This is a genomic window from Marinobacter sp. bablab_jr003 (assembly GCF_016464245.1).
Classification (GTDB): domain Bacteria; phylum Pseudomonadota; class Gammaproteobacteria; order Pseudomonadales; family Oleiphilaceae; genus Marinobacter; species Marinobacter vinifirmus.
Window position 1 is genome coordinate 1 of the sequence record NZ_JADARC010000012.1, and the last position, 93,379, is coordinate 93,379.

The window sequence follows — 93,379 nt, forward strand, 5'->3', positions numbered from 1 at the left end:
AATCTCGCGGCGGGTTTTACGCTTCTTGGTCTGGTACTCGGCTTCGGAGAAGGTGATCTGATCCATGGTGGCAACGAATCCTGTGCAGTTGACGATGACCGTATTATCGCTGATTTTGAGACTTATTCAGAGCCTCCCTAGCTCTGTAAGCTTCTGATTCATTCTCTCTTTGTGTTGCTTAATATTTTCTTTTAAATTACTCAATTCAAATCTATCAGGCAACAACTTGATAAATACAAACCTCTTGGCAAATTCGTTCAGTTCGTAATATTCACCTGACTTATTTAAAATCAGCCTTTCCAGTAGATAATTACAGAGCCTTTCAGCATCCGAAATTTCAGTTTTTGTGAGTCGGCTTATCGAATACAACTCAATTCTTTCGTCGTAGAGTGAAATTACCTGTAAAACTTTAATTACAGGATATCCCGCATCATTCAAGTACTTTAACGCACTATCAAAGGTGTTTTTGTACATGAAGTTTGCGATCATTTCTGTATTTTTTGACCGCATGCTGAAAAGAGATTTAACAACCTGATCAAATGTAGAAACATCTCTACTAAGTATATTTAAAACTTGAAGAATAATCAAAGCATTACCTTTCGATGCTTGCAATATTTCAAATATACCTTCTCTATCTATTCCAATATTGAACCCTTCTGACTCAATAAGTGTTGACACAAATTGGTACCCAACCTCATCGCTACCGAACTCTTTTATATGTATTTTTTCTTCGCACTGCTCTTCATTCCTAGATGTTATTATGAACTGAATTGTTCTTGGCAGTGATTTTATATATTCAATTATCTTGTTTTTTTCAACATTTCCAATATTTTCGATGTTATCAATTGCTATTATACCCCTTAGGTCCGTCTTTTCCATCTCCTCTAATTCAGAAAAACGTAGAGATTTACATATTAATTCCTGAAGCTCTTCGAGTGTTGAGAACTCTGGCTTTGCTGTATCTATGTACAGCTCACCTGTTGTTTTATTCTCCCTCAAATATTCATCTTTACTTGAATAAAACAACAAAAACTCTAAATCTTCAAAATACCCATCGGCTTTATCTCTCAATACGCGATATAAAAACTCTGTCGTTATTGCTGTCTTACCTACGCCTCCATAACCATATAGAACTATAGATCCTGCTAGTCGACGCCTAATATCACTGCCAAGCAAACACTCATATAAATCAGTTATGATATCATCACGACAGATAAGATTTTTATGTGTTGACTTTGCTGATGATAAGTTTATATGCCTAGGCTGGTTTCCAATATTAATGCCAACGTATTTTTTTATATCACTTTTAATTTTCTCTTTAGAGCAGTACCAGTAATACTTACCATCTAAAGTAGATAAGAGATTTTTTATGAAGTATATTACTTTACTGGCGTCAACTTTAGTTATCGGCCTTGAGGCCGGATGCGACAAGTTATTTCTTACCTGATGATAAAGAGTGCAGCAATAGTGAAACTCTTCCACCGAGCTAAATTCTTTTGTTAAATTTTTGTTATGGAAATAGGAGTTGAAATATATTAATAATAAATCGATTATTTCTGAAACATAAGGAACGTCATTGTTATAATGTTTATTCAACAATGACTTTCTGCATTCGATCAATATAGAAAATACTTTTTCATTATCACGTATAAAACTTTTTAATTTCGCTGAAAATCGCCTTGAGTAAATTAATTCGTCAGATATTGCGATGTTTTCAAGAGAAGATTTGAAACTATCCTTATCTTCGTGCTTTGAGATGATCACATCTGATATAAAGCTTCTTAACGCGACTTCGTTACTTTTAACGATCTTATCAAGCTCTTGAGCTTGTTCGACAGAAATATACATTTATTAAAATTCCAAATTAATACTGAATTTTTATGAGTTTATTTAGACCTGTAACGCTGAGCTTAGCGGCGACCTTGTAATGGAGGCGCAGCCGCAATGAAAAGGGCGTCCGGCGGCCATCGGCCGCGTACTACAGCGACTTGTTAAATTTATCTCTTGCCATAGTAGGCATTAAGCAATTTCGCATCATCCTCACAGAGGTGTTGCCGCTTACGAACAATGAAACTCTCATAGTCATGATCTTCTGCTTTTACCAAAAGATAGCAGGACCAACCGCCACTCCGGCCTATCGATATGGACCAGAAACGTTCTATTTTTTCTGGATCTAATGAGACACGCTGCCCATTTTTCTGCTCCAGAGTTACACCGCTCTCGTCGTATGCGAGTCTCCCAAATTTATTGCTTAGCGCGTCATATTCCCAGTAAAAAAGCAACGATGCCGTACACAAGGCCCAAAAAAGCTTCAGTAGAGACCCTCTACGCTTGTGGTAGCTATAGATGAGTGCGAAGGGAATGAGCCAAAAGTAAAAGCGCAACATCCCCAAGCCCGCGTAAAAGACATTTTCCGAAAAGCTATATGCGTACTCGATTTCCATATCAATTTAACGCTGAGCACAGCGGCACCCTTGGAGTGGCGACGGAGGAGCCACGGAAAGGGTGTCCGGCGGCCGTAGGCCGCGTACTGATGCGACTTGTTAAGGGCCTGTTTACCCTTGGTTTTTGAACTGGCACCCAATACCGAATGCCTACTCCCGATACTGTGTACCAACCTAACCCATGGCGCCAGGAACCAGAACACCGAATGAGAGGCTGAACTCAGAATGCTGCGCCAGATTGCCCCGTGACCTGTACGCCAGATTGGCCGGCGAACCCGTTGCCAGACTGAGGGATGTTTTCTGTCTGCGGGCAACCACTGAAGCAGATGCCAGCACCCAGCCAATGGACACCGAAGCCAAGGCCTTTAACGCCAGCAATAAACGGCGCCCTGACAAGGGCGTCCGGTGGAGGCCGAAGGCCGGAACGAATTTGATTGCCTTGTTATGGTTTTTACTTGGGCAGCTGTTTCCACGGATAGCTCTCTTTACCGTCCGGCCCAGACTTCCAATCTTTATACTGCGAGGTCATGCACCGCCCGCAAGGTCTATATCCAGCCTGAATGGCGTTCTCCTCGTCCGCAAAGAAAACACGATGTTCGGCATACCCTTTTGACAGCGCACCATTGGCTGCGGAGCAATCTAAGCGGCCATAGATTTTCGCTTTGGCATTGCCGCCCAGAGTGCCGGGGGTCTTGCTGATGACTGTAGTACCGTCTGCTGCTAACAACTTGTACGTTTTCACAGATACTCCCTTACCCATAACGCTGAGGTAACCGGCGCCGGAGCGCAGCGGAGGGAACCAAAAGCGGCACGCTTTTGGCGTCCGGTTGACCGCCTGGTTAATGGCCGTTCACCACCATGGTTAAGCCTGGAAACCCAGGCCGCATGCCCTCTCCCGGACAGCTTGCACCAACTCGACGGATGGCGAAAGGAACCAGAACGCAAAATCTGCCGGCCCAACTACCGTTTATGACGGACGGCCCCACAACTGGGGCACACCATGAATACCAACACCGCTGACCACTGTGGCAACCAAACCAGACAGCGCATTTTCCGGCCTTGGCGATCACCAGAGTGAGCGGGCTTACAACCAATCCCGGTGCCAAGGCCTTTGCACCCCACCTGCTAAAAACTCACGAATGCCGGGCCAATAACGCCAATATTAAGCGGCGCCCGACTAGGGCGTCCGGTGGACGGCCGTCAGGCCGGGAACGAACTTGAATGACTGGTTATGTGCTACCCGAAGAAACAGCCATTCTCATCAGCATTCACGATAGCAAAGAATTCCTCGATGGAGCGTGACTCAGGTTCTGGCGTGTACGAATGCCACTTCAGATCGCTACGCATCCAGTAGATTTTCCAGCGTTGAGATTTCTTGACGTAGGTCGCTTTTGCCACCGGCGACTCAATGATCGTGGCCGGCTCACGAAAATGCGGGCGAATCTCGACAATCTGGACGCTCTGGCCGGAAACTCGCACGTCTAGATCTAACTTGGGTCGGATCTCTACTGGCGGCCTCCGGTCTTCAAGAAATTCAGAAGCGGCCCGCTCAATTTTCTTTGCTTCGAACTCACTGAATGCCATATGGATTCTCTATGGGAACGCCCACATAACGCGAAGGTAACCGGCACCGGAGCGCCAGCGGAGGGAACCATAGCCCGCCAGGGCTATGGTGTCCGGTTGACCGTATGGTTATGTGGTTACCCGTCTTCATACTGAAAGCCTGTAGCCACCCAACCGCTGAAGCTTGAGCAAACCAGCTCTTTGAATTTAGGATCCATGCTCCCATGGTCTACCGCGACCACCGCCGGGTCATCTTCGTCAAAGCTGATCAGGAAGGCCTGCCCTCCACCATCATCTCCGATACTTATGTAGCCGGGCGCATACTTTCTCGTTTCGTAGCACTCATTCCGTTCTACCAGTAGCGCAAGGGGGTACAGATGAATGTCCCCAGTTATTCCTGTTGGTTGGCCTAGAATAAAGTCTCTGTAGGCGATCGGAAGCTCTTGCCCGAAATATACTTCTATTTCAGAGATAGCCATGATGCTTCCCTCGCACATAACGCTGAGCACAGCGGCGACCTTGGAATGGCGACGAAGGAGCCATGGAAAGGGCGTCCGGCGGCCATCGGCCGCGTACTGCTGCGACTTGTTAAAAATTGGTCCAACTCTGAGGGTAGCGCAAACGAAAGATGACCGACATCACATCAGCGAACCTCAAGCGACCAAGTAAGACCAGAGAGAAAAAGACTCCCTGGACGCAAATGATCATAGACACTACCAACAGCAAAACCATAGTGATTGCAAAGAACGCAGTTGGATCCCCAGGTTGGGCAGAGTTGGCAACATCAATGCCTAGCGAGGCAGCTAAGAGGGGAACCAAAGTGAAGTACCATAGGCCGATTCCGATCACTACTCCCAAACCCGCAGCTACATTTGAACAGACCCTGTAGTAGGGCTTTAGCCTCGCAGCGTCATGAAAGAACTTCCGTATGCGGCCCATGTTCACCTGATTTTTAACAGTTAATTCTACGAACGAGTTCGTATATCCCGCATTCGTATAATTCCAACCAAAACGCGCTCGAAATTTTTAATTTTTCTAATCAAAAACAAAAACATGAGAGCAATCCACCACGGCTACCGCCGGAGTTATACGCCCTCAACAGAGCCACTCCTGCCCTTATCCTGGGGCGTATAACTCCGCCCTTTTAACTTTTACTTTTAACCATATCAGAAGGTTACGAATAATTCTTTGGGATTTTTCGGAGTTTTGCGAACGCGTTCGTATAACTCCGTCGAAATTTCTCGGTTGACTTCACCTTAAATTATTTTACTGTACGCATATACAGCTTAAGGAGTACTAAGGATATGGATATCCCCGCCCCCATCCCGGCCCAGCCAACCCGGTTTCTGGATCGGCTTCGGAGCTTCATCCGGCTACGTGGCCTGGCCTACAAAACCGAGAAAACCTACGTCTTCTGGATCAAGCGCTTTATCCGGTTTCATGGCCGAAAGCACCCGGAAACCATGGGCTCTGGTGAAGTAGAGGCATTTTTGTCTCACCTGGTACTGCAGGCAAATGTCAGCGTGGCTACCCAGCGAGTAGCTCTGAATGCTCTGATCTTTTTATATCGCGAGTTTTTGGGGGCGCCCCTGGAAGAACTCCAATATGAGCCAGCCAGAAAACCCAAGAAGCTGCCCGTCGTATTCAGCCCGGACGAAGCCACGCGGGCGATTGCGAACCTGGAAGGCGAGTACAAACTGATCGCCATGCTGATTTACGGGGCGGGTTTACGGATCAGCGAAACGCTTCGGCTGCGGGTTAAAGACATTGATTTCGGAATGCAGCAGTTAATTGTCCGGGAAGGGAAAGGCGGTAAAGACAGGATCACACTGCTGCCAGACAGACTGATTACCCCCCTTCAGAAGCAGATCAACTTTGCCCTTCTGCAACATCAAATGGATATGACCCGTGGCTGTGGCTCCGTGTATATGCCCGCCGGCTTAGCCAAAAAATACCCCAACGCCAGTCAGGAACCAGACTGGCAGTATGTGTTTCCGGCACCGGATCTTTCTATGGATCCACGCTCTGGAATACGGCGCCGCCACCACATGCTGGACCGAACCGTCCAGAAGCATTTCAAGATTGCCATTCGCGCTGCGGGCATTCACAAACCCGCAGGGAGTCACACCTTCAGGCACAGCTTTGCCACCAGGCTTCTGGAAGCGGGTTATGACTTACGAACCATTCAGAAACTGCTAGGGCATTCCGATGTTCGTACCACCGAAATCTACACTCATGTTGTCCGTAAGGGTGGCTTTGGTGTGCGCAGCCCGGTGGACGAGGCCTTTTAATAGAGCTCATCTGTTCTGGCCGCCATAATGAAGTCATTTTTATGCAACCCACCGATTTTGTGGGTCCACCAGCGCACGGTGGCTTTGCCCCACTCCAGCAAAATCGCCGGGTGATGGTTTTCCGCTTCGGCCAGGTCCGCCACTTTGTTGGTGAAGGCCTGTGCTTCCACAAAGTTTTTGAAGGTGAATACCCGGCGTAATTGTTCCTCGCCGTCTACCATCACATCTTCCCAGTCGGGGATGGCGCTCAGCAGCTCCTGTTTCTCCTGGCCGGTCACTTTGGGGGCGTCTGCGCGGCAGGCCTCACAGGCTTGTTGGCTTAGTTTTGTCATGGCTGGTTCCTCCTTGTCGGGTTGCTGTGTTCAGCGTGGGTGTCGTGCCCGGTTTTATCAAGTTGGTAGTTGAAATTCCGCCCTCACAAGAATACTGTATATATAAACAGTATTCGGATAATTTCCCATGAGCGAATTACTCAGCAGCCTTCTGCAAGATGCCCGTATCTGGCAGGGCCATAAGCACAGAAAGACCACCCAGCCGGCGGAGTCGACGGGCTATCAGGTGCTGGATAACCAGCTGGGCGGTCTGGGCTGGCCGCGGGGTGCGTTGAGTGAGTGCCTGCTCGACACCTGCGGCATTGGCGAGTTGCACCTGGTACTGCCGCTGATGCAACGGATATCAGCCGCCAGCAAAACCATTTTCTGGCTGAACCCGCCGCACACGCCTTACGCTCCCGCACTCGCCCGTGAATGGGTAGATCTGGACCACCTGGTGATGATCAACACCCGGGATCAGGGGGATTTTTTGTGGACCATGGAAAACTGCCTGCGCTCCCCGGTGACCGGGCTGGTGCTGGCCTGGCCGGGCAAGCTCGCCAGCCGGGATGTACGGCGTTTACAACTGGCATCAGAAGCCGGTGGCAATGTATGCGTGCTGTTCCGTAGCCGCCGGTTTGCAGAGCAGAACTCTCCAGCAGCCTTACGGCTGGAACTGGCCCCCGGTGAACATCAGGAACTCAAGGTAAACATTATCAAACGCCGCGGTAGCTGGCCGGGGCAGCGTTGTTCCATTGCTCTCGGGCACCGGGCCAACATTGCTGTTCAGGATTCCTCTCGTGTCGTTCAGGGGCCCTGGCCCGAGGACCGGGGGTAGCCCTGTGCTCTGGCTTTACCTGCACTTCCCTCACCTGTTGCTGGACCACGTCCGCCGCAACCAGAATGCCACGGGCGCCCTGGCGATTGTAGACGGTGCCGGGCAAGGCGTTGTTCAGGCCTGCCCCACCGCCCGGGACCTGGGTATTACCTCGGGTATGCGCCTGAAAACAGCCCTCGGCCTGGCTCCGGACCTCAACATACTGCGGGCAGATGCAAAACAGGAGGCCTGGTTACTGGAGGATCAGGCGAGATGGCTGTACCACTATGCCGCACATATAACCTTGGCGCCGCCGGATGGCCTCTGGGCCGAAGTCAGTAGCCTGCAGAAGCTGTACGGCGGTTTGCCGGCCATTTGGCAAACGGTGGAGCAGGCGTTAACAGAACGCCAGCTCACGGCCTGGGTGGCTATTGGCCACACGCCTCTGGCCGCCCGGTTGCTGGCCCACACCGGCAAGGGCGAATGCACCGCAGACAAAGGTCATATCCTGACGGCGCTTGGCAATCTGCCGTTACAAGCTGCAGGCTTTGACAAGAAATCCTGCACCCGCCTGCAGCGCCTTGGCCTGAACACCCTGGGGGAGGTATTTGCCCTACCTGCCCCGGAACTGGCTCGGCGGTTATCTCCGGAGCTTCTGGCCATTATCCAGAAAATACAGGGCACCCGGGCCGATCCCAAGGCACCCTGGCAGCCACCCCACACGTTCCGGCAGCGGGCAGACTTTATTCAGGAGGTGGAGCACGCTCAGGGGCTGCTGTTCTCGCTGCAGCGAATACTGGCAGAGCTGGAAGAAGACCTGTGCTGGCGCCAGCAGGATACCGACACCCTGCTGTTGGTGTTGCAGCACCGGCATGAAGAGCCCACCCGCCTGCGTATCCGCACCACCGGGCCGGAGCACCGGGCCGAGGTTTTTCTGAAACTGATACAGCTGAAGCTGGACCAGCAACCGCTGCGGGCTCCAGTCACCGGCCTTGTTCTGGCGGTTAAACGCTTTACCGGCCGGGAGGCGCCGGGGGGCCAGGATCTGCTGGGCGAAACCCAGGATCTGAACGAGGCCTGGCACACACTGATCAGCCGCCTGCAGGCCCGACTGGGTGAACAGGCCCTCAAGCAACTGGCGCCAATGGACGATCACCGGCCGGAACATGCCTGGTCTGCCAGCGAAGTACGCAAACCCGGAAAGCGCCAGGACAGCGCTTCGGCGCTACTTCCCCACCGCCCCTTGTGGTTGCTGAAAGGCCCCCGGCCACTGGAACAAACGCCGGTAGCCTGGCATTCCGGCCCGGAACGCATCAGCGGTGGCTGGTGGGATGGCCAGCGGGTACACCGGGATTACTACATCGCCCGGTTACCGGGCGGCGAGTTGGCCTGGGTGTTCCGGGATGTTAACGATGGCTGGTTCATACATGGATGGTTTGGTTAATGGCAGGCAGCTACGCAGAACTCTTCTGTTTCAGCAATTTCACCTTCCTCACCGGGGCCTCGCACCCCCATGAGTTGGCGGAACGGGCCCTGGAACTTGGCTATCACGCCATCGCCATCACCGACGCCTGCTCGGTGGCGGGTATTCCCAGGGCCTGGGCCGCTTTGAAAGACAGCCCGGTGAAGCTGATTACCGGCAGCTGGTTTGAACTGGAAGATGCTCCGGCTGGCGCTGCCACACCCCGTTTTATTCTGCTGGCCCAGTCCCGCAAGGGCTACGGCCAGCTGTGCCAGCTGATCACCACCGGCCGGCGCCGGGCAGAAAAAGGCCAGTACCAGCTGTTTGCCCGGGATATTGAAACCCACGAGCTGGATCACTGCCTGTGCCTGTGGCAACCACCTTCCACGGCGGCGGCCAGCTACGAACAGGCCGTGGCGTGTGGTGAATGGTTGCAGCGGTTGTTTGAACAACGCCTGCGCATTGGCGCTACCCGCACCCTGGAGGCCGGCGAGGAGCAACAGCTGGCCCGGGTACGCGCGCTGGCTGAACACTTACAGCTAGCCGTGGCAGCAACCGGCGAAGTACACATGCACGCCAGGGAACGCCAGCCCCTGCAAGATGTACTCACCGCCCTGCGCCACCATGCCACGGTCGAAAACGCCGGCCACTGCCTGTTCCAGAACGGTGAACGCTACCTGCGCCCGCTCCCGGTGCTGCAACGCCTGTTTCCGCAAGCCTGGCTTCAGGAAACCGTAAACATTGCCAACAGCTGCAGCTTCGAGCCCGGCAGCCTGCGCTATGAGTACCCGCCTGATCTTGTACCGGAAGGCGAATCCCCGGCGGCCTATCTCAAACGCCTGACCCGGGAAGGCGAACGCCGCCGTTATCCCGAAGGCACCCCGATGAAAGTGCAGGCGTTGATCCGCAAAGAGCTGGGGATGATCTCGGAGCTCAACTACGAGCACTACTTCCTCACCATCCACGACATCGTGGCCTTTGCCCGCAAACGGGGCATTCTGTGTCAGGGGCGAGGATCAGCCGCCAACTCGGCCGTCTGTTACTGCCTGGGCATTACCGAGGTGAACCCGGCCAAGGTCGAGCTGCTGTTTGAACGTTTCATCTCGAAAGACCGGGACGAGCCACCGGATATCGATGTGGATTTCGAGCACCAGCGGCGGGAAGAGGTCATCCAGTACATCTACCAGCGCTACGGCCGGGAACGGGCGGCGCTGGCCGCCACGGTTATCCGCTACCGCTACCGCAGCGCCATCCGGGATGTGGGCAAGGCACTTGGCTTTGATGCCGCCCTGGTAGAAAAGCTGCTCGACGGCATCGACTGGCGCGATAAAAGCACCAACTGGCGTCAGCAGATACTGGACAAGGGGCTCACCCGCAACCCGAAAGTGGCGGAGCAGTTCTTTACCCTGGTGAACACCTTACTGGGCTTTCCCCGCCACCTGTCTCAACACGTAGGTGGTTTTGTTATCAGCGCAGGGCCACTGGCGGAACTGGTGCCGGTGGAAAACGCAGCCATGGAAGGCCGCACGGTCATCCAGTGGGATAAGGACGACCTGGAAAGCCTGGGCCTGATGAAAGTGGATGTACTGGCTCTGGGCATGCTCACCGCCATCCGCAAGGCACTGGAGCTGATCAGCGAAGAAAAAGGCCAGGCCTTCACCATGCAGGATGTGCCCCAGGAAGACCCGGACACCTACGCCATGCTGCAAAAAGGCGACAGCATCGGCGTATTCCAGGTGGAATCCCGGGCCCAGATCAACATGCTCCCGCGCCTGAAACCGGAAACCTTCTACGACCTGGTGATCGAAGTCGCCATCGTGCGCCCCGGCCCCATTCAAGGCGATATGGTGCACCCCTATTTGCGCCGCAAACACGGCCTGGAACCCGTCGAATTCCCCAACGATGCCGTCCGGCAGGTACTGGAGCGCACATTGGGCGTGCCCATCTTCCAGGAACAGGTGATCAAACTGGCCATGGTCGCCGCCGGCTTTACCGGAGGCGAAGCCGACAAACTGCGCCGGGCCATGGCCGCATGGAAATCCCACGGGGACTTAACCCCGTTCCGGGACAAACTCATCAACGGCATGCTCGAACGGGGCCACGATCCGGACTTCGCCGAGCGCCTGTATCAACAGATCTGCGGTTTCGGCGGCTACGGCTTCCCGGAATCCCACGCCGCCAGCTTCGCTTTACTGGTGTACGTCTCCGCCTGGATCAAGCGCCACCACCCGGCCGCCTTCTACTGCGCCCTCCTCAACAGCCAGCCCATGGGTTTTTACTCCCCCAGCCAACTGGTGCAGGATGCCCAACGCCACAAGGTCACCGTACTGGCGCCAGACGTCAACCACAGCCACCGGGAACACACCCTGCAAGGCCCGGAACAACACCTGCGCCTTGGCCTGAGGATCATTCAGGGATTGTCTTCCAGCGGCGCAGACCGCATCCACCAGAATCGCCCGAAAAACGGCTACCAAAGCGCCGCCGAACTGCGCACCCGCGCCGGCCTCAACCAACGAGACATGGAGCTCCTCGCCGGCGCCAATGCCATGCCCGACTTCACCAGCAACCGCCACCAGGCCTACTGGCAACTGCTCGAACACGAAGAACCGGCAGAACTCTTCGCCAACGAAACCATGGCAGACTACCAACCCGAACCCTGCCACCTGCTCCCGGAACCCACCGAAGGCCAGAACGTCCTCGCAGACTACAGCAGCCAGGGCTTAACACTACAAAGACACCCCCTCGCCCTGCTCCGCGAACAAGGCCACCTGAGCTACTGCCTCACCGCCGACCAACTCAAAACCACCCGCCCCGGCATCCCCGTACAAGTCGCCGGCCTGGTCACCGGCCGCCAACGCCCCGGCACCGCCTCCGGCGTCACCTTCGTAACCCTCGAAGACGAAACCGGCAACATCAACGTAGTCATCTGGCTCGAAACCGCCCGAAGACAACGCAAACCGTTACTCACCGCGCGCTTGTTACACGTGAAGGGTGTTATCGAAAAAGAGGGTGATATCGTTCATGTCATGGCCGGCAAGCTGTCTGATCTGAGCCACCTGATTAACTCGTTACCGGTATCTTCCCGGGATTTTCACTGATCACCCGAGAACGAACACCACAAGGCAAATTTTTCTGCACTCTTATGGCTTACAGTTCGGAGTTCAGAAGCATCGGGGTGGCGGGGCCTTCCAAAAATGTGCGGAGCCATGGATGGCGGAGCAGAAGCGCCACACGGATGTGCCGCAGGAGCGGTTTTTGGAAGGCCCCGCCACCCCGGTGCCAGCCCCCAAACTAGCAGGCTACAAAAAAGAAAACCCCGCCGAAGCAGGGTTCTCTATAACTACAGCAGTGAAAAACAATCAGCTCAGAAGCTTGATCATCACACCCGCTGCAACCGCAGAGCCGATAACACCGGCCACGTTCGGGCCCATTGCATGCATCAGCAGGAAATTCTGCGGGTTGGCTTCCAGGCCCACCTTGTTGGACACCCGCGCCGCCATTGGCACCGCAGACACCCCGGCAGAACCGATCAGCGGGTTGATCTGCTCCTTGCTCAGCTTGTTCATCAGCTTCGCCATCAGAACACCCGAAGCAGTACCCACACCGAAGGCCACAATACCCAGGCCCAGGATACCCAGGGTCTGGCCATCCAGGAACTTGTCCGCCATCAGCTTGGAGCCAACGGACAGACCCAGGAAAATGGTCACGATGTTGATCAGTGCGTTCTGGGCAGTATCGCTCAAACGCTCTACCACGCCACACTCACGCATCAGGTTACCGAAGCAGAACATACCCAGCAGCGGAGCCGCATCCGGCAGGAACAGAACCACGGCAATCAGCACCACCAGCGGGAAGATGATCTTCTCTTTCTTGCTCACCGGGCGCAGCTGGCTCATCTTGATCTTGCGCTCCTGCTCGGAGGTCAGCGCCTTCATGATCGGCGGCTGGATCATCGGCACCAGCGCCATGTAGGCGTAGGCAGACACCGCAATCGCACCCAGAAGGTGTGGCGCCAGAACACTGGATACATAGATGGACGTCGGGCCGTCAGCACCACCGATGATACCGATGGCAGCCGCTTCCAGAATGGTAAATTCCAGAACGCCGGTCCAGTCCAGCAGGGCCGCACCCAGTACCGTACCGAAGATACCGAACTGAGCCGCTGCACCCAGCAGCAGGGTCTTGGGGTTTGCCAGCAGCGGGCCGAAGTCGGTCATCGCGCCTACACCCATGAAGATCAACAGCGGCCCAATGGTGCTACCAATAACCACGGAGTAGAAGTTGTACAGCATACCGTTGCCGTAGCCGTAATCCTGGGCGATGGAATTGGCCATGGCCATTTCAGAGTAGCTGGCTTCCTTGACCGCTTCCTTGAAGATATCTTTCAGCTCCGGGGTCACCGCCTGGCCGGCCTGGTAGGCCACGTCCAGGGGCGCCGCCAGGGCCGCCAGAATCTCGGTACCACCATTCTTCAGAGAGAAGTGGATGGCATTTTCCGCCGCAGTCAGGGCGAGCCCTGCCTCCGGAATATTCGCCAGGATACCGCCGAACCCGATGGGGACCAGCAGCAGTGGCTCGAATTTCTTGTTGATCGCAAGATAGAGGAGCAGCAGGCCGATGGCGATCATCACCACCTGGCCGAGCTCGATATTGAACAGGCCACTACCTGTCCACAGTGTCATCATTTTATCCATGGAATGCTGGCCCTTATGCGATTGTCAGCATTTCATCATCAACGGAGACGGCATCCCCCTCCTTGATGAAGACTTCACCGATGGTACCGGCCTTGGGTGCGCGCACCTCGGTTTCCATTTTCATGGCTTCGAGGATAATCATCACATCGCCCTCTTCCACGGTGTCACCCGGAGAAACGTGCACTTTCCAGATGTTGCCGCCCAGAGGGGCCAGTACAGGCTCGCCTTCGCCAGCGGCCGGAGCAGCGGCCGCCGGTGCAGAAGACGCACCGCCCTGGCCTTCGATCTGGCTGATTTCGCCACCTTCGTTCACGGCCACCACATACTTCTGGCCATTCACTTCCACGGTGTAGGTCTCAGGACCCGCGGCTTTCTTGGCCGGTGCGACGTCGTCAGCACTCGGAACCGGCTCGAACGCATCCGGGTTGCCACGGTTTTCCAGGAACTTCAGACCAATCTGCGGGAACAGGGCGTAGGTCAGAACGTCGTCCACTTCCTGCTCGGCCAGCTTGATACCCTTTTCCTTGGCAATGTCTTTCAGCTCTGCGGTCAGCTTGTCCATTTCCGGCTCGATCTTGTCAGCCGGGCGGCAAGTGATCGCTTCTTTGCCATCCAGAACCCGCTCCTGCAGTTCCTTGTTGAACGGAGCCGGTGCGGAACCGTACTCACCCTTCAGGATGGCGGCGGTTTCCTTGGAGATCGACTTGTAGCGCTCGCCGGTCAGTACGTTCAGTACCGCCTGGGTGCCCACAATCTGGGAGGTCGGGGTTACCAGCGGGATGTAGCCCAGATCTTCACGTACCTTGGGAATCTCGGCCAGTACCTGGTCGAACTTGTCGCTGGCGTTCTGCTCTTTCAGCTGGCTTTCCATGTTGGTCAGCATGCCGCCCGGAACCTGGGCAATCAGGATGCGGGAATCGACGCCTTTCAGGCTGCCTTCGAACTTGGCGTACTTCTTACGCACTTCGCGGAAGTAAGACGCTATTTCTTCCAGCAGGTTCAGGTCCAGGCCGGTATCGCGGTCGGTCCCTTCCAGGATCGCCACAATCGCCTCGGTGGGCGAATGGCCGTAGGTCATACTCATGGAGGAGATGGCCGCATCCACGTTATCAATGCCGGCTTCGGCGGCTTTGATTGCGGTGGCGGTGGACATGCCGGTGGTGGCATGGCACTGCATGTGAATGGGGATATCCAGCTCTTTCTTCAGACGGCTGACCAGGTCATAAGCCACGTAAGGCTTCAGCAGACCGGCCATGTCCTTGATGGCGATGGAATCGGCACCCATGTCGGCGATTTCCTTAGCCAGCTCCACCCAGTTCTCGATGGTGTGTACCGGGCTGGTGGTGTAGGAAATCGTACCCTGGGCATGCTTGCCGGTCTGGCGAACGGCCTTGATGGCGGTGGCCAGGTTGCGGGGGTCGTTCATCGCATCAAAAATACGGAACACGTCTACGCCGTTTTCGGCGGCACGGTCTACAAACCGCTCTACCACGTCATCCGCATAGTGACGGTAGCCCAGAAGGTTCTGGCCGCGCAGCAGCATTTGCTGGGGCGTGTTGGGCATGGCTTTTTTCAGCTCGCGGATGCGATCCCAGGGGTCTTCACCCAGGTAACGGATACAGGAATCAAAGGTAGCACCACCCCAGGATTCGAGGGACCAGAAACCGACTTTGTCGAGTTTCTCGGCAATCGGCAGCATGTCATCCAGCCGCATGCGGGTGGCCAGCAGGGATTGGTGGGCGTCACGCAGAATTACGTCCGTAATCCCAAGCGGTTTTTTCGTGTCAGTCATCGTGTCAGCCTTCTGTTAAAAGGTTCTAATCTGTACCAGGGTCACTTCTTGTGGCGTGCCCGGTATTGTGCAATCGCCTTCTTGATGGCCTCGGCGGTGTCAGGGTCAACCGACGTGGGCGCCTTCGGCTTGGCACGTGGCGTTCTGGCCGGGGTTGCCGGCTCTGGCGGCGCAAACCGCAGAATGATTTTGGACATCAGGCCGGTCGCGAATACCAGGATAACCAGGAACACGAACACGAAACCCATGCCGGCGATCATCAGCTCAACGGCTTGTGACATCAGGTCATTCATAGCGAACAGCTACCTGTATTGGTTTGTGTGATTTCCCCGGATTACCACCAGGCCAAATAAGACCAAAGTCTTATGGCCCAAAAAAGCAAAACGGGAGGCAAAATCCTGCGTAATTTACCGGTTTCATTGATCAGGAGCAACCTAAAGGACACATTTCTATAGGGAGTTTCCGAGCGCTCCGGCCTGAAAAGACAACTGAAGCGCCACTTTATTCAAAGCGCGATTACGCGAAGCGAACGCGTATTTTCCTGCCTTTCACCTTACCTGCTTCAAGCCTGGCGAGCGCCTTATCTGTCCACTCTACCTGCACCGCAACAAAGCACTGGAAATCGAACAGATCGATTTTGCCTACCGCAGAGCCGGGAATGCCTGCGTCACCGGTGAGCGCTCCCAGAACATCACCGGGGCGAACCTTTTCTTTGCGGCCTCCGGCCAGGCACAGCGTTTTCATTGGCGGGCGTACCGGGCGCACCCGTTCTGCCAACAGCCCGGCCGTATCACCCCACTCCGCGGACTTTGCCCGATCAGCTTCCAGACGGGTTATCTTGTGCCCCTGCTTCGGCGTGCAAAGCGTAATCGCATGGCCTTGCTCCCCCGCCCGGCCGGTACGCCCGATTCGGTGGGTGTAAACTTCCGGATCCCGCGCAGGCTCGGCATTAATCACCAGCGGCAGGCCTTTGATGTCCAGCCCCCGGGCCGCCACATCCGTAGCTACCAGCACGGTGCAGCTTTGGTTAGCAAACTTCACCAGCGTGCCATCCCGGTCTTTCTGGTCGAGGTCACCGTGTAAAGACAAGGCAGCAAATCCCAACCGGGAAAGCTCGTCGGCCAGCTCATCACAGTCGCGCTTGGTGGTACAGAACACCAGGCTGGCCGATGGCTGGAAACGCGAAAGTAACGCCGCCACTGCAGCAACCTGCTGATCCGGCGCGATTTCATAGAACAGCTCTTCAATATCCGGCCCGGATTCCTGCGCCTCAACCCGCACATCTTCCGGCTCGGTCTGGAAGCGTTCACTGATGGTACGGATCGCGTCTGGCCAGGTAGCCGAAAACAACAGTGTCTGGCGATTACGTGGCGTCTGCGAAAGAATTGAAGTCATCACTTCTTCAAAACCCATGTCCAGCATCCGGTCTGCTTCATCCAGCACCAGGGTTTTCAGGCGATCCAGGTTCAAGGTGCCCTTGCGAAGGTGGTCCTCCACCCTGCCCGGTGTGCCCACCACAATATGGGCACCGTGGCTAAGCGAACCAATCTGCGGGCCAATGGGCACACCGCCACACAGGGTAAGCACCTTTACATTTTCCTTTGCCCGAGCCAGCTCCCGAAGGGCCTTGGCCACCTGGTCTGCCAGCTCCCGGGTAGGACACAGCACCAGCGCCTGTACCGCGAACTGCTTCGGCTGCAGCTTTTCGATCAGCGGTATTCCGAAGGCCGCGGTCTTGCCGCTGCCGGTCTGGGCCATGGCAATCACATCCCGGCCAGCCATGGCCGGCGGCATGGCTTTTACCTGAATACCGGTTGGCTGCGTGTAATTCAGCCGGTCAAGGTTGGCCTGCATGGCAGGCGACAGTCCCAGCTCTTTGAAAGAAGACATAAAAAATCCGTGAGGTGAAGTAAACGTGGGTTATTGAGTGCGCACTGACGGCGTATACTGAACAGATAATTGCTGAAGTTTATCACGAATCCACGGAGTCACTGATGGCGTCTTTGCAGGAACAACTTATGAAAGCCGGGCTGGCTGATGAGAAAAAGGCCCGGGCCATTCGCAGCGAAAAGCGTAAACAGCGGAAACAACAGCCGAAAGGCGCTGCCCAGGTGAATGAAGCCGAAGAGCGCGCACGCAAGGCAAGGCAGGAACAGGCCGAAAGAGATCGTCAGCTGAACCTGGAACGGCAGAAAGAAGCCGAGAAAAAAGCCATCCAGGCCCAGATTCGCCAGCTGATCGAAACCAACCGACTGGATCGCAGCCGGGGCGAGACGCCTTACCAGTTTGTTGACGGCAAGAAGATCAAGAAAATCCTGGTGGACGACAAGATGGTTGACCAGCTTTCGAGGGGGCGGCTGGCCATCGTCGCCCTTGGCGAAAACTACGAAGTTGTCCCGGACAAGGTAGCACGCAAGATTATGGAACGGGATGAAGCTGCCATTATCTCAATGCATGAGCGGAAACAGGACGACGCCGGCGAGGACGATCCGTACGCGGGTTATGAGATTCCCGACGATTTGATGTGGTAACAGAAACAAAAAGCCCCGCACTTGGCGGGGCTTTTTGTTTAATATGGCGCGGCTGGGAGGATTCGAACCTCCGACCGCCTGGTTCGTAGCCAGGTACTCTATCCAGCTGAGCTACAGCCGCTTGAAACTGATTGGCGAAAATTGGCGCGGCTGGGAGGATTCGAACCTCCGACCGCCTGGTTCGTAGCCAGGTACTCTATCCAGCTGAGCTACAGCCGCACAATCTTTCGCAGTGGTTGAATGCTACTTCAACCGGTTCTCGCCTTTCCGCTGGGAAATGGCGGAGAGGGAGGGATTCGAACCCTCGGTACGATTGCTCGTACGGTTCCTTAGCAGGGAACTGGTTTCAGCCACTCACCCACCTCTCCTTGAGAACGGGGCGTATACTACCATAATTTTTCTGTTTTCATAGGGTTGACACGATATTTTTCTAACCGATTTTCCCTATTATTAAAAAAGCCGCTCAGGTTTCCCTTGAGCGGCTTTCTTTCTGATCAACGATTGCCCGGTTCCGGCTCGTCAGAGCCTTTTTCGGACTGAATCCGCTGATAGATTTCTTCGCGGTGAACGGCAACATCTTTAGGTGCGTTAACACCGATGCGAACCTGGTTCCCCTTCACTCCGAGAACGGTAACGGTAATTTCGTCACCGATCATCAGAGTTTCGCCAACGCGGCGAGTCAAAATCAACATATCCCTTTCTCCCTATTCCAAAGCTACCTGTTCCGACTACATTTCTATGTACTTATTGCTTTTATAATGAGATCACCGCGAAGTCTAAAGGCGGAATAATACTTATACAATCTCCAACCTCTATAGATTTCCTCAATGACCTTCAGGAGGAAGCAAAGGGCACCCTGCCCTCACATTCCTTCTTCTACTACCCCGGACTTGTCCAGCTCGAAGGCACTGTGCAGTGCGCGAACGGCCAGTTCGAGATATTTCTCGTCGATCACCACGGAAATCTTGATTTCCGATGTGGAGATCATCTGAATATTGATGCCTTCGTTAGACAGCGCTTCGAACATTTTAGTTGCAACGCCGGCATGGGAACGCATGCCAACACCCACAATGCTCACCTTCGCAATCTTGGTGTCGCCGCCCACTTCACCGGCACCAATTTCAGTGCTGATGCCGCGCAGAACGTCCTGGGCACGCTTGAAATCATTACGGTGAACCGTGAAGGTGAATGCGGTTTTGTTATCCTCACCCACGTTCTGGACAATCATGTCCACCTCGATGTTGGCATCGCTCACCGGCTTGAGAATCCGCAGGGCGCTGCCCGGAGTGTCAGGCACTCCGGAGATGGTCAGTTTGGCTTCATCACGGTTAAAGGCAATGCCGGAAACAACCGGTTGTTCCATGGCGTTCTCATCCTCAAAAGTAATCAGGGTACCCTCGCCTTCTGCGAAGCTGGACAGCACCCTTAATGGAACATTGTATTTACCTGCAAATTCGACGGCCCGGATCTGGAGCACTTTCGAGCCCAGACTGGCCATCTCAAGCATTTCTTCGAACGTAATTCGCTCAAGCCGGCGCGCGCTGTCTACTACCCGTGGGTCGGTCGTATAAACGCCGTCAACATCGGTGTAAATCTGGCACTCGTCCGCCTTCAGCGCCGCGGCCAAGGCAACGGCTGTGGTATCGGAACCACCGCGGCCCAGCGTGGTGATATTGCCTCGCTCATCAACACCCTGGAAACCGGCAACCACAACAACCCGACCTGCATCCAGATCCGCGCGCATGTTCTGCTCATCGATATCTTTAATGCGTGCCTTGGTGTGGCTGCTGTCCGTCAGTATCCGCACCTGGGAGCCGGTATAAGACCGGGCATCACAGCCGCGCTTCTGCAGCGCCATAGATAACAGGGCGATAGTGACCTGCTCACCGGTGGAAACCAGCACGTCCATTTCGCGGGGCGTGGGCTCTTCCATAATGTCGTTGGCCAGGGCAATCAGGCGATTGGTCTCGCCGCTCATAGCGGAGACCACCACCACAATGTCATGACCATCTTTGCGGAACTGACACACCTTGTCAGCGACCGCTTCAATCCGTTCGGTTGTGCCGACGGATGTACCACCAAATTTCTGAACCAACAGAGCCATGCTTTCCCAAACTCCGAAACGGGCCTTACAGCGGAGCCAGGCTCCGCCAGTCAAATAAAGCGGGCGGAATTATAAACCTCCGCCCGCTTCCGAAAACAGTTGCTTATCCGATATTTTGCTCGACCCAGCCCGGAACTCCGGCCAGGGCTTCTGCCAGCTTGGACGGATCGTTACCACCGCCCTGAGCCATATCCGGGCGACCACCGCCTTTACCATCTACCTGGGCACACAGATGCTTCATCAGGTCGCCAGCCTTGATGCGGCCAGTGGCTGACTTGGTTACGCCGGCAACCAGCGTCACCTTGCCATCCTCCACAGTGGCCAGCACCACCACACCCTCGCCCAGCTTGTTCTTCAACTGGTCAGCGGTTTCCATCAGGGCCTTGCGGTCTGCACCTTCCAGCTCTGCTGCCACAACCTTCAATCCGGCAACCTCAACCGCATTACCAGCAAGGTCGCTACCGGCGGAGCTTGCCAGCTTGGCCTTCAGGCCATCCATGTCTTTTTCCAGCTGACGGTTGCGGTCGAGAACCTGCTGAACTTTCTCCACGACAGTCTCGCGGGTGCCCTTAACCAGGCGGGCGGTTTCACGCAGGGTGCGCTCGGTGGCGTCCAGCCATTCCAGGGCGCCGAAGCCAGTCACCGCTTCAATACGGCGAACGCCGGAGGAAATACCGCTCTCGGAGGTAATACGGAACAAACCGATGTCGCCGGTGCGGGATACGTGGGTACCGCCACATAACTCAACAGAATAGCGATCGGTACCCATGCTCAGAACCCGAACCACGTCGCCGTACTTCTCGCCGAACAGCGCCATCGCGCCCTTAGCCTTGGCGGTTTCCATATCGGTAACGTCAATCTCAACCGGGGTATTTTCCAGTACCTGCTCGTTCACCTGGCGTTCGATTTCTTTCAGCTGCTCGGCAGTGACCGCCTCGAAATGGGAGAAGTCGAAACGCAGTTTGTCGGGGTCTACCAGGGAACCTTTCTGGGTTACATGCTCACCCAGCACATTACGCAGTGCTGCGTGCAGCAGGTGCGTGGCGGAGTGGTTACGCTTGGTGCGCTCGCGGCGGGCGTGATCGATACGGGCGTCTACTTCCAGACCCGGGAACAGCTCACCCTCTACCAGCGTACCCACATGCAGGTGGTTATCGCCCTCTTTACGGGTGTCGGTTACCTTGAAGCGACCACCGCTCCAGGTCAGCAGGCCGGTGTCGCCCACCTGGCCGCCGGATTCTGCGTAGAACGGGGTTCGCTCCAGCACTACAACACATTCATCACCGGCTTCGGCGGTTTTCTCTTCGCCATTCACCAGAACGGTGCGGATTCGCTCGTGGCCGTCGATGTGGTCGTAACCGGTAAACTCGGTTTTCCCTTCGATGGTGATGCCGGCGGCGTTGTAATCAATGCCGAACTTGCTCGCGGCCCGGGCACGGTCACGCTGGGCTTCCATGGCCTTTTCGTAGCCTTCGTAGTCGAGGGTCAGGCCACGCTCGCGGGCGATATCGTTGGTCAGGTCTACCGGAAAGCCGTAGGTGTCGTACAGGGTAAACACGGTTTCGCCGGGAATTTCAGTGCCCTTCAGCTCGGCAATATCCTGTTCCAGCAGGCGCAGGCCTTTGTCCAGGGTCTTGGCGAACTGCTCTTCTTCCTGCAGCAGTACTTTTTCGATCTGCTTGCGGCTGCTGACCAGCTGCGGATAGGCATCGCCCATCAGTTCAACCAGGGCACCGGTAAGCTTGTAGAAGAACGGTTCGTTCGCACCCAGCTTGTTACCGTGACGGGCTGCACGGCGGATGATCCGGCGCAGCACAAAGCCACGACCTTCGTTGGACGGCATCACGCCATCGGCAATCAGGAAGGCACATGAACGGATGTGGTCGGCCACGACGCGCAGTGAGGCCTCGGTAGTGGCTGCACCACCCAGAATCCCGGAAGCGGCTTTCAGCAAATCCTGGAACAGGTCGATTTCATAGTTGCTGTGAACGCCCTGCAACACCGCTGCAATTCGCTCCAGACCCATACCGGTATCCACAGAAGGCTTGGGCAGGTTCAGCATCTCGCCATCGGCGGTGCGGTTGTATTGCATGAACACCACGTTCCAGATCTCGATGTAGCGGTCGCCGTCTTCCTCCGGGCTACCGGGAGGGCCGCCAGCCACGTCCGGACCGTGGTCGTAGAAGATTTCGGTGCAGGGGCCGCAGGGGCCGGTGTCACCCATCTGCCAGAAGTTATCAGAAGCGTAGCGCGCACCCTTGTTGTCGCCAATGCGAACAATGCGGTCTGCCGGCACGCCAACTTCTTTGTTCCAGATATCAAAGGCTTCGTCGTCTTCTGCGTAAACCGTTACCCACAGCTTTTCCTGGGGCAGGTTCAGGTGCTTCTCACCGGTAAGGAAGGTCCAGGCAAAGTTAATGGCTTCGCGCTTGAAGTAATCGCCGAAGCTGAAGTTGCCCAGCATTTCGAAGAAGGTATGGTGGCGGGCGGTATAACCCACGTTCTCCAGGTCGTTATGCTTGCCGCCGGCGCGCACACACTTCTGGGACGATGTTGCCCGGTTATAGTCGCGCTCTTCACGGCCAAGGAAGGTATCCTTGAACTGGTTCATGCCAGCGTTGGTGAACAACAGTGTCGGGTCGTCTGCCGGTACCAGGGAACTGCTCGGCACAATGGTGTGACCTTGCTGTTTGAAATATTCCAGAAACGCCTGTCGCAACTCTGCGGTTTTCATAGACCTTTGATACCTTTGAAATAGCAATACTTACATGCGTGTGCAAATCCGCTACTCTAGCACACGCCGAGAACAGGAAAAACGTGAAACCTCACAGGAGACCCCATGCCCCGACGCTTTCATGACGCCGAGCAACTGCTGCCACCGGCAACCGCCCTCAAGCGGGCTCTGGCGATTATTTACGATGGCCTGATCAGTATTGCGGTCCTGCTGGTCGCCACCTGGATTTATACCATGATTGCCGGGTGGATTACGGGCTGGGACAAGTACGAACAAATGGCTGAAGCCGGCCAGCTCTCGGGCGATCCGGGGCTCACCTTCGTGCTCTTCCTGGTGCTGTATCTGTTCTTTGCCTACTTCTGGACCCGCATTGGCCAGACCCTGGGTATGCAGGTATGGCGGGTTCGGATCGAAAACCTGGACGGCACGTCAGTCAGCTGGACCCAGGCCCTGTTTCGTTACGGCACAGCCTCGGCGGTGGTTTTCCTCACCATGCTGGCAAGCCATTACATCGGTACCGTTACCCTGCTGATCAGCGTTCCCGCTATTATCGCCCTGTTCTACCCGATCAACGGACTGTCACTGACCGACCGGGCATCCAACAGCGTTGTGGTTCAGGTAGAAAAAGCCGCGAAAAAGTAAACCTTCAGGGCCGGTTCAGCCGGCCCTTCTCATCAACACCGCACCTACCACGGCATTGATGGCAATCGGCGCCAGCACAGCAATCATGGGATTGAAGCCGTACACCATGCTCATGGGCCCGAGCAGATCCTGCATGTACTTGAACAACAAGCCCACCAGCAAGCCGGTAAACACCCGGAAGCCCATGGTTACAGAACGCAAGGGGCCGAACACAAAGGAAATGGCCACCAGCACCATCACCGCAGTACCCAGCGGCATCAGTGCTTTCTTCCAGAACGCCAGCCAGTACTGTGCCGCAGTCAGCCCCTGCTCCCCCAGATAGGTGGCGTAGGTATACAGGCCACTCATCGACAGGTTTTCCGGCTTCACAATCAGCACACTCAAGACGTCCGGAGACAAGCCGGTATCCCAACGCAGGGTTTCATGGGCTTCCCGCACCGTTTGCTCACCCTCCATGCGGGTCACCGCCACGTTCTCCAGCAACCAGTGATCACCCTGGAACACCGCCCGCTCGGAAAAGCTGGACTGTTCCAGCTGGCGCTGATCATCAAACCGGAACAGCGAAACCCCTACCAGGCCACCATCCGGCTGCACCGCATTCAGATGCATAAAGGTATTGCCTTCCCGATGCCAGACACCGTGGGCCGATGCCACATTCTTGCCAGCCCCCAGGGCAATAGCCTTGTCGCTCTGGGCGAGCCGTTCGGTGTTCGGTGCCACGTATTCACCAATTGCCACACCCAGCAACACAATAACCAGCGCCGGCTTCATGGCAGACCAGACAATCCGCTTCAGCGACACCCCGGCAGCGCGAATCACCGTCAGCTCCGACGAACTCGCCATGGCGCCCAGCCCAACCAGGCATCCCATAAACGCCCCGAGCGGCAGGTAATCGTAGATCCTGCGGGGCAAGGTGAGCGCCACATACCAAAGCGCCTGCACCGTCTGGTAATCGTTGCGGGTGTCTTCCAGTTCGGCAATGAAGGCGAAGATCACATCCAGCGACAGCACCACCACCATCACCAGGAACATGGCACCGCCAACGGTGCGCATTACATAGTTGTCGATCTTACGCACTGGCACGGCCCTCCTTCTCCAGCCGGCGGCGATGCAGCCAGGCCGGCCCGAAATGCAGCCATAACCCTAGCGCCAGGAACAGCGCGTGCACCCAGAGCATGCCGATCCACTCCGACACCTTGCCGTCTGCCAGTGCGTCCCGGGCCACGATCAGAAGGCCCAGATAGGTGATATACACGAGCATTGCAGGTAAAAGATGGAAGAACCGGCCCTGCCGGGGATTCACCCGGCTCAGACGAACCGCCAGCAGGGTAACGATCGGAACGATTAACGGCAGGGAGAAGCGCCAGTGCAACAGGGCGCGATCTTCAAGGTTGTCTGATCGCCATAGATCCAGGGTACTGATACCCTCTTCCAGCTCGCGATCACCCGCTTCGCCGGCCTGGATCTTGAGGCCATAGGCCTCGAACCGGGTTACGTTGTAATTCAGCTGCCCCGGCATGCCCTGAAAGCGGCCGCCTTCTTCCAGAATCAGGAACCGGCTGCCGGTTTTCTCGTCGATCAACTGCGAACCGGTCTCTGCTGTAATCAGGGTAACGCCTTCACCGTTGCGACCGTGCTCGGCAATGAACACACCCTGCAGCTCACGCTTGTCGTCACTGAGCGCTTCGGTATAGGTCACCCGGGTACCGGAGCTGAGATCCTGGAACCGCCCGGGCGCGAGCATTTCAAACTCGGTGGCTTTGCGCTGTTCGTTGAAAATATGTTCCACCTGCTTCATACCCCAGGGTGAGATAAACAGGCTCATTGCGCCCACCACCAGCATCACCGGCAGCGCACCCACCAGGGTTTTCTGCAACAGCTCCCGCTCGCTGACGCCGCAGGCGAACAGCACCGTCATCTCGCTTTCCAGGTACATCCGGCCGTAGGCCAGCAGAATGCCGATAAACAATCCCAAGGGCAGGATCAGCTCCAGAAAACCGGGGAAACGGTAGCCCATAATGGCGAACAACACGCCCGCTGCCAGCTCGCCTTCAGCCGCACTCGCCAGGTACTTGATAAACCGGCCGCTCATGAACACCAGCAACAAAATGCCGGAAACAGCAAGCATGCTGACCATGATCTGGCGGATGAGGTAACGGAAAATGATGCTCAAACTGATCTCTCTGGCCGCGCCCTTTCAGGAGATGGAGGATAAGAGGAACTGCGCGTATTCTATGTAACCTTGGGAATGAATGACAGTACAGGAACAACTCGTTAAAGCCATCGTAACGATAAGGCCTTATCGCTTGATTATTCGCGGCTTTGCCCCAATCCTTATTAACATTCGATCAAACCCGCCCGGCGCGGACCTAAACAGAATAACCTGACAACGGGAGTTGCCATGAATTTCAGCCTGAGCAGTAAAGCCATTGCCGCCACCAAAACCGATTGCCTGGTCATCGGCCTCCCCGAAAAAGGTACCTGGCCTGACACCACAACACAGGCAGACGAAATCCTGGGCGGGCTGATCAAGCAACTCGAAAAAGCTGGCGACCTGACCGGCAAGAACGCTTCTGTTAACACCATCCCGTTGGTCGACCAGCCCTGGCAGCGCCTGATTGTGGTTGGCACCGGCAAAGATGCAGACCGCACACCGGCCAACTTCCGCAAAGCCCTGATCGCCATGATGGGCGCCCTGAAAGACGGCCCGTCCAAAAACGCCCTGATCTGCCTGGCCGACACTGCGCTGCAGGGCGAAGATGCGGTCAGCAACGAAGAAGCGCGCCTGAACCTGATTGGCCGCATCCTGGAAGACCAGCTGTACAGTTTCACCGGCTTCAAGAGCGAAAAGCCTGCTGCCCGCAAGCTCAAGAAAGTGACTGTACAGGCCTCCGGTGCCGGCAAAGCCCTGAAAGATGCCTTCAACCTGGGCCTGTCCACCGGCCGCGGCATGAACTTCACCAAGGATCTGGGCAACACCCCGCCCAACATCTGCCACCCGGTATGGCTGGCCGAACAGGCACAGGCCATGGCCAAGGAACACGACTGCATCAAGACCGAAGTGCTTGATGAAAAGCAGATGGAAAAGATGGGTATGAACACCATCCTGGCCGTGGGCAAAGGCTCCAAGCAGCCCCCGCGCCTGATCGTGATGGAATACCGTGGCGGCAAAGCCAAGGACAAACCCTACGTGCTGGTGGGTAAAGGCATCACCTTCGACACCGGCGGCATCAGCCTCAAGCCCGGCGAAGGCATGGACGAGATGAAGTACGACATGGGCGGTTCCGCCAGCGTATTCGGCGCCATGAAAGTACTGGCTGAGACCAAGCCCAAAATCAACGTAGTCGCGGTGATTGCTGCCGCCGAGAACATGCCGGATGGCGGCGCCTCCCGCCCGGGCGACATCGTAACCACCCTGAGCGGCATGACCGTTGAAATCCTCAACACCGACGCCGAAGGCCGCCTGGTACTGTGCGACGCCCTCACCTACGTGAAGAAATTTGACCCGGCTGCCGTAGTCGACATGGCCACCCTCACCGGCGCCTGCATCATCGCCCTGGGCAACCACGCCACCGGCCTTCTGTCCAACAACGACGAACTAGCCAACGAACTGCTGGCCGCCGGCGAGCGCACCGGCGACCGCGCCTGGCGCCTGCCGCTCTGGGACGAATACCAGAGCCAGCTCGACAGCAACTTCGCCGACATGGCCAACATCGGCGGCCGGCCGGCCGGCACCATCACCGCTGCCTGCTTCCTGAGCCGGTTTGCCAAAGACTACCGCTGGGCCCACCTGGACATCGCCGGTACCGCCTGGAACTCCGGCAAAGCCAAAGGCGCCACCGGCCGCCCGGTACCCCTGCTGGTCGACTACCTGATGTCCCATGCAGGATAACCAGCCAACCCCTACCCCGGAGCCCGGCAGCCCAGCTGCCGGCCCCTCCGGCCGGGACGAAAAGAACCAACGCTACTGGTTCCACATCCTCACCCAGAACACCCCCGCCGCCCGCAACCTCCACGCCGCCAAACTCGTGGACAAAGCCTGGCAGCAGGGCGACCGCGTGTGCCTCCTCTGCGACACCGAAGACCACGCCAAAGAACTCGACGACCTGCTGTGGAACTTCACCCCGGAAGCCTACATCCCCCACAGCATCGCCAAAGACCCGACCACCCCCTGCACCGACCCTGTCGGCATCCTGCTTTACCCGCCGGCCGCCACGGACTGGGATACCGTTATCGTGCTGTCCTCGACCTTACCGGACGACGCTGATCAGTACCGCCGCCTGGCGCTGGTGGCCCATAACGATCCGGCGGTGTTGAACCTCGCTCGGGGGCATTATAAGCAACTGCGGGTGTTGGGGATTGAGGCTCGGGTGCATGATATGCGGCGGCGGTGATTTTTTTGCCACGGAAGACACGGAAAAACACGGAAAAACACGGAAAGATAAAATTTATTAGCCACGGACGCTCACGGACCCACACGGACAAAAACGAAAAAGAAAAAGCAATACTCACCAGCGACCAGCAAAAATTCGATCTGTGGGGCTGGGGACAGGCTTTCCAAAAATTTCGTAGGCCATGGATGGCCGGAGAGAAGCGCACATGGATGTGCTCGTAGCGGTTTTTGGAAAGCCTGTCCCCAACCTCACAAAGCACCAATCTAGCAGGCTACTGAGCCCATACCGAAGCCCCGACGAGCGTCGAAGGTTCGCCGCAATCAAGGTGACCATGTATAATCGTGCGATTCAGAATTTCTCTATGTGAATCAACCAAAACGGTCACTGCATAATCTCATGGAAAAAACCTACCAGCCAGAAAACATCGAGCGCCAGTGGTACGAAAACTGGGAATCCAAAGGCTATTTCCGCCCCCGTTCAGAAAAGGCTGAGGGGGGCGAAGGCGATTCCTACAGCATCGCCATCCCGCCACCCAACGTGACCGGCAGCCTGCACATGGGCCATGCGTTCCAGCACACCATCATGGACACCCTCACCCGCTTCAAGCGCATGCAGGGCCGTAACGCATTGTGGACCGTCGGCACCGACCACGCCGGCATCGCCACCCAGATGGTGGTTGAGCGCAAACTGGCTGCAGAGGAAGACAAAACCCGCCACGACCTGGGCCGGGAAGAGTTCATCAAGCGTATCTGGGACTGGAAAGAGCACTCCGGCGGCACCATCACCCGCCAGATGCGCCGTCTGGGTAATTCCGTGGACTGGAGCAACGAACGCTTCACCATGGACGATGGCTTCTACAAGGCCGTGCAGGAAGTGTTTATCCGCCTGTACGAAGACGGCCTGGTGTACCGCGGCAAGCGACTGGTGAACTGGGATCCGAAACTGCACACCGCCATCTCTGATCTGGAAGTCGAAAACAAGGAAGAAAAGGGCTTTTTCTGGCACCTGCGCTACCCGCTGGCCGACGGCCAGAAAACCCAGGACGGCAAAGACTACGTGATCGTCGCCACCACCCGCCCGGAAACCATGCTGGGCGACACGGCCGTGGCCGTGCACCCGGACGACAAGCGCTACCAGCACCTGATCGGTCAGCATGTACTGCTGCCACTGGTAAACCGCCGGATTCCCATCGTGGCCGACCACCACGCCGACCCGGAAAAAGGCTCCGGCTGCGTGAAGATCACCCCCGCTCACGACTTCAACGATTACGCCGTAGGCAAACGCAACAACCTGCCCATGATCAACGTCATGACGCAGGACGCCAACATTCGTGAAATCGCCGAAGTCTTCAATGCGGACGGCACCGAAAATTCCGAGATTAACAGCGCCCTCCCGGCCGCCTATGCTGGCCTGAGCCGGGAAGCAGCCCGCAAGCAGATTGTTGCCGACATGGAACTGGCAGGCCTGGTCGAGAAAATCGAAGACCACGTGCTTAGCGTACCCCGCGGTGATCGCTCCGGGCTGATCATCGAGCCGATGCTGACGGATCAGTGGTTTGCAGACGCCAAGACCCTGGCCAAGCCGGCTATTGAAGCGGTAGAAGACGGTCGTATCCAGTTCGTACCCAAACAGTACGAAAACATGTACTTCGCCTGGATGCGCGACATCCAGGACTGGTGCATCTCCCGCCAGCTCTGGTGGGGGCACCGGATTCCTGCCTGGTATGACGCTGAAGGCAATATCTATGTGGGCCGGAGCGAGGCTGAGGTTCGCAGCAAACATCAGCTCCCGGACACACTGGAACTCAAGCAGGACGACGATGTACTGGACACCTGGTTCAGCTCCGCCCTGTGGACCTTCGGCACGCTGGGCTGGCCGGAAATCACCGAACGGCTGAAGACCTTCCACCCCACCGACGTGCTGGTGACCGGTTTCGATATCATCTTCTTCTGGGTTGCCCGGATGATCATGATGACCATGCACTTCATGAAAAACGAAGACGGCACCCCACAGGTACCCTTCCATACCGTGTATGTCACCGGTCTGATCCGGGACGAGCACGGCGACAAGATGTCCAAGTCCAAGGGGAACGTGATCGACCCGCTGGATATGATCGACGGCATCAGCCTGCCGGACCTGCTGGAAAAACGTACCGGCAACCTGATGCAGCCGAAGCTGGCCGAAAAGATCGGCAAGCGTACCGAGAAGGAATTCCCGGAAGGCATCGCTGCCCACGGCACCGATGCTCTGCGCTTCACCCTGGCCGCCATGGCCACCACCGGCCGTGATATCAACTGGGACATGAAGCGCCTGGAAGGCTACCGTAACTTCTGCAACAAGCTGTGGAACGCCGCCCGCTACGTGCTGATGAACACCGAAGGCGAAGACTGCGGCGTGAACGACGAGCCGGTGGAACTGTCCCTGGCTGACCGCTGGATCATCAGCGAGCTGCAGCACTGCGAGCAGGAAGTGATCCGCCACCTGGACCAGTACCGCTTCGACCTGGCCGCCTACGCCCTGTACGAGTTCATCTGGAACGAATACTGCGACTGGTACCTGGAGCTGTCCAAGCCGGCCCTGAGTGACGACAACGCCAGCCCCGAAGCCAAGCGCGGCACTCGCCGTACCCTGGTTCGCGTGCTGGAAGCCGTCCTGCGCCTGGCACATCCGATGATGCCCTTCATCACCGAAGAAATCTGGCAGCGCATCGCCCCGCTGGCCGGCAAAACCGGCGACAGCATCATGCTGCAGCCCTACCCGCAGCCGGATGCCAGCAAGCAGGAGGCCGCCGTGGCCGCTGATATCGAATGGCTGAAAGGCGTGATCGTAGCGGTCCGTAATATCCGTGGCGAGATGAACATCTCCCCGGCCAAGCAGGTTCCGGTATTGCTGAAAGGCGGCAACGCCGACGACCAGCGCCGCCTTAACGACAACCGCCAGTTCCTGATGTCCCTGGCCAAGCTGGAGAAACTGGAATGGTTCGAGGGCGACAAGGCTCCCATGAGTGCCACCCAGCTGGTGGGCGAAATGGAAGTGCTGGTGCCCATGGCCGGCCTGATCGACAAGGACGCCGAACTCAAGCGCCTGGACAAGGAACTGGAGCGCCTGAACAAGGAAATCGGCCGTCTGGAAGGCAAGCTGAACAACGAGAAGTTCACCGCCAAGGCTCCGGCTGAAGTGGTCGAGAAGGAAAAAGAGAAGCTGAAGGATGCCCAGGGCAGCCTGCAGCGGCTCAGCGCACAGCGGGCCGAAATCGAGGCCATGTAAGGCCATGATTGCCATACTCGGTGCCGGCTCCCTGGGCCGGCTCTGGGCCGCAACGCTACCTGCCGGGCAGGTAGCGTTTGTGCCCCGCCCGGGCCAACACCCGGAGCCTGTCCACTACCGCCTTCAGCCCATCGAAGGCGAGCAATTCAGCGTCACCATTCCCTGGCTTCAATCCGGGCAGTCACCAGGCCTGTTACTGGTGACCACCAAAGCCGGCGACACTCTAGAAGCCTTCACGTCTACCCTGCCCTCAGTGCCATCATCAACACCCATCGTGTTGTTCCAGAATGGACTCGGGAGCCAGCAACAGGTTGCCGAAACCTGGCCGGAAAGGCCTGTGCTCGCGGCCTCCACCACTGAAGGCGCCAACCGGCCGCAGGCAGGCCTGACGGTTCACGCCGGTCGCGGTACTACCTGGCTAGGTGCACTTAACCCTGCCGGGCAAGCCCATGTGGAGCCGGTGGCGCAGCAGCTTGCCGCCAGCGGCCTGGCAGTCCAGCCGGAACAGGATATTCTCGGCCGACTCTGGCAGAAACTGGTTATCAATTCCGGCATCAACGCCTTTACCGCCCTGCTCGACTGCCCAAACGGTGAGATCCTGGGCCAGCCGTTCTATCTGAAATGGATCGATCCGCTATGCCAGGAAATCAGCCAGCTTTTGGATGCCGCGGGGCAACCCGTAGTTGTACCGGATAGCCTGCGGGAAACCATCGAAGCCGTGGCCCGGAAAACCGCTGAAAACACATCGTCGATGCGCGCAGATATGCTGGCGGGCCGAGAAACCGAGATAGACGCCATCAACGGCTACCTTGCCCGCCTGGGCCACCGGTACAACATTGCCGTACCGGTGAACCAAATGCTCACCGAACGGGTAAAACAACTCAACTGATCACTACAGAAGGGAGTTCAAACCATGGGCAATCGCCTGTCAAAGATCTACACCCGCACCGGAGACGATGGCTCTACCGGCCTGGCCGATGGCAACCGGATTGCCAAGAACGCCCAGCGAGTGGAAGCGATGGGAACCGCCGATGAGCTGAACTGCCATATCGGTATTCTGGTGGAAACCTTACCGGCGGAAGACGCGCTGATTGAGGTGCTTCGTCGCATCCAGCACCACCTGTTCGACCTGGGCGGGGAATTTGCCATTCCGGGCAGCAAAGTCATCGGGGATGAGCACATCACCTGGCTGGAAACCACGCTGGACCATTACAACGAAGGCCTGCCTCCCCTGAAGAACTTCATCCTGCCCGGTGGCTCCACTGCTGCGGCTCATTGCCACATGGCCCGCGCTGTTTGCCGGCGCGCCGAGCGGGTAGTTGTGGCCCTGGGCCACGAAGACTCCATCAACACCGCCTCCCGCCACTATCTGAACCGGCTGTCCGACCTGCTGTTCGTAGTTGCGCGGGTACTGGCCCGCAGGGACGGCGCCCAGGAAATTCTCTGGGAGCAAAAAAAATCCGGTCTCTGAGGGCCGGATTCCTGCCTGCCGGGCATCATACGATCCCGGCAATCACCAACAGCGCGATGGCGCAGATCCACACCAGCATGCTGCGGCTGAGCAAATCCCGCATGGCCCGAATGCTACGGCCACCGAATTTCGGCCAGTCACCCGCGTATACCTGGCCGAACCGTTCCGGATCCAGGGCATAGCCCGTCAGGGAGCCGCTGGCAGCGGTCATCAGCACATTGTCTGTCGGCTTGCCGAACCCCGGCACCACCAGACGGATGGATCGCGACCAGCCCGCCAGGTCCCCAGCCACGCCAAAGGTACAAGCCAGCAAACGAGACGGCACCCAGGCCATAATGTCTGCCGCGATGGCAAAGCGCTGCCGGGCCGCTGGCTGCGGCCACTGCTCTGCCAGTGCCACCAGTCCACGGGCAATGACTGCCAGCCAGATTCCGCCAACCACATACCAGAACACCACCAGGAAAAACCGCTCGAACACCGATACCATCAAGGCACGGGAAACCGACAAATGCATCACTTCTGCGCTTTGCGCACTGCCCCGCTCATCCTCCGGCAAGCGGTCTTCGATATGATGCCAGGCTCCCTGCATGTCACCGCGGCTCCAGGCCTCGGTGTAGGCCTCCAGTACGGGGCGCCAGCCGGGCACGCCCATCATCAGCACCAGAACGATCAGTTCCACAGGGTAAACCACAACACGAATACCACCGTAACCGGCCGCCAGAACCAGGGCCCCCAATAGCACGGCGGGGCCGAGAACCAGTAACAGCCCTAAAAACAGGGAACCTTCTTTGCCGGCCTTGCTGCGGGTCCCGATATGCAGCCAGGATCGCCACAGGTCATCACTGGATAACACACCGAGCCGATCAAGGCGCTGCCGGATCACATAGGCGAGCAGAAAAACCACCAGTACCATTCAGGCATTCTCCGTTGTGCTTAAAACGCGATGGAAGTGCGCCCACTGGAAGGCCTCACCGGGGTCCGTCTTTCTGCCCGGGGCAATATCGCAGTGGCCGGTAATCCGCTCTGCCGTAATCTCCGGCCAGGCTGCCCGAACCAGGGCAGCCAGTCGGGCCAGGGACTGATACTGAGCATCGGTGTAGGGCACGTCGTCTGCCCCTTCCAGTTCAATACCGATGGAAAAGTCATTGCACTCTTCCTCGCCCTCAAAACAGGAGCGCCCGGCATGCCAGGCGCGGTCCAGGCAGCTGACAAACTGGACCACCGAGCCGTCTCTGCAGATAAGCCCGTGGGCGGAAACCTGCAAATCTGCAATGGTCTGGAAATAGGGATGGGCGTGAGGATCCAGCCGGTTACAGAAGAATTCCTCGATATGGCCACCGCCGAACTCGCCCGGCGGCAAGCTGATGTTGTGTACCACCAGTAACGAAATGGCAACACCCTCGGGGCGGGGGCCGAAATTCGGGGAAGGACACCAGCGGGCATCCGGGAACCGGCCCGTCGCTCGAAGCTGTTCGACCCGGGCGTTGAAGTGTTGATCAGGCAAGGTACATCCAGATACGCAATGGGTGACTCGATCCGGAGATTGAATCACAAAGTCCATTCCGATGCCACGGAGTCGCCTGCAGCGGTCAGTCCTTGCGACTGTAACGCAAGTTATCGATGATGGATTCCAGGGCCCGGTCAAAAATCAGGCCATCGTCCAGCATGCCGATCAAACCGGACTGCATGGCTGTCGCCAGTTCTTCCCGCTGATACTCGGCCACCTTGGCACCACTGCGGTTCACGAAGATGTACTTGCCGGTAGCCTTGATAAACGCTGCCAGCTTGCAACGCAGGCGGGTGTCGTCGTCGCGCTTGAGCTCCACCCAGGAACCAACCCGCATCTGATCCGCCCGGGCAAGCCATTCCGGATCTATGGTAGCTTCGGGCTCCGGCTCTGGTTCTGGCGCAACTTCTGGCTGGGGCACAGGCTCCGGAGTCAAGGCGACTTCTGGCTCGGCCTGGACAGCCGGCTCAGGTTCTGAAACCTCAGGCAGCTCGTCCACAACCGGCTCGTCTTCAACCTCTACCGGTGCGGTTACCAGCTTCTGGAACGCATCTACGTGGGCCAGCTCCAGGTCGCGAACGGCATTGTCGGTAGCAAACGGGTCCCAGGAAATTTCCTTGAGGGCTGCCCGCAGGTCTTCCACAACACCCGGAATCGCCCTCAGCAACTCGGCACGGGTAGAATCGGTAATCGGGCTCGGGTCTACCGTCCAGATCAGGCGGGTGACCAGTTCGCAGGCATCTTGCCACTGAGGGCTTTCTTCGCCCTGACGCAGCATGATCCACTGCAGATAGCGGGTGCACGGGCCGTCCAGCAATGCTCGGATAGCCTCGGGAATGTCCCGGCCTTCGGCCTGCTCCAGCATGACATCTTTTGCCGCCTGGCTTGCTCTTTCCTGCCGTGCCCGGCCCTCTTCGGCATCACGCAAGCGCTGCTCGACCAGCTCACGGCGGCGACGGTCCAGGTCCATGAAGTGGCCGAAGTCTTTCAGCAGTTCTTCAAACAGGTCGACGCTGTCGGTGAACTCTGCCAGCACCCGGCCGACCACTTCTTCGATTTTTTCCCGCAGCGGATCACGCATGCCCGGCCGCTTTTCATTCCAGCCGATTGCCGCCAGCGCCAGTTCGTTCAGCAGCTTGCGCGCCGGATGACCACCGCGGTTGAAGAAGTTGCGGTCGCTCAGGGCAACTTTCAGCACCGGGATCTGCAACCGGCCAATCAGCGACTTCATCACCGGGTGCAGCTGACGGTCATCCAGGATGAAGTCAAACAACATGCCCACCAGGTTGATCACATCGCTGTCGACCTGGGTGACAGAAACGCTGGAACCTTCAGCGGGCTGTAATACCGGCTGCAGCTGTTCCCGCAAGGGCATAACCTGCTCAACCTGTGCCTCATCCCGGCTGAGTGCCTGCAGCTCGGTCAGGCGAGCCAGCAAACGACTGGTGTCCAGCACATTGCCGCCAGCGGCGGGCCGGGAAACAACACCGGCATCGCCACCCTGCCGCAGCAATGCGCTCAATTCGTTGAAGGTAGCACTGGCCAGCTGGCTGCCGGCATCGTCGGCAGGAGCCTGGGGCATGGCCTCGGCTTGTTGCGACGCGGCGGGCGGAACCGGCTGACTGGCTGGCCTTGAAGGCGCCGGCGCACGGCCGACCGGGGCATTCTTCATACCCGGCATCACGCCTTCGGAAATCAGTGTCTGGTTACATTTCTGGTAGAACTGCTCCAGCTTGTCTGCCAGCAAGCGCTCGAACAGTTTCAGGACAACCAGCTTGGCCCGGATATCAATATCCAGGTCTGAACAGGCTTCAGCGATAGCGCCGCAAATAACCTCGGCGCTCAGGGGAATCTGGTCATCAGCCAGCTCCAGCTCAGGAACCAGGTGCCGTACCCGGGCCGCAAGCATGCGAACCTGCTCCTGGTGACGGTTACGCAGGCGATTGGTCAGGCTTTCAACGGCTACCTGCTCTTCAAGCTCGGAATGCTCGACCAGGCTCAGGGTGTCCTGGTTAACCTCTTCCAGGGAGCCGCCGGAACGCACCGGCTTGAACCGGCCCAGCTCGTTAAAAGCCTGGCTGACGTACTGCAACACGGAAAGCGACATCGCCCGGCGGCGCAGCCGGAGCTCCCGCATGGCATCAAAATAGGCGGATTGATCTTTGTTGGAACCGGCACGATCGGCCAGGGAGAACAGGCTGTCGTCCGCCTGTTCGAAAAAGCTGGCGAGTACGGTTTTCAGTTCCTGACCCGCAGTGTCACGCAACCTGACCAATGCAGCAGGCAACGTAAACCCGCCCGCCAGCCTGTGGCCAGCTAATCGGACAACCTTGCTATCGTGCGCCATGGACTTGCTCCGGGATCGAATCTGCGTGACAAACTTATATTACTCCGCAGCTCTATGATACGACCAGTTGCCGTCACCTTGTGTCAGTTTTTGTCACCATTTGTGTCCGACACAAGACGTTGAAATTCATGGTGGCATTTTGTGAATTGCCGGGGTAGCAGTAGAATTGCCCCGCAGCCGTTAATTCCACCCCACTGACCAGCGGAAAAACACCATGATTGCCCCCGAACTGCTCCGACAGGCCCGTATTGAATCCGTAGCCCACAGCCTCCGGGAAGACATCGGGGACGGCGACATCACCGCCATGCTGATTCCGGCAGACAAAACCGCCCGCGGCCGGGTCATCACCCGCGAGAACGCCAGGCTGGCCGGTGTGGAGTGGGTCAACGAAGTCTTCCGGCAGGTAGACCCCAACGTAGAGCTGGAGTGGCTATTCAGGGACGGCGACGATGTGCCGGCCGATGCTGTACTGTTCCGCATGCAGGGCCCTGCCCGCTCGCTACTGACGGCTGAGCGGTCTGCCCTGAACTGGCTGCAGACACTCTCTGCCGTCGCCACCCAGTGCGCCGGCTACGCGGCCAGGGTTGCCCATACCAAGGTACGCTTGCTGGATACCCGAAAGACCCTGCCCGGCCTGCGGCTGGCGCAAAAATACGCGGTGACCTGTGGCGACTGTGACAACCACCGGATCGGCCTGTGGGACGCTTTCCTGATCAAGGAAAACCACATCGCGGCCTGTGGCTCTATCGCACGGGCCGTTGCTGAAGCGCACCGCATTGCGCCGGGCAAACCGGTTGAGGTGGAAACCGAGAATATGGACGAGTTCACCCAGGCCCTGGACGCCGGTGCCGACATTATCATGCTGGACGAGTTTTCACTGGAGGATATGGTTGAAGCGGTCAAGCTGACTGCAGGCCGCGCCAGGCTTGAAGCCTCCGGCGGCATTAATGAGCAAACCCTGGTGCCAATTGCCGAGACCGGAGTGGACTACATTTCGATCGGCGCCCTGACCAAAGACGTCAAGGCCATCGACCTGTCGATGCGGCTGGAATAACCCGGCCAGTTACCGGGCTCAGGACCGGGTCAGCAACCGGTCCATTTCTTCCAGCGCCTTCACCAGGCCCTGCCCGGATTCCGGACGCCCCCGGAAATGCTCTTCCGCCATGGGCGCAATCCCGGACGCAGACGGCAGCGGATGATTGTGCTCAACCAGCACTTTCATGCGTTCCAGAAACACAAACTGCAGCCACTGCGGAAACTCCATGGTATCCAGGCAGAATGGCTGGGTGCTCTGAAACGCCTCTTGCGGTGGCGGCTCGGCCTGCCAGACTCCCAGCTGCCGGAGTTCGATCTCTATCTGCAGCAGTCCGTCAGTCAGCAGGTCGAGGTGTTGGTTTTCGTCACTCATGGGTTCTGATCAATCCTGAAGCGGTTCCAGCTCCACCGACTCCCCGTGCAGCACCCTGTAGAGGTCTTCGAACTGACGGGTCAGGCCGTGTTTCGGAGCCATATGAATGAGTGGCTGCCGGCTCTGGTGGGATTCTTTCATCTTCACCGAGCTGGAAAGCCTCACCGGCAATACCGGCAAACCTTCCTCCAGCAGCTCCTTAACCAGCTGTCTCGGCAAGCTGGCCCGGGGCTGGAACTGGTTGGCAATGATACCTTCAACCACCAGTTCTTCGTTATGATCTTCCTGCAACTCCCGGATTTCGTTAAGAATGTTATAAAGCGCCTGGCGGGAGAAATCGTCGCAATCAAACGGAATCAGACAACGCTGGGCCGCAATCAGCGCCGAACGGGTATAGAAATTCAGGGCCGGGGCTGTGTCGATGTAGATTTCATCGAACGACTCGCTGAGTTTTTTCAGATACTCCCGCAACTTGTAGATCTTGTGCTTGGCTTCAAGCTTGCGCTCGAGAAAATCCAGTTCCGGACTGGACGGCAGCACAAACAGGTTATCAAACGGCGTGGCATGCACAAACTCGTCCGGGCGCCGGTTGAACATGCTGAACGCCACGGTTTGCTCCATCAGGTCCGCCACGGTATCCCGCAGTTCAGATGCAGGCTTGCCGAGCAGGTAATGACTGGAATTGCCCTGTGGATCCAGGTCTACCACCAGCGTGCGCTTGCCCCGGGCCGCACTGATGGCCGCCAGGTTACAGGTGATGCTGGACTTGCCCACACCACCTTTCTGATTGAACACAACCCGTCTCATGTTGTCTCTCCAGTAAACACTTGTAGTTATTGATCTGTGACTACCAGCCCATCACGGTTTTAACAAAGGGGATGGTGAGCCGGCGCTGGGCCTGCAGCGAGTTCTCATCGAGAGAATCCAGGATGGCCAGCAGCTCGCCCAGCCTTCGGGGAGCCCGGCGCATGATGAAGCTGGCGACTTCGTCGGTCATCACCATGCCTCGCTGTTCCGCCCGGGCCACCAGGATGCGCATGCGGTCTTCATCCCGGTACACGCCCAGCTGCACCAGCAGGCCGTGGGCCAGCCGGGAACCGAGATCCGCCAGGCCAAAGGGTAACGAGGCGGGCACTTCCGACATCGACACCACTAACAAACCGCGGCGATCCAGGATCCGGTTATACAGATGGAACACCGCCTCTTCCCAGCGAGGATCGCCCGCCAGCTTGTCCAGGTCATCCAGACAGACTACATGACGGGTCTCCAACCCGGATAATGCATCCGGGCCAAATGGCAACAACTCTTCGATGCTGATACACACGGCACTCTGGCCAAGTTGCTCTACCCTGTGGCAGACCGCCTGTAACAGATGGCTTTTGCCGGTATCGGAATCGCCACAGATCACCATCACCGGCAGGTCGTGGTTTTGCTCACACAGGGCTTCCAGCCTGCGGGCGGCATCGCGGTTACGGTCACCATGAAAGTTGTCAAAGCGGGCATCGTCACGCAGCCGGACACCTAGGGCCATCTGGGAGGCAGTAGTCATGATCGCTTCATCCTTAATGCCCGCAAACTCCATACAATCACATAGTGGCAGCCGCTGAAGATGGCAGAACCCGCCACCAGCCAGACCCCCGCATCAATCACCCAGGGCTGCATCGGCCAGCCCGCCAGCAGGATGATAATGGCCAGGGCCACCAGGATCTGCACCAGCGTGTTGATCTTGCCGGGCACACTCGGCGCCATTTCGAACCGGCCAATGCCGTAATGAAACGCCAATGCCCCGCCAACAATCGCAATATCCCGCGCCAGAACCAGCACAAACAACCACACCGGCAGGATACCGGTGATGGTAAGCATCAGGTAGGTGGTAATCAGTAGCGCCTTGTCGGCCAGGGGGTCAGCGATGGCCCCTACCCGCGTGCGCCAGTTGAAATAACGGGCAAGAAAGCCATCAACGCCATCGCTGATGGCAGCCACGAGGAAAATCAGCAATGACAACCGGTAGTTGCCATCAAGCAGCGCGCCTGCAAACGGAATGATCAACACCATCCGCATGAAAGTCAGGGCATTGGGAATCCAGCGCCACTGTGTTGATTTCACCCGGCTGCCTCCGTCAATTTATCAGCCGTCTTCACCACTGCTGACAACCGGGGACGGCTGCCAGCGATAGTTAAGCACTTGATAGAGGGATTCAAAGGCCTGTTCGGCATCCTGCTCATCGGCGGGCTGCGTCTGTTCGGACTCACCTTCAACCGGTACAAAGCGCGGATCAAGCGCAATGTACTCTTTCAGCTGCTCCAGCTCGCCGGTAAACGCAATCCGCGCGGTCAGTCGTTCGCCGCGAATGCGGGCAGCGCTCACCGAGACTACCGGTGTCAGGCCTTCAAGCACCTTGTTGATCCGCCCGTAGTCCGCCAGTGTGGATACTCCGTCGAACACCACATCCACCTTGGGCGAGTCCCCGATTTCACCGGCTGAAACCGCGTAGCGGCTGGCGTACTGTTCGGCCCAATAATCGACCACCGCCTGGGCCAGGTCATCCGGATTACCGGCAGATACCGAACGCTCAGCAGCGTCCATACCCATGCCGTCTACAACCCAGCCGGCGCGCCACTGGTCACCGGAGCGGCTCACCCTGACCAGGGCAAGGACGTCATAGGAGACATCTTCAGATGCCTTCTGGATGCGCCCGATAAATTGCCCCCATAGATCAGACAGCAACGCCCGGTCACTGCCCTGGTTCTCGGACGGAAATTCGATCGGCAAGCCCCGGACACCGGCCGCCTTCCGGAACGCATCACGCCACTCGGCACCGGCGCCGGAGCGGGTCAGCAAACTGCGACTACCGCGATCCTCTACCGCCACCCAGGCGAGGGTCAGTGGGCGGTTAGCACCCCAGACCGGCGCACCAATCGAGGCCAGGGCCCGGTTAACGCCAACGGCACCAAAACTCATCCGCAGCCGTGACTGGCCAGCCTCGATGCCAACCTGGTAGGCCTGCAGCAGGCTTTCCGCCTCGGACAACACCTGATCAATGCCTTCTCGCTGCAATACATCCCGACTACCGGAGACCCGCACCATCACCTGGCGCAGACCATCGGCATAGCCCTGCTGCAACGCGGCGGCAGAACCGCCCTGCACCGGAACGTCGGCGTTGTACAGCCCGGATACAGAGACTGCCGCGGCCGGAGTGGCCAGGGCCAGCAATGCAGACAATACTGGCCAAAGCAGCCGAGGCCTGGAATTTTTCCGTCGTGATTCAGTCATGTAACACCCTGCCGTTCCCATGAATGGCGCACAGGATACACCATCACCTTTGACTAGAGTAGCAAGCCCCTGTTGCAGGTTCGCAATATAAGGCAGGCAATTCCCGAGACTAAGCGGGAATTCCATTTGGAGCCCCCGTGCGCACCTGTTAAAATCCGCCGCTTGACCCACAGGCCAACGGTTAACATTCCATGAGCGAACAGAAGCCCTCCCTTACCTATCGTGACGCCGGCGTTGATATCGATGCCGGCAACGAACTGGTCAACCGCATCAAGAATACCGCAGCCAGGACCCGTCGTCCTGAAGTGCTCGGCGGTCTTGGCGGTTTTGGTGCGATGGTATCCATCCCGGCAGGTTACAAGGAGCCGGTACTGGTATCCGGCACCGATGGCGTGGGCACCAAGCTTCGCCTTGCCATGCAGCTGCAAAAGCACGACAGCATCGGTATCGACCTGGTGGCGATGTGCGTGAACGACCTGGTCGTTGGCGGTGCCGAGCCCCTGTTCTTCCTGGATTACTACGCCACCGGCAAGCTGAATGTCGACATCGCAGCCCAGGTAGTAGAAGGCATCGGTAAAGGCTGCGAGCTTTCCGGCTGTGCCCTGGTAGGCGGTGAAACTGCCGAAATGCCGGGCATGTACGAAGGCGACGACTACGACCTGGCCGGCTTCTGCGTAGGCGTAGCAGAGCGCAGCGAGATCATCGATGGCAGCCGTGTACAGCCAGGCGATGTACTGCTGGCCCTGGGCTCCTCCGGCCCGCATTCCAACGGCTACTCGCTGATCCGCAAGATCATCGAAGTCAGCAACGCGGATCTCAGCCAGCCCATGGGTGACAGCACCCTGGCCGATGCGCTGATGGCCCCGACCCGCATTTACGTGAAAAACCTGCTGCAACTGATCCGCGAAGTCGATGTGCGCGCACTGTGCCACATCACCGGTGGCGGCCTGCCGGAAAACATTCCCCGGGTACTGCCGGCCGGCACCGTTGCCGCCATCGATACCCGTAGCTGGGAACTGCCCCCGGTCTTCCAGTGGCTGCAGAACGCAGGCGGCGTGGCCGCTGAAGAAATGTACCGCACCTTCAACTGTGGTATTGGCATGATCGTGTGTGTACCGGCTGACCAGAAAGACCTGGCCATCGATACCCTCAATGCCATGGGCGAGAAAGTCTGGCAGGTTGGCGTTATGGAAGCCGCCGATGCCAGTGATGCCGAGCCGAAAGTGCGCTACGCACCGGAGCTGCTGAAGGCATGATGGCAGACCCAGCACCGCTACCGACCATTGTTGTTCTGGCTTCGGGCAGCGGCACCAACCTTCAGGCCCTGATAGACGCCAGCCGTGAACGGGATTTCCCCGGCGAAATCCTCGCCGTTGGCTGCAACCGCCCCGGTGCCTTCGCGCTGGAGCGGGCAGCCCAGGCAAACATCAAAACCTTCGTGGTGGACCATAAGAAGTATGGTTCCCGCGAAGAGTTTGATGGCGCCCTGATGGCCGAGCTGCGTCGACTGAACCCGGACGTGATCGTACTGGCCGGTTTCATGCGCATTCTGACCGCCGACTTTGTGCGGGCATTCCGGGGCCGGGTGCTGAACATCCACCCTTCCCTGCTGCCAGCCTATACCGGCCTGAACACCCACCAGCGGGTGCTCGATGCCGGCGACAAGGTTCACGGCGTATCCATTCACTTCGTTACCGAAGAACTCGATGGTGGCCCGGTAATCGCACAGGCCGAAGTCGCGGTTCAATCGGACGACGATGCAGAATCACTGGCCGAGCGGGTACAGCAGCAGGAACATGTGCTTTACCCCATCGTGGTGCGCTGGTTCTGCGAAGGCCGCATTCAGCTGACCGCCGACGGCGTCCAGTTTGACGGCAAACTTCTGCAACACCCCATGCGGCTGACAGCCAGCTGAACAGTTTGTCATCCTCCTGAGCACCGGGAACAGCTAGACTGTCGCAAGCATAGACAGAGAAAGAGGCAACCGGATGCAAAGAAACCCAGACGTCACCAGAACTTCCGCCCTGCTGGCCGGGCTTTTGTCCGGCCTGTTTGCGCTATCCGCCAGCGCTGCCGACGCCAGCCCTGAGCTTACCCCGTACGAAGCCAGCTACACCGCTTCCATGTCAAAGGGTGTCAGTCTGAATGGCGAAGGCGTGCGCACGCTGACCGACCAGGGAAACAACGTCTGGCTGTACCGTACAGACGTTGACTCCTTCATTGCCGATATCGACGAATCACTGATCTTCAAGTGGCAGGACGGCCAGGTCATTCCCCTGCGCTATCGCTACCGGTTGTCAGGATTTCTGATTAAAGATCGCGAACAAGCCATCGATTTCGACTGGCAGAAAGGTATGGCCAGGGGTTCTTACCGGGGCGAGTCGTTCAACGTTGAACTGAGGGAAGGCACCCTGGACCCGCTGGGCTACCAGCTGCAGCTGCACCAGGACCTGAAAGCAGGCAAACGGGACGTCACCTACCATGTGCTCGACAAGGGTGACTACGATGAAGACCGGTTCTCGGTGATTGATGAAGACAGCCTGAGCGACCGGGGCCGCACCATGAACACCCTGAAAGCGGAAAAGGTTCGCGGCGAGAATGCCCGGCGCCAGACCCTGATGTGGTTTGATCCGGCCCAGGACTACCTGCTGGTCCGGCTGCTACAGGTAGAGCCGGACGGCAGCGAATACGAACTGAAGCTTAGAGATGCCCGGGTTCAGGACTGACCGGCCCGGCCGAACTCCCGCCATACCGCTTTGACCTCATCCGCGATGATACGCAGGCCTTCCGCCACCTGCGCATCATCCTGGGAGTAGGTAACCCGCAAGCATTCGTGACGATGCTTCCAGTCGTCATCCGGCAGGCCCGGGAAGAAATAGTGCCCGGACACCACCAGCACTCCCCGCTCTTTCAGGCGCTGATACAGCGCCAGGCTGGAAATCGGCAAATCCGGAAACCATAGCCACAGGAACATGGCACCTTCCGGTTTGTGGATGTACCAACGGCAGCTGTCTTCGCCCATCGCGTCACGGAACGCTGCCACAGCCTTTTCCATTTTCGCCTTATAGAAGGGGCACACCACATCCCGGCTGAGGGACAGGATTTCGCCAGACCGAACCAGTGGCTCCGCCAGCATGGCGCCAAAGCTGCCAGTGGCCAGGTTCATGATGGCATTGATGCCGGACAACGCCTTGATGATGGGCTCTGCGGCAATCACGATACCGGTGCGGGCAGCCGGCAAGCCGAGCTTGGACAGGCTCAGGCACAGAATAATCTGCTCGTTCCAGGTGGGCTGCGCATCCACAAACAGCAAGCTCGGGAACGGCGTACCGTAGGCGCCATCGACAATCAGCGGAATATCCTGCTGCCGGGCCATTTCTTCAAGCCGGGCCAGCTCTTCATCGGTGATGACATTACCGGTGGGATTGGTGGGCCGGGAGACACAGATCGCACCAGTTTCACCCGTAACCTCCACCGCATCAAAATCCACCCGGTATTTGAATTCGTGGGCATCGGTAAATGAAATGTCCGGCTGCACGGCCCGGAACAAGTCTGCATCAATGCCCGCATCGGCATAGCCGATGTATTCCGGCGCCAGTGGCAGCAGGATGTGCTTGCGCTGGCCCTCGCCATATTCACCGCCAAACATGTTGAACAACATGAAGAAGGCGGCCTGGCTGCCGTTGGTCAGGGCGATGTTTTCCGGCTTCAGGCCCCAGTTGTATTCCTTGTTCAGCAACTCCGCCAGCGAGGCAATGAACTGCTTCTCACCCTGAGGGGGATCGTAGATACCCACCAGCCGGCGCACCTGCTCTTCGTCTGCCGCCATACCCGCCAGGATTTCCTGCACCCGCTCCTGAATCTCCGGGATGTGCCCGGGATTACCACCACCCATCATGATCATTCCCTCGCCAGAGGCCATGGCATTGCCAAGGTCATCCATCAGGGAAGTAATACCGGCGTCGGCGGTAAATTTACGACCAAAAGCAGAGAGTTTCATGGCAGTTATCCGTTCAACAGGCAATTCAACAGGTAGCTAACAAGTTTAATCTGAGCCGGAACGGCTCAGCTATCGAGGGAAATACCGAGATTGCTGACGCCGTCGTTGGCGGCCTCGGCCTTGAGTTCGGCAATGAAGTCTTCCCGGGGCGTGCGCTGGCGCTTGAGGGCGAGCACGGTGTCACGCTGGAACAGCTTATCTTCTTTGAGCAGGGGATGGTGCTCGAACATGCGGATCAGTTCATCGTCATCCATGCCCTCACCTTCGGACATTTCGACGAAGTCCATCACGGTCTTGGTGGCCAGCTGCGATGCTTCGGTTGCCCGATGCTTGTTGGGGTTCAGGCGGTTGAGCAGGGCCTGCTCCAGCAACTGGCAGAAGTCGAAGGCCGGGTATACGCCGTAGGCATCGTACCCGTCGACATTCGGGCTAAGGGTTTCAAGCTTGCTCAGCAGCTGGGGGATGGCCGCTTCGGAGGCGTCTTTTTGCAGCATGCCCCAGGCAAGGTCGAGCAGCTGGCGCATTTTACCGCCGCTTTTCATGCCGACTGCGTCTGCAAACAGTGCGTAGTTAGGGAAGGCCCGTTCGGCCAGGGTCAGCAGGAAGGCGCATTCGCGCCAGCCCTGCAGTTGTGAGACGGCTTTAAGAAACTGGTTGGCGTTCATGTCCTGGGCAGGGTCACGCCGGTCTGGCCAAGGTACTTGCCGCCGCGGTCTTTGTAGCTGGTTTCACAGATTTCGTCGGATTCGAAGAACAGCATCTGGGCCACACCTTCGTTGGCGTAGATTTTCGCCGGCAGGTTGGTGGTGTTGGAGAACTCCAGGGTCACCTGGCCTTCCCACTCCGGCTCCAGCGGGGTGACGTTCACGATGATACCGCAGCGGGCGTAGGTGCTTTTGCCGAGGCAGATGGTGAGCACGCTTCTGGGGATGCGGAAGTATTCCACGGTGCGCGCAAGGGCGAAGCTGTTCGGGGGGATGATGCAGACGTCGCCGGTGTAGTTGACGAAGCTGTTTTCATCGAAGTTTTTGGGGTCTACGGTGGCGCTGTGGACGTTGGTGAAGATTTTGAATTCGTTGCTGCAACGTACGTCGTAGCCGTAGCTTGAGGTGCCGTAGGAGATGACGCGGCCTTTTTCGTTTTCCCGAACTTGTCCGGCTTCGAAGGGTTCGATCATGCCGTGTTGTTCGGACATCCGGCGGATCCACTTGTCGGATTTGATGCTCATGGTGAATTCTCGTTTCCAGCTGGGAAAAATTGGGGCGTAGTTTACCTTGTCCCTTGGTGCCTGTCGAAGGCTTCCAAAAAAGCTACGACGGGGGCTGCGGCATCAGGCCCTTCTGTCCAAAAACCGCTACGAGCACATCCCTGTGCGCTTCTCTCCGGCCATCCATGGCCTCCGACATTTTTGGACAGAAGGGCCTGATGCCGCGAACAGACTACGGAGCTGGAGTCCCTCTATACCTGATTCTGGTCAATGCTCCGTTACAGAAACACTGGAAATCGTCCCACCAAGATTGCGCTCCCGGGTAGACAGCTCAGCACCCACCCTTCTCGCAATATCCAGATATCTTCTGGCCACTTCGGAATCCGGCTCAGCAACAACCGTGGGTGAGCCGCTGTCGGTCTGTTCCCGGATAGTCATGTGCAAGGGTAGCTGGCCCAGTAAGACGGTTTCGTATTCCTCTGCGATGCGTTCGCCGCCGCCGTGGCCGAAGAGGGGTTCTTCGTGGCCGCAGTTGGAGCAGATGTGAACGCTCATGTTTTCGACGACGCCGATCACCGGGATGTCGACTTTGCGGAACATTTCGATGCCTTTTTTGCCGTCCAGCAGGGCAATGTCTTGCGGGGTGGTGACGATGACGGCGCCGGTTACCGGGACTTTCTGGCCGAGGGTGAGCTGGATGTCGCCGGTGCCGGGGGGCATGTCGACGATGAGGTAGTCGAGTTCATCCCACAGGGTTTGCTGGAGCAGTTGCATAACGGCGCCGCTGACCATGGGGCCGCGCCAGGCCATGGGGGTTTTGTCGGTGGTGACGAAGGCCATGGAGTTGGCTTGCAGGCCGTGGGCTTTGATGGGTACGAAGTATTTGTTCTCTCGTACGTCCGGGCGCTGGCCTTCGGGGACGCCGAGCATCATGCCGATGCTGGGGCCGTAGATGTCGGCGTCGAGGATGCCCACTCTTGCGCCTTCGGCTTGCAGGGCCAGGGCGAGGTTGACCGCTGTGGTAGATTTGCCCACGCCTCCCTTGCCGGAGGCTACCGCGATGATGTTGTTCACGCCCGGTACGGCCGGGAGGTCTTTGTTGATTTTGCAGGCGTGGATTTTCTGGCCCACGTGGACTTCGGCGCTTTCAACGCCGGCGACAAATTCCAGGGCATTGGCGACGATCTGTTTCAGGCCGCCGGCGATGCCTTTTGAAGGGTATGGCAATTCGACCATCAGGGTGACTTTGCTCTGTTCGTCTGCGCTCAGGCTTTTTACCGCACCCAGTTCGTAGAGGTCTTTGTTCAGGTACGGGTCCCGGTATTCTTTTACGGCGGCCTCAAGGGCCTGTTGGGATATCTGGGTCATCGGGGTCTCCGGAATAAGCACGTAAGCTTGATTGCAGGTGAAAAATGATGGCTTGGAAGGTATCATCTGTGGCCGTTTCTGACCATACGGGGTCTTCACCTGGAGCAAGCGGTTGCCGATGCTCCTGAGCCCTGTTTGTCTTTCCAACCCGTATCAACATAAGGTTCGGACATCACCATGACGCAAGCGAGCAAGCAACAGCGCGATATTCTGGTTACCAGCGCCCTGCCCTACGCCAACGGGCCCATTCATCTGGGGCACCTGCTGGAATACATTCAGACCGACATCTGGGTGCGCTACCAGAACATGCGGGGCCACAACTGCTACTACGTTTGCGCCGACGATGCCCACGGTACCGCCATCATGCTGCGGGCCGAGCGTGAGGGCATTACCCCCGAAGAGCTGATTGACCGGATTCGCCAGGAGCACCAGGAAGACTTTGCCGGCTTCCACATCCGCTTCGACAATTACTACTCCACGCACTCGGAGGAGAACCAGTATTTCTCCGAGTACATTTACCGCCAGATCCAGGAAAACGGGAATATTGCGACCCGCAAGATTACCCAGTTCTTCGATCCTGAAAAGGAAATGTTCCTGGCGGACCGGTTCATCAAGGGCACCTGCCCCAAGTGCAAGACAGATGACCAGTATGGCGATAACTGTGAGGCCTGTGGTGCCACCTATACCCCGGCGGAGCTGATCAACCCTCGCTCTGCAGTCTCCGGCGCTACGCCGGTGGAGAAGGAATCCGAGCACTACTTCTTCAAGCTGCCGGAGTTCCACGACTTCCTGAGCAAGTGGACCCGCAGTGGTGCCCTGCAGCCGCAGGTGGCCAACAAGCTGGCCGAGTGGCTGGATGCCGGCCTGCAGGAGTGGGACATCAGCCGTGATGCGCCTTATTTCGGCTTTGAGATTCCCGATGCCCCGGGCAAGTATTTCTATGTCTGGCTGGACGCGCCTATCGGTTACCTCGCCAGCTTCAAGAACCTGTGTAACCGCGAAGGCATCGATTTCGAGCATTTCTGGAAGAAAGATTCCACCGCCGAGGTGTATCACTTCATCGGCAAGGACATCATCAACTTCCACGCCCTGTTCTGGCCATCCATGCTGTACGATGCCGGCTTCCGTACCCCGACCGCGGTCTGGGCCCACGGCTTCGTGACGGTGAACGGCAAGAAAATGTCCAAGTCCCGCGGTACCTTCATCATGGCCCGCACCTACCTGGATCACCTGGACCCGGAATACCTGCGTTACTACTTCGCCGCCAAGCTGACCGGTGGCGTTGATGACATGGACCTGAACCTGGAAGACTTTGCCGCACGGGTGAACTCGGACCTGGTCGGCAAGGTGGTGAACATCGCCAGCCGCAGTGCCGGTTTCATTACCAAGCGCTTCGACGGCAAGCTGGGCAAGGTCACCGAGCAGGACAAACTGAAAGAGTTTATCGATGCCGGTGAGCAGATCGCCGAGTTCTACGAAGCCCGCGAGTTCGGGCGTGCCATGCGCCGGATCATGGAGCTGGCAGACATTGCTAACCAGTATGTGAACGATGAGCAGCCCTGGGTGATTGCCAAGCAGGAAGGCCAGGACGACAAGCTGCAGGCCATCTGCACCAACGCCCTGAACATGTTCCGCCTGCTGATGACTTACCTGGCACCGGTGCTGCCGAAGACAGCAGATGCCGCGCAGTCGTTCCTGAACTCCCGCCTGGACTGGAACAACCGCGCCGCCCTGCTGGAAAATCACGGCATCGACAAGTTCAAGCCGCTGATGAACCGGGTGGATATGGCGCAGATCGAGAAAATGCTGGACGCTTCGAAAGAAGAAATGCCGGCAGCCGTCGGTCAGCCCTCAGCGGCGCCGGCCGCAGACCTGGAACCTGTGGCTGAGGAAATCGAATTCCCCGACTTTGCCAAGGTGGACCTGCGGGTCGCCAAGATCGTCAAAGCCGAGCATGTGGAAGGCGCAGACAAGCTTCTTCGCCTGACACTTGATATAGGCCATGGCGAACGCAACGTGTTTGCTGGTATCAAGTCCGCCTACAAACCGGAAGACCTGGAAGGCCGTATGACCGTGATGGTGGCCAACCTGAAACCCCGGAAAATGAAGTTCGGCATGTCTGAAGGTATGGTTCTGGCCGCAGGCCCGGGTGGCAAAGAGATTTTCATCCTGTCTCCGGATTCCGGCGCCACACCCGGCATGCGGGTAATGTAAGCAGCAAGGCTGAGACGCTCCGATGACAGAGTATTTGCTGATACTGGTCAGCACCATTCTGGTGAACAACTTCGTGCTGGTGCAGTTTCTGGGACTGTGCCCCTTCATGGGGGTTTCCGGGAAACTGGAAACCGCCATGGGTATGTCGCTGGCGACCACGTTTGTGCTGACTCTGTCGTCGGTGTGCAGCTATCTGGCCTATACCTATCTGCTGGCACCGCTGGACCTGGCTTTCCTGAAAACCATCACCTTCATCCTGGTAATTGCGGTGGTGGTTCAGTTTACCGAAATGGTGGTGCGCAAAACCAGCCCCTTGCTGTACCGGGTACTCGGTATTTTTCTGCCGCTGATTACCACCAACTGCGCGGTTCTGGGCGTGGCCCTGCTTAACCTGAATAAAAACAACAACTTCGTTGAATCCGTGCTGTACGGCTTTGGCGCAGCGGCCGGTTTCTCCCTGGTGCTGGTGCTGTTTGCGGCCATGCGCGAGCGGATTGCCGTGTCTGATGTACCGGTTGCCTTTCGTGGCGCCGCCATTGGTATGATTACCGCAGGTCTCATGTCGCTGGCGTTTCTGGGCTTTACCGGCCTGGTTACGGTCTGACGGAGCAGTTGTTTTATGTGGACAAGCTTTCTGATTGCCGTTGTGGTTCTGCTGGCACTGGCGCTGGTCTTTGGCGGGTTGCTGGGGTTTGCCGCTGAGCGGTTCAGGGTTGAAGGCAATCCGCTGGTAGACCAGATCGATTCACTGTTGCCGCAGACCCAGTGCGGCCAGTGCGGCTTCCCCGGCTGCCGCCCCTACGCCGAAGCTATCGCCCAAGGCGAAGCCATCAACAAGTGCCCGCCAGGCGGCGAAAGCACCATCAAGGCCATGGCAGAACTGCTGGACGTAGAACCCCAGCCCCTGGACGCCGAACACGGCGTTGAACAGGCCAAGCGTGTCGCAGTCATTCGTGAAGATGAATGCATCGGCTGCACCAAGTGTATTCAGGCCTGCCCGGTAGACGCCATCCTCGGCGCCGCCAAGCATATGCACACCGTCATCGAAAGCGAATGCACCGGCTGCGACCTGTGCGTAGAGCCCTGCCCCGTTGACTGCATCGACATGGTCACCCTGGAACCGAATATCCGCACCTGGACCTGGACACCACCGAAACCCAACCTGATTGCCACGGACCGCCAGGGAGCCAGCACCTGATGACTCAGCTGTGGAATTTCGCCGGTGGCATTCATCCGCCGGAAAACAAGCACCAGTCCACCACTCGCTCCATTCAGCAAGCAGGCATTCCTGAGCGACTGGTTCTGCCCCTGCAGCAGCACATTGGGGAGCCTGCAGAAGTGGTCGTCAACGTTGGCGACCAGGTACTCAAAGGCCAGGTTGTGGCCGATGTTACTTCAGGAATGGGCGTGCCGGTACACGCCCCTACCTCCGGCACCATTGAAGCTGTCGAGCAGCTGCCGGTGCCGCACCCATCTGGCATGTCCGACTGGTGCGTGGTTCTGAAGCCTGATGGCGAAGACCGGTGGACAGAGCTGTCCCCGATTTCCGACTACAAACTGATGGACCGGGAACAGGTTCTGCAGATCATCCGGAATGCCGGCATTGCCGGTATGGGTGGCGCAGGCTTCCCCACCGATATCAAGCTGCGTCCGCCAAGGGACCGCAAGGTTGAAACCCTGATCCTGAACGGTGCCGAATGCGAGCCCTACATCACCGCCGACGACATGACCATGCGCGAGCATGCCGCCGAAGTGGTGTCCGGCATGCAGGTAATGGCCTGGATTCTTCGCCCTGCCCGCTGCGTGATCGGCATTGAAGACAACAAACCTGAAGCCATTGCCGCCATGCAGGCAGCGGTTCAGGGCACCCAGATCGAGATTGCGGTGATCCCCACCAAGTATCCTTCCGGTGGTGAAAAGCAACTGATCGAAATCCTGACTGGCCTGGAAGTGCCCAGTGGCGGCATTCCTGCAGATGTCGGCGTGATGTGCCAGAACATCGGTACCTCGCTGGCTGTCTCCAGGGCGGTTTTTGAAGGCAAACCCCTGATTTCCCGCGTGGTCACCCTGACCGGTGAAGCACTGCAACAGCCCGGCAACGTAGAAGCACTGATCGGCACCCCAATAAGTTATCTGCTGGCACAGGCCGGGCTGCGGCCGGAACAGCTCAACCGCCTGGTGCTGGGCGGGCCCATGATGGGCTATACCCTGCACTCAGATGACGTGCCGGTAGTAAAAACATCCAACTGCGTGATTGCAGCAACTGCCGGGGAACTTCCAGCTCCACCTCCGGAACAACCTTGTATCCGCTGCGGCCAGTGTGCGCTTGCCTGCCCCATGGAGTTGTTGCCACAACAACTGTTCTGGCACGCCAAGGCCGCCGAGTTCGAGAAAGCCGAGCACCTGAACCTGTTCGATTGTATCGAGTGCGGCGCCTGCTCCTACGTGTGCCCTAGCTCAATCCCGCTGGTGCAGTATTACCGGTACGCCAAGGGCGAAATCCGCCAGCAGCGTGCAGAGCAGCTGAAATCCGACCATGCCCGGGAACGTTTCGAAGCCCGCCAGGCCCGCCTTGAGCGGGAGCAGCAAGAGAAGGAACAGCGCCGTAAGGAACGGGCCAGGGCCGCTGCAGAAGCCCAGGCAAAGAAACAGGCTGAAGCAGAACAGGCGGCACAGCAGGGCGAAGCCGTGGACGACCGTGCCGCCAAGGCCGCCCTGGTCCAGCAGGCGCTGGAGCGGAAAAAGGCCAAGGCCGCCAAAACCGCAGAAGCGGCTGCAGCTACGCCTGCACCCTCTCAAGAGACTGCATCACCCGACACTACAGGGGAAGAGCAGGCGCTGCCGGATATCGAGGCACTGGAGAAGCAGCTTATGCAGGCTCAGGGCAAACTCGACACCATGCAAGGCATGCTGGAAGAAGCCCGGGCCCAGCAGGCCGACAACGTGGACAAACTGGAGCGGGCCGTGGCCAAGAACCACGACCGGGTACAGCGAGCCGAACAGGCCCTGGCTGATGCCCGAAACGTTCTCGCTGAGCAAACCGGCTCCGCCGCATCCGAATAACCCATTGCAGGCTTATTGTTCATGGCATTAGTTCAACAGTCGTCACCCCATGCCCACAACGCCCGCCCCACGTCACGGGTCATGCTCTGGGTCATTCTTGCCGCCCTGCCCGGCCTGCTGGCCCAGACCCTGTTTTTCGGCTGGGGTAACCTGATCAATGTGGTGTGGTGTATCGCACTGGCACTGGCGGCCGAAGCCGCCATTCTGAAACTCCGCGGTAAGCCGGTGGTGTTTTTCCTGAAAGACAATACCGCGGCGGTAACCGGCTTGCTGCTGGGCCTGTCCCTGCCGCAGTTTGCTCCCTGGTGGGTCTCCGGCATTGCGGTGATTACCGCCATCGTGGTGGCCAAGCAGCTATACGGCGGGCTCGGCTCCAACCCGTTCAATCCGGCCATGGTCGGCTATGCCCTGGTACTTATTTCCTTCCCGGTGGCCATGACCACCAACTGGGCACAGGCGGCGACCCTTTGGGGCAATGCTCCCGGATTCGGCGAAACACTCAGCACCATTTTCTCCGCCAGTCAGACAACGGTCGACGGCTGGACCATGGCTACCCCACTGGATGAGTACAAGCACAAGATTGCCAGCCACACCGCCGCTGAAGTGCTGCAGCACCCGACATTCGGCGAGCAGATAGCCGCAGGCTGGGAATGGGTCAACCTGGCCTTCCTGGCCGGTGGCCTGCTGCTGATCGGCCTGAAAATCATCACCTGGCATATTCCCGTGGCGTTTCTGGCGGGTATCGCCCTGATGAGCCTGGCCTTTGGCAGCAACCCGGACCAATACGCGCCCCTGCAACTGCACCTGCTGGCCGGCGGCACCATGCTGGGTGCCTTCTTTATCGCGACCGACCCGGTTTCGGCGGCAACCAGCCACCAGGGCAAGCTGATTTATGGCGCCGGCATCGGGGTGCTCATCTACCTGATTCGCAGTTGGGGTAACTACCCGGACGCCGTCGCCTTCAGCGTACTGCTGATGAATTTTGCCGTTCCGTTTATCGATCATTACACGCCGCCCAGAACCTACGGCCACCACAAGCCCCGGCGCGGCCTGCCGGGCAGGAACGGAGGCTGACCATGAGCACACTGACCACCTCCATCCGTCGCAGCGCTATCGGCCTTGGCCTGTTTGCCGTACTGACCGGCGGCACCATTGCGCTGACCCAGGGCCTCACCAAAGACCGGATTGCCGAGCAGGCCGCCCGGGCCGAGGCAAAAGCCCTGTTCGAGATTATTCCTGAGAGCCGCCACAACAACGACCTGCTGAACAGCGCGGTTGCCCTGCCGGCTGACGAGAGAGCAACGGAAGCCGGGCCGGTACTGGCATGGGTAGCCCGGCAGGATGGCCGCCCGGTGGGCCTGATCTTTCCGGCAGTGGCCCCCGATGGCTATTCCGGTGACATCCACCTGCTGGTGGGCGTGGACCTGGACGGCACGGTACTGGGCGTTCGGGTAACCAGCCACAGGGAAACACCGGGGCTGGGCGATCGTATCGAAACCCGAAAATCAGACTGGGTTTATGATTTCAATGGCCGCTCCCTGAACAATCCCAAGCCCCGGGAGTGGAACGTAAAGAAGAACGGTGGCGTATTTGACCAGTTCACAGGAGCCACCATCACGCCGCGCGCGGTGGTGAAAGCCGTCCAGAAAACGCTGGTGTATTTCCGCAAACACCGGGCCGATATCCGCGAGGCCATTGCCGCCCATCCGCTGTCTGAGGAGCACTCCTGACATGGCTACCAAAACCAACGGAGAGATCATCAAAGACGGGCTGTGGCACAACAACCCGGCGCTGGTTCAGGTGTTAGGCCTGTGCCCCCTGCTGGCGGTGACCAGTACCGTGGTCAACGCCATCGGTCTGGGCATTGCCACCCTGCTGGTGCTGATTGGTTCCAACCTGTCCGTCTCGGTGATCCGGAACTTTGTCAGTGAGTCCGTCCGGTTGCCGGCCTTCGTGATGATCATCGCCTCGTTTGTTACCTGTGCAGAACTGCTGATGCAGGCTTTCACTTACGAACTGTACGAAATTCTCGGCATCTTCATCCCGCTGATCGTTACCAACTGCGCCATTCTCGGCCGCGCCGATGCCTTTGCCTCCAAGAACCCACCGCTGCCGGCCATCCTGGATGGTGCCATGATGGGCCTCGGCTTCCTGGCGGTCCTGGTTGTGCTCGGCGGTATGCGGGAACTGCTCGGCCAGGGCACCCTGTTTGCCGACATGCACCTGCTGCTGGGGCCCATGGCAGCCGATTGGGTAGTACGGCCCTTCGACCAGTATCCGGATATGCTGTTTATGGTGCTGCCGCCCGGCGCTTTCGTAGGCCTTGGCCTGCTGATCGCGTTGAAGAACGGCATCGACAATTACCTGAGCGAACGCCGGAAAGCGGCAGAGCCGGTGGCCGCCACCACAGGCAGCAAACGGGTCCGGGTAACCGGCAACATTTCCTGAAGCTGATTTCGTCTTCCTATGAACAAACAGAAACGCATCGAGATATTTACCCGCCTGCGGGATGCCAACCCCAACCCGACCACGGAGCTTAACTACAGCAATCCGTTCGAGTTGCTGATTGCCGTGATCCTGTCGGCGCAGGCCACCGATGTGGGGGTCAACAAAGCCACCGACAAGCTGTTTCCGGTAGCCAACACCCCGGAAGCTATCTATGCGTTGGGCGTGGACGGCCTGAAGGAGTACATCAAGACCATCGGCCTGTTTAACAGCAAGGCCGAGAACGTCATCAAAACCTGCAAGATCCTGATGGAACAGCACGGCAGTGTGGTGCCGGATAACCGCGAGGCCCTGGAAGCACTGCCCGGGGTCGGCCGGAAAACCGCCAACGTGGTACTGAACACCGCTTTCCGTCAGCCCGCCATGGCGGTGGATACCCACATTTTCCGGGTCTCCAACCGTACCGGTATTGCGCCTGGCAAGAACGTACTGGAGGTGGAAAAGCGGCTGATGCGACTGGTGCCCAAGGAATTCCTTATGGACGCCCATCACTGGCTGATCCTGCACGGCCGCTACACCTGTACCGCCCGCAAGCCCAAATGTGGTGCCTGTATTATCGAAGACCTTTGCGAATTCAAGCAAAAGCGGGACTATCAGTAACCAACACTCGCGTCCCCTCAGACACGAAAAAGCCGGCATTCGCCGGCTTTTTCATCACTCCTTCCAGAAACTCAGTTCTGGCCGAGCATTTTGTTTTTCAGGTCTTTCTGGGCCGGCTTGTCTGACAGCCAGATACCAAACAGGGCCTTCTTGAACTCCAGGTCACCTACGGTGTCTTTCTGCTCGCCGTTCTTCAGCACATGCACACCTTCACCCGGCGCATAGACCAGGTCAAAGACGTCGCCTTCCTTGATTTCTTCCTGGAACACGGACATGAACTGGTCGACATCAGACTGGATGGCTGACAGGTCACCGTCGGTGGATGACTTGAAGCCGTCCATGGTGGCTTCGGTCATGCGCTCGCTGGTGATCATGCCGGAGGTGATATGCAGGGTGATTGCCTGGGGCTCGTCGGCGTTAATCACCGCCTGCCCGTCACTGACTTTCTCGGCAACGTACAAGCCACCAACGTACAGATCCATGAACCACTTGGAGCGGGTACCTGCACCGTTCAGCTGCAGTTCCTGGCCCATGGCGGAATAGGTGTCCGGAACATCCACACCGCTTACGGTCAGGGCGTGGGCAGGGGTGGCCAGGGCGCCGGCGAGTATCAGAGATGCAAAACCTGCTGTAAGAGTCTTCTTCATAGTCCTTTCCTTCCTTAAGATCGTTATTATTGAATGCTTCATTCGCACCGGGTCGACACCCGAATTCCGCCCGGTGGCCCATTCTAACAACGAAGTTCCGGTGGCATTTACCACCTGGTTCTCATTTGATGCCACATTAAACAAAAAAGCCGGCCATGTGACCATGACCGACTTGCCTGTGTAGTGCGTCAGATGTGTTAGTTAAACAGCAGATTACCTGACAGACCGTCCTTCTCCAGGATTTCCCGCAAGCGACGCAGGGCTTCTACCTGAATCTGCCGTACACGTTCGCGGGTCAGGCCAATCTCCTGCCCCACCTCTTCCAGGGTACTGATGGGATAACCCCGCAAACCGAAACGGCGAGACAGCACTTCCTGTTGCTTGTCACTCAGCTGGTCTATCCACTTTTCCAGGCTGGAGCAGATATCGTCATCCTGCAACACATCGGCCGGATCAGACGCACCTTCATCGGCCACGGTGTCCATCAGGGACTTGTCACTCCCCACACCGATAGGCGTATCCATGGAGGCCACCCGTTCGTTCAGCCCCAGCATACGCTTTACGTCTGCGACCGGCTTATCCACCATCCGGGCAATCTCTTCCGCCGTTGGCTCATGGTCCAGCTTCTGGGTGAGCTCCCGGGCCGCACGCAGGTAAAGGTTCAGTTCCTTGACCACGTGAATCGGCAAACGGATGGTGCGGGTCTGGTTCATGATCGCCCGCTCGATGGTCTGGCGGATCCACCAGGTGGCGTAGGTAGAGAACCGGAAGCCCCGCTCCGGGTCGAACTTCTCGACCGCCCGAATCAGACCCAGGTTACCTTCTTCGATCAGATCCAACAGGGTGAGCCCGCGGTTCACGTAACGCCGGGCGATCTTGACCACCAGCCGAAGGTTACTTTCAATCATGCGCTTGCGACCAGCCTCTTCGCCCTTACGGGCCAGGCGCGCAAAGTACACTTCTTCTTCGGGTGTCAGTAAGGGAGAGAAACCGATTTCGTTAAGGTATAACTGGGTGGCATCCAGCTGCTTTGCGCTGGTGAAGTATTTGCCCTGGGCCGGAAAACCCTCTTCGGTTTCCGCCACCGGGTCTTCAGCCGTGGCCTTATCAGGCTTGTCCTCGGCCAAGATATGATCGTCTGCGTCTTCCATCTCTGCAACGCGATCAATGATGATGTCTTCTTGCTCTGCTGACATTACGTTACCCCGCCTCTCAATAATCCTGTTTTCGCCCGATACTTCTTGTTATTGCGGGCTTTCAATGTTGGTTTTCTTCAGGACAGTTGCTTGTTGGCTGGCAATCACCGTTGCCATTATTGTTCTTGTCTTGTGCGGTATCAGTCAGGACGTCGGGTAATCAACGAGGGAACTTCCGGCTCCCCTGATTTATCGTCTGGGCAGGTATCGGGACGGGTCTACCGGATTGCCATTCTTGCGAATTTCGAAGTGCAACATCGGTTTGTCTGTCCCTGTACTTCCCAGCTCGGCGATTACCTGTCCGGCTTTAACATCCTCCCCTTCCTGCACCAGAATCTTGCGGTTGTGTGCGTAGGCGCTCAGATAATGTTCGTTGTGATTCACAATAATCAGGTTACCGTAACCAAGCAACCCGCTTCCCGCGTAAACCACATTTCCATTAGCTGCAGCCTTCACAGCATCCCCGGGTTTTCCGGCAATATCAATACCTTTATTGACTTTTCCGGATGTGGAATATCCTGCAATAACAGTGCCACCGTGCGGCCAGTGCCATCGCACATTGGCCACCGTCTGACTGCTGCCGGAAGCCGAACCAGCCGGTCGGGTAGTGCGGGTTGAAGGAGGCTTTGTCGCCTTCGGGCGCTGGGTTACCGCCTTGGGGCGCGGCGCGGGAGCGGTGCTGCGCGGGGCAGATACCGTTCTGGTGCTTTCGGGAATCCGGCCTTTCTTGTCCAGTCGCAGCACCTGGCCCACCTGCAGGTTCCAGGGCGGCGCCAGGCCATTGGCATTGCCCAGCTCGCGGTAGTCCCGGCCATAACGCCATGCAATCCGGTACAGGTTCTCGCCCTTCTTGACCACATGGGTACCCCAGTAAACCGGGGGGTTGTACAGATTGTCCTGATAGATGGCGTTCGTGTTACAGCCGGATAGGGGCAACAGGAGGGCGAGCAGGAGCAAGGCGGCTGCTCGCGCCAGGCGACCGGGGCGTCTGCAGCACGGGGCTCCTGTCAGGGCCGAAGCCCTGACACGGAATGCTGCTTGATGGCGCCCGTTAAAGAGAGTCACGTATAAAAAATGCCTGATTATGATAAAACCGTATAAGAAACCATCCGTCCAGGATGCAACTTCTCATGTTTCAGGACTAACTTGTTAATATATCGCACAATTCACAATCGAATCCAAGTTACCCGGCACACAGGATTGTTACCTTCTGAAACAATCAAATTGTGCACCAGGTAACACTTTTCCCGATTTACTAACCGGCCTTGGCCTGCCTTTGAGCAGAAAAACGACCAGCATACTCCAGGGCCAGAACCAGAACCAATCCGGCCACGGCCATCATCACTGCAACGACAACCTGCGGATCCTGCCCGGTTAAAGCGGCCCAGCTGTCCGGTGTAACCGGGGTCTGGCTCAAGGGTACCTCCTGGCCTTTGCTATTGGTGCGCCAGCTCAGGGTTTCCTGCCAGGGCCATACCTTGCTAAGGGCACCGATCATAAACCCGGTCAGCAGCGCCAGCACCGTGTCGTGGAAATGCCGGAATGCCAGGGTGATCAGCCGGGCCACAGACAACAGCCCGGTCAGACAACCCAGCAGAAACAGCCCCAGATGGGCCACCTCGAATGACTTTATGGCGGCCAATACCGGCGAGTACATACCGATAATCACCAGCAAAAAACTGCCGGATATGCCGGGCAGGATCATGGCACAGATGGCCAGTGCCCCGGCCCCGAAAAATGCCAGCTGTGAGGGTGCCACTTCACTGGCCGGCAGCGTGGTTACCCACCAGGCAAACACAATTCCGGCACAGAGAGGCAGCAGCAGGAACGGCGAAAAACGACGGACCTGGCGCCCCACGTGCCATACCGAGGCAACAATCAGGCCGAAGAAAAAGCTCCAGATCAGGATAGGATGGCTGTCCAGCAGCCAGGTAATCAGAGAAGCCAGGCTGGCCACACTGGCAACCACACCAGCCAGCAGGGTCACCAGGAAACTGCCGTCAATCGCTTGCCAGAAGCCGCGTATGTCACCTTTCAGAAACTGGCGCACGAAGGCTACCGGGGCCGCACTGATGGCCTCCAGCAACCGGAAGTAAATGCCGGTAATAAACGCGATGGTGCCCCCGGAAACCCCCGGAACAATATCCGCCGCGCCCATCGCCATGCCTCTTAAAAACACAGCCACCGGATGGTGGCTGTGATTCACCGATGAGTCCGGGCTATGCTCCATTAACGAACCACTCCGCCAAGCAGGGGCACAAACCGCACCGGTTCCAGCTCACGGCGCTCGAAACTGTCGCCCCTTCGGATAATCTCGACCAGCACCTGATTCTCCTCCCCTACCGGTGCGATCAGCACACCACCATCGGCCAGCTGATCCAGCAATTCCCGGGGCACCTCTACCGGCGCCGCCGTCACAATAATGCCCTCAAACGGACCTTTTTCGGGCCACCCCATGCCACCGTCGGCATGTTTGAGCATTGCATTACGAATATTCAGTTGCCGCAAACGCTCCCTGGCCCGATCCTGCAGCGGCTTAATACGCTCCACACTGAAGATTTCACGGAACGCCTGGGACAACACCGCAGTCTGGTAACCGGACCCGGTTCCCAATTCCAGCACACGCTCCGGTTCGTGGGCCAGTAACAATTCCGTCATCCGGGCAACGATATAAGGTTGCGACAGGGTTTGCCCGTAACCGATGGGCAATGACGTGTCTTCGTAGGCACGGTGTGACAATGCCTCGTCCAGAAAGATATGCCGGGGCACCTGGCCGATAATCTCCAGCACCCGATCCGACTCGATACCCGCTTCCCGCAATCGCTGCACCAGGCGCAAACGGGTGCGCCGCGAGGTCATGCCGATGCCTTCAAGCGGGGCATTCATTGCGACACCTCCCCGAAGCCCTCAAGGTCATCGACCCAGTCTTGCAGTCGGCTCATTGCCTCGTGTCGGGTCATATCGATGTGCACGGGGGTCACCGAAACAAAACCGTTCTGAACCGCGTGGAAATCCGTGCCCGGGCCGGCATCGCCACCGCCACCGGCGGCACCGATCCAGTACCGGCGCTTGCCTCTCGGGCAGGTTACCGGCACAACACCCTCGGCCCGGTCACGATGCCCAAGCCGGGTCACCTGGATACCAGCCAGCTCACTCCAGGGCAGGTCCGGTACATTCACATTGAGAATCGAACGGGGGCCCAGGGCCAGGTAGCGCTTCTGTTCCAGCAGCAGCCGAACCACCCGCGCGGCGGTTTCATAATGGAAGTGACCGTTATTAACCAGGGACACTGCAATAGCGGGCAGGCCAAGGTGACGGCCTTCTGTAGCCGCAGCCACCGTGCCGGAATAGATAATGTCGTCGCCCAGGTTGGCATGGGTATTGATACCGGAAACCACCCGGTCAAAAGGCTTGTCGAACAGACCGTTAACAGCCAGGTGAACGCAGTCGGTGGGCGTGCCATCTGCCGACCAGAAGCCGCTGGGGTGCTTTTCTACCGTCAGGGGCCGGCTCAGGGTCAGGGAATTGCTGGCCCCGCTGTGATCACGGTCCGGGGCAACCACGGCAAGTTCGCCCAGCCCCTGTAACCCTTCGAACAGGGCCATCAGGCCAGGCGAATGCACGCCATCATCATTCGACAACAGAATACGCACAGTGTTCTCCGCTAGCTTTCTTAGTACTTATTATCCCGGCTGAGGCTCATGTCCTGCAGCTCGAATACATCGGCCAGCACCGTGGTGGCGTACTGGCCCGGTGGCAAGGTGAACTGTAACCGCAGGGTATTGTCGTCCTGCCATTGCCACTGAAGATTGTCCGGGCGCGTAACCAGCGCCCGGCGCTCGGGCTTCATACGGGTACTCAGAAACAGTCTTTCGAATTCCGGATGGCCTGCCACCACGGAACGCTCCAGCTGCTCCTGCTCACCGGTCGCTGTCGTGCCGCCATCACCCCACAAGGGGCCTGTCGGGCTGCCATTGGCCTCCGGTTCGCCGGCCATGGCCTCAAACCAGTTCCCGGCCTCTACCCTAGCGGCCAGCACCTCGTTGAACAGCCACGAACGTGCCGCCGAAAAGTACAATACGTTTTTCGAACCACTTCCGCCACCACGATGACGACCGCCTTTCTTCCGGTTCAGGCGGGAAACATCAAGATTCACCGCCCGCTCCAGGTTGCCGCCCTGAAAACCGAAGCGCTGGAGCCCGAAATAATTCGGCGCACCCCGCTCCGCAAGCAACGCCAACGCGGCCTCCATTGCCTGCCTGTCGCCCTGAACCTCGCGCAACACCAGCTCGAATCCGTTAGCCTGGTGTTCGCCCCGGCGCAGCTTGCGGGCATGGCGACGCCAGTTCAGAACACGCCAGCGCTCTCCAATGGCGCTAAGCAACCCGGCATCCAACGCTTCCCGCCCCGGGCAGTAAAGACTGAACCATTGCGACGTTACCGCATGACGATCCTTCAACCCGCAAAAGCCCACTTCGAAAGCTTTGCAGCCAGCCAGCTGGGCCAGCTCCCGGGCCACGAACTCGGTATTGTCCCCGGACTTTTCCAGCCGCACACAGAGATGCTCACCGGCACCTTCGGCACCACCGGCCTGACCTTCGACCTCGGGCCACAAACACTCGGTCACCCGGAAATCTTGAGGGGCCACCTTCAACCGGGCAGAACCCACCCGCTGCCCGGAAGAAACCGGCCACTCCAGCCGCCAACGTGGCTCTACCGAAGCATCCGTCACAGGCTGACCGCCTCAAGCAGGCACACCGCCTGACAGGCAATCCCCTCACCCCGGCCGGTGAACCCCAGCTTTTCAGTGGTGGTGGCCTTAACACTGACCCGGTTCACCGGCACCCCCAGGTCCTCGGCGATATTCATTCGCATGGCCTCCACATGGGGCGCCATCTTCGGAGCCTGGGCAATAATGGTGGTATCCACGTTCACCACCGAAAAACCTTCCTCCAGCACCCGGGCCATCACCCGCCGAAGCAAATCCCGGCTATCCGCACCGGCCCATTCGTCACTGGTATCCGGGAACAGATGCCCGATATCCCCCAGCGAGACCGCGCCAAGCAGCGCATCCGCCAGCGCATGCAGCAACACATCGCCATCCGAATGGGCTTTCAGACCGTGACTGTGGGGAATCTCAACACCACCGAGAATGACAGCATCACCCTCACCAAAGGCATGGACATCAAAGCCCTGACCAATGCGCATGATCGTCTCCGAAAAAAACAGAAATAAACGAGAGGCGGGAAATCCCTACAGCCGGCCCAGAATAAACTCGGCCAGAGCAAGGTCAGACGGCACCGTAATCTTCAGATTATCCGGCCGCCCTTCCACCAGAACAGGCATCTTACCGGAAAACTCCATGGCAGAGGACTCATCGGTGACCGGCTGATGATTTTCGAGACACGACTCCAGCGCCGCCCGCAGTGCACCAAACCGGAACATCTGCGGCGTCAACGCCCGCCACAACCGGCTCCGATCCACCGTTTCCTCAACTTCGGGCTGCACACCGCCACCCGCCAGCTTCAACGTATCCGCCACCGGCGCCGCCAAAAGCCCACCAACCGGGTGCTCAGACAGGGTATCAATCAGATTGGAAAGGTCATGGCCATGCAAACACGGCCGAGCCGCATCGTGCACCAGCACCCAGTCCGAATCCTCCGCCTGCTCCGCCAACGCATGCAACGCCGAAAGCACCGAATCCGCCCGCTCCTTACCACCGGTACAGGTCTGGATGCGATCATCTTTAGCCGACTCACTATCCGGCCACCAGTGATCCGCCGGGTTCAACGGCACCATGCACCCCTTGAACGGTGCGTTATCCAGTAAACGGGAGAGCGTGATATCGAGGATAAAACGGTTATTGATCTTGAGGTACTGCTTGGGACATTCAGCTTTCATGCGCTGGCCTATGCCGGCGGCAGGAACAACAAGCCAAAGTTGAGATTTCATAATCGGAAGGCCCGCACTATGTCAGGAGAGCGCCGGGGAGTGTCTCTCCGGGAATTTCGAAGGCCATGGATGGCCTGAGAGAAGCGCACATGGATGTGCTCGTAGCGGTTCCCGGAGAGACACTCCCCGGTGCTCGGAGCACCCAATGCCGAAATCAGTTCTCGACTACGAGAAAAAAAGTCTCGTCTTCGCGAATAAGACCCAGATTCATGCGGGCCCGCTCTTCCACAGCACCCTGCTCATTACGAAGGTTCCGCACCTCCGCATAAAGCCGGTCATTGCGCCCCGCCAACCCGGCATTCTCCGCCCGCTGCTCAGCAATCGAATTCTCCAGCGACCAAACCTGCGCAAAGCTACCCTCCCCGATCCACAGGCGAACCTGCAGCAGGAGAATCAGCACTACCAGAATGGCCCAAAGCGTTTTCATGCCAAATAAGCTCAGAAATTAACCAGATTAAACGGTATCTACGACCGTCAAGTATAGACCTTATAGTAGATTAGCAACAAATTCGCGTAAGTCACTGTGCAAAAAGGCCATCGTTTCCGAATTTTCATCCGGAACGCGATGGCCTTAACACTTTGTTACCTGCCCGTAACTACCGACAGGTCAAAGTTTACCGGTAAAACTCAGCCCTGGCCCTTGATTTCGCTCAGGCCGCGGTAAGGTGCCTTGCCTTCCAGCGCTTCTTCAATGCGCAGCAGCTGGTTGTACTTGGCAACCCGGTCAGAACGGCACAGAGAACCAGTCTTGATCTGGCCTGCACAGGTAGCAACCGCCAGGTCAGCAATGGTGGTATCTTCGGTTTCACCGGAACGGTGGGAAATCACCGCCGTGTAGCCGGCGTCCTGAGCCATCTTGATAGCGTCCAGAGTCTCGGACAGACTGCCAATCTGGTTGAACTTGATCAGAATGGAATTGCCCACACCCTTCTCGATGCCCTGCTTCAGGATCTTGGTGTTGGTTACAAAAAGGTCATCACCCACTAGCTGAACCTTGCTGCCGAGCTTATCGGTCAGAACCTTCCAACCGTCCCAGTCACTCTCGTCCATACCGTCTTCGATGGACACAATCGGATAGCGCTCGCACAGGCCGGCCAGGTAATCAGCAAAGCCTTCTGAATCAAAGCTCTTGCCTTCACCGGACAGCTGGTACTGACCGTCCTTGTAGAATTCGGAAGAGGCACAGTCCAGGGCCAGGGTCACGTCTTTGCCCAGCTCATAGCCCGCATCTTCAACCGCCTGCTTGATGGCAGCAAGGGCTGCTTCGTTAGACGGCAGGTTCGGCGCAAAACCACCTTCGTCACCTACGGCCGTGTTCAGGCCCTGGGCCTTCAGTACCTTCTTCAGGCTGTGGAAGATTTCAGCACCAACACGCAGGGCTTCAGCGAAGCTGGTTACAGAAACCGGCTGAACCATGAATTCCTGGATGTCGACGTTGTTATCCGCGTGCTCGCCACCGTTCAGGATGTTCATCATCGGTACCGGCATGGAGAACTTGCCGGAAGTGCCGTTGATATCAGCGATGTGAGCGTACAGCGGCTTCTTCAGGGAAATAGCAGCCGCCTTGGCCGCTGCGAGGGAAACTGCCAGGATAGCGTTGGCGCCCAGGTTAGCCTTGTTCTCGGTGCCGTCCAGGTCCAGCATAATCTGGTCCAGAGCGCGTTGATCGGCAGCGTCTTTACCAACCAATGCGTCACGAATCTTGCTGTTTACCGCGTCAACTGCCTTCAGGACGCCCTTACCTAGGTAACGAGAAGCATCACCATCACGCAGCTCCAATGCCTCGCGGGAGCCGGTAGAAGCACCGGAAGGTGCACAGGCGGTTCCGATGGTGCCGTCCTCCAGAATCACGTCGGCTTCAACGGTAGGGTTACCGCGGGAATCCAGAACCTCACGGGCTTTGATGTTGGCAATCTTGGTCATTCGGTTGTTTCTCCAGTCTTAACTTTTAATTTGGTGCCGGAGCGAACAACTGGAAAGCCTTGGCGAAAACCGCTACGAGCACATCCATGTGCGCTTCTCTCAGGCCATCCTTGGCCTTCGAAATTTTCGCCAAGGCTTTCCAGTCATTCGCTCTCGTAGTCCGCAGTATGCCGTCAGGTTTGGCAACCTCAGGAATATGCGGTCTTTCAAATAGCCGACACCGCCAATCAGGCGGTGTCGATAGGTTTAAAACTTTTTACCAGGTCATCCACAGCTTTCACGCGCTCCAGGAACGGCTCCAGCTGGCTCAGGCGCAGGGCGCAGGGGCCATCACACATAGCTTTGTCCGGGTCAGAATGGGCTTCCAGGAACAAACCTGCCAGGCCCTGAGACATACCCGCCAGCGCCAGGTCGGTCACCTGGGCGCGTCGGCCACCGGCCGAGTCGGCACGGCCACCAGGCATCTGCAGGGAGTGGGTGACGTCAAAGAACACCGGCACGTTCATCTGCTTCATGATGCCGAAGCCCAGCATGTCGACCACCAGGTTGTTGTAGCCGAAGCTGCTGCCGCGCTCGCACAGGATAACCTGGTCGTTGCCGGCTTCTTCGCACTTGGTGATGATGTGCTTCATTTCCTGGGGGGCCAGGAACTGGGCTTTCTTGATGTTGATGACGGCGCCGGTTTTGGCCATGGCCACCACCAGGTCAGTCTGACGGCTCAGGAATGCCGGCAACTGGATGATGTCGCAGACTTCAGCTGCAGGCGCCGCCTGCTCCGGTTCGTGCACGTCAGAGATGATGGGCACGCCGAATTTGCTTTTGATATCTGCCAAAATCTGCAGCCCCTTCTCGAGGCCGGGGCCCCGGAAGGAGTTGATGGACGAGCGGTTGGCCTTGTCGAAGGAGGCTTTGAACACGTACGGGATGCCCAGTCTGTTGCAGACATCCACGTACTTTTCGGCCACTTCAAACGCCAGTTCCCTGGACTCGAGTACGTTCATGCCGCCGAACAGCACAAAGGGCTTGTCGTTGGCGATTTCGATTCCCGAGACGTTCAGGTTGCTGCGGGCCATACTCAGGATCCCTTTTTGTTGGCCAGTGCTGCCTCGACAAAGCCCTTGAACAGCGGGTGGCCGTCGCGGGGTGTCGAGGTGAATTCCGGGTGGAACTGACACGCCACGAACCACGGATGTTCCGGCGCTTCCACCACTTCAACCAGCTTGCCGTCAGCGGAGCGGCCGGAGATGATCAGGCCAGCCTCTTCCAGTTTTGGCAGGAAGTGGTTGTTGACTTCGTAACGGTGGCGATGACGTTCGCGAATGGTTTTCTTGCCGTAGCAGGCGGCGATGCTGGAGCCGTCCGTCAGTACGCAATCCTGGGCGCCAAGGCGCATGGTGCCGCCAAGGTCAGAGGCTTCGGTGCGTGCTTCGGTAGCACCGCTGGCGTCGAGCCACTCGGTAATCAGGCCGACGACCGGCTCCGGGGTGTGCTCACGGAACTCGGTGCTGTGGGCGTCTTTCAGGCCGGCCACGTTACGGGCGTATTCAATAACCGCCACCTGCATACCCAGGCAGATGCCCAGATACGGAACCTTGTTCTCACGGGCGTACTGAACCGTGCGGATCTTGCCTTCCACGCCACGCTCACCAAAGCCACCGGGCACCAGGATTGCATCAGCAGATTCCAGCACGGCGGTGCCGTCACGCTCGATGTCTTCGGAATCGATGTAGTTGATGTTCACCTTGGTGCGGGTCTTGATGCCGGCGTGCAGCAGGGACTCGATCAGGGATTTGTAGGCGTCCAGCAGTTCCATGTACTTACCGACCATGGCGATGGTGACTTCCTGCTGCGGATTCATCAGGGATTCCACAACAGCGTCCCACTCGCCCAGGTCTGCTTCACGGGCATCCAGGCCGAAGCGCTCGATAACCAGCTGGTCCAGGCCGTATTCGTGCAGCATGCGCGGAATGGCGTAGATGGACTTGGCATCCTGCATCGGGATGACCGCACGCTCTTCCACGTTGGTGAACAGAGCAATCTTGCGACGGGAGCTGGCATCCACTTCGTGCTCGGAACGGCACAGCAGAATGTCTGGCTGCAGGCCGATGGAGCGCATTTCTTTCACGGAATGCTGGGTCGGCTTGGTTTTGATCTCGCCGGCGGTGGCAATGTAGGGCACCAGGGTCAGGTGCATGAACAGGGCACGCTGGGAGCCTACTTCCACCTTCAGCTGACGACAGGCTTCGAGGAACGGCAGGGATTCGATATCGCCCACGGTGCCGCCGACTTCAATCAGTGCCACGTCGGCACCGGCTGCGCCTTCAACCACACGGCGCTTGATTTCGTCAGTGATGTGCGGGATCACCTGCACAGTACCGCCAAGATAATCGCCACGACGCTCTTTGCGGATAACTTCTTCGTACACCCGGCCGGTGGTGAAGTTGTTACGCTTGCTCATGGGGGTACGAATAAAGCGTTCGTAGTGGCCCAGGTCAAGGTCGGTTTCCGCGCCGTCTTCGGTGACAAAAACCTCACCGTGCTGGAACGGGCTCATGGTGCCGGGGTCCACGTTGATGTACGGGTCCAGCTTGAGAATAGTGACCTTCAGGCCGCGTGCCTCGAGGATGGCTGCCAGTGAGGCAGACGCAATACCTTTGCCTAATGAGGACACGACACCGCCGGTGACGAAAATATAACGCGTCATGCAGATTCCGTGATTATCTGGTTCGGTGAAGGAGGGAGATTGTTCATCTCAAGATGGGACGCCAGACTACCAGAAAGCCCCTCTGTACTCAATCACAATCCCTCTCCACAATCAGCCGCCAGCCGGTGGCAGGGGCGCCTCCCGAGTATTGTTCAGAACACCACAAATCGCCAATCCCGATCAGCTCTTCGCCCTCGCTGGTTTGCCGCCAGACCAGCGGTAATACTGAGCGCTCCCAGGGTGGAACGGACTGTTCCTGAAGCCAGTTTTTCAACGCACGGGAAGGCTTACCCCGGGCCAGCCGGACCCGCTCACCACCCTGCCTCGTAGATACCCTTATTGGCGGCGGTGTTGTTTGCTGTTCCGCCCGGGCAACCGCTTCCAGCGACAGCAACCAGCCGGACCAACGCACTGGCGACCCGGGGGTAAGCGCTACTGGCTCTGGCGCGGGAGGGTTATCCGGCACCAGGTAGATATGCCCCCGGTAACGGCGCAAGCTGAATCCATCGCCCCGGAGCTCCGGCTCCCGATCCTCTCCGGCTTCAAGCAGTTCAGCCAGAACCTGGTCCCAGCCTGCCAAAGCCGGCGGCGGGAAACCCTCGCGCTGAATCCACCAACGCACCAGGTTGCGGCGCTCGAGGGCACTCAGGGCGGAGAACGGCTCAATCACCAGGCGGCCGCTATCGGAACAGGTCTGCCACTGAAGCTCCGCCAGGCGCTGATTCAGCTGGTCACTTTCGGCACAGGATCGGGCGCTGTGGGCAACCCGCTTCAACAAACCGGGCCAACGGTCCTTCAGGCCAGGCAGAACACTGTGGCGCAGGTAATTGCGGTCGAATTGCCGGCTCTGGTTGCTGGGGTCTTCCACCCAGCGCACGCCAAGTTTCGTCGCCACCTGCTCCAGCCTGTCGCGACTGACCCCGAGCCAGGGCCGGTACAGGGTGCCCTTGCCTAACGGCCGCGTTTTCGGCATTCCGGCCAGCCCGCTGACACCGGAGCCCCGCAACAGCCGGAAAAGGACCGTTTCTGCCTGGTCATCGGCGTGGTGGGCCATCAATAACATGTCGCCCGGGTTCAGGGTGTTGTGAAACACCTCATAACGGGCTGTACGGGCCGCATCTTCCAGGCCGCCAGCACCCCTGGCACCAACCGGGACATCCACCCGCGCAACGGACAATTCAACACCCAGCTGCTCGCAGACATCCCGGCAGAATTGCTCGGTCTGCTGATGATTGGGCTGGAGCTGATGATTGATGTGCAGGGCAGTAACAGAGGGGTGGCAGGCAGAGGCAGCCTGCAATAACAGCGTGGAATCCAGGCCGCCGCTGAAGGCCACCCAGAGACGGGAATATTCGGGAAGTTGACTGACCGGCCCGAGCAGGTCGCCGGGCCAGCCAGAAGCCCGGGCGGTGTTACCGCCCGCCTTCATACTTGGTTAAGCGCTCGTAACGGCGGCTTACCAGCTCGTCCAGGGGTAAACGGCCCAGTTCGTCAATGCCCTGACCCAGGGTCGTTTTCAGGGTCTCGGCCATTTTTTCCGGATTGCGGTGGGCACCACCCAGGGGCTCGGCAATCACGTTGTCCGCAACACCCAACTCTTTCAGGCGCTGGGCGGTTACGCCCATAGCTTCCGCAGCCTGGGAGGCATACTCCGCACTCTTCCACAAAATAGACGCGCAACCCTCAGGGGAGATAACCGCGTAGGTGGAGTACTGAAGCATGTTCAACTGGTCGCACACGCCAATGGCCAGTGCACCACCGGAACCACCCTCACCGATTACGGTGGAGATAACGGGGGTTTTCAGGCGCGACATCACCGCCAGGTTAAAGGCGATGGCCTCACTCTGGCCACGCTCTTCGGCGCCGATACCAGGATAGGCGCCCGGGGTATCGATAAAGGTCAGTATCGGCATCTTGAAGCGCTCGGCCATTTCCATCAGGCGCAGGGCCTTGCGGTAGCCTTCCGGGCGCGGCATGCCGAAGTTGCGCTTGACCTTGTCACGAACTTCGCGGCCTTTCTGGTGACCAATCACCATCACGGGCTTGTTGTCCAGGCGAGCGGTGCCGCCAATGATGGACAAATCATCCGCATAGCGACGGTCGCCGTGCAGTTCGTCAAAATCCTCAAAAATCAGGTCGACATAGTCCTGGGTGTAGGGGCGGCGCGGATGGCGGGCCAGGCGGGCTACGTCCCAGGGCTTGAGGTCTGAAAAGATAGTTTCCGTCAGACTGACGCTTTTCTTCTTCAGACGGCTGATTTCATCAGTGATATTGATGTCGGTGTCGTTACCCACCATGCGAAGCTCTTCAATCTTGGCTTCCAGGTCGGCGATCGGCTGTTCGAAATCCAGGTAATTAGGGTTCATGATGTTCCATCATTTGCTTGCCAGGTGGGCGGTCAACCCACCATAACCAGAATTTGGGACAAAGATAGCAGCGCAAAACGCTCAACTAAAGCGGACATTGGTCTTAATCATAGACCAACTCCACCGACTTCTCTCCCACCAGGTGTTTCAACTCGAACAACAGGTTGTCATCGGGCTGCACCCGCCAGGATGGCCCAAGCTCAATCCGGGTGCTGGCCTCGGCACTGCTGTATTCGATCCACACCGGGCTGCCTTCGTTACGGAAAGGCCGCAGCGTGTCGTCGAGTTTGTCCAGCAGGCCGTTCTGCAGCTGGTCAGCATGCAGGGCCAGCCGGATACCCCGGCTGAACTGCTGCCGGGCGGTGGCTACGTCCATCACCGAGCTGACCCGCATTTTCATCTGGCCGGAATAATCGTCGTGGCTGACCTGCCCTTCCACCACAATCACCTGGTCCGACTGCAGCAGCTCGCGGTTTTCGAAAAATGCTTCCGAGAACAGCGTGGCCTCAATACGGGCGCTGCGGTCATCCAGGGTGATAAAGCACATGGTGGAGCCGGTACGGGTTTTCATGGTGCGCTGGGCCACCACCAGCCCGGCCACCCGCTGGGGCGACTTATTGGGCTTGAGGTCGGCAATGGAGTTACGGACAAAGCGCCGCACTTCCCGCTCGTATTCGTCAAACGGGTGGCCGGTAAGGTAAATACCCAGGGTGTCTTTCTCACCCTTGAGCCGTTCTTTCTCCGGCCACTCGCGCACGTTGGCCACATCTGCGTAGGGATCACCGTCTTCGCCGCCGCCTTCGAGCATTTCGCCGAACATATCCACCATGCCAGCGGCATCGTTACGGGATTGCTGGTCGGCTTGCTGTATGGCCTTCTCGATGCTCGCCATCAGCTGGGCACGGCCCGCGCCTAACTTGTCCATCGCACCGGAGCGGATCAGGGCTTCCATGGCTCGCTTGTTCACCTTTTTCAGGTCGATGCGACGGCAGAAATCGAAGATATCCTGGAACGGGCCGTCTTTGGCCGCCTCAACAATACTTTCGATAGGACCTTCACCCAGGCCCTTGATCGCGCCCAGGCCGTAAACAATCTGGCCGTCGTCATTAACCGTGAAAGTGTAGGCAGAACGGCTGACGTCCGGTACCAGCAGGTCCAGCTTCATGTTCCGGCACTCTTCCACCAGCGTGACCACCTTGTCGGTGTTCTGCATATCGGCGGTAAGTACCGCAGCCATGAACTCGGCCGGGTAGTGGGTTTTCAGCCACAGGGTCTGGTAGGACACCAGCGCGTAAGCTGCGGAGTGCGATTTGTTGAAGCCGTAGCCGGCGAACTTTTCTACCAGGTCGAAGATATTCTCGGCCAGGGTTTTATCGATGCCGTTGTTCTCACAACCGTCCAGGAAGATGGCTTTCTGCTTCTCCATCTCCTCCGGCTTTTTCTTACCCATGGCCCGGCGCAGCATGTCTGCACCGCCCAGCGTATAGCCGGCCATCACCTGGGCAATCTGCATGACCTGCTCCTGGTACAGGATGACCCCGTAAGTGGGCTCCAATACCGGCTTCAGGCCTTGATACTGATAATCCGGGTGCGGGTAAGACATCGGCTGGCGGCCATGCTTACGGTCGATAAAGTCGTCTACCATGCCGGACTGCAGCGGCCCCGGGCGGAACAGGGCCACCAGGGCGATCATGTCTTCCAGGGAGTCCGGCTGCAGGCGGCGGATCAGGTCTTTCATGCCGCGGGATTCCAGCTGGAACACCGCGGTGGTCTCGGCCTTTTTCAACAGGTCGAACGAGGGCTTGTCATCCAGCGGAATGGTGCTGATGTCCAGGTCACCAAGCCCGCGCTCTTGCCGGCGCGGGTTGATCATGCCCAGGGCCCACTTGATGATGGTCAGGGTCCGAAGGCCCAGGAAGTCGAACTTCACCAGCCCGGCGTCTTCCACGTCGCCTTTATCGAACTGGGTGACCAGGCTTCCGCCCTCATCGTCGCAGTACAGCGGCGAGAAATCCGTAATCTTGGTGGGCGCGATCACCACGCCCCCGGCGTGTTTACCGGCGTTCCGGCAAACGCCCTCAAGCTTCAGGGCCATTTCCCAGATTTCCTGGGCTTCCTCATCCTGCTCCAGGAATTCCTTGAGCTGGGGCTCCTGTTCGATGGCCTTGTTGAGGGTCATGCCCACTTCAAAGGGAATCAGCTTGGAGAGCTTGTCTGCCAGGCCGTAGGATTTGCCCTGCACCCGGGCAACGTCCCGCACCACCGCCTTGGCGGCCATGGTACCGAAGGTAATGATCTGGGAAACCGCTTCCCGGCCATACTTCTGGGCGGTGTATTCGATGACCCGGTCCCGGCCTTCCATGCAGAAGTCGACGTCGAAGTCGGGCATGGATACCCGTTCCGGGTTCAGGAACCGCTCGAACAGCAGGTCGTATTCCAGCGGGTCCAGGTCGGTGATCAGCAGCGCATAGGCGACCAGGGAGCCGGCACCGGAACCCCGGCCCGGGCCCACCGGCACGCCGTTATTCTTGGCCCACTTGATGAAGTCCATAACGATCAGGAAGTAACCCGGGAACCCCATCTGGATGATGATATCCAGCTCGAACTTCAGGCGTTTGTAATAGTCTTCGCGCTTCTGGTCGTATTCCGGGTCGTCCTTGCTCAGGGTCTTGGCAAGGCGCGCTTCCAGCCCTTCTTCGGACACATGGCGGAAGTAATCGTCCATGGTCATGCCATCCGGGATCGGGTAGTTGGGCAGGAAGTACTCGCCCATGCGCACTTTCACCGAACAGCGTTTTGCGATTTCCACGGTGTTCTCGACGGCCTCGGGAATGTCCGAGAACAGCTCGATCATTTCCTCGGCGCTACGCAGGTATTGCTGGTCGCTGAAGCGACGATCCCGCCTGGGGTCATCCAGGGTCCGGCTTTCACCAATACAGACCCGGGCTTCGTGGGCTTCGAAATCGTCCGCCTGCAGGAAGTGCACGTCGTTGGTAGCTACCACCGGCAGGCCCAGTTCAGCTGCCAGTTCCACGCTCATATGCAGGCAGTCTTCATCACCGCCCCGGCCGGTACGCTGCAGCTCCAGGTAGTAGCTGCCCGGGTACAGGTTCATCCAGTATTCGGCACGCTCCCGAGCCAGTTCCGGCTTGCCCGCCAGCACAGCCTTACCCACATCCCCCATCTTGGCACCGGACAAGGCAATCAGCCCCGCGGGCCGGGCTTCCAGCCATTCCTTGCGGATAATCGGCTTGCCGTAGCGCTGGCCTTCGGTATAGCCGAGGGAGATGATTTCGGTGAGGTTGAGGTAACCGTCGTTGTTGCGGGCCAGCAGGGTCAGTCGGAACGGGTTTTCCGGCTCATCCGGGTTTTCCAGCCACAGGTCCGCACCGATGATCGGCTTGACGCCGGCGCCCATGGCGGCCTTATAGAAGCGCACCAGGGAACACATGTTGGATTGCTCGGTCAGGCCAACGGCGGGCATGCCCAGCTCCGCCACGCGGCCGATCAGCGGCTTGACCCTTACCAGGCCATCCACCATGGAATATTCGGAATGTACGCGCAGGTGAACGAAAGTGTTTGCCATGGTCAGTTGCCAATCAATGTGCGGATGTCTTCTTCGGTTTGTGGCCCGAACCGGGTTTCAACCAGGTTGCCGGAGGGGTCGACAATGAACGTGGCGGGCAAGCCCACGGGCATTTTCCAGCCGAATTCCGGGCCCGGGTCCTGGCCCAGCATCAGGAACTCGATGCCCATTTCCTCTCCCAGCTGCTCCAGGGCCGTGCCGGTAACGCCATCAAAATTCACACCCAGCACAGAGATATCCGGCGCCTTGTCCAGCTCGTTCAGCTCGGGAATTTCTTCCAGGCAAGGCTTGCACCATTCTGCCCAGTAGTTCACCAATACCCAGCGGCCACGGAAGTCATCCCAGTTCATAGCTGTACCATCGGCACGCTGCAGCTCGGTTTTTTCACAACCGGTGATGGTCGCTGCCGCTAAAACCAGCGTAATTAAAGCCAGAGAACGCCTGAACGGCCGAGGGTACTGCAAGGGATATCCTCCTGTTAGACTACCGCCCTTCGAAAGGACAGCAACCACTACTGTAAACCGGGCATGACCATGACAGAACCAACCCGCATTTTCCATAACCCACGGTGTTCCAAATCACGGCAGACCCTTGAGCTGATTCAGCAAAAGGGTATCGAACCGGAGATTATACGCTACCTGGAGACGCCTCCGACAGAGCAGGAACTGTTACATATCCTTGACCTGCTGGGCTGCGAACCCCGCCAGCTGATGCGCACCAAGGAAAGCGAATACAAGGAACAGGGCCTGGATAACCCGGAACTGAGCCGGGAACAGCTGGTAAAAGCCATGGTGGCCACCCCCAAACTGATCGAGCGGCCGATTGTACTGGCCAACGGCAAGGCGGCCATCGGCCGGCCACCGGAAAGCGTTCTCGAGATTCTCTGAAGCATTGCCCAGGAGCCAGGCATGAGCGATACCAGCCCGTACATTCTTGTTCTTTATTACAGCCGGAACGGCCAGACCGCCGACATGGCCACCCAGATTGGCCGGGGCGTGGCCCGGGTAAGCGGAATGGAAGCGAAGATCCGCACCGTTCCGTCGGTGTCGCCGGACACCACCGCCAGCCTGCCCCCGGTTCCGGATACCGGCGCCCCCTATGCAACCCGGGAAGAGCTGGCCAACTGTGCCGGCCTGGCACTGGGCAGCCCTACCCGCTTCGGAAATATGGCGGCACCGCTCAAGCACTTCCTGGACGGCACCGGAGACCTGTGGCTGAACGGCAAGCTCGCCGGCAAGCCCGGCGGTGCGTTCACCTCCACCGGCAGCCTGCATGGCGGCCAGGAAACCACCCTGCTCACCATGATGTTGCCTCTGCTGCACCACGGCATGGTGCTGTGCGGCCTGCCCTACTCGGAGAGCGCCCTGAATGAAACCAGCACTGGCGGCACCCCCTACGGGCCTTCACACTGGGCCGGCACCGGCGCCCAGCAAGGTTTGAGCGAACACGAGAAAGCCCTGTGCCAGGCCTTTGGCGAACGGCTAGCCCGGCTGGCCGTGAAACTGGCTGACTGATTCGAAATCCACCACCCGGAACCTTCTATGCTCCACAACGACAAAGCAAAAACCACGGCACGCCTGACCATCGCCCTGTATATCTCGGTGCTGGCCGGATTGCTGCTGACGACCTTCTACCCGGCACCCGTGGAAGGCGTCTCGATTCCCCTGATGCTGACGGTCAAACTCCTGCCGCTGCTGGCGTTTGCCGTGCCGGTTTTCCGCGGTCATAACCGGGGCTACATCTGGATGGCCTTTGTGCTGATTTTCTACTTTACCCAGGCGGTGGTTTCGGCCTGGCTGAGCGAAGGTGCTGCCGGGCCAGTGATCATGACCATTCTCACCTTCCTGCTGTTCACCGTGGCCATGGTGCACCTGAAAGTGAACCGGCCTGTGGCGGCGGGCTAACGCCGGCTATAGCCAGTGCGGGCTGTCAGGCACCCGGCCTCAGCCCGCATTGTTCCAGCAGTTGCTGCCAGTGGCGTGTGTGGCGCATCATTGCGCCATCAAGCTGATGCCAGAGGCTGCCTTCCTCACCAGCCTGCAGGTGCCGGCGAGCCCAGCCGCCAAAGGCTTCCGGTATTTGCGCTTCCTGCTTCGCCGCCAGCTCTGCGAAGCCCGCAATCAAGGTATCGGCCGCCCGGCTGACATCACTCATGTAGGGCTGAACCTCACCGATATACACACTGAAGAAAAAACTGTGAACGATGTCGGACTGGTTGTTCGGTTTCCCGTTAAGGCATAGCGGCCGTTCTGCCAGCCTGGCCTGAAGCACTTCGGTGCCGGTATCCAGCGTGGCAATCAGCAAGCGGGCACTGTTAACCAGTTGCCCGGCCCGGTATTCGGCCTGCCAGCGCTGATGGATGGCACCCAGGTTATTCAGGGAAACGTCAAGCTGCTGCCGCGACAAGCCCGTCACTGTCTCGTTCAATTGTTCCAGGTCCCGCACCAGGTCGGACACCGGAAGCTGGCCTTCACCCACCGGGTAAAAACCTTTACTCAGGGTAAACAGGTTCTCGATTTCTTCGGTCCCCCAGGTAGCATTCCAGACAGCCCGGGGTAACGAATCCTGCTTGCTCTCGATCGCTTCAGCCAGGGTTTCCCCAAGCTCTTCATCATCCACCTCCGGCAGGCAGTCTTCCGCCGCGCGGATAAAACGCACTTCGTATCGCAGGCGGTTTACCGGCTGCATCACCCTGCCCATGACCGAGTTCTTCTCACCCACCACATACTGCAGCTCACAGCCATACAGCGACAGGAATTCGAGCATGCCGATATCCAGTTCCGGCATGTCCAGCACGCGGTCACGGCGGCGGGGTAATTGCGATGCCGGCGGCAACTCTTCAGGCAGGGAAACAGCGGGGGCTTCAAGTACCCGGGCCAGGCGCTCCAGGTACTCGGTCATCATCGGCCTGGCTTCGGAGAACGGGTTACATCCAGCCAGAAACAGGGCACAGATACCCGGAACCAGCCATTGCAGCCTTAACAGTCCGGGCATAAATCGACCTCCTAGCGTTTACGCAGCAGCGCGTCTACCTCCGCAAAGCCCCGGGCCACGAAGCGACCGGTGTCCGGCAATTCACCCTCACGTACCAGCCAGGCGGTTTTCATGCCCGCCTGCTCGGCCGCTTCAAGTTCGGCCTCAACATCCGAGAGAAACAGCACTGAACCCGGCTCAACACCCAGCTCGTCAAGGATGTTACGGTACGACTGAGCTTCTTTCTTGCCACCCACGCCGGTATCAAAATACCCGGAGAAAAACGGTGTAAAGTCGCCTTCGTTGCTGTGGCCAAAGATCAGCTTCTGGGCTTTGACCGAACCGGAAGAATATACGAACAACCTCAGCCCCCGATCATGCCAGCGCTGCAGGTAGTCCGCCGCATCCGGGTAGATGTCGCCCTTCAACTCGCCGCTGTGATAGCCCTGCTCCCAGACCATGCCCTGCAAGGCCTTGAGGGAACCTTCCTTGCGGTCCTCGCTGATCCAGCCTTGGAGCACTTCGATGAGGGCTTCCACGTCCTTACCGTCGACACCGCTTTTCTGCGCCACAATCGCCAGCTGCTCTGCAACCGCCGGTGTGGTGTGGTGATGGGCTCGTACAAACGCCGGCAGGTGTTCGCTGGCGTAGGGGAACAGCACCTCGTGTACAAAGGAGATAGAGCTGGTGGTGCCTTCGATGTCGGTCAGAATTACCCGGATCATCAGGCCACCCCCGCCAGCGCTTCATACCTGGGCAGGGTGGAGGCAATCTCCTCACCAGTGAAGCTGGCCACCCAGCCTTCCGGGTTAGAGAACAGGCGAATACAGGTAAATTCCGGCTCCGGGCCCATATCAAACCAGTGGCGGGTGCCATCCGGAACGCTGATCAGGTCATTCTTTTCGCACATCAGGGCATACACCTGATCACCAAAATGCAGGTAGAACAGCCCCTGCCCGCGCACAAAGAAACGCACTTCGTCTTCGCTGTGGGTGTGTTCGTCGAGGAACTTCTGGCGGAAGGCGTCTTTATCCGGGTGGTCCGCGGTCAGGCTGACCACATCGGCGGTCTGGAAACCGCATTCCTGCTTCAGGCTGGCGACCTCATCCGCGTAGGCTTCCAGAATCTGTTCCTGGGTGGCCGAAGCCGGCAGCTCCCGGGTTGGCCATTGCTCAAAGCGCACACCCTGGCTGGCCAGCGTATCGCGAATCACCCGCGGGTCGGTGGTTACGGTGTGGGCCGCTTGCGGCTGGTTCTGCTGGAAAATGCTCAGGGTGGTCATGGGCGGACCCTCATGGTTTCAAGTTCACATTCAAAGAGAAATTCAAAGGCTTCCACATGGCGCAGGCAATCGGCCATGGTGGCGCCCCAGGTATACAGGCCGTGGCCCCGAATCAGGTAACCCGGTTGTTCCGGATGAGCCCGGAACCATTCGGCGGTCTGTTCCGCCAGGGCCGGGATGTCCTGGGTGTTGTCGAACACCGGTATCGATAGCCGGCCCTCATGGCTGTTTACACCGGCAAAGGCTTTTTGCAGTTCATAGCCTTCCAGCTCCAGCGATTTGCCCGGCCAGATCAGGCGGCTGAGCACGGTGGCCTTCACCGAGTGGGTGTGCAGCACTGCACCCGCATCCGGAAACACCTGATACAACACCGTGTGCAGCAGGGTTTCTGCCGAGGACTTGCAGTTACTCTGGACCGGGTTGCCGTTCAGGTCTACCACCATGACATCACCGGCAGCGAGTTGGCCTTTGTGGCGCCCGGACACGGTAATGGCAATGTGATCGCTGTCGATGCGGGCAGAATAGTTGCTGCTGGTGGCCGGCGACCAGCCCCTGTCATACAGGAAGCGCCCGGCATCCACGATGGACTGGGCGGCAATAGCGTATCGGGTCACATCAAACACTGGGATTCTCCGTCTATTACACCAAACCGCTTGATCATGCGGTCAGCGGTAACCGGCGCTGGCGCTTACCGGTCAGTGCAAACAGCGCATTGCCCAGAGCAGGAATCACCGGCGGCACACCCGGCTCGCCCACGCCGGTGGGGGCTTCATCGCTGTCGACAATATCCACCACAACCTCGGGCACCTGGTGCATCTGCAGCAGCCGATAATCGTGGAAATTGCTCTGCTGGACTTCACCTTTGTTAAAGGTGATTTCGCCAAACAACGCCGCCGTCAGGCCAAACAGGATACCGCCGGAAATCTGGTCCTCGACGATGCGCGGGTTCACCACCTGGCCACAATCCACACTGGCGGTTACCTTGTAAACACGGATTTCGCCGTTTTCGATACCGGCTTCCACCACCTGGGCTACGTAGGTGCCAAAACTCTGGAACAGCGCTATGCCCCGTGCCCTGCCTTCCGGGAGCGGCTCGCCCCACTGCGCCCGATCCGCCGCCCGTTCCAATACCCTGGCGTGGCGCGGCTCTTTGGCCAGCAGTTTTCGGCGGAATTCCAGGGGATCCTGCCCAGCCTCGTGGGCCAGTTCGTCCATAAAGGTTTCAACGGCAAACCCATTGTGGGAGTAGCCTACTGAGCGCCACCAGGTGATGGGCACGCCGGGGTCGGTATGGGTGTGTCGCACGCTGACATTTGGAACCTGATAGGGATAGCCGATAGCACCTTCTATGGCAGATACATCTTTTGGTGTGGCCAGACCCTCGACCATCAAACCTACTTTACCGAGGGTGTTATAGAGAAATTTTGGTGCCCAGAGGTACTGGGCCGGCGCAGCGTTGCGCACGTACCAGTCAAGAATCTGCGGGCCGACAATCTGGTGATCCCAGCCAGTGAGATCAGAACCGTCCAGGCTGGCAGTCATACGGTGCAGCATGGCCGGGCGCCAGAAACCGTGGCGTATGTCTTCTTCCCGGGACCAGATCAGTTTGACCGGCACCTTCAGCTCATAGGCAACCGCAGCGGCTTCCTCGATGTAATCCTGGGTCAGCCGGCGACCGAAGCCCCCACCCAGGAAGGTGGTGTGTACGGTCACGTCATCCGGTGAAAGGTCCGAATTCCGGCAGGCCGCAATGCGCCCGAGATCCGGTGCCTGCGTTGGTGCCCAGATCTCCATGCCGCCATCGTGGTACCAGGCGGTGGCATTCATGGGTTCCATCGGCGCATGGGCCAGGTATGGCTGTTCGTACTCGGTTTCCACCACGCGCCCGGCTTTGCGGATGGCCTCTGCCACATCGCCTTCAGAGCGCTCCTGCTCGCCAGGGTCTTCGCTGGCGGCTTTACGATAGCCCTCGAACACCTCATCAACCGTGGTATCCAGGGCCTCGGCGAAATCCCACTCCACGCGCACAGCCTGCTGTGCTTTACGGGCTTTCCAGTAACTGTTTGCCACCACGGCGACACCGCGTTCGGTGATAAACGCCGCCTGCACGCCAGCCATGGCCAGAATCTCATCGCGGTTAAACGATTGGGCACGGCCTCCGTAGCGAGGGCTGCGGGTCATCACCGCGTACACCATGCCCGGCAGCTCGACATCAATGCCGTAAACCGCGGTGCCCGTGGCCTTGGCCCGGGCGTCCAGTTTGCCCGCCTGCTTGCCGATGTATTTCCATTCCGAACGGGGTTTGAGGGGCACATCGCCCCGAATCACTTCTTTGTCCGCCAGCTCAACCAGCTGGCCATAACGCAGGGAATCCACCCCGTTGGGATGAAGCACCCGCCCGTTGTCGGTACGGCAGTTATCGGCGTCCACCCCCCAAACCCGGGCGGCGGCCATAACCAGCATCAACCTGGCAGACGCTCCCGCCTCCCGCAGGGGCTGCCAGCTACTCGCTACGCTGGTACTGCCGCCGGTCAATTGCAGGCCAATAAACGGGTTACGGTATTCCGGCGCTACCGGGGCGAACTTCACCTGAATCCGGGCCGGATCCACATCCAGTTCTTCCGCAATCAGGGTCGTCAGGCCGGTGTAGGTACCCTGCCCCATTTCAACCCGGGCCAGGGTGAAGGTAATCTCGTCCTGTTTGTCGAGCTCCAGCCAGACATCCGGCGTCCATTCACCGGTTTCCGGCTCGAAGCCGGTTTGTACCGAGGCACAGCCCGGAAGCGACAGGGCCAGTACCAGACTGCCGGAGGCGCCGGTACTGACTTTGATAAAATCACGGCGGTTCATGGTCATATCAGGCGCCCTCCTGCCCAGGCTGATAATGGCCAACACCACCGGCCACCGATTCCACCGCGGCCACAATGCGGGCGTAGGTGCCGCAGCGGCACAGGTTGCCGGTCATGGCGGCCACGATGTCATCCCGGGAGGGCGAAGGGTTATTTGCCAGCAGGTGGGCAGCGGTCATAATCTGGCCAGACTGGCAATAGCCGCACTGGGGAACGCCCTCGCTGATCCAGGCCTGCTGCAGAGGGTGCAGATTGCCGCCCTCAGCCAGCCCTTCGATGGTGGTAATCTCGGCACCATCCACCAGCTCAATGGCGGTGGAGCAGGAACGGGCCGGCTGGCCATTCACGTGCACGGTGCAGGCGCCACACAAGCCGGCACCACAACCAAACTTGGTGCCTTTCAGGCCCAGTTCATCGCGGATGACCCACAAAAGGGGCGTATCCGGATCTACATCTACCGTGTGCCGGTTTCCATTCACTGTCAGGCTGAACGCCATGAGCCGTTCCTCTAGTTTTTGTGTCGTGGTTTGAAGCAGGCCCGCGGGCTTACTTGACGACTTCCTTACCGTCCTTTATTCACCCAGATCTTGCGCTCGCCGGAATCGACCTGGCCATTGGTGTTCCAGACTTCCCGGTCCTGGGTTGCCTCGTCCACCTTGCCGTTGTCGTTCCAGATCACCCGGTCTTTACAGCCGGTCAGGGCAAAAAGGCTTGCTAACATCAGCACTGCTACAGAACGCTTGGTCATGTTCCTTTCCTCGTTTGTCACACTGTTCAGGCACCCTAGCGGCTGCCGTGTACTTCCCGGTTATACTGTTTGTCCCGCTCGCTTTTGCGCACCATCACGTAGACGGCCCCGGTGCCACCGTGGTGCTTCTGGGCCGAATGGAACGCCAGTACACTGTCCAGCTCCGGCAGCCACTTGGCCAGGTAACTCTTCAGCTGGGCGATCCCGTCCGGATTACGCTCCCCTTTGCCATGCAGGATGATCACCGAGCGCAGGCCATAGCGCACGCAATCGTTAATAAAGGCGAACACTTCCCTCCGGGCCTCTTCTACGGTCATCCGGTGCAGGTCCAGCCGGGCTTCAATGGGATACTGGCCCAGCCGCAACTTGCGGAACACCCCATGCTGAATGCCCGGACGCATCCAGCTCAGTACATCGTGGGCCGTCAGCGGCTCCACCATGTCTGAGGTCAGCGGGTTCAGGTCGCGCACCGGGGTCTCTACCGCAGCCTGCTGGCGTGCCAGGTGGCCAGGCGTCAGTTCCCGTGGAACCGCCACTTCCGCTTTGTTGGGTTTACGGATCCGCCGGACATCCTTCATCTCTTCGAGGAAGGCCAGGCGTTCGTCTTTACTGGTCATGACACTAACTGCTTCCGGATTGACAAGTATCAGAACTCTACCACTGCCCGGGGCTACCATAAAGCAGACAACCGACAAGGTTTGCGACGAAAATCGTAAGGTACAACAACGACCTGCTGCACTACACTGCAGAAGGACAACAATAACGAATGAGCGCCGGTAACCCGCCGCGCCACCAGGACCAGGACGAACTCCGCTATGGCCGCAGCAAACCAGGACACCACCCGCCCCCAGAATACCCGCGCGATTATGTCGTTCCTGCGGGAACATGCACCCTTTTCAAGCATGGACGACACCCACCTGGCGCACTTTGCCGAACATGCCACCCTCAGCTTCTACGCGGACGGTGATGTGGTGCTGTCGCCGGAAGACGGGCAGGCCAAGCGATTCTACGTGGTCAAGCAAGGCCGGATCCGGGGCGAGCGCCAGCACAAAACCGAAGAGCGAACCGAAACCACTTTCGAAATCAGCCAGGGCGAATGCTTCCCCCTGGCAGCGCTGGTGGGCGAGCGGCCGACCCGCACCCTGCACCGGGCGGCCGGGGATACCTTCTGCCTGAGCATCGAGAAGAAAGATTTCGTAACCCTGATTTCTGAAAGCGAGCCGTTCCGGGATTTCTGCCTGCGCGGGGTCAGCAGCCTGCTGGAGCAGGTAAACCAGCGCCTGCAATCCAAGGCCATGGCCTCGATCGGCTCCAGTAACAGCCTGGACACCCCGCTGGAACGCTATGCCCTGCGCAATCCGATCGTCTGCTCCCCGGACCTGCCGGTGCGCAAAGCCGTGGCCCGGATGCACGAAAACAACGTGGGCAGCATCATCATTACCGATGACGGCCGCCACCCCACCGGCATCTTTACCTTGCGCGACCTGCGCACCATGGTTGCCGAAGAAAAGGGGCCACTGGACACCCCCATCAGCCAGGTAATGACGTCGAACCCCTGCTGCCTGCCGTCAACTGCCGATGCCTTCGAGGCAGCCATGCTGATGGCAGAACATCACTTTGCCCATTTGTGCGTGGTGGACGAAGAACAGCGGCTTATCGGCGTGGTTTCGGAGCGGGACCTGTTCTCCCTCCAGCGGGTAGACCTGGTCAACCTTGCCCGCACCATCGGCACCGCTACCCACCTGCGCACTTTGGTGGCCCTACGCACCGATGTTTCCAGGCTGGTGGATGCCATGCTGGCCCATGGCGCGGACTCCGGCCAGGTGGTCAAGATCATCACCACCCTGAATGATGTCACCGTGCGAAGGGTGCTGGAACTGAACCTGAAAAAGAACGATCCGGGCATTCCCTTCACCTGGCTCACCTTCGGCAGCGAAGGCCGGCAGGAGCAGACCCTGCTGACCGACCAGGATAACGGCATCCTGTTCGAGACTCCGGAAGGCATGACCCCGGAACAGGTTCGTGAAAAGCTGCTGCCCTTCGCCCGCAAGGTCAATGATGAGCTGGCTGAGTGCGGCTTCACCCTGTGCAAGGGCAACATCATGGCCAGCAACCCGAAACTGTGCCTGAGCATCGGCGAATGGGACGACTGGTTTATTCGCTTTATCGATGCGTCGACCCCACAGAACCTGGTCTATTCGTCGATTTTCCTGGATATGCGCGCTGTATTCGGCCCGTCGGAACCGCTGCACCGGTTACTGGAAAACGTACTGGCCCGCATCCGCAAGAACGCCCTGTTCCAGAAAATGCTGGCCGGCAACGCCTTGCAGCGCAAACCGCCGCTGACCATGTTCCGCAACTTCCGTTACCTGAACGACGAGAAAAAGCACTCCCTGGACCTGAAACGCCAGGGGCTGGCGCCGTTTGTGGAATCCGTCAGGGTCTTCGCCCTGGCCCACGGTGTTGAAACCGCCAACACACTGGAACGGATTGATGCACTGGCCCGAAAAGATGTGTTCGACGCCAAGGATGCCAACGCATGGAAAGAAGCCTACAGCCTGATTCAGGCCATCCGCATGCGCGCCCACCAGGAAATGCTCGATAAAGGTGAAGAGCTGACCAACTACATAGATCCGGATGACCTGAACCCGCTGGACAGACGGATACTGCGGGAATCTTTCCGCCAGGCCCAGCGGCTGCAGCAAAAACTGGAAATCACCTACCAACTATAGGCCGGCAACCATGCTCGAACAGATCAAACAATGGCTGGCCCAGCGCCGCGGCGGCGTTACCGGTGACCACGACACCGACGGCCTGCCGGCCCCGAAAACGGCCAGCGACCAGCTGCTGGCCCGTTCCCGGCTGATCGTGCTGGACCTGGAAACCACCGGGCTCAACTTCTCGAAAGACGAAGTCATCGCCATTGGCGCGGTGGCCATCGAAAGCGGCGTCATCCACCTGAATGACCAGTTTGACCTGATCCTGCGCCGCCCGGAGCTGGATATCAGCGAAACCGTGCTGATTCACGGCATTGGCCCTGAAGCCCTGACCCAGGGCCATGAGACCGAGGATGCCCTGCTGCACCTGCTGGAGTGGATGAACGGCGATCCCATCCTGGCCTACCATTCGGCGTTCGACCAGAAATTCCTCGAGAAGACCCTGAAAGCCCAACTGGGTTACACATCTCAGCACCTTTGGATGGATGTGGCAGAGCTGTTACCGGCGTTTTTCCCCCACGCCGAGACCAAGGGGCGCGGGCTGGATAACTGGGCCGACTACTTCAATCTTCAAATTAGTGAACGGCATCACGCTGCGGCAGATGCGATGGTAACGGCCGAATTGACCCTTGCAGCGCTCAATATGGCTCAGAAGAAAGACGTAAAAACCCTGAAAGAACTGGTCGATAAACTGCATTATCAACGCCGTTTACAGCAGATGCACCGACTTTGATTTAGCCCGGCTTATCGTTGATGTCCTTGATCAAATGCAAGGCAAGTTACTGAGACTTAGACTATTTGCCAATATCCTCAAACGCATTGACCGGTAAAGTCGGAGATGACAACAAGTCGGAGAAGTATTACATGAATAATAAATTCTCTTTCCGCACCACCCCAGCAAAAAACCAGCAAAGCTCTACAACAACAATACAGGAGTGATTTTGTATGTCAGGTCATAGCTACGACGCTGAGAACTACTGGAAGGCGAACCTACGCCTTATCTTTGGCAGTCTGATCATATGGGGCCTGTGCTCCTATGGCGCCGCCATCCTGCTACGCCCCATGCTGGCCGGCATTGAAGTCGGCGGGACCGACCTCGGATTCTGGTTTGCCCAGCAAGGCTCGATTCTTACCTTCATTGTTCTGATTTTCTTCTACGCCTGGCGCATGAACAAAATCGACGAACAATTCGGCGTACACGAGGAGTAAGAACTAATGAGCCAATTTGCAATTAACCTATTGTTTGTAGGGGCCTCGTTCCTCCTCTATATCGGCATCGCCATCTGGGCGAAGGCCGGTAGCACCAGCGACTTCTACGTTGCTGGTGGCGGTGTTCACCCGGTAACCAACGGTATGGCTATCGGTGCCGACTGGATGTCTGCAGCCTCCTTCATCTCCATGGCGGGCCTGATTGCCGCCGGCGGTTACGCCAACTCCACCTTCCTGATGGGCTGGACCGGCGGTTACGTGCTGCTGGCCATGCTGCTGGCCCCGTACCTGCGGAAGTTCGGCAAGTTCACGGTACCCGAGTTCATCGGTGATCGTTACTACAGCCCCAACGCCCGTCTGGTCGCGGTTATCTGCCTGATCGTAGCATCTGTCACCTACGTTATCGGCCAGATGGCTGGCGCTGGTGTTGCGTTCTCCCGCTTCCTCGAAGTTGAAGCGACCAACGGCCTGATCATCGCAGCCGTGGTTGTATTCATCTACGCGGTACTCGGCGGTATGAAAGGCATCACCTACACCCAGGTAGCCCAGTACTGCGTTCTGATCGTTGCCTACACCATTCCGGCGGTGTTCATCTCCCTGCAACTGACCGGCAACCCGATTCCGGGCCTGGGCATGTTCTCTACCCACACCGAATCCGGCATGCCGCTGCTGGCCAAGCTGAACCAGGTTGTGACCGACCTTGGCTTCCGCGAGTACACCGCAGATGTGGACAACAAACTGAACATGGTTCTGTTTACCCTGTCCCTGATGATCGGTACTGCGGGTCTGCCCCACGTAATCATCCGCTTCTTCACGGTTCCCAAGGTTGCTGACGCGCGCTGGTCCGGCGGCTGGGCCCTGGTCTTCATCGCCCTGCTGTACCTGACTGCGCCGGCTGTCGCGTCCATGGCTCGTCTGAACCTGATGACCACCATCTATCCGGAAGGCACTGCTGCCCAGCCGATCGAATACAATCAGCGTCCGGGCTGGATTGCCACCTGGGAAGAGACCGGTCTGATCACCTACGAGGACAAGAACAACGACGGCCGTATCCAGCTGTATAACGACAAGAACGCTGACTTCGCCGCTACCGCTTCCGAGCGTGGCTGGGAAGGCAACGAGATGGTTGTTAACAACGATATCCTGGTACTGGCCAACCCTGAAATCGCCAACCTGCCGGGCTGGGTAATCGGCCTGATCGCCGCAGGTGGTCTGGCAGCCGCCCTGTCGACTGCAGCGGGCTTGTTGCTGGCAATCTCCTCGGCGGTGAGTCACGACCTGATCAAAGGCCGACTCAACCCGAACATCAGTGAGAAAGGCGAACTGATGGCGGCCCGTATCTCCATGGCGGTTGCCATTGTGGTTGCTACCTGGCTGGGCGCCAACCCTCCGGGCTTCGCGGCCCAGGTGGTAGCGCTGGCATTCGGTATCGCGGCAGCCTCCCTGTTCCCGGCGCTGATGATGGGTATCTTCTCCAAGCGTGTGAACAACGTGGGCGCAACCCTGGGTATGCTGTCCGGTCTGATCTTCACCCTGGTGTATATCTTCATCTACAAAGGCTGGTTCTTCATCCCGGGCACCAACAACCTGGCAGACACGCCTGAAAACTGGGTACTGGGTATCTCCCCGCTGTCCATCGGTGCAGTTGGTGCTGTGGTCAACTTTGCGGTAGCCTTCGCAGTATCCAAAGTGACTGCTGAACCGCCCGTTGAGATCCAGGAACTGGTTGAAAGCGTCCGTTACCCGCGCGGTGCCGGATCTGCCCAAGACCATTAAACTGCAAGACAGCCTGAATCATTGCCTGCAATGACAGGTTGATACCGAACGGGCTTCCTCTGTGAGGGAGCCCGTTCTTTTTTGAGGATACCGATTTATGTTCTGGACTTTTGTTGCCACTGTATTCTGCGGACTGGGTGCTGCCGGTATTGCCCTGGGCATTCGTGCCGCCACCGCCAAGCGCGCGCCCAAATGGATTATCCCGGTGTTTGCCGGTGCCGGTATGCTCGGCTACCTAATCTACGGCGAATACACCTGGTATGACCACAAACGCTCATTGCTGCCGGAACAGGCCGTTGTGGTAAACACCGAACAGGAAAAGATCTTCTTCCGCCCGTGGACCTTTATTTTCCCCTACGTAACCGCGTTTTCCACGGTGGATGTAGCCAGCATCAGCAAAGATACCCCGGATTCCAATATCGTCCGGTTTACCCTTTACCGCTTCTCCCAGACCGTTACCGATGCCGTTTCGCACCGGGTTCACCTGATTAACTGCCAGAGCCGCGAGCTGGTACCGCTGGGTTCCGACGGCAGCCCCAGGGTCGACAATATGAAACTGCTGAACCTTCAGGACCCCCTGTACACAACTGTTTGCGGGGCCTGAATAACCAAGACCGGATAGCAACCCAACATGATTAGCGCCTGGCTGCTTGTACTGATTTCGATCTCCTACATCTCCCTGCTGTTCCTGATTGCCTGGGCGGGTGACCGCCACCCCGGGCTTTACCGGAACAGGTTGGCGCGAACCCATGTTTACGGTCTTTCCCTGGCGGTTTACTTCACCTCCTGGACCTTCTACGGCGCCGTCGGCCGCGCCACCCAGGAAGGCTTTGGCTTCCTCCCCATCTATCTGGGGCCCCTGCTGGTTTTCGTGTTCTTTGCGCCCCTGTTACGACGAATCATCTACATCAGCAAGCGCAACAACAGCACCTCGATTGCCGACTTCATCGCTTCCCGTTATGGCAAATCACAACTGCTGGCAGCGATGGTGGCAATCTTCGCGCTGATCGGCAGCGTGCCTTACATCGCCCTGCAACTGAAAGCCATTGCCCTCGGCTTCAACGTACTGTCCAGCACCGGCGATACCTATCAGGAGATCAGTACCGCAGCCTGGAACGATTCGGCCTGGTACATCACCCTTGCCCTGGCCGTGTTCACCGTGCTGTTCGGCACCCGCCACCTGGAGTCTACGGAACACCACCGTGGCATGATCCAGGCGGTGGCCTTCGAATCCCTGATCAAACTGATCGCCTTTGTCGCTGTCGGCCTGTTCGTCGGGTACGGGCTGTTCAACGGTTTCGGTGACCTGTTCCAGAAAGCCGCCGAGGCGGACCTGATTGGCACCCTGACCACCGACGCTATAGAGGCACCGGCGTTCCTCACCCAAACCCTGGTGGCCATGCTGGCGATTATCTGCCTGCCACGACAGTTCCACGTTATGGTGGTTGAAAACACGGACCACCGGGATTTCGAGGTTGCCCGCTGGGCCATGCCCATCTACCTGGTGATTGCCAGCGCCTTTGTGATCCCCATCGCTGCCGGCGGCTTGCTGCACGCAGACATGGCCGGAAGTGACCCGGACATCGTTATCCTTCAGCTCCCGATCATGGCCGGCGAGCAATGGCTGGCGGTACTGGCGTTTCTTGGCGGTGGCTCTGCTGCGGCCGCCATGGTGATTGTCTGCTCGGTGGCCATCGCCACCATGGTCAGCAACGAGATCATCATGCCCGGGTTGTTGCGCTTCTTCCGTCCGCGCATGAACCGGCGGACGGACCTCAGCTTCCTGCTCTTGTCCATACGCCGGGCCGCGATCTTTGTAGTCCTGCTGACCGCCTATGGCTTTTACCGAATGGCCGGGGCCGATTACAGCCTCACCGCCTTCGGACTGCTCTCGTTTGCCGCCGCTGCCCAGTTCGGCCCGGCCCTGGTTGGCGGCATTCTGTGGCGCCGGGGTAACTACACCGGCGCAGTCTGGGGCCTTGGCCTCGGTTTCCTGATGTGGTGCTACACCCTGCTCCTGCCTGCACTGGCTGCTACTGGCTGGATATCCGCCGGGTTCATCGAGAACGGCCTCTTCGGCTGGCACTGGACCCGCCCAACCGCCCTGTTTGGCTCTGAACTGGACCAGACCAGCCATGGCATTCTGTGGAGCCTGGGGGTTAACACGGGGACCTACATCTTGCTGTCGCTGGTCACCCGGCAACGTATTCGCGAAAAGATACAAATTGCCGCGTTCTTCCATGAATCCCAACCAAAAGCGGAAAGCGCCCAGCACCAGAGCTGGCAGGGCGAAATTCTGACGTCTGACCTGCAGGCCCTTACCGACCGCTTCATGGGTGAGGAACGCTCGGAAAGCATCTTCCGGAACTACGAGCGGCGTAATGCCATTCGCCTGTACCCGCACCGGCCTGCCTCATCGCACCTGATGAAGTACATCGAGCGGCAGTTGGCCTCGGTCATCGGTGCCTCGACCGCCCGCGTCGTATTGGAGTCCACCCTGACCGGTCGCGACATGCAGATCGAAGACGTGGTCAGCATCGTTGATGAAGCCTCCCAGGCCATGACCTTCAGCCGGGAATTGCTGCAATCCGCCATCGAGAACATCAGTCTCGGGGTGTCTGTGGTGAATCACCAGCAACAGCTGGTGGTCTGGAACCACCGCTACCTGGAATTGTTCCATTACCCGAAAGGGTTTGTCCGGGTAGGCCGGCCTGTCGAAGACCTGATGCGTTACAACCTGACCAACGCCAACCTGTCGGCCCGGCGTATCGACGAGATCATAGAAGACCGTTGCAGCGCCATGCGCGACGGCAAGCCCATGTCCTACGAACGCCAACGACCGGACGGTACGGTGGTCAGGGTAGACGGCAGCCCTATACCCGGCGGTGGTTACGTGACCACCTTCCAGGACATCACTGCCATGCGGCGCACCGAACAGGCGCTTAAAGAAACCAACATCTACCTGGAGCAAAGGGTTCGGGAACGCACCCAGGAATTGCAGGTAATCAACGAGCAGATGCTCAAGGCCAAATCCGTGGCGGAACAGGCTAACCAGAGCAAGACCCGCTTCCTTGCCTCAGCCAGCCATGACCTCCTGCAGCCCCTGAACGCTGCCCGGCTGTTTACCTCGGCCCTGTCAGGCAAGATCACCGATGGCGAACCGAAACAGCTGGTCGAGCATATCGACAGCTCACTCGGGGCCGCAGAAGAAATCATCAGCACCCTGCTGGACATTTCCAAGCTGGATGCCGGTGCCCTGGAGCCGGATATTACGGTATTCCCGGTTAACGACCTCCTGAAGCACCTGGCTACCGAGTTTTCCGCCATCGCCAAGGACCAGGAGCTGGAACTGCACGTGGTGCCCAGCTCGGCCTGGGTACGCTCGGATGCGAAGCTATTGCGGCGGGTAGTCCAGAATTTCCTGTCCAATGCCATCCGCTATACCGCAAGTGGCAAGATCCTTATGGGCTGTCGGCGCATGAAGGGCTTCCTGCGTATTGAAGTCTGGGATACCGGCCCCGGGATGTCCGAAGAGCAACTCGCTCACATCTTCGAGGAGTTCAGGCGTTTCCAGCACGGCCGGGACAAGAAGGGGCTGGGCCTCGGACTGGCCATCGTCGACCGTATCAGTGGCATGCTGGACCACCCGGTAACCGTGCACTCAACCCAGGGCAAAGGCAGTACTTTTGCCGTCACCGTGCCCAGGGCTCCGGCAGAGCAGGTCCATGCCAGTGCCAGCAAGGCAGGCAGCAACTCCAGAAGGGTGTCCAGTCTGGGCGGCCTGAAGGTGCTGTGCATCGATAACGATGCTGCGATCCTTCAGGGAATGGTAGCGCTGCTGAGCAACTGGCAGTGCGAGGTAACCGCCGCGGAAAGCCTGGAAAGCGCCCTGAACAAGCTCGAAGGCCATAAACCGGATATCATCCTGGCGGATTACCAGCTGGATGATAACCGTAACGGGCTCGATGCCATGGACGGCATCAGAGAGGTTCTGGGAGCCGGCATCCCGGGCATCCTGATCACCGGCTACATGGCGCCGGAGGTACGTGAAGATGCGATCAGCCGAGGCTACCAGGTACTTTACAAGCCGGTTAAGCCGGCGGCATTGCGGGCACTGGTGAACAAGCAGCTCAAACAGAAGCGCTGACACTGCACAAGGGAAAAATCAAAAGGGTGTCTCAAATATGACACCCAGGCCCGTTAGTCCACTGTATATTTTCTGATCTGCTTATATAGTTTCCTCTGAGACCATAAACGGTTAACCACAGAGGGACAGGGAATGCCACGGGGCCACGCGCTTATCATCGAGGACTCTTCAACAGCGCGCATCATTCTTGCGCGCCTGCTCGAGCGTGCGGACATTTCCAGCAAAGCCGTGGCCACAGCCGAACAGGCCTTTCCAGTTCTTCAATCCGATCACTTTGATGTCATCTTCCTCGATCATATGCTGCCAGGCATGAACGGCTTCCAGGCCCTTGAAAAGCTGAAAAGCCTTCCGGATACCCGTGATATCCCCGTATTCATGTACACCTCCCAGAACGCCGGAAAATACATCGAAGAGGCCCGGGCGCTCGGTGCGGCCGGGGTTATCCGCAAGCAGGTGGACCGTGAGCAGCTGATGCGAACCCTGGATTTGATCCTCTCAGACATCCCGGAACCGGAGCACAGCGAAGCGCTCAGACTGGCTGTGGAGAACGTCGGACAACCTGTTACCGAAGCTCCGGAACAGGCACAGAGAAAGATCAGCGGACGAATGTCCACCCTGGAGGTGGCTTACGAAGAACTGGAAGAGCAACTCAGGGAACTCAAACAGCAGCAGGAAGAAAAGCATATCCATCAGGCAGAGCAAAGCAGGCGCCTGAGAAAGAACATACGATGGCTGTCCGCCGCCGTGATAACGCTGGTAATCGCCCTGGCCTGGATAACCAGCCGGCAAGCAGGGCAACTTCAGGCCCACGCAGAACGAACCAGTGACCGCTTTGCGCTGATGCAAAGCATTATGGGTGGTCTGATAGAGCTGATCAGTAAATAGCTCGGCCAGGAAGACCTTCTATTATTTTCCCAGACCTGAAATGAAAAAAGCCCCAGCATCAAGGATACTGGGGCTTTGGGTATTAAGAGCCTGACGATGACCTACTCTCACATGGGCGAACCACACTACCATTGGCGCTGGTCTGTTTCACGTCTGAGTTCGGGATGGGATCAGGTGGTTCCAGACCGCTATGGTCGTCAGGCAAAACGGATGATCACTGGGAAGGACGAGATAAAACGTGATATCGATTTCTTTGGAGCGTGGCTTTCGCCTTGCTCTTGCGTTATCCGCAATTGTCTTGGGTGTTATATAGTCAAGCCGCACGAGCAATTAGTATCGGTTAGCTCAACGCCTCGCAGCGCTTACACACCCGACCTATCAACGTCCTGGTCTTGAACGGCTCTTCAGGA

The 93,379-nt window shown here is 58.2% G+C and carries 85 protein-coding genes, 3 tRNA genes and 2 rRNA genes; 33 read left to right on the forward strand and 57 right to left on the reverse strand.

The genetic code is table 11. From position 1 onward, the window contains the following. Nucleotides 1-126: 126 nt before the first annotated feature. From H3Z84_RS00320 to H3Z84_RS00340, 5 genes are all read right to left on the reverse strand, one after another. The gene (locus H3Z84_RS00320) at nucleotides 127-1,848 is read right to left on the reverse strand and encodes a hypothetical protein (RefSeq protein ID WP_199455844.1); all 1,722 of its coding nucleotides are present in this window, start codon (nucleotides 1,846-1,848) and stop codon (nucleotides 127-129) included. A gap of 149 nt (nucleotides 1,849-1,997) precedes the next feature. Beyond that, entirely contained in the window at nucleotides 1,998-2,444 is a 447-nt protein-coding gene (locus H3Z84_RS00325; protein ID WP_094624792.1) for a hypothetical protein, read from the reverse strand. Nucleotides 2,445-2,895: 451 nt separating this feature from the next. Then, nucleotides 2,896-3,186: an Ada metal-binding domain-containing protein gene (locus tag H3Z84_RS00330; protein WP_323126972.1), complete on the reverse strand. Its 291-nt coding sequence runs from the start codon at nucleotides 3,184-3,186 to the stop codon at nucleotides 2,896-2,898. A 494-nt stretch (nucleotides 3,187-3,680) separates the two neighbouring features. Further along, entirely contained in the window at nucleotides 3,681-4,028 is a 348-nt protein-coding gene (locus H3Z84_RS00335; RefSeq protein WP_022993294.1) for a DUF3024 domain-containing protein, read from the reverse strand. Between the two features lie 116 nt (nucleotides 4,029-4,144). Continuing rightward, on the reverse strand, nucleotides 4,145-4,486 hold the full coding sequence (locus H3Z84_RS00340; protein ID WP_199455846.1) for an SMI1/KNR4 family protein: 342 nt from the start codon (nucleotides 4,484-4,486) through the stop codon (nucleotides 4,145-4,147). A gap of 825 nt (nucleotides 4,487-5,311) precedes the next feature. Between H3Z84_RS00340 and H3Z84_RS00345 the strand changes: the two genes are divergently transcribed. Further along, complete coding sequence (locus H3Z84_RS00345) at nucleotides 5,312-6,298, forward strand: integron integrase (protein ID WP_199455847.1); 987 nt, start codon at nucleotides 5,312-5,314, stop codon at nucleotides 6,296-6,298. Here the strand turns inward: H3Z84_RS00345 and H3Z84_RS00350 are convergent. Then, nucleotides 6,295-6,630 (reverse strand): 4a-hydroxytetrahydrobiopterin dehydratase, encoded by a 336-nt coding sequence (locus tag H3Z84_RS00350; RefSeq protein WP_199455848.1) that lies wholly within the window; start codon nucleotides 6,628-6,630, stop codon nucleotides 6,295-6,297. The two genes, H3Z84_RS00345 and H3Z84_RS00350, sit on opposite strands and share 4 nt — an antisense overlap. A 127-nt stretch (nucleotides 6,631-6,757) precedes the next feature. Between H3Z84_RS00350 and imuA the strand changes: the two genes are divergently transcribed. Genes imuA through H3Z84_RS00365 form a run of 3 tightly spaced genes read left to right on the forward strand, consistent with a single transcriptional unit; the run spans nucleotide 6,758 to nucleotide 11,986 of the window. Continuing rightward, nucleotides 6,758-7,447: a translesion DNA synthesis-associated protein ImuA gene (imuA, locus tag H3Z84_RS00355; protein ID WP_199455849.1), complete on the forward strand. Its 690-nt coding sequence runs from the start codon at nucleotides 6,758-6,760 to the stop codon at nucleotides 7,445-7,447. Between the two features lie 4 nt (nucleotides 7,448-7,451). After that, nucleotides 7,452-8,870, forward strand: coding sequence for a Y-family DNA polymerase (locus H3Z84_RS00360; RefSeq protein WP_199455850.1), 1,419 nt, complete (start codon nucleotides 7,452-7,454; stop codon nucleotides 8,868-8,870). Beyond that, nucleotides 8,870-11,986: an error-prone DNA polymerase gene (locus tag H3Z84_RS00365; RefSeq protein ID WP_199455851.1), complete on the forward strand. Its 3,117-nt coding sequence runs from the start codon at nucleotides 8,870-8,872 to the stop codon at nucleotides 11,984-11,986. The genes H3Z84_RS00360 and H3Z84_RS00365 overlap by 1 nt, the downstream gene beginning before the upstream one ends. Nucleotides 11,987-12,247: 261 nt before the next feature. Here the strand turns inward: H3Z84_RS00365 and H3Z84_RS00370 are convergent, their stop codons facing one another. The 4 genes from H3Z84_RS00370 to dbpA all read right to left on the reverse strand — a co-directional run bounded on the left by H3Z84_RS00370 (nucleotide 12,248) and on the right by dbpA (nucleotide 17,264). After that, on the reverse strand, nucleotides 12,248-13,582 hold the full coding sequence (locus H3Z84_RS00370) for a sodium ion-translocating decarboxylase subunit beta (RefSeq protein WP_416226046.1): 1,335 nt from the start codon (nucleotides 13,580-13,582) through the stop codon (nucleotides 12,248-12,250). A gap of 13 nt (nucleotides 13,583-13,595) precedes the next feature. Further along, nucleotides 13,596-15,374, reverse strand: a complete 1,779-nt coding sequence (gene oadA, locus H3Z84_RS00375) for a sodium-extruding oxaloacetate decarboxylase subunit alpha (protein WP_094625655.1) — start codon at nucleotides 15,372-15,374, stop codon at nucleotides 13,596-13,598. 41 nt (nucleotides 15,375-15,415) lie between these two features. Next, nucleotides 15,416-15,667 (reverse strand): OadG family protein, encoded by a 252-nt coding sequence (locus H3Z84_RS00380; protein ID WP_094625654.1) that lies wholly within the window; start codon nucleotides 15,665-15,667, stop codon nucleotides 15,416-15,418. A gap of 223 nt (nucleotides 15,668-15,890) precedes the next feature. Continuing rightward, the gene (dbpA, locus tag H3Z84_RS00385; protein WP_199455853.1) at nucleotides 15,891-17,264 is read right to left on the reverse strand and encodes an ATP-dependent RNA helicase DbpA; all 1,374 of its coding nucleotides are present in this window, start codon (nucleotides 17,262-17,264) and stop codon (nucleotides 15,891-15,893) included. 104 nt (nucleotides 17,265-17,368) lie between these two features. Here dbpA and H3Z84_RS00390 point away from each other — a divergent pair, with 104 nt between their 5' ends. Next, nucleotides 17,369-17,905 (forward strand): DUF2058 domain-containing protein, encoded by a 537-nt coding sequence (locus tag H3Z84_RS00390; RefSeq protein ID WP_199455854.1) that lies wholly within the window; start codon nucleotides 17,369-17,371, stop codon nucleotides 17,903-17,905. Between the two features lie 44 nt (nucleotides 17,906-17,949). Here H3Z84_RS00390 and H3Z84_RS00395 read toward each other — a convergent pair. From H3Z84_RS00395 to alaS, 6 genes are all read right to left on the reverse strand, one after another. Beyond that, nucleotides 17,950-18,026, reverse strand: a tRNA-Arg gene (locus H3Z84_RS00395). A gap of 21 nt (nucleotides 18,027-18,047) precedes the next feature. Further along, nucleotides 18,048-18,124, reverse strand: a tRNA-Arg gene (locus H3Z84_RS00400). Nucleotides 18,125-18,183: 59 nt separating this feature from the next. Next, nucleotides 18,184-18,273, reverse strand: a tRNA-Ser gene (locus H3Z84_RS00405). A gap of 126 nt (nucleotides 18,274-18,399) precedes the next feature. Continuing rightward, the gene (gene csrA, locus H3Z84_RS00410; RefSeq protein ID WP_022989559.1) at nucleotides 18,400-18,597 is read right to left on the reverse strand and encodes a carbon storage regulator CsrA; all 198 of its coding nucleotides are present in this window, start codon (nucleotides 18,595-18,597) and stop codon (nucleotides 18,400-18,402) included. Nucleotides 18,598-18,767: 170 nt separating this feature from the next. Next, nucleotides 18,768-20,009: an aspartate kinase gene (locus H3Z84_RS00415; RefSeq protein WP_058340610.1), complete on the reverse strand. Its 1,242-nt coding sequence runs from the start codon at nucleotides 20,007-20,009 to the stop codon at nucleotides 18,768-18,770. Nucleotides 20,010-20,112: 103 nt separating this feature from the next. Further along, nucleotides 20,113-22,743 carry an alanine--tRNA ligase gene (gene alaS / locus H3Z84_RS00420; protein ID WP_199455855.1) on the reverse strand — a complete coding sequence of 877 codons (2,631 nt, stop codon included), beginning with the start codon at nucleotides 22,741-22,743 and terminating at the stop codon, nucleotides 20,113-20,115. Between the two features lie 105 nt (nucleotides 22,744-22,848). Between alaS and H3Z84_RS00425 the strand changes: the two genes are divergently transcribed. Then, on the forward strand, nucleotides 22,849-23,385 hold the full coding sequence (locus tag H3Z84_RS00425) for an RDD family protein (RefSeq protein WP_022989562.1): 537 nt from the start codon (nucleotides 22,849-22,851) through the stop codon (nucleotides 23,383-23,385). A gap of 15 nt (nucleotides 23,386-23,400) precedes the next feature. Here H3Z84_RS00425 and lptG read toward each other — a convergent pair whose 3' ends face one another. Next, entirely contained in the window at nucleotides 23,401-24,462 is a 1,062-nt protein-coding gene (lptG, locus tag H3Z84_RS00430; protein ID WP_022989563.1) for an LPS export ABC transporter permease LptG, read from the reverse strand. Then, nucleotides 24,455-25,558, reverse strand: coding sequence for an LPS export ABC transporter permease LptF (gene lptF, locus H3Z84_RS00435; RefSeq protein ID WP_199455856.1), 1,104 nt, complete (start codon nucleotides 25,556-25,558; stop codon nucleotides 24,455-24,457). The genes lptG and lptF overlap by 8 nt, the downstream gene beginning before the upstream one ends. A gap of 228 nt (nucleotides 25,559-25,786) precedes the next feature. Between lptF and H3Z84_RS00440 the strand changes: the two genes are divergently transcribed. From H3Z84_RS00440 to H3Z84_RS00460, 5 genes are all read left to right on the forward strand, one after another. Continuing rightward, nucleotides 25,787-27,277, forward strand: coding sequence for a leucyl aminopeptidase (locus H3Z84_RS00440; protein ID WP_199455857.1), 1,491 nt, complete (start codon nucleotides 25,787-25,789; stop codon nucleotides 27,275-27,277). Continuing rightward, on the forward strand, nucleotides 27,267-27,779 hold the full coding sequence (locus H3Z84_RS00445) for a DNA polymerase III subunit chi (RefSeq protein ID WP_199455858.1): 513 nt from the start codon (nucleotides 27,267-27,269) through the stop codon (nucleotides 27,777-27,779). The genes H3Z84_RS00440 and H3Z84_RS00445 overlap by 11 nt, the downstream gene beginning before the upstream one ends. A 396-nt stretch (nucleotides 27,780-28,175) precedes the next feature. Then, nucleotides 28,176-31,046 (forward strand): valine--tRNA ligase, encoded by a 2,871-nt coding sequence (locus H3Z84_RS00450; RefSeq protein ID WP_199455859.1) that lies wholly within the window; start codon nucleotides 28,176-28,178, stop codon nucleotides 31,044-31,046. A gap of 4 nt (nucleotides 31,047-31,050) precedes the next feature. Continuing rightward, nucleotides 31,051-31,935 carry a ketopantoate reductase family protein gene (locus H3Z84_RS00455; RefSeq protein WP_199455860.1) on the forward strand — a complete coding sequence of 295 codons (885 nt, stop codon included), beginning with the start codon at nucleotides 31,051-31,053 and terminating at the stop codon, nucleotides 31,933-31,935. A gap of 24 nt (nucleotides 31,936-31,959) precedes the next feature. Beyond that, nucleotides 31,960-32,517 carry a cob(I)yrinic acid a,c-diamide adenosyltransferase gene (locus H3Z84_RS00460; protein ID WP_094625643.1) on the forward strand — a complete coding sequence of 186 codons (558 nt, stop codon included), beginning with the start codon at nucleotides 31,960-31,962 and terminating at the stop codon, nucleotides 32,515-32,517. 25 nt (nucleotides 32,518-32,542) lie between these two features. Here the strand turns inward: H3Z84_RS00460 and H3Z84_RS00465 are convergent, their stop codons facing one another. From H3Z84_RS00465 to H3Z84_RS00475, 3 genes are all read right to left on the reverse strand, one after another. Then, complete coding sequence (locus H3Z84_RS00465) at nucleotides 32,543-33,430, reverse strand: histidine kinase (protein WP_199455861.1); 888 nt, start codon at nucleotides 33,428-33,430, stop codon at nucleotides 32,543-32,545. Then, the gene (gene ampD / locus H3Z84_RS00470; RefSeq protein WP_228285773.1) at nucleotides 33,431-34,021 is read right to left on the reverse strand and encodes a 1,6-anhydro-N-acetylmuramyl-L-alanine amidase AmpD; all 591 of its coding nucleotides are present in this window, start codon (nucleotides 34,019-34,021) and stop codon (nucleotides 33,431-33,433) included. Between the two features lie 85 nt (nucleotides 34,022-34,106). After that, the gene (locus H3Z84_RS00475; protein ID WP_199455863.1) at nucleotides 34,107-36,371 is read right to left on the reverse strand and encodes a DUF1631 domain-containing protein; all 2,265 of its coding nucleotides are present in this window, start codon (nucleotides 36,369-36,371) and stop codon (nucleotides 34,107-34,109) included. 214 nt (nucleotides 36,372-36,585) lie between these two features. Here H3Z84_RS00475 and nadC point away from each other — a divergent pair, with 214 nt between their 5' ends. After that, the gene (nadC, locus tag H3Z84_RS00480) at nucleotides 36,586-37,425 is read left to right on the forward strand and encodes a carboxylating nicotinate-nucleotide diphosphorylase (RefSeq protein WP_199455864.1); all 840 of its coding nucleotides are present in this window, start codon (nucleotides 36,586-36,588) and stop codon (nucleotides 37,423-37,425) included. A gap of 18 nt (nucleotides 37,426-37,443) precedes the next feature. Here the strand turns inward: nadC and H3Z84_RS00485 are convergent, their stop codons facing one another. From H3Z84_RS00485 to H3Z84_RS00505, 5 genes are read right to left on the reverse strand one after another with little or no spacing between them, the layout of a single operon-like run. After that, nucleotides 37,444-37,779, reverse strand: coding sequence for a YqcC family protein (locus tag H3Z84_RS00485; protein ID WP_022990097.1), 336 nt, complete (start codon nucleotides 37,777-37,779; stop codon nucleotides 37,444-37,446). A 9-nt stretch (nucleotides 37,780-37,788) separates the two neighbouring features. Then, on the reverse strand, nucleotides 37,789-38,586 hold the full coding sequence (locus tag H3Z84_RS00490) for a ParA family protein (protein ID WP_022990096.1): 798 nt from the start codon (nucleotides 38,584-38,586) through the stop codon (nucleotides 37,789-37,791). Nucleotides 38,587-38,626: 40 nt separating this feature from the next. Then, on the reverse strand, nucleotides 38,627-39,328 hold the full coding sequence (hda, locus tag H3Z84_RS00495; protein ID WP_199455865.1) for a DnaA regulatory inactivator Hda: 702 nt from the start codon (nucleotides 39,326-39,328) through the stop codon (nucleotides 38,627-38,629). Continuing rightward, nucleotides 39,325-39,885, reverse strand: coding sequence for a CDP-alcohol phosphatidyltransferase family protein (locus H3Z84_RS00500; RefSeq protein WP_022990094.1), 561 nt, complete (start codon nucleotides 39,883-39,885; stop codon nucleotides 39,325-39,327). Before H3Z84_RS00500 ends, hda begins: the two co-directional genes overlap by 4 nt. A 21-nt stretch (nucleotides 39,886-39,906) precedes the next feature. Next, a complete protein-coding gene (locus H3Z84_RS00505; RefSeq protein WP_199455866.1) occupies nucleotides 39,907-41,052 on the reverse strand; it encodes a DUF2066 domain-containing protein in 1,146 nt (381 codons plus the stop codon). A 191-nt stretch (nucleotides 41,053-41,243) separates the two neighbouring features. Between H3Z84_RS00505 and purM the strand changes: the two genes are divergently transcribed. The 3 genes from purM (at nucleotide 41,244) to H3Z84_RS00520 (ending at nucleotide 43,778) form a co-directional block, all read left to right on the forward strand. Beyond that, nucleotides 41,244-42,308, forward strand: a complete 1,065-nt coding sequence (gene purM, locus H3Z84_RS00510; RefSeq protein WP_199455867.1) for a phosphoribosylformylglycinamidine cyclo-ligase — start codon at nucleotides 41,244-41,246, stop codon at nucleotides 42,306-42,308. Further along, the gene (purN, locus tag H3Z84_RS00515; RefSeq protein WP_199455868.1) at nucleotides 42,305-42,967 is read left to right on the forward strand and encodes a phosphoribosylglycinamide formyltransferase; all 663 of its coding nucleotides are present in this window, start codon (nucleotides 42,305-42,307) and stop codon (nucleotides 42,965-42,967) included. Before purM ends, purN begins: the two co-directional genes overlap by 4 nt. A 73-nt stretch (nucleotides 42,968-43,040) precedes the next feature. After that, entirely contained in the window at nucleotides 43,041-43,778 is a 738-nt protein-coding gene (locus H3Z84_RS00520; RefSeq protein WP_199455869.1) for a DUF3108 domain-containing protein, read from the forward strand. Here H3Z84_RS00520 and H3Z84_RS00525 read toward each other — a convergent pair. The 4 genes from H3Z84_RS00525 to apbC form a co-directional block, all read right to left on the reverse strand. Beyond that, a complete protein-coding gene (locus tag H3Z84_RS00525) occupies nucleotides 43,769-45,052 on the reverse strand; it encodes a valine--pyruvate transaminase (protein WP_199455870.1) in 1,284 nt (427 codons plus the stop codon). The two genes, H3Z84_RS00520 and H3Z84_RS00525, sit on opposite strands and share 10 nt — an antisense overlap. A gap of 65 nt (nucleotides 45,053-45,117) precedes the next feature. Next, nucleotides 45,118-45,717, reverse strand: a complete 600-nt coding sequence (locus H3Z84_RS00530) for a YjaG family protein (protein ID WP_199455871.1) — start codon at nucleotides 45,715-45,717, stop codon at nucleotides 45,118-45,120. Next, a complete protein-coding gene (dcd, locus tag H3Z84_RS00535) occupies nucleotides 45,714-46,280 on the reverse strand; it encodes a dCTP deaminase (protein ID WP_022990087.1) in 567 nt (188 codons plus the stop codon). Before dcd ends, H3Z84_RS00530 begins: the two co-directional genes overlap by 4 nt. 246 nt (nucleotides 46,281-46,526) lie before the next feature. Beyond that, nucleotides 46,527-47,627: an iron-sulfur cluster carrier protein ApbC gene (gene apbC, locus H3Z84_RS00540; RefSeq protein ID WP_199455872.1), complete on the reverse strand. Its 1,101-nt coding sequence runs from the start codon at nucleotides 47,625-47,627 to the stop codon at nucleotides 46,527-46,529. Nucleotides 47,628-47,804: 177 nt separating this feature from the next. Between apbC and metG the strand changes: the two genes are divergently transcribed. Genes metG through nth form a run of 8 tightly spaced genes read left to right on the forward strand, consistent with a single transcriptional unit; the run spans nucleotide 47,805 to nucleotide 56,009 of the window. Further along, nucleotides 47,805-49,841, forward strand: coding sequence for a methionine--tRNA ligase (metG, locus tag H3Z84_RS00545; protein ID WP_199455873.1), 2,037 nt, complete (start codon nucleotides 47,805-47,807; stop codon nucleotides 49,839-49,841). A gap of 22 nt (nucleotides 49,842-49,863) precedes the next feature. Then, the gene (gene rsxA, locus H3Z84_RS00550; protein ID WP_022990084.1) at nucleotides 49,864-50,445 is read left to right on the forward strand and encodes an electron transport complex subunit RsxA; all 582 of its coding nucleotides are present in this window, start codon (nucleotides 49,864-49,866) and stop codon (nucleotides 50,443-50,445) included. A gap of 15 nt (nucleotides 50,446-50,460) precedes the next feature. Then, nucleotides 50,461-51,039 (forward strand): electron transport complex subunit RsxB, encoded by a 579-nt coding sequence (gene rsxB, locus H3Z84_RS00555; protein ID WP_199455874.1) that lies wholly within the window; start codon nucleotides 50,461-50,463, stop codon nucleotides 51,037-51,039. Beyond that, nucleotides 51,039-52,904, forward strand: coding sequence for an electron transport complex subunit RsxC (gene rsxC, locus H3Z84_RS00560; RefSeq protein WP_199455875.1), 1,866 nt, complete (start codon nucleotides 51,039-51,041; stop codon nucleotides 52,902-52,904). The genes rsxB and rsxC overlap by 1 nt, the downstream gene beginning before the upstream one ends. 21 nt (nucleotides 52,905-52,925) lie before the next feature. Next, complete coding sequence (gene rsxD / locus H3Z84_RS00565; protein ID WP_199455876.1) at nucleotides 52,926-53,978, forward strand: electron transport complex subunit RsxD; 1,053 nt, start codon at nucleotides 52,926-52,928, stop codon at nucleotides 53,976-53,978. Between the two features lie 2 nt (nucleotides 53,979-53,980). Further along, nucleotides 53,981-54,634: an electron transport complex subunit RsxG gene (gene rsxG, locus H3Z84_RS00570; protein ID WP_199455877.1), complete on the forward strand. Its 654-nt coding sequence runs from the start codon at nucleotides 53,981-53,983 to the stop codon at nucleotides 54,632-54,634. A gap of 1 nt (nucleotide 54,635) precedes the next feature. Next, nucleotides 54,636-55,352 (forward strand): electron transport complex subunit E, encoded by a 717-nt coding sequence (locus tag H3Z84_RS00575; protein ID WP_058340636.1) that lies wholly within the window; start codon nucleotides 54,636-54,638, stop codon nucleotides 55,350-55,352. Nucleotides 55,353-55,370: 18 nt separating this feature from the next. After that, on the forward strand, nucleotides 55,371-56,009 hold the full coding sequence (nth, locus tag H3Z84_RS00580) for an endonuclease III (RefSeq protein ID WP_058340637.1): 639 nt from the start codon (nucleotides 55,371-55,373) through the stop codon (nucleotides 56,007-56,009). A gap of 71 nt (nucleotides 56,010-56,080) precedes the next feature. On the opposite strand, the gene H3Z84_RS00585 is transcribed toward nth, so the two are convergent. The 17 genes from H3Z84_RS00585 to H3Z84_RS00665 form a co-directional block, all read right to left on the reverse strand. Then, a complete protein-coding gene (locus H3Z84_RS00585; RefSeq protein ID WP_022990077.1) occupies nucleotides 56,081-56,656 on the reverse strand; it encodes a chalcone isomerase family protein in 576 nt (191 codons plus the stop codon). 197 nt (nucleotides 56,657-56,853) lie between these two features. Continuing rightward, nucleotides 56,854-57,852 (reverse strand): RNA polymerase sigma factor RpoS, encoded by a 999-nt coding sequence (rpoS, locus tag H3Z84_RS00590; protein WP_199455878.1) that lies wholly within the window; start codon nucleotides 57,850-57,852, stop codon nucleotides 56,854-56,856. Between the two features lie 189 nt (nucleotides 57,853-58,041). Continuing rightward, nucleotides 58,042-58,827 carry a peptidoglycan DD-metalloendopeptidase family protein gene (locus H3Z84_RS00595; protein ID WP_199455905.1) on the reverse strand — a complete coding sequence of 262 codons (786 nt, stop codon included), beginning with the start codon at nucleotides 58,825-58,827 and terminating at the stop codon, nucleotides 58,042-58,044. Between the two features lie 280 nt (nucleotides 58,828-59,107). Beyond that, nucleotides 59,108-60,082 (reverse strand): DUF368 domain-containing protein, encoded by a 975-nt coding sequence (locus tag H3Z84_RS00600; protein ID WP_228285775.1) that lies wholly within the window; start codon nucleotides 60,080-60,082, stop codon nucleotides 59,108-59,110. After that, on the reverse strand, nucleotides 60,082-60,738 hold the full coding sequence (locus H3Z84_RS00605) for a protein-L-isoaspartate(D-aspartate) O-methyltransferase (RefSeq protein WP_022990072.1): 657 nt from the start codon (nucleotides 60,736-60,738) through the stop codon (nucleotides 60,082-60,084). Before H3Z84_RS00605 ends, H3Z84_RS00600 begins: the two co-directional genes overlap by 1 nt. After that, complete coding sequence (gene surE, locus H3Z84_RS00610; RefSeq protein WP_199455879.1) at nucleotides 60,735-61,505, reverse strand: 5'/3'-nucleotidase SurE; 771 nt, start codon at nucleotides 61,503-61,505, stop codon at nucleotides 60,735-60,737. The genes H3Z84_RS00605 and surE overlap by 4 nt, the downstream gene beginning before the upstream one ends. 20 nt (nucleotides 61,506-61,525) lie before the next feature. Beyond that, the gene (truD, locus tag H3Z84_RS00615; protein WP_199455880.1) at nucleotides 61,526-62,584 is read right to left on the reverse strand and encodes a tRNA pseudouridine(13) synthase TruD; all 1,059 of its coding nucleotides are present in this window, start codon (nucleotides 62,582-62,584) and stop codon (nucleotides 61,526-61,528) included. Next, a complete protein-coding gene (gene ispF / locus H3Z84_RS00620; RefSeq protein WP_199455881.1) occupies nucleotides 62,581-63,060 on the reverse strand; it encodes a 2-C-methyl-D-erythritol 2,4-cyclodiphosphate synthase in 480 nt (159 codons plus the stop codon). Before ispF ends, truD begins: the two co-directional genes overlap by 4 nt. Before the next feature lie 45 nt (nucleotides 63,061-63,105). Beyond that, complete coding sequence (ispD, locus tag H3Z84_RS00625; RefSeq protein ID WP_416226049.1) at nucleotides 63,106-63,753, reverse strand: 2-C-methyl-D-erythritol 4-phosphate cytidylyltransferase; 648 nt, start codon at nucleotides 63,751-63,753, stop codon at nucleotides 63,106-63,108. Between the two features lie 205 nt (nucleotides 63,754-63,958). Continuing rightward, entirely contained in the window at nucleotides 63,959-64,231 is a 273-nt protein-coding gene (locus H3Z84_RS00630; protein ID WP_199455882.1) for a septum formation initiator family protein, read from the reverse strand. Between the two features lie 200 nt (nucleotides 64,232-64,431). Further along, nucleotides 64,432-65,727 carry a phosphopyruvate hydratase gene (eno, locus tag H3Z84_RS00635; RefSeq protein ID WP_094625620.1) on the reverse strand — a complete coding sequence of 432 codons (1,296 nt, stop codon included), beginning with the start codon at nucleotides 65,725-65,727 and terminating at the stop codon, nucleotides 64,432-64,434. 227 nt (nucleotides 65,728-65,954) lie between these two features. Next, entirely contained in the window at nucleotides 65,955-66,800 is an 846-nt protein-coding gene (gene kdsA / locus H3Z84_RS00640; protein ID WP_199455883.1) for a 3-deoxy-8-phosphooctulonate synthase, read from the reverse strand. Between the two features lie 2 nt (nucleotides 66,801-66,802). Then, entirely contained in the window at nucleotides 66,803-68,431 is a 1,629-nt protein-coding gene (locus tag H3Z84_RS00645) for a CTP synthase (protein ID WP_022990064.1), read from the reverse strand. Nucleotides 68,432-68,519: 88 nt separating this feature from the next. Then, complete coding sequence (tilS, locus tag H3Z84_RS00650; RefSeq protein WP_199455884.1) at nucleotides 68,520-69,860, reverse strand: tRNA lysidine(34) synthetase TilS; 1,341 nt, start codon at nucleotides 69,858-69,860, stop codon at nucleotides 68,520-68,522. Then, nucleotides 69,844-70,797: an acetyl-CoA carboxylase carboxyl transferase subunit alpha gene (gene accA / locus H3Z84_RS00655; RefSeq protein WP_199455885.1), complete on the reverse strand. Its 954-nt coding sequence runs from the start codon at nucleotides 70,795-70,797 to the stop codon at nucleotides 69,844-69,846. The genes tilS and accA overlap by 17 nt, the downstream gene beginning before the upstream one ends. A 103-nt stretch (nucleotides 70,798-70,900) precedes the next feature. Continuing rightward, nucleotides 70,901-74,383, reverse strand: coding sequence for a DNA polymerase III subunit alpha (dnaE, locus tag H3Z84_RS00660; RefSeq protein WP_199455886.1), 3,483 nt, complete (start codon nucleotides 74,381-74,383; stop codon nucleotides 70,901-70,903). A gap of 2 nt (nucleotides 74,384-74,385) precedes the next feature. After that, nucleotides 74,386-74,847 (reverse strand): TlpA family protein disulfide reductase, encoded by a 462-nt coding sequence (locus tag H3Z84_RS00665; protein WP_228285776.1) that lies wholly within the window; start codon nucleotides 74,845-74,847, stop codon nucleotides 74,386-74,388. A 69-nt stretch (nucleotides 74,848-74,916) separates the two neighbouring features. On the opposite strand from H3Z84_RS00665, the gene arsC reads away from it, so the two are divergent. Genes arsC through H3Z84_RS00680 form a run of 3 tightly spaced genes read left to right on the forward strand, consistent with a single transcriptional unit; the run spans nucleotide 74,917 to nucleotide 76,287 of the window. Continuing rightward, nucleotides 74,917-75,270 carry an arsenate reductase (glutaredoxin) gene (gene arsC / locus H3Z84_RS00670; RefSeq protein WP_036219981.1) on the forward strand — a complete coding sequence of 118 codons (354 nt, stop codon included), beginning with the start codon at nucleotides 74,917-74,919 and terminating at the stop codon, nucleotides 75,268-75,270. A 21-nt stretch (nucleotides 75,271-75,291) separates the two neighbouring features. Next, a complete protein-coding gene (wrbA, locus tag H3Z84_RS00675) occupies nucleotides 75,292-75,897 on the forward strand; it encodes an NAD(P)H:quinone oxidoreductase (protein WP_199455888.1) in 606 nt (201 codons plus the stop codon). A 27-nt stretch (nucleotides 75,898-75,924) separates the two neighbouring features. Next, nucleotides 75,925-76,287, forward strand: coding sequence for a DUF2069 domain-containing protein (locus H3Z84_RS00680; RefSeq protein ID WP_199455889.1), 363 nt, complete (start codon nucleotides 75,925-75,927; stop codon nucleotides 76,285-76,287). A gap of 25 nt (nucleotides 76,288-76,312) precedes the next feature. Here the strand turns inward: H3Z84_RS00680 and H3Z84_RS00685 are convergent, their stop codons facing one another. The 8 genes from H3Z84_RS00685 to smrA form a co-directional block, all read right to left on the reverse strand. Continuing rightward, a complete protein-coding gene (locus H3Z84_RS00685) occupies nucleotides 76,313-77,377 on the reverse strand; it encodes a DUF3080 domain-containing protein (protein WP_199455890.1) in 1,065 nt (354 codons plus the stop codon). Between the two features lie 11 nt (nucleotides 77,378-77,388). Beyond that, nucleotides 77,389-78,081 carry an acireductone synthase gene (gene mtnC / locus H3Z84_RS00690; RefSeq protein ID WP_199455891.1) on the reverse strand — a complete coding sequence of 231 codons (693 nt, stop codon included), beginning with the start codon at nucleotides 78,079-78,081 and terminating at the stop codon, nucleotides 77,389-77,391. After that, nucleotides 78,081-78,638 carry a 1,2-dihydroxy-3-keto-5-methylthiopentene dioxygenase gene (locus tag H3Z84_RS00695; protein ID WP_199455892.1) on the reverse strand — a complete coding sequence of 186 codons (558 nt, stop codon included), beginning with the start codon at nucleotides 78,636-78,638 and terminating at the stop codon, nucleotides 78,081-78,083. Before H3Z84_RS00695 ends, mtnC begins: the two co-directional genes overlap by 1 nt. Then, nucleotides 78,635-79,261 carry a methylthioribulose 1-phosphate dehydratase gene (locus H3Z84_RS00700; RefSeq protein ID WP_199455893.1) on the reverse strand — a complete coding sequence of 209 codons (627 nt, stop codon included), beginning with the start codon at nucleotides 79,259-79,261 and terminating at the stop codon, nucleotides 78,635-78,637. Before H3Z84_RS00700 ends, H3Z84_RS00695 begins: the two co-directional genes overlap by 4 nt. 34 nt (nucleotides 79,262-79,295) lie before the next feature. After that, on the reverse strand, nucleotides 79,296-81,494 hold the full coding sequence (locus H3Z84_RS00705) for a xanthine dehydrogenase family protein molybdopterin-binding subunit (protein WP_199455894.1): 2,199 nt from the start codon (nucleotides 81,492-81,494) through the stop codon (nucleotides 79,296-79,298). Between the two features lies 1 nt (nucleotide 81,495). Further along, nucleotides 81,496-81,984, reverse strand: coding sequence for a (2Fe-2S)-binding protein (locus H3Z84_RS00710; RefSeq protein WP_199455895.1), 489 nt, complete (start codon nucleotides 81,982-81,984; stop codon nucleotides 81,496-81,498). A gap of 65 nt (nucleotides 81,985-82,049) precedes the next feature. Beyond that, a complete protein-coding gene (locus H3Z84_RS00715; RefSeq protein ID WP_199455896.1) occupies nucleotides 82,050-82,235 on the reverse strand; it encodes a hypothetical protein in 186 nt (61 codons plus the stop codon). A 35-nt stretch (nucleotides 82,236-82,270) separates the two neighbouring features. Beyond that, a complete protein-coding gene (gene smrA, locus H3Z84_RS00720) occupies nucleotides 82,271-82,852 on the reverse strand; it encodes a DNA endonuclease SmrA (RefSeq protein WP_199455897.1) in 582 nt (193 codons plus the stop codon). 198 nt (nucleotides 82,853-83,050) lie between these two features. Between smrA and H3Z84_RS00725 the strand changes: the two genes are divergently transcribed. The 7 genes from H3Z84_RS00725 to H3Z84_RS00755 all read left to right on the forward strand — a co-directional run bounded on the left by H3Z84_RS00725 (nucleotide 83,051) and on the right by H3Z84_RS00755 (nucleotide 92,969). After that, the gene (locus H3Z84_RS00725; RefSeq protein WP_199455898.1) at nucleotides 83,051-84,967 is read left to right on the forward strand and encodes a putative nucleotidyltransferase substrate binding domain-containing protein; all 1,917 of its coding nucleotides are present in this window, start codon (nucleotides 83,051-83,053) and stop codon (nucleotides 84,965-84,967) included. Between the two features lie 10 nt (nucleotides 84,968-84,977). Then, the gene (locus H3Z84_RS00730; protein ID WP_199455899.1) at nucleotides 84,978-85,685 is read left to right on the forward strand and encodes a PolC-type DNA polymerase III; all 708 of its coding nucleotides are present in this window, start codon (nucleotides 84,978-84,980) and stop codon (nucleotides 85,683-85,685) included. Between the two features lie 212 nt (nucleotides 85,686-85,897). After that, complete coding sequence (locus H3Z84_RS00735; protein ID WP_199455900.1) at nucleotides 85,898-86,161, forward strand: DUF4212 domain-containing protein; 264 nt, start codon at nucleotides 85,898-85,900, stop codon at nucleotides 86,159-86,161. A 6-nt stretch (nucleotides 86,162-86,167) separates the two neighbouring features. Further along, nucleotides 86,168-87,937: a sodium:solute symporter family protein gene (locus H3Z84_RS00740; RefSeq protein WP_199455901.1), complete on the forward strand. Its 1,770-nt coding sequence runs from the start codon at nucleotides 86,168-86,170 to the stop codon at nucleotides 87,935-87,937. Nucleotides 87,938-88,034: 97 nt separating this feature from the next. Continuing rightward, on the forward strand, nucleotides 88,035-88,541 hold the full coding sequence (locus H3Z84_RS00745) for a hypothetical protein (protein ID WP_199455902.1): 507 nt from the start codon (nucleotides 88,035-88,037) through the stop codon (nucleotides 88,539-88,541). A gap of 27 nt (nucleotides 88,542-88,568) precedes the next feature. Continuing rightward, nucleotides 88,569-92,084 (forward strand): PAS domain-containing hybrid sensor histidine kinase/response regulator, encoded by a 3,516-nt coding sequence (locus H3Z84_RS00750; protein WP_199455903.1) that lies wholly within the window; start codon nucleotides 88,569-88,571, stop codon nucleotides 92,082-92,084. 132 nt (nucleotides 92,085-92,216) lie between these two features. After that, the gene (locus tag H3Z84_RS00755; protein ID WP_199455904.1) at nucleotides 92,217-92,969 is read left to right on the forward strand and encodes a response regulator; all 753 of its coding nucleotides are present in this window, start codon (nucleotides 92,217-92,219) and stop codon (nucleotides 92,967-92,969) included. An 88-nt stretch (nucleotides 92,970-93,057) separates the two neighbouring features. Here H3Z84_RS00755 and rrf read toward each other — a convergent pair. Further along, nucleotides 93,058-93,171, reverse strand: a 5S ribosomal RNA gene (gene rrf, locus H3Z84_RS00760). Nucleotides 93,172-93,278: 107 nt separating this feature from the next. Continuing rightward, nucleotides 93,279-93,379 (reverse strand): 23S ribosomal RNA (locus H3Z84_RS00765); the annotation flags it as partial.

Excerpts from the sequence above, each read along its gene's own strand:
- ispF (WP_199455881.1), bottom strand. The coding sequence starts at position 63,060 with ATGCGCATTGGTCAGGGCTTTGATGTCCATGCCTTTGGTGAGGGTGAT.
- apbC (WP_199455872.1), bottom strand. The coding sequence starts at position 47,627 with ATGACCCAGATATCCCAACAGGCCCTTGAGGCCGCCGTAAAAGAATAC.
- H3Z84_RS00445 (WP_199455858.1), top strand. The coding sequence starts at position 27,267 with ATGCAGGATAACCAGCCAACCCCTACCCCGGAGCCCGGCAGCCCAGCT.
- H3Z84_RS00755 (WP_199455904.1), top strand. The coding sequence starts at position 92,217 with ATGCCACGGGGCCACGCGCTTATCATCGAGGACTCTTCAACAGCGCGC.
- H3Z84_RS00365 (WP_199455851.1), top strand. The coding sequence starts at position 8,870 with ATGGCAGGCAGCTACGCAGAACTCTTCTGTTTCAGCAATTTCACCTTC.
- H3Z84_RS00440 (WP_199455857.1), top strand. The coding sequence starts at position 25,787 with ATGAATTTCAGCCTGAGCAGTAAAGCCATTGCCGCCACCAAAACCGAT.
- mtnC (WP_199455891.1), bottom strand. The coding sequence starts at position 78,081 with ATGATCCGGGTAATTCTGACCGACATCGAAGGCACCACCAGCTCTATC.
- H3Z84_RS00600 (WP_228285775.1), bottom strand. The coding sequence starts at position 60,082 with ATGGAGCATAGCCCGGACTCATCGGTGAATCACAGCCACCATCCGGTG.
- dcd (WP_022990087.1), bottom strand. The coding sequence starts at position 46,280 with ATGAGCATCAAATCCGACAAGTGGATCCGCCGGATGTCCGAACAACAC.
- nth (WP_058340637.1), top strand. The coding sequence starts at position 55,371 with ATGAACAAACAGAAACGCATCGAGATATTTACCCGCCTGCGGGATGCC.
- H3Z84_RS00370 (WP_416226046.1), bottom strand. The coding sequence starts at position 13,582 with ATGGATAAAATGATGACACTGTGGACAGGTAGTGGCCTGTTCAATATC.
- imuA (WP_199455849.1), top strand. The coding sequence starts at position 6,758 with ATGAGCGAATTACTCAGCAGCCTTCTGCAAGATGCCCGTATCTGGCAG.
- metG (WP_199455873.1), top strand. The coding sequence starts at position 47,805 with ATGACGCAAGCGAGCAAGCAACAGCGCGATATTCTGGTTACCAGCGCC.
- H3Z84_RS00730 (WP_199455899.1), top strand. The coding sequence starts at position 84,978 with ATGCTCGAACAGATCAAACAATGGCTGGCCCAGCGCCGCGGCGGCGTT.
- H3Z84_RS00725 (WP_199455898.1), top strand. The coding sequence starts at position 83,051 with ATGGCCGCAGCAAACCAGGACACCACCCGCCCCCAGAATACCCGCGCG.
- H3Z84_RS00460 (WP_094625643.1), top strand. The coding sequence starts at position 31,960 with ATGGGCAATCGCCTGTCAAAGATCTACACCCGCACCGGAGACGATGGC.
- H3Z84_RS00320 (WP_199455844.1), bottom strand. The coding sequence starts at position 1,848 with ATGTATATTTCTGTCGAACAAGCTCAAGAGCTTGATAAGATCGTTAAA.
- H3Z84_RS00715 (WP_199455896.1), bottom strand. The coding sequence starts at position 82,235 with ATGACCAAGCGTTCTGTAGCAGTGCTGATGTTAGCAAGCCTTTTTGCC.
- H3Z84_RS00585 (WP_022990077.1), bottom strand. The coding sequence starts at position 56,656 with ATGAAGAAGACTCTTACAGCAGGTTTTGCATCTCTGATACTCGCCGGC.
- H3Z84_RS00710 (WP_199455895.1), bottom strand. The coding sequence starts at position 81,984 with ATGGCGTTCAGCCTGACAGTGAATGGAAACCGGCACACGGTAGATGTA.
- H3Z84_RS00335 (WP_022993294.1), bottom strand. The coding sequence starts at position 4,028 with ATGGCATTCAGTGAGTTCGAAGCAAAGAAAATTGAGCGGGCCGCTTCT.
- H3Z84_RS00695 (WP_199455892.1), bottom strand. The coding sequence starts at position 78,638 with ATGACCACCCTGAGCATTTTCCAGCAGAACCAGCCGCAAGCGGCCCAC.
- H3Z84_RS00745 (WP_199455902.1), top strand. The coding sequence starts at position 88,035 with ATGTTCTGGACTTTTGTTGCCACTGTATTCTGCGGACTGGGTGCTGCC.
- H3Z84_RS00390 (WP_199455854.1), top strand. The coding sequence starts at position 17,369 with ATGGCGTCTTTGCAGGAACAACTTATGAAAGCCGGGCTGGCTGATGAG.
- H3Z84_RS00680 (WP_199455889.1), top strand. The coding sequence starts at position 75,925 with ATGCTCCACAACGACAAAGCAAAAACCACGGCACGCCTGACCATCGCC.
- wrbA (WP_199455888.1), top strand. The coding sequence starts at position 75,292 with ATGAGCGATACCAGCCCGTACATTCTTGTTCTTTATTACAGCCGGAAC.
- H3Z84_RS00325 (WP_094624792.1), bottom strand. The coding sequence starts at position 2,444 with ATGGAAATCGAGTACGCATATAGCTTTTCGGAAAATGTCTTTTACGCG.
- rsxB (WP_199455874.1), top strand. The coding sequence starts at position 50,461 with ATGTGGACAAGCTTTCTGATTGCCGTTGTGGTTCTGCTGGCACTGGCG.
- H3Z84_RS00490 (WP_022990096.1), bottom strand. The coding sequence starts at position 38,586 with ATGAGACGGGTTGTGTTCAATCAGAAAGGTGGTGTGGGCAAGTCCAGC.
- accA (WP_199455885.1), bottom strand. The coding sequence starts at position 70,797 with ATGAACCCTAATTACCTGGATTTCGAACAGCCGATCGCCGACCTGGAA.
- H3Z84_RS00630 (WP_199455882.1), bottom strand. The coding sequence starts at position 64,231 with ATGAAAACGCTTTGGGCCATTCTGGTAGTGCTGATTCTCCTGCTGCAG.
- csrA (WP_022989559.1), bottom strand. The coding sequence starts at position 18,597 with ATGTTGATTTTGACTCGCCGCGTTGGCGAAACTCTGATGATCGGTGAC.
- dnaE (WP_199455886.1), bottom strand. The coding sequence starts at position 74,383 with ATGGCAAACACTTTCGTTCACCTGCGCGTACATTCCGAATATTCCATG.
- H3Z84_RS00485 (WP_022990097.1), bottom strand. The coding sequence starts at position 37,779 with ATGAGTGACGAAAACCAACACCTCGACCTGCTGACTGACGGACTGCTG.
- rsxD (WP_199455876.1), top strand. The coding sequence starts at position 52,926 with ATGGCATTAGTTCAACAGTCGTCACCCCATGCCCACAACGCCCGCCCC.
- H3Z84_RS00740 (WP_199455901.1), top strand. The coding sequence starts at position 86,168 with ATGAGCCAATTTGCAATTAACCTATTGTTTGTAGGGGCCTCGTTCCTC.
- H3Z84_RS00380 (WP_094625654.1), bottom strand. The coding sequence starts at position 15,667 with ATGAATGACCTGATGTCACAAGCCGTTGAGCTGATGATCGCCGGCATG.
- smrA (WP_199455897.1), bottom strand. The coding sequence starts at position 82,852 with ATGACCAGTAAAGACGAACGCCTGGCCTTCCTCGAAGAGATGAAGGAT.
- H3Z84_RS00455 (WP_199455860.1), top strand. The coding sequence starts at position 31,051 with ATGATTGCCATACTCGGTGCCGGCTCCCTGGGCCGGCTCTGGGCCGCA.
- hda (WP_199455865.1), bottom strand. The coding sequence starts at position 39,328 with ATGACTACTGCCTCCCAGATGGCCCTAGGTGTCCGGCTGCGTGACGAT.
- arsC (WP_036219981.1), top strand. The coding sequence starts at position 74,917 with ATGACAGAACCAACCCGCATTTTCCATAACCCACGGTGTTCCAAATCA.
- H3Z84_RS00750 (WP_199455903.1), top strand. The coding sequence starts at position 88,569 with ATGATTAGCGCCTGGCTGCTTGTACTGATTTCGATCTCCTACATCTCC.
- tilS (WP_199455884.1), bottom strand. The coding sequence starts at position 69,860 with ATGAAGGCGGGCGGTAACACCGCCCGGGCTTCTGGCTGGCCCGGCGAC.
- H3Z84_RS00685 (WP_199455890.1), bottom strand. The coding sequence starts at position 77,377 with ATGCCCGGACTGTTAAGGCTGCAATGGCTGGTTCCGGGTATCTGTGCC.
- kdsA (WP_199455883.1), bottom strand. The coding sequence starts at position 66,800 with ATGGCCCGCAGCAACCTGAACGTCTCGGGAATCGAAATCGCCAACGAC.
- H3Z84_RS00415 (WP_058340610.1), bottom strand. The coding sequence starts at position 20,009 with ATGGCTCTGTTGGTTCAGAAATTTGGTGGTACATCCGTCGGCACAACC.
- H3Z84_RS00350 (WP_199455848.1), bottom strand. The coding sequence starts at position 6,630 with ATGACAAAACTAAGCCAACAAGCCTGTGAGGCCTGCCGCGCAGACGCC.
- rsxC (WP_199455875.1), top strand. The coding sequence starts at position 51,039 with ATGACTCAGCTGTGGAATTTCGCCGGTGGCATTCATCCGCCGGAAAAC.
- H3Z84_RS00605 (WP_022990072.1), bottom strand. The coding sequence starts at position 60,738 with ATGAATGCCCCGCTTGAAGGCATCGGCATGACCTCGCGGCGCACCCGT.
- dbpA (WP_199455853.1), bottom strand. The coding sequence starts at position 17,264 with ATGTCTTCTTTCAAAGAGCTGGGACTGTCGCCTGCCATGCAGGCCAAC.
- H3Z84_RS00345 (WP_199455847.1), top strand. The coding sequence starts at position 5,312 with ATGGATATCCCCGCCCCCATCCCGGCCCAGCCAACCCGGTTTCTGGAT.
- H3Z84_RS00735 (WP_199455900.1), top strand. The coding sequence starts at position 85,898 with ATGTCAGGTCATAGCTACGACGCTGAGAACTACTGGAAGGCGAACCTA.
- nadC (WP_199455864.1), top strand. The coding sequence starts at position 36,586 with ATGATTGCCCCCGAACTGCTCCGACAGGCCCGTATTGAATCCGTAGCC.
- purN (WP_199455868.1), top strand. The coding sequence starts at position 42,305 with ATGATGGCAGACCCAGCACCGCTACCGACCATTGTTGTTCTGGCTTCG.
- eno (WP_094625620.1), bottom strand. The coding sequence starts at position 65,727 with ATGACCAAGATTGCCAACATCAAAGCCCGTGAGGTTCTGGATTCCCGC.
- H3Z84_RS00475 (WP_199455863.1), bottom strand. The coding sequence starts at position 36,371 with ATGGCGCACGATAGCAAGGTTGTCCGATTAGCTGGCCACAGGCTGGCG.
- ispD (WP_416226049.1), bottom strand. The coding sequence starts at position 63,753 with ATGAAAGCTGAATGTCCCAAGCAGTACCTCAAGATCAATAACCGTTTT.
- H3Z84_RS00645 (WP_022990064.1), bottom strand. The coding sequence starts at position 68,431 with ATGACGCGTTATATTTTCGTCACCGGCGGTGTCGTGTCCTCATTAGGC.
- H3Z84_RS00525 (WP_199455870.1), bottom strand. The coding sequence starts at position 45,052 with ATGAAACTCTCTGCTTTTGGTCGTAAATTTACCGCCGACGCCGGTATT.
- H3Z84_RS00450 (WP_199455859.1), top strand. The coding sequence starts at position 28,176 with ATGGAAAAAACCTACCAGCCAGAAAACATCGAGCGCCAGTGGTACGAA.
- H3Z84_RS00575 (WP_058340636.1), top strand. The coding sequence starts at position 54,636 with ATGGCTACCAAAACCAACGGAGAGATCATCAAAGACGGGCTGTGGCAC.
- H3Z84_RS00530 (WP_199455871.1), bottom strand. The coding sequence starts at position 45,717 with ATGAACGCCAACCAGTTTCTTAAAGCCGTCTCACAACTGCAGGGCTGG.
- rsxA (WP_022990084.1), top strand. The coding sequence starts at position 49,864 with ATGACAGAGTATTTGCTGATACTGGTCAGCACCATTCTGGTGAACAAC.
- H3Z84_RS00425 (WP_022989562.1), top strand. The coding sequence starts at position 22,849 with ATGCCCCGACGCTTTCATGACGCCGAGCAACTGCTGCCACCGGCAACC.
- H3Z84_RS00705 (WP_199455894.1), bottom strand. The coding sequence starts at position 81,494 with ATGACCATGAACCGCCGTGATTTTATCAAAGTCAGTACCGGCGCCTCC.
- rsxG (WP_199455877.1), top strand. The coding sequence starts at position 53,981 with ATGAGCACACTGACCACCTCCATCCGTCGCAGCGCTATCGGCCTTGGC.
- alaS (WP_199455855.1), bottom strand. The coding sequence starts at position 22,743 with ATGAAAACCGCAGAGTTGCGACAGGCGTTTCTGGAATATTTCAAACAG.
- rpoS (WP_199455878.1), bottom strand. The coding sequence starts at position 57,852 with ATGTCAGCAGAGCAAGAAGACATCATCATTGATCGCGTTGCAGAGATG.
- oadA (WP_094625655.1), bottom strand. The coding sequence starts at position 15,374 with ATGACTGACACGAAAAAACCGCTTGGGATTACGGACGTAATTCTGCGT.
- H3Z84_RS00520 (WP_199455869.1), top strand. The coding sequence starts at position 43,041 with ATGCAAAGAAACCCAGACGTCACCAGAACTTCCGCCCTGCTGGCCGGG.
- purM (WP_199455867.1), top strand. The coding sequence starts at position 41,244 with ATGAGCGAACAGAAGCCCTCCCTTACCTATCGTGACGCCGGCGTTGAT.
- H3Z84_RS00465 (WP_199455861.1), bottom strand. The coding sequence starts at position 33,430 with ATGGTACTGGTGGTTTTTCTGCTCGCCTATGTGATCCGGCAGCGCCTT.
- H3Z84_RS00340 (WP_199455846.1), bottom strand. The coding sequence starts at position 4,486 with ATGGCTATCTCTGAAATAGAAGTATATTTCGGGCAAGAGCTTCCGATC.
- H3Z84_RS00505 (WP_199455866.1), bottom strand. The coding sequence starts at position 41,052 with ATGACTGAATCACGACGGAAAAATTCCAGGCCTCGGCTGCTTTGGCCA.